At 53.8% G+C, this 115,343-nt stretch carries 95 protein-coding genes, 1 tRNA gene and 1 other RNA gene (2 of these 97 only partly in view); 58 read left to right on the top strand and 39 right to left on the bottom strand.

Annotated elements, in window-relative coordinates; genetic code table 11:
* The 3 genes from ABD851_RS11675 to ABD851_RS11665 all read left to right on the top strand — a co-directional run.
* Nucleotides 1-1,042, top strand: the 3' portion of a protein-coding gene (locus ABD851_RS11675; protein ID WP_344979422.1) for a tetratricopeptide repeat protein. It extends 374 nt beyond the left edge of the window; 1,042 of the gene's 1,416 nt are visible here — the last part of the coding sequence; the start codon falls outside the window, past its left edge; the stop codon is at nt 1,040-1,042.
* A gap of 114 nt (nt 1,043-1,156) precedes the next feature.
* Nucleotides 1,157-1,918 (top strand): phosphosulfolactate synthase, encoded by a 762-nt coding sequence (locus ABD851_RS11670; RefSeq protein WP_344979420.1) that lies wholly within the window; start codon nt 1,157-1,159, stop codon nt 1,916-1,918.
* The gene (locus ABD851_RS11665) at nt 1,908-2,663 is read left to right on the top strand and encodes a shikimate dehydrogenase family protein (RefSeq protein ID WP_344979417.1); all 756 of its coding nucleotides are present in this window, start codon (nt 1,908-1,910) and stop codon (nt 2,661-2,663) included. The genes ABD851_RS11670 and ABD851_RS11665 overlap by 11 nt, the downstream gene beginning before the upstream one ends.
* Nucleotides 2,664-2,714: 51 nt before the next feature.
* On the opposite strand, the gene ABD851_RS11660 is transcribed toward ABD851_RS11665, so the two are convergent.
* Together ABD851_RS11660 and ABD851_RS11655 are read right to left on the bottom strand one after the other, a co-directional pair.
* Nucleotides 2,715-4,100, bottom strand: a complete 1,386-nt coding sequence (locus tag ABD851_RS11660) for a BT_3987 domain-containing protein (protein ID WP_344979415.1) — start codon at nt 4,098-4,100, stop codon at nt 2,715-2,717.
* Between the two features lie 103 nt (nt 4,101-4,203).
* Nucleotides 4,204-5,004, bottom strand: a complete 801-nt coding sequence (locus tag ABD851_RS11655; protein WP_344979413.1) for a class I SAM-dependent methyltransferase — start codon at nt 5,002-5,004, stop codon at nt 4,204-4,206.
* A gap of 69 nt (nt 5,005-5,073) precedes the next feature.
* Here ABD851_RS11655 and truB point away from each other — a divergent pair, with 69 nt between their 5' ends.
* Nucleotides 5,074-5,784, top strand: a complete 711-nt coding sequence (gene truB / locus ABD851_RS11650) for a tRNA pseudouridine(55) synthase TruB (RefSeq protein ID WP_344979411.1) — start codon at nt 5,074-5,076, stop codon at nt 5,782-5,784.
* Here truB and tamL read toward each other — a convergent pair.
* The gene (tamL, locus tag ABD851_RS11645) at nt 5,756-8,200 is read right to left on the bottom strand and encodes a translocation and assembly module lipoprotein TamL (protein WP_344979409.1); all 2,445 of its coding nucleotides are present in this window, start codon (nt 8,198-8,200) and stop codon (nt 5,756-5,758) included. The two genes, truB and tamL, sit on opposite strands and share 29 nt — an antisense overlap.
* Before the next feature lie 121 nt (nt 8,201-8,321).
* Here tamL and ABD851_RS11640 point away from each other — a divergent pair, with 121 nt between their 5' ends.
* Both ABD851_RS11640 and ABD851_RS11635 read left to right on the top strand, forming a co-directional pair.
* Nucleotides 8,322-9,077: a TrmH family RNA methyltransferase gene (locus tag ABD851_RS11640; protein ID WP_344979407.1), complete on the top strand. Its 756-nt coding sequence runs from the start codon at nt 8,322-8,324 to the stop codon at nt 9,075-9,077.
* A gap of 22 nt (nt 9,078-9,099) precedes the next feature.
* Nucleotides 9,100-11,871 carry a glycoside hydrolase family 2 protein gene (locus ABD851_RS11635; RefSeq protein WP_344979405.1) on the top strand — a complete coding sequence of 924 codons (2,772 nt, stop codon included), beginning with the start codon at nt 9,100-9,102 and terminating at the stop codon, nt 11,869-11,871.
* A gap of 10 nt (nt 11,872-11,881) precedes the next feature.
* Here ABD851_RS11635 and ABD851_RS11630 read toward each other — a convergent pair whose 3' ends face one another.
* Both ABD851_RS11630 and ABD851_RS11625 read right to left on the bottom strand, forming a co-directional pair.
* Nucleotides 11,882-13,117 carry an FtsX-like permease family protein gene (locus ABD851_RS11630; protein ID WP_344979404.1) on the bottom strand — a complete coding sequence of 412 codons (1,236 nt, stop codon included), beginning with the start codon at nt 13,115-13,117 and terminating at the stop codon, nt 11,882-11,884.
* Between the two features lie 196 nt (nt 13,118-13,313).
* Entirely contained in the window at nt 13,314-15,674 is a 2,361-nt protein-coding gene (locus tag ABD851_RS11625) for an ABC transporter permease (protein ID WP_344979402.1), read from the bottom strand.
* Nucleotides 15,675-15,874: 200 nt separating this feature from the next.
* On the opposite strand from ABD851_RS11625, the gene ABD851_RS11620 reads away from it, so the two are divergent.
* Nucleotides 15,875-17,149 (top strand): type IX secretion system plug protein, encoded by a 1,275-nt coding sequence (locus tag ABD851_RS11620; RefSeq protein WP_344979400.1) that lies wholly within the window; start codon nt 15,875-15,877, stop codon nt 17,147-17,149.
* Here the strand turns inward: ABD851_RS11620 and ABD851_RS11615 are convergent.
* The 7 genes from ABD851_RS11615 to ABD851_RS11585 form a co-directional block, all read right to left on the bottom strand.
* On the bottom strand, nt 17,127-18,239 hold the full coding sequence (locus ABD851_RS11615; RefSeq protein WP_344979398.1) for a serine hydrolase domain-containing protein: 1,113 nt from the start codon (nt 18,237-18,239) through the stop codon (nt 17,127-17,129). The genes ABD851_RS11620 and ABD851_RS11615 overlap by 23 nt on opposite strands.
* Before the next feature lie 100 nt (nt 18,240-18,339).
* On the bottom strand, nt 18,340-19,611 hold the full coding sequence (locus tag ABD851_RS11610) for an NAD(P)/FAD-dependent oxidoreductase (protein ID WP_344979395.1): 1,272 nt from the start codon (nt 19,609-19,611) through the stop codon (nt 18,340-18,342).
* A 194-nt stretch (nt 19,612-19,805) separates the two neighbouring features.
* Nucleotides 19,806-20,513 carry an MIP/aquaporin family protein gene (locus ABD851_RS11605; protein ID WP_344979393.1) on the bottom strand — a complete coding sequence of 236 codons (708 nt, stop codon included), beginning with the start codon at nt 20,511-20,513 and terminating at the stop codon, nt 19,806-19,808.
* 59 nt (nt 20,514-20,572) lie between these two features.
* The gene (gene glpK, locus ABD851_RS11600; RefSeq protein ID WP_344979391.1) at nt 20,573-22,081 is read right to left on the bottom strand and encodes a glycerol kinase GlpK; all 1,509 of its coding nucleotides are present in this window, start codon (nt 22,079-22,081) and stop codon (nt 20,573-20,575) included.
* A gap of 262 nt (nt 22,082-22,343) precedes the next feature.
* A complete protein-coding gene (fsa, locus tag ABD851_RS11595) occupies nt 22,344-23,000 on the bottom strand; it encodes a fructose-6-phosphate aldolase (RefSeq protein WP_344979389.1) in 657 nt (218 codons plus the stop codon).
* A 99-nt stretch (nt 23,001-23,099) separates the two neighbouring features.
* Nucleotides 23,100-23,199: signal recognition particle sRNA small type (ffs, locus tag ABD851_RS11590), an RNA gene on the bottom strand.
* Nucleotides 23,200-23,247: 48 nt separating this feature from the next.
* Nucleotides 23,248-23,958, bottom strand: coding sequence for a hypothetical protein (locus tag ABD851_RS11585; protein WP_344979387.1), 711 nt, complete (start codon nt 23,956-23,958; stop codon nt 23,248-23,250).
* Between the two features lie 124 nt (nt 23,959-24,082).
* Here ABD851_RS11585 and ABD851_RS11580 point away from each other — a divergent pair, with 124 nt between their 5' ends.
* The 29 genes from ABD851_RS11580 to ABD851_RS11440 all read left to right on the top strand — a co-directional run bounded on the left by ABD851_RS11580 (nt 24,083) and on the right by ABD851_RS11440 (nt 59,167).
* A complete protein-coding gene (locus ABD851_RS11580) occupies nt 24,083-25,531 on the top strand; it encodes a DUF5723 family protein (RefSeq protein ID WP_344979385.1) in 1,449 nt (482 codons plus the stop codon).
* A gap of 218 nt (nt 25,532-25,749) precedes the next feature.
* On the top strand, nt 25,750-26,604 hold the full coding sequence (gene hisG / locus ABD851_RS11575; RefSeq protein WP_344979383.1) for an ATP phosphoribosyltransferase: 855 nt from the start codon (nt 25,750-25,752) through the stop codon (nt 26,602-26,604).
* Between the two features lie 18 nt (nt 26,605-26,622).
* Nucleotides 26,623-27,942 (top strand): histidinol dehydrogenase, encoded by a 1,320-nt coding sequence (gene hisD, locus ABD851_RS11570; RefSeq protein ID WP_344979381.1) that lies wholly within the window; start codon nt 26,623-26,625, stop codon nt 27,940-27,942.
* Nucleotides 27,943-27,957: 15 nt separating this feature from the next.
* Nucleotides 27,958-29,025: a histidinol-phosphate transaminase gene (gene hisC, locus ABD851_RS11565; RefSeq protein ID WP_344979379.1), complete on the top strand. Its 1,068-nt coding sequence runs from the start codon at nt 27,958-27,960 to the stop codon at nt 29,023-29,025.
* Nucleotides 29,026-29,266: 241 nt separating this feature from the next.
* The gene (hisB, locus tag ABD851_RS11560; protein WP_344979377.1) at nt 29,267-30,403 is read left to right on the top strand and encodes a bifunctional histidinol-phosphatase/imidazoleglycerol-phosphate dehydratase HisB; all 1,137 of its coding nucleotides are present in this window, start codon (nt 29,267-29,269) and stop codon (nt 30,401-30,403) included.
* 102 nt (nt 30,404-30,505) lie between these two features.
* On the top strand, nt 30,506-31,078 hold the full coding sequence (locus ABD851_RS11555) for an RNA polymerase sigma factor (RefSeq protein WP_344979375.1): 573 nt from the start codon (nt 30,506-30,508) through the stop codon (nt 31,076-31,078).
* 46 nt (nt 31,079-31,124) lie between these two features.
* Complete coding sequence (locus ABD851_RS11550; RefSeq protein WP_344979373.1) at nt 31,125-32,273, top strand: FecR family protein; 1,149 nt, start codon at nt 31,125-31,127, stop codon at nt 32,271-32,273.
* 229 nt (nt 32,274-32,502) lie between these two features.
* A complete protein-coding gene (locus ABD851_RS11545; protein WP_344979371.1) occupies nt 32,503-35,958 on the top strand; it encodes a TonB-dependent receptor in 3,456 nt (1,151 codons plus the stop codon).
* A 13-nt stretch (nt 35,959-35,971) separates the two neighbouring features.
* Nucleotides 35,972-37,813, top strand: a complete 1,842-nt coding sequence (locus ABD851_RS11540; RefSeq protein WP_344979369.1) for a RagB/SusD family nutrient uptake outer membrane protein — start codon at nt 35,972-35,974, stop codon at nt 37,811-37,813.
* A gap of 19 nt (nt 37,814-37,832) precedes the next feature.
* Nucleotides 37,833-38,522 (top strand): DUF3823 domain-containing protein, encoded by a 690-nt coding sequence (locus tag ABD851_RS11535; RefSeq protein WP_344979367.1) that lies wholly within the window; start codon nt 37,833-37,835, stop codon nt 38,520-38,522.
* Between the two features lie 69 nt (nt 38,523-38,591).
* Nucleotides 38,592-39,590: a hypothetical protein gene (locus tag ABD851_RS11530; protein WP_344979365.1), complete on the top strand. Its 999-nt coding sequence runs from the start codon at nt 38,592-38,594 to the stop codon at nt 39,588-39,590.
* Between the two features lie 156 nt (nt 39,591-39,746).
* Complete coding sequence (locus ABD851_RS11525; protein ID WP_344979363.1) at nt 39,747-41,147, top strand: InlB B-repeat-containing protein; 1,401 nt, start codon at nt 39,747-39,749, stop codon at nt 41,145-41,147.
* A gap of 6 nt (nt 41,148-41,153) precedes the next feature.
* Complete coding sequence (locus ABD851_RS11520; RefSeq protein ID WP_344979361.1) at nt 41,154-42,335, top strand: hypothetical protein; 1,182 nt, start codon at nt 41,154-41,156, stop codon at nt 42,333-42,335.
* 223 nt (nt 42,336-42,558) lie between these two features.
* Nucleotides 42,559-43,983 carry an anthranilate synthase component I family protein gene (locus ABD851_RS11515; protein ID WP_344979359.1) on the top strand — a complete coding sequence of 475 codons (1,425 nt, stop codon included), beginning with the start codon at nt 42,559-42,561 and terminating at the stop codon, nt 43,981-43,983.
* A gap of 33 nt (nt 43,984-44,016) precedes the next feature.
* Nucleotides 44,017-44,586, top strand: coding sequence for an anthranilate synthase component II (locus ABD851_RS11510; protein ID WP_344979357.1), 570 nt, complete (start codon nt 44,017-44,019; stop codon nt 44,584-44,586).
* 65 nt (nt 44,587-44,651) lie between these two features.
* A complete protein-coding gene (gene trpD / locus ABD851_RS11505; RefSeq protein WP_344979355.1) occupies nt 44,652-45,644 on the top strand; it encodes an anthranilate phosphoribosyltransferase in 993 nt (330 codons plus the stop codon).
* A gap of 135 nt (nt 45,645-45,779) precedes the next feature.
* Nucleotides 45,780-46,574, top strand: coding sequence for an indole-3-glycerol phosphate synthase TrpC (gene trpC, locus ABD851_RS11500; protein WP_344979353.1), 795 nt, complete (start codon nt 45,780-45,782; stop codon nt 46,572-46,574).
* A gap of 48 nt (nt 46,575-46,622) precedes the next feature.
* A complete protein-coding gene (locus ABD851_RS11495) occupies nt 46,623-47,252 on the top strand; it encodes a phosphoribosylanthranilate isomerase (protein WP_344979351.1) in 630 nt (209 codons plus the stop codon).
* Nucleotides 47,231-48,493: a tryptophan synthase subunit beta gene (gene trpB / locus ABD851_RS11490; protein ID WP_344979349.1), complete on the top strand. Its 1,263-nt coding sequence runs from the start codon at nt 47,231-47,233 to the stop codon at nt 48,491-48,493. Before ABD851_RS11495 ends, trpB begins: the two co-directional genes overlap by 22 nt.
* A 25-nt stretch (nt 48,494-48,518) precedes the next feature.
* The gene (gene trpA / locus ABD851_RS11485) at nt 48,519-49,304 is read left to right on the top strand and encodes a tryptophan synthase subunit alpha (RefSeq protein ID WP_344979347.1); all 786 of its coding nucleotides are present in this window, start codon (nt 48,519-48,521) and stop codon (nt 49,302-49,304) included.
* Nucleotides 49,305-49,362: 58 nt separating this feature from the next.
* On the top strand, nt 49,363-49,953 hold the full coding sequence (hisH, locus tag ABD851_RS11480; RefSeq protein ID WP_344979345.1) for an imidazole glycerol phosphate synthase subunit HisH: 591 nt from the start codon (nt 49,363-49,365) through the stop codon (nt 49,951-49,953).
* 18 nt (nt 49,954-49,971) lie between these two features.
* The gene (gene hisA / locus ABD851_RS11475) at nt 49,972-50,688 is read left to right on the top strand and encodes a 1-(5-phosphoribosyl)-5-[(5-phosphoribosylamino)methylideneamino]imidazole-4-carboxamide isomerase (protein WP_344979343.1); all 717 of its coding nucleotides are present in this window, start codon (nt 49,972-49,974) and stop codon (nt 50,686-50,688) included.
* Nucleotides 50,682-51,443: an imidazole glycerol phosphate synthase subunit HisF gene (gene hisF, locus ABD851_RS11470; RefSeq protein WP_344979341.1), complete on the top strand. Its 762-nt coding sequence runs from the start codon at nt 50,682-50,684 to the stop codon at nt 51,441-51,443. The genes hisA and hisF overlap by 7 nt, the downstream gene beginning before the upstream one ends.
* A 64-nt stretch (nt 51,444-51,507) precedes the next feature.
* On the top strand, nt 51,508-52,134 hold the full coding sequence (hisIE, locus tag ABD851_RS11465; RefSeq protein WP_344979339.1) for a bifunctional phosphoribosyl-AMP cyclohydrolase/phosphoribosyl-ATP diphosphatase HisIE: 627 nt from the start codon (nt 51,508-51,510) through the stop codon (nt 52,132-52,134).
* A 126-nt stretch (nt 52,135-52,260) separates the two neighbouring features.
* Complete coding sequence (locus tag ABD851_RS11460; RefSeq protein WP_344979336.1) at nt 52,261-53,373, top strand: redoxin domain-containing protein; 1,113 nt, start codon at nt 52,261-52,263, stop codon at nt 53,371-53,373.
* Between the two features lie 92 nt (nt 53,374-53,465).
* Entirely contained in the window at nt 53,466-54,575 is a 1,110-nt protein-coding gene (locus ABD851_RS11455) for a redoxin domain-containing protein (protein ID WP_344979334.1), read from the top strand.
* Between the two features lie 14 nt (nt 54,576-54,589).
* The gene (locus ABD851_RS11450) at nt 54,590-56,869 is read left to right on the top strand and encodes a DUF2961 domain-containing protein (RefSeq protein WP_344979332.1); all 2,280 of its coding nucleotides are present in this window, start codon (nt 54,590-54,592) and stop codon (nt 56,867-56,869) included.
* Between the two features lie 149 nt (nt 56,870-57,018).
* A complete protein-coding gene (locus ABD851_RS11445) occupies nt 57,019-57,384 on the top strand; it encodes a BlaI/MecI/CopY family transcriptional regulator (RefSeq protein ID WP_344979331.1) in 366 nt (121 codons plus the stop codon).
* A 1-nt stretch (nt 57,385) separates the two neighbouring features.
* Nucleotides 57,386-59,167 carry a M56 family metallopeptidase gene (locus ABD851_RS11440; protein WP_344979329.1) on the top strand — a complete coding sequence of 594 codons (1,782 nt, stop codon included), beginning with the start codon at nt 57,386-57,388 and terminating at the stop codon, nt 59,165-59,167.
* Between the two features lie 10 nt (nt 59,168-59,177).
* Here ABD851_RS11440 and ABD851_RS11435 read toward each other — a convergent pair whose 3' ends face one another.
* Nucleotides 59,178-60,026, bottom strand: a complete 849-nt coding sequence (locus ABD851_RS11435) for an endonuclease/exonuclease/phosphatase family protein (RefSeq protein WP_344979327.1) — start codon at nt 60,024-60,026, stop codon at nt 59,178-59,180.
* A gap of 328 nt (nt 60,027-60,354) precedes the next feature.
* Here ABD851_RS11435 and secDF point away from each other — a divergent pair, with 328 nt between their 5' ends.
* From secDF to ABD851_RS11415, 4 genes are all read left to right on the top strand, one after another.
* Nucleotides 60,355-63,498, top strand: a complete 3,144-nt coding sequence (secDF, locus tag ABD851_RS11430) for a protein translocase subunit SecDF (RefSeq protein ID WP_344979325.1) — start codon at nt 60,355-60,357, stop codon at nt 63,496-63,498.
* Nucleotides 63,499-63,651: 153 nt separating this feature from the next.
* The gene (locus ABD851_RS11425; RefSeq protein ID WP_344979323.1) at nt 63,652-65,367 is read left to right on the top strand and encodes an IlvD/Edd family dehydratase; all 1,716 of its coding nucleotides are present in this window, start codon (nt 63,652-63,654) and stop codon (nt 65,365-65,367) included.
* Nucleotides 65,368-65,448: 81 nt separating this feature from the next.
* On the top strand, nt 65,449-66,246 hold the full coding sequence (locus tag ABD851_RS11420; protein ID WP_344979321.1) for an SDR family NAD(P)-dependent oxidoreductase: 798 nt from the start codon (nt 65,449-65,451) through the stop codon (nt 66,244-66,246).
* A 32-nt stretch (nt 66,247-66,278) separates the two neighbouring features.
* Nucleotides 66,279-66,815 carry a DUF7935 family protein gene (locus ABD851_RS11415; RefSeq protein ID WP_344979319.1) on the top strand — a complete coding sequence of 179 codons (537 nt, stop codon included), beginning with the start codon at nt 66,279-66,281 and terminating at the stop codon, nt 66,813-66,815.
* On the opposite strand, the gene ABD851_RS11410 is transcribed toward ABD851_RS11415, so the two are convergent.
* Nucleotides 66,757-67,890 carry a DUF3810 domain-containing protein gene (locus ABD851_RS11410; RefSeq protein WP_344979317.1) on the bottom strand — a complete coding sequence of 378 codons (1,134 nt, stop codon included), beginning with the start codon at nt 67,888-67,890 and terminating at the stop codon, nt 66,757-66,759. The two genes, ABD851_RS11415 and ABD851_RS11410, sit on opposite strands and share 59 nt — an antisense overlap.
* 59 nt (nt 67,891-67,949) lie before the next feature.
* On the opposite strand from ABD851_RS11410, the gene ABD851_RS11405 reads away from it, so the two are divergent.
* Complete coding sequence (locus ABD851_RS11405) at nt 67,950-68,834, top strand: fructosamine kinase family protein (protein WP_344979315.1); 885 nt, start codon at nt 67,950-67,952, stop codon at nt 68,832-68,834.
* A gap of 32 nt (nt 68,835-68,866) precedes the next feature.
* Here ABD851_RS11405 and ABD851_RS11400 read toward each other — a convergent pair whose 3' ends face one another.
* A complete protein-coding gene (locus ABD851_RS11400) occupies nt 68,867-69,997 on the bottom strand; it encodes a cysteine desulfurase family protein (protein ID WP_344979314.1) in 1,131 nt (376 codons plus the stop codon).
* 145 nt (nt 69,998-70,142) lie between these two features.
* On the opposite strand from ABD851_RS11400, the gene ABD851_RS11395 reads away from it, so the two are divergent.
* On the top strand, nt 70,143-70,355 hold the full coding sequence (locus ABD851_RS11395; protein WP_344979312.1) for a hypothetical protein: 213 nt from the start codon (nt 70,143-70,145) through the stop codon (nt 70,353-70,355).
* Between the two features lie 195 nt (nt 70,356-70,550).
* Here the strand turns inward: ABD851_RS11395 and ABD851_RS11390 are convergent, their stop codons facing one another.
* The 10 genes from ABD851_RS11390 to ABD851_RS11345 all read right to left on the bottom strand — a co-directional run bounded on the left by ABD851_RS11390 (nt 70,551) and on the right by ABD851_RS11345 (nt 78,547).
* Nucleotides 70,551-71,801 (bottom strand): sulfate adenylyltransferase subunit 1, encoded by a 1,251-nt coding sequence (locus ABD851_RS11390; RefSeq protein ID WP_344979310.1) that lies wholly within the window; start codon nt 71,799-71,801, stop codon nt 70,551-70,553.
* Nucleotides 71,802-71,837: 36 nt separating this feature from the next.
* Nucleotides 71,838-72,740: a sulfate adenylyltransferase subunit CysD gene (gene cysD, locus ABD851_RS11385; RefSeq protein WP_344979308.1), complete on the bottom strand. Its 903-nt coding sequence runs from the start codon at nt 72,738-72,740 to the stop codon at nt 71,838-71,840.
* A gap of 67 nt (nt 72,741-72,807) precedes the next feature.
* On the bottom strand, nt 72,808-73,497 hold the full coding sequence (locus tag ABD851_RS11380) for a phosphoadenylyl-sulfate reductase (protein ID WP_344979306.1): 690 nt from the start codon (nt 73,495-73,497) through the stop codon (nt 72,808-72,810).
* Nucleotides 73,490-73,765: a DUF2061 domain-containing protein gene (locus ABD851_RS11375; RefSeq protein ID WP_344979304.1), complete on the bottom strand. Its 276-nt coding sequence runs from the start codon at nt 73,763-73,765 to the stop codon at nt 73,490-73,492. The genes ABD851_RS11380 and ABD851_RS11375 overlap by 8 nt, the downstream gene beginning before the upstream one ends.
* A gap of 341 nt (nt 73,766-74,106) precedes the next feature.
* A complete protein-coding gene (locus tag ABD851_RS11370; protein WP_344979302.1) occupies nt 74,107-74,517 on the bottom strand; it encodes an RrF2 family transcriptional regulator in 411 nt (136 codons plus the stop codon).
* A gap of 34 nt (nt 74,518-74,551) precedes the next feature.
* Nucleotides 74,552-75,271, bottom strand: coding sequence for a 4-hydroxy-tetrahydrodipicolinate reductase (gene dapB / locus ABD851_RS11365; protein ID WP_344979300.1), 720 nt, complete (start codon nt 75,269-75,271; stop codon nt 74,552-74,554).
* Nucleotides 75,272-75,334: 63 nt separating this feature from the next.
* Nucleotides 75,335-76,105: a DUF5683 domain-containing protein gene (locus ABD851_RS11360; protein WP_344979298.1), complete on the bottom strand. Its 771-nt coding sequence runs from the start codon at nt 76,103-76,105 to the stop codon at nt 75,335-75,337.
* Nucleotides 76,098-77,018, bottom strand: coding sequence for a ParB/RepB/Spo0J family partition protein (locus ABD851_RS11355; RefSeq protein ID WP_344979296.1), 921 nt, complete (start codon nt 77,016-77,018; stop codon nt 76,098-76,100). Before ABD851_RS11355 ends, ABD851_RS11360 begins: the two co-directional genes overlap by 8 nt.
* Complete coding sequence (locus ABD851_RS11350) at nt 76,999-77,823, bottom strand: ParA family protein (RefSeq protein ID WP_344979294.1); 825 nt, start codon at nt 77,821-77,823, stop codon at nt 76,999-77,001. Before ABD851_RS11350 ends, ABD851_RS11355 begins: the two co-directional genes overlap by 20 nt.
* A gap of 43 nt (nt 77,824-77,866) precedes the next feature.
* Nucleotides 77,867-78,547: a metal-dependent hydrolase gene (locus tag ABD851_RS11345; RefSeq protein WP_344979292.1), complete on the bottom strand. Its 681-nt coding sequence runs from the start codon at nt 78,545-78,547 to the stop codon at nt 77,867-77,869.
* Between the two features lie 162 nt (nt 78,548-78,709).
* Here ABD851_RS11345 and ABD851_RS11340 point away from each other — a divergent pair, with 162 nt between their 5' ends.
* From ABD851_RS11340 to lon, 3 genes are all read left to right on the top strand, one after another.
* Nucleotides 78,710-79,966, top strand: coding sequence for a metallophosphoesterase (locus ABD851_RS11340; protein WP_344979290.1), 1,257 nt, complete (start codon nt 78,710-78,712; stop codon nt 79,964-79,966).
* Between the two features lie 150 nt (nt 79,967-80,116).
* Nucleotides 80,117-80,707, top strand: coding sequence for a porin family protein (locus tag ABD851_RS11335; protein WP_344979288.1), 591 nt, complete (start codon nt 80,117-80,119; stop codon nt 80,705-80,707).
* Between the two features lie 183 nt (nt 80,708-80,890).
* On the top strand, nt 80,891-83,350 hold the full coding sequence (lon, locus tag ABD851_RS11330; protein WP_344979286.1) for an endopeptidase La: 2,460 nt from the start codon (nt 80,891-80,893) through the stop codon (nt 83,348-83,350).
* Here the strand turns inward: lon and miaA are convergent.
* The 5 genes from miaA to ABD851_RS11305 form a co-directional block, all read right to left on the bottom strand.
* Entirely contained in the window at nt 83,314-84,246 is a 933-nt protein-coding gene (gene miaA, locus ABD851_RS11325; protein ID WP_344979284.1) for a tRNA (adenosine(37)-N6)-dimethylallyltransferase MiaA, read from the bottom strand. The two genes, lon and miaA, sit on opposite strands and share 37 nt — an antisense overlap.
* Nucleotides 84,224-84,790 carry an IS1096 element passenger TnpR family protein gene (locus tag ABD851_RS11320; RefSeq protein ID WP_344979282.1) on the bottom strand — a complete coding sequence of 189 codons (567 nt, stop codon included), beginning with the start codon at nt 84,788-84,790 and terminating at the stop codon, nt 84,224-84,226. Before ABD851_RS11320 ends, miaA begins: the two co-directional genes overlap by 23 nt.
* 87 nt (nt 84,791-84,877) lie before the next feature.
* Nucleotides 84,878-86,320, bottom strand: a complete 1,443-nt coding sequence (locus ABD851_RS11315; protein WP_344979279.1) for a CCA tRNA nucleotidyltransferase — start codon at nt 86,318-86,320, stop codon at nt 84,878-84,880.
* 41 nt (nt 86,321-86,361) lie between these two features.
* Nucleotides 86,362-86,946 carry an L-threonylcarbamoyladenylate synthase gene (locus ABD851_RS11310; RefSeq protein ID WP_344979277.1) on the bottom strand — a complete coding sequence of 195 codons (585 nt, stop codon included), beginning with the start codon at nt 86,944-86,946 and terminating at the stop codon, nt 86,362-86,364.
* A complete protein-coding gene (locus ABD851_RS11305) occupies nt 86,943-87,872 on the bottom strand; it encodes a glycosyltransferase family 2 protein (protein ID WP_344979275.1) in 930 nt (309 codons plus the stop codon). Before ABD851_RS11305 ends, ABD851_RS11310 begins: the two co-directional genes overlap by 4 nt.
* 107 nt (nt 87,873-87,979) lie before the next feature.
* On the opposite strand from ABD851_RS11305, the gene ABD851_RS11300 reads away from it, so the two are divergent.
* Nucleotides 87,980-88,822 (top strand): glycosyltransferase family 2 protein, encoded by an 843-nt coding sequence (locus ABD851_RS11300; protein ID WP_344979273.1) that lies wholly within the window; start codon nt 87,980-87,982, stop codon nt 88,820-88,822.
* A 120-nt stretch (nt 88,823-88,942) separates the two neighbouring features.
* The gene (locus ABD851_RS11295) at nt 88,943-89,755 is read left to right on the top strand and encodes a 2,3,4,5-tetrahydropyridine-2,6-dicarboxylate N-succinyltransferase (protein ID WP_344979271.1); all 813 of its coding nucleotides are present in this window, start codon (nt 88,943-88,945) and stop codon (nt 89,753-89,755) included.
* Between the two features lie 88 nt (nt 89,756-89,843).
* Here ABD851_RS11295 and ABD851_RS11290 read toward each other — a convergent pair whose 3' ends face one another.
* Together ABD851_RS11290 and parS are read right to left on the bottom strand one after the other, a co-directional pair.
* Nucleotides 89,844-90,299, bottom strand: coding sequence for an RES family NAD+ phosphorylase (locus ABD851_RS11290; RefSeq protein ID WP_344979269.1), 456 nt, complete (start codon nt 90,297-90,299; stop codon nt 89,844-89,846).
* A 4-nt stretch (nt 90,300-90,303) separates the two neighbouring features.
* On the bottom strand, nt 90,304-90,816 hold the full coding sequence (parS, locus tag ABD851_RS11285; RefSeq protein WP_344979267.1) for a type II RES/Xre toxin-antitoxin system antitoxin: 513 nt from the start codon (nt 90,814-90,816) through the stop codon (nt 90,304-90,306).
* A gap of 161 nt (nt 90,817-90,977) precedes the next feature.
* Here parS and ABD851_RS11280 point away from each other — a divergent pair.
* A tRNA-Leu gene (locus ABD851_RS11280) sits at nt 90,978-91,061 on the top strand.
* A gap of 305 nt (nt 91,062-91,366) precedes the next feature.
* Here the strand turns inward: ABD851_RS11280 and ABD851_RS11275 are convergent.
* The 5 genes from ABD851_RS11275 to ABD851_RS11255 form a co-directional block, all read right to left on the bottom strand.
* Nucleotides 91,367-101,635 carry a Tc toxin subunit A-related protein gene (locus tag ABD851_RS11275; RefSeq protein ID WP_344979265.1) on the bottom strand — a complete coding sequence of 3,423 codons (10,269 nt, stop codon included), beginning with the start codon at nt 101,633-101,635 and terminating at the stop codon, nt 91,367-91,369.
* 242 nt (nt 101,636-101,877) lie between these two features.
* Nucleotides 101,878-102,432 (bottom strand): SpvB/TcaC N-terminal domain-containing protein, encoded by a 555-nt coding sequence (locus ABD851_RS11270; protein WP_344979263.1) that lies wholly within the window; start codon nt 102,430-102,432, stop codon nt 101,878-101,880.
* A gap of 581 nt (nt 102,433-103,013) precedes the next feature.
* Nucleotides 103,014-104,063, bottom strand: coding sequence for a YVTN family beta-propeller repeat protein (locus ABD851_RS11265; RefSeq protein WP_344979261.1), 1,050 nt, complete (start codon nt 104,061-104,063; stop codon nt 103,014-103,016).
* 209 nt (nt 104,064-104,272) lie between these two features.
* A complete protein-coding gene (locus ABD851_RS11260) occupies nt 104,273-104,758 on the bottom strand; it encodes a GNAT family N-acetyltransferase (RefSeq protein ID WP_344979259.1) in 486 nt (161 codons plus the stop codon).
* A gap of 7 nt (nt 104,759-104,765) precedes the next feature.
* Nucleotides 104,766-105,203 (bottom strand): MarR family winged helix-turn-helix transcriptional regulator, encoded by a 438-nt coding sequence (locus ABD851_RS11255; protein WP_344979257.1) that lies wholly within the window; start codon nt 105,201-105,203, stop codon nt 104,766-104,768.
* A gap of 383 nt (nt 105,204-105,586) precedes the next feature.
* Between ABD851_RS11255 and ABD851_RS11250 the strand changes: the two genes are divergently transcribed.
* Entirely contained in the window at nt 105,587-107,473 is a 1,887-nt protein-coding gene (locus tag ABD851_RS11250) for a beta-N-acetylhexosaminidase (RefSeq protein ID WP_344979255.1), read from the top strand.
* A 120-nt stretch (nt 107,474-107,593) separates the two neighbouring features.
* On the top strand, nt 107,594-108,184 hold the full coding sequence (locus ABD851_RS11245) for a 5'-methylthioadenosine/S-adenosylhomocysteine nucleosidase family protein (protein ID WP_344979253.1): 591 nt from the start codon (nt 107,594-107,596) through the stop codon (nt 108,182-108,184).
* A gap of 99 nt (nt 108,185-108,283) precedes the next feature.
* Here the strand turns inward: ABD851_RS11245 and ABD851_RS11240 are convergent, their stop codons facing one another.
* Nucleotides 108,284-108,751, bottom strand: coding sequence for a pyridoxamine 5'-phosphate oxidase family protein (locus tag ABD851_RS11240; protein ID WP_344979251.1), 468 nt, complete (start codon nt 108,749-108,751; stop codon nt 108,284-108,286).
* Between the two features lie 297 nt (nt 108,752-109,048).
* On the opposite strand from ABD851_RS11240, the gene ABD851_RS11235 reads away from it, so the two are divergent.
* From ABD851_RS11235 to ABD851_RS11200, 8 genes are all read left to right on the top strand, one after another.
* The gene (locus ABD851_RS11235) at nt 109,049-110,086 is read left to right on the top strand and encodes a zinc-dependent alcohol dehydrogenase family protein (protein ID WP_344979249.1); all 1,038 of its coding nucleotides are present in this window, start codon (nt 109,049-109,051) and stop codon (nt 110,084-110,086) included.
* A gap of 62 nt (nt 110,087-110,148) precedes the next feature.
* Nucleotides 110,149-110,556 carry a hypothetical protein gene (locus ABD851_RS11230; protein WP_344979247.1) on the top strand — a complete coding sequence of 136 codons (408 nt, stop codon included), beginning with the start codon at nt 110,149-110,151 and terminating at the stop codon, nt 110,554-110,556.
* A gap of 26 nt (nt 110,557-110,582) precedes the next feature.
* Complete coding sequence (locus tag ABD851_RS11225) at nt 110,583-111,176, top strand: YceI family protein (protein ID WP_344979245.1); 594 nt, start codon at nt 110,583-110,585, stop codon at nt 111,174-111,176.
* Between the two features lie 503 nt (nt 111,177-111,679).
* On the top strand, nt 111,680-111,805 hold the full coding sequence (locus ABD851_RS11220; protein ID WP_344979243.1) for a hypothetical protein: 126 nt from the start codon (nt 111,680-111,682) through the stop codon (nt 111,803-111,805).
* A gap of 10 nt (nt 111,806-111,815) precedes the next feature.
* A complete protein-coding gene (locus ABD851_RS11215; RefSeq protein ID WP_344979241.1) occupies nt 111,816-112,274 on the top strand; it encodes a cupredoxin domain-containing protein in 459 nt (152 codons plus the stop codon).
* 11 nt (nt 112,275-112,285) lie between these two features.
* Entirely contained in the window at nt 112,286-113,956 is a 1,671-nt protein-coding gene (locus ABD851_RS11210) for a cbb3-type cytochrome c oxidase subunit I (protein WP_344979239.1), read from the top strand.
* Between the two features lie 15 nt (nt 113,957-113,971).
* The gene (locus ABD851_RS11205; protein ID WP_344979237.1) at nt 113,972-114,619 is read left to right on the top strand and encodes an SCO family protein; all 648 of its coding nucleotides are present in this window, start codon (nt 113,972-113,974) and stop codon (nt 114,617-114,619) included.
* 69 nt (nt 114,620-114,688) lie between these two features.
* Complete coding sequence (locus tag ABD851_RS11200; protein ID WP_344979235.1) at nt 114,689-115,228, top strand: c-type cytochrome; 540 nt, start codon at nt 114,689-114,691, stop codon at nt 115,226-115,228.
* Between the two features lie 2 nt (nt 115,229-115,230).
* Here the strand turns inward: ABD851_RS11200 and ABD851_RS11195 are convergent, their stop codons facing one another.
* A protein-coding gene (locus tag ABD851_RS11195) for an NAD(P)-dependent oxidoreductase (protein WP_344979232.1) crosses the window boundary here: on the bottom strand, nt 115,231-115,343 show its final stretch. Its footprint extends 874 nt past the window's final position; only the last 113 of its 987 coding nucleotides appear in the window; the start codon falls outside the window, past its right edge — the gene reads right to left on this strand; its stop codon occupies nt 115,231-115,233.

Raw genomic sequence — 115,343 nt, 5'->3', positions numbered from 1 at the left:
GGAGACCCAGGCGCTGCGTTTTGAAGGAGAAGACCGTACCGATCTTCTGCTGGAATTGGCGGATGTGTACGACGACTGCGAAGAATTTGACAAAGTATTCGATTGCCTGAAAAGAGTGCTGGAGCATGAGCCCGGAAATGAGGAGGCCCTGCACAAAATATGTTTCTGGACGGAATTTACCGGGCGTGCGGAAGAAAGCATCCGTCTGCATAAGGCGATTATCGATGAGCATCCCTATACCGAGCTGGCCTGGTTCAACCTGGGCACTGCCTATCAGGGGCTGAAGCTGTATGAAAAAGCGATCGATGCCTATCAGTACGCCATCGCCGTCAACGACAAATTCGAATATGCCTACCGCAACATGGCGGACGCCTACATGCGGATCCGGAAATATCCTGAAGCCATAGAGACCCTCCAGCGGCACCTGGAGATCGCCCGGCCCGAAGATGTGATCTACGAGGCGCTGGGCCACTGTTATGAAAAGCAGAAAAAGTACGACCAGGCCCGTTACTATTTCCGGAAAGCCTATCACCTGAATCCGGATGACGAACGGCTGTATTACCGCATCGCCAGCACCTTTATGCAGGAAGAAAACTGGCCGGCCGCGGTAAAGTACCTCCAGACAGCGCATAAGATCAACGTGCTGAGCCTGGAATATGTGCTGGCCCTCTGCGAATGCTTCATCCAGCAGGAACAGTACAAGGATGCGCTTACCCACCTGCTGGAAGGCGTACGGCTGCATCCTGCCAGCGTGCGTGTAAGAAGCTGCCTGGTCCGCTGTCTTTTTTTGGCAGGCTTCTATGAAGAAGGCGAGGTGCAGCTGGACCGCGCCCGCAAAGCTACGGGAGATAAGCCGGTCTACCAGTATTACCACTGTGCCCTGCTGCTGGCATCCGGCCGTACCAAAGAAGGATTGCTGCAGCTGGACCTTGCCCTGAGCGCCGCGCCGCGGCAGGTAAAGAAGCTCATTACGCTTTATCCGGCCGCCCTGCAGCACAAGGGGGTGATCGATCTCATTGCCCGTCATAAACACAACCGGTAAATCCTTTACCCAGCGGATGCCTGCCGCTTTCACTTGGTATAATCATCGCATTGAGTTCCACGCAGAGTTATTAACTTTGCGCGATTGACCATTTTAAATCTGAAAAGCAACGACATGAACTTTAAGTTGACCCAGATTCCGGAAAGAACGGGAAAGCCGCGTACGCATGGATTGACCATGGTGATGGACAAGGGACTCAGCATCCAGGAAACCAGGAACTTCCTGTCCGTGGCCGCCCCCCATGTGGATATCGTGAAGCTGGGTTTTGGTACCGCTTTCGTAACCCCCGACCTGCGGGAGAAGATACAGGTATATCAGGAGCATGATATACCCGTGTATTTCGGCGGCACCCTGTTCGAAGCTTTCCTGGTCCGTAACCAGTTCGATGATTATATTGCTGTGCTGAAAGACTACGGTATCGACTATGTGGAAGTATCGGATGGTTCCATTATCATCCCGCACGCCGAAAAATGCGGTTATATTGAAAAGCTGGCGCAGCATGCCACCGTGCTCAGCGAGGTAGGCTCAAAGGATGCCGCCAACATCATGCCTCCCTATAAATGGATTGAGCTGATGAGCGCCGAGCTTTCCGCAGGAGCCAGCTATGTTATCGCCGAAGCGCGGGAAAGCGGCACCGTCGGCATCTACCGCGATTCCGGAGAGGTGCGCCAGGGATTGGTACAGGAGATACTTACCAAGATACCCGCCGAAAAGATCATCTGGGAAGCGCCCCGCAAAGACCAGCAGTTTTACTTCCTGCAGCTGGCCGGCTGTAACGTGAATCTCGGCAACGTGGCCCCGAACGAAACCATTCCGCTGGAAGCCATGCGCGTAGGGCTGCGCAGCGAAACCTTCCAGCTCTTCCTTGAAAAATAAGCCGGTGAGAGAGTTTGGTTTGATCGGTTACCCCCTGGGGCATTCCTTCTCCAGGCAGTTCTTCGCAGAAAAATTTGCCCGTGAAGGACATACGGACTGCCGTTATGAAAATTATCCCCTCGAAAACATCGGCCTTTTCCCGGCACTGCTTGAGCAGCATCCCGCCCTGGAAGGACTGAACGTTACCATCCCTTATAAGCAACAGGTAATGCCCTTTATGGACGAGCTCTCGGATGCCGCCTCCGAAGTGGGAGCGGTAAACTGCATCCGTTTCCAAAAAGGTATGCGGAAGGGCTATAATACAGACGTCATCGGTTTTGAACGTTCCCTCCGCCCTTTGCTGGAGCCGCATCATGTGCAGGCCCTCATCCTGGGTACCGGCGGGGCGGCCAGGGCCGTAGCCTGGGTGCTCGCCCGTCTGGGCATTGCCGCCGAGCTCGTCAGCCGGCAGGGTAACGCCGCCGCCGGGATCAGGGACTATGCCTCGCTGGACGAACCGGCTATGGAACGGTATACGCTGCTGATTAATACCACCCCGCTGGGGATGTACCCCCAGGTAAATGCCTGCCCCGATATTCCTTATAACCTGCTTTCTCCCCGCCACCTGCTGTACGACCTGGTATATAATCCTGCGGAAACGCTTTTTCTGCGGAGGGGCCGGGAGCAGGGCGCACAGGTAAAGAACGGCGAAGAAATGCTGATCCTTCAGGCAGAAGCTTCCTGGGAGATCTGGAATACTCCTTAGCGCGGTATTGCTGCGCGCGCAGCGGCCGCGCTAAGGAGTGCGGTTCCGGCTTCAGGGTCTTTTCAGCAACCGCCATTCGGAAAGCTGGAAGAGCCCGTCCCCGTTATTCTTCTGGATATTCAGCCGGTAATAGGAGAACGCCACGGTATTGTCGATGATATACCGCTTGGTCTGTTTTCGGTCCGAGAAGGTCTGGCCTTTCTGGTCGTCGATCACCGTCCAGTGCAAGCCGTCGTTTGAGCCGAGCAGCTGCCAGTCTTTCGGATCGCGGCCGGGGGAATCATTGCCTGAGGTCATGGTGTATACTCCCGTGGTTTGCGGTGTGGCAAACTGCAACTGCATCCATGCCGAGGTGAAGTCAAACAGCAGGAACTTGGTATTGATATCGTTGTCTACCAGCTTGGGCGAGCTTTCGTTGGCATTGGTGGTATTCTCGAACTGTACGGTATAGGTGCCCTGATTGGTAATGTCGGTTTCGATAAGATGTATCGGGTCCATCACCACCACAAAGGTAGAGCGGCTGCTGTCCAGCAGATGGCTGGTAGGATTGCCCAGCGTGAGGCCGAGCGCTACCTGCTCGTTCATGTGGTTCTTCAGCGCGTCCAGCTTGACGCTTAGGTTAAAGGTGGCCGTATTTTTATTGGCGTCGAACTTTACAGGATTGGGCAGGGAAAAATCACCCGATCCCAGCAGCACGGTATTGGTCAGCGTATGGTCATCGATAAGCGTCTGCACCGTATCCGGTGCGTCCTTCAGCACCACGGTAAAGGCGCTGCCGGCCGTACCGCCCAGCGAGAGGGTAACCGGTACGATGAGGTTGCTCTGGTCCATGGTATAATTCAGCTGGGTAGGTACTTTCAGCTGATGACCCGCATCGGTGAAATAAACAAAATGGATATCTTCCGGCCGGGAAATGCCGGTGGTATGGAGGACCATGATCGCCGTACTTTTCTGGGCATCCAGGGTATTGCCCTTGGTGGGCGCGGTGAGCCGGAGGGCCAGTATCAGATCCTTACCATAATAATTCTCTATAGCGCCCTGGCTGACCTTCACGTCAAACGATGCCGTATCCGAACCGAAACGCAGATTTACGGTTTGCGGCAGCGAATAGTACTGGCTGGGCAGCACCACGGCATTCTGCAGCACCTTGCTTTCCACCAGCTGGTTGGCGGTGTCCTCGTCAACGGCCACATCTACCGAAAATATTTTCGGGGCGCTGCCGGAGAGCCCGATTTTAACGGGAATGGTGACCTTGTCGGGATCCTTGCTGAAGTTATTTCCCGAAGGCACGTTGATCCTGCCGTTTGTAGTGCTGAAAGCGGCGGCAACGTTGGGAAGCGTTTCGTCGTGGAAGCTGTCCTGTTTTTTACAGGAGACAACGGTGAGTACCGTCAGTGTCGCGAGCTGGAAATGGAGAGCACGTAACCGTCTTGTCATAAAGAGGAATTTTGCCGTGAGCGGATACTGAGTTTGGATGATGCGTTTTGAAATAACGATTTAGCAACCCAATATACAGCATATTTTAATTTTCCAAAAAGAATTATTCGGCAGGGGTAATCAGGTAGTACACGCAGGTGGTCAGGAAATCGCGCAGCCAGGGCAGGGCGGTAATAAAAGCCGCCTGGCGCCTCGGCTTCAGCCCGAACTTATACCGGTAAATGGGGTTGATCAGGAAATGGCAACGGGAACTTACCCGGAATCCCTGCTTCTTTACGATCCGTTCAAACCGCTCTATCGAGATGCCGGTGGACTTCACATCCAGGAGCTCATGGATGGTGTCCGGCTTCTCTCCGAATGTCTTCAGCAGGGCGGGGTACAGCCGGCCGGGAAGCAGATGGATATAGGGCAGCATGCTCAGCAGCCGGTTCTGGCAGATCTGCTGGTGTCCGCCATGCGGCATATACCAGGGGGGGAATCCGAAAAATACCTGCCCCCCGGGTTTGAGCAGCGTTTTCAGATAGCCGATCAGTCTTTCCTGGTCGGGAATATGCTCGATGGCGTCCTTGAGAAGGATCAGGTCAAAGGCATGCTGAAAAGCGCCGTGAAAATCCACGTCGTAAATATTCTGTGCAATCAGCCGGAGCCGGCCTTCTTTTTCATAATCCCCCAGAAAGCTTCTCGCCAGCGCTATGCGCGCCGGCACCAGGTCCACCCCTACACAGTGGCAGCCCTTTTCGAGAAAGGGTTGAAGCACGCCGCCCTCTCCGCAGCCGATCTCCATAACCTGCATCCCGGGCCGGAGTGGAAAGTGGGCTTCGATAAAAGGGATAACATCGTTCCGGGAATTGGTCAGCTGCTGCTCAAACCGCAGCCGGTCATCTTTGTGTTGCGCCAGACTCATAAAGCAAAGAAACATAAATCCCCTGATAACAGGAAACCGCTCCCGCCGGACTTGTCTTATCTTTGAGGCATGCAGCATCCCATGAACCGCTACGAGGAAGGGCAGATGATCCTCATCGATAAGCCGCTGAAATGGACCTCCTTCGATGTGGTCCGCAAGATACGCCGTCTTACCGGGGCCAAGACCGGTCATGCCGGCACCCTGGATCCCCTGGCCACCGGTCTGCTGATCGTCTGTACCGGCCGCATGACCCGCAAGATATCGGAATACCAGGCCAGGGAAAAAACCTATACGGGCACCTTTACCCTCGGCGCCACCACCCTCACCTACGACCTGGAATCCGAACCGGTTTATGCGGGCGACCATAGCCTGCTGACGCCGGAACAGCTGCGGCAGGCCACAGTCCCCTTTCTCGGGAAACAGCTGCAGATGCCCCCTGCGCATGCTGCGATAAAAAAGAACGGTACCCCGGTGTACCGGCTGGCCCGCAAAGGCATTGCCGTGGAGCTGGAGCCCCGCCCGGTGGAGATCACCGTTTTTGAGCTTACCCGCATAGCGCTTCCGGAGGTGGACTTCCGGGTCGTCTGCAGCACCGGCACCTATATCCGTTCACTGGCGCATGACTTCGGACAGGCGCTGGGTTGCGGCGCTCATCTCAGCGCGCTGCGCAGAACGCATATCGGGGACTTCAGCGTAGAAGAGGCGGTTACGCCGGATGAATTTGCGCGGCGGCTGCAGGAGGAGGAAACATTCAGAACGGATAACCTACCGCGAAGTTGACAATAATATTCCGCTTACGCCACTCCTTGTCGAACGGCGCCAGCTGGTCTACGATCCAGCCATAGTTGCGCGGCTCATAAGGAACCTTCAGCGGCGTGGCGAAGTCCAGCCGGATCACGGCATAGGAGAAATCCAGCCGCAGGCCTATTCCGGACCCCACGGCAATGTCCTGGTAAAAGCGGTTCAGCCTTATTTCCGCCCCGGGCTTGTAGGGATTGGGGTTCAGGTTCCAGATATTGCCCATATCGGTAAAGAGCGCTCCTTTCAGCATCATAAAGCCGCCGAAAAGCTTAAAAATATCGAAGCGGTATTCCAGGTTGCCCTCCAGCTTCAGCTCACCCGTCTGGTCGATAAATACATTGGGGTTGTTCAGGTTGGGATCCAGGTAAGAGCCGGGGCCTAAGGTACGCAACCGCCAGGCGCGCATGCTGTTGGGGCCGCCGGCGGTGAACTGTTTGATATAGGGCATGACGTCCGAGCCGCCGTAAGGAATGCCGATACCGCCGTATATGCGGGCCACGAAGGAGCTGTGCTGCCGGTTGAAATAATGTTTATAGTCGGCATCCAGCTTTACATACTGCGAAATACCCACGGAGGTCAGCTTCCTGAAATCGGTACGGTTGCCGCTGATCCCTTTCAGCGTGGCGTCGATGCCTTTGAGCAGCAGCCCCGATTCGTCGAGGTTCACCCGTACATAGTTGAAGCTGCGCTGCGGATGCAGCGGGTCCTGCGTATTGAAGATAAAGGAGGCTCCGACGCCGCCGATAAAGGTGGACTGGAGACTGTTTCGCAGGAAAGGATTCAGGTTCAGCTGATTTTCGAAGGAGTCCGTGACATGGAAAAGGCGGGTATATTCAAAAGAGAAAGGCTTTAGTATCCATTTTTTATAGGCGGTCTCGTCCCAGTCGTAGCCAAAGGAGCCACTGAAGCTGCTCAGCGTAAAAAAGCGCAGCCGGTCCAGATAGTTGAACCCCAGGGCCAGGTTGGTGCGGGCGTTGGAAAAACGGCCGACGTCCCGTATCCGCCAGGGGGTGATAAAGCGCGGAAAGGATATGTTGGCCTGACCGCTGAACTCCCGGGCCTGGATAAAGAGATTCCGGTTCTGACGGGAGTTGAGCTCTATGCCCCCCTTCAGGCTGGCGGAAAGCAGATTGGCCGAGCGGTTGATGTTTTTGTTGCGGTAGGTCAGGTTCAACGCCCCGCCCACGATATAGTCGGTACTGTTGGTAGCTTCCAGCTCCACGCCGGCCTCCTGTTTCTTTCCCGGTATCAGGAAGATGCGGCTGTCCAGCAGGTCCGGATGGCCCGGCACGGTATCCATATCCACGGTAACAAAGCGCCATACCCCCAGCTCGTTGAGCTTGTTGACCGTATAGTTGTATTTGTCCTGGGAGTACAGCTCCCCGTGATGGAAATAAACGGAGCGGTAAAGCACCCGCGGCCTCACAATGGGCTTATGATAGAGAAAGGTAAGGTTGCGCCGGTTGATCTGCTGCAGGGTAGAGTCGGTGGGGGAGCCGCTGAAGGAATAATCCGGATAAATATAGATATGGTTGATGGAAAAGCGGCGGAACGCATCGTTCCCGGTAGAGTCTTCCGGATTTTCGATACGCACGGTCACATTGAGGGTCGGCTTCCGTTCCTGGCTGGCGCTCTTGTACACCTGCTCTATGTTTTCGAAGGGGTTGAGCAGGTTATGAAAGACGTCGCGGTTAAAGGTATCCACGACAAACTTGACATAGTCGCTTCCGAACCGGAAATACCCGGCGTTCCGGATGAGGTCCGTAATGCGGTCCTGTTCCTCCGAAAAGGTTTCCACCTTAAAGGGCATGCCGGTTTTTAGCAGGGACGCTGCTTTACCGGCTCCTACGATGTTGGCGATGGCGGTATCGGCAATGTCGTACCCGATGGTGTCGATGATAAAGCTTTTTCCGGTATTGACATTATAGGTGATGCTGGTTTTCCGACGCTTGACCCGGGGGGTATACTGTACCGAGGCATAGAAATAACCCTGGTTGTTCAGGAAGTTCACCATGTTCTCGGCGGAGCGCTGCGTTTTCAGCGAATCATAGATCACCGGCGCTTCCACGTTCTTCTCCGTCAGCAACCAGTTCCAGAACCAGCTGGATTTTTTTTCCTTGTATTTCTGGTTATAGAGCCAGAGCGGCACCCGCATCTTCAGGAATTTCCGGTTGGGGGTCTGCAGCAGTACGGAAGGTGAGTTGAGGCTGTTCCGGATATCTTCTTTTTCGGTGCTGTTGAGCTCGCCCTGCAGATTCACCTTGTTGGCGACCAGCAAGGACTGCCCCTTGTTCAGATAGCGGGTATTGGAACAGGAAGCGCTTAGCAAAGCCGCCAACGCCACAACAAACAAAATCGAACGACAGGGTACGGTATGCGGCTGGTATTTTGACACAGGTTTAAGCAAAGGCTTGGTGGCTTTTCGCAAACCCGTTTCGCGGATATCCGTTCAGGTATACCCTAACACGGAAACGGGGGATTTGCTCATATTGTTGATTTCGTGTAGGTTTGATCTCATGGTTTCAAAGGCGCAAGTTAAATATATTCATGCATTACAGCATAAAAAATACCGTCAAAAATTCGGCCGGTTTATCGCGGAGGGAGCCAAGGTGGTGGAGGAGCTGCTGGGGGCCTCCGGGGGCGTAAAGATACAGGAGCTGTATGCGGTGGAATCCTGGCTTTCCGGCATCCCGGAGCAGCTGCGTGCTGCCTTGCCGGCCGGCATCATACCGGTGACGCCCGAAGAGCTGGCGCGGCTGACGGCGCTCGAAAGCTCGCGGCAGGTGCTGGCGGTGTGCGACATTCCCCTGCCCGGCGGGACAGACCCCTCCGGGAAGCGTTCCCTCGGTCTGGAGGAAATCCGGGACCCGGGCAACCTCGGCACGATCATCCGGATCGCCGACTGGTTCGGGATAGCGCAGGTATTCTGCTCGCCCGGCTGCGCCGATGTGTACAACCCCAAAACCATCCAGGCCACCATGGGAAGCATAGCCCGGGTAAGGGTTACCGAGACCGATATCAGCGCGCTGCTGGAGCAGTACCCCGCCCTGCCGGTATATGCCGCCACCCTGCAGGGGCAACCCTGGTCCGGCGGCGCCATCCGCGAAGGGATGCTGCTGATCGGTAACGAGTCCCGGGGCTTAAGCGAAAAACTTGTCCGGCGGGCAACCTGCCAGGTGACCATTCCCCGGCTGGGCCAGGCCGAATCGTTGAATGCCGCCGTGGCCGCCGGCATTCTCTGCAGCCGGATGCTGCAGGACAATGATAACTGACGACTGACATAAAATAGGCTCCATGCTTTCTTCCAGAAAATTTTTTCTCCTGTGGATGTTGCTGTCCCTGTATGCGGCTTCAGCCTTCTCCCAGGAGACCATCCTGAAATACCTGTCCGGCACCGACAAGGATCACACGGTAAGCTGGGATTTCTATTGTACCGCGGGGCGGAACAGCGGCAAGTGGACCACCATACCGGTACCTTCCTGCTGGGAGCTGCAAGGCTTCGGCACCTATAACTACGGGCGGGAAAAAGCGGAGCAGCAAGCCGGCGAGCAGGGCATTTACCGGTATCATTTCCGCGCAGACAGATCCTGGGCGGGTAAGCAGGTCAATATCGTCTTTGAAGGATCCATGACGGATACCAGGGTGATGATTAACGGCCGGCAGGCCGGGCCGATACACCAGGGCGCTTTTTACCGGTTCAAATATGATATCACTCCCCTTTTGAAGCTTGGCGCCGACAACCTGCTGGAGGTGACGATAAGCAAGAAGTCCGCCAATGCCAGCATCAACAGGGCCGAGCGGCAGGGCGACTTCTGGATCTTCGGCGGGATCTTCCGGCCCGTTTACCTGGAGGTGCTGCCCCAGGCGCATATCGAGCGGCTGGCCGTCGATGCCACCGCGGCAGGAAAACTGAGCATCCGGGTATTTACCGCCAATACCGGTAAAGGCTATACGCTGGAAGCGAGTCCTGCCGAAGCAGGCGGCGGCCGGCGGCTGGCTCCCGTCTCGACTTCCCTTGCTGCAGACAGCGCTACGCTGCAGCGGCAGTATGCCGGCGTTCATTTGTGGAGTCCTGAATTTCCGAACCTGTACCGGGTGAAGGTCAACCTGAAGGATGCGCAGGGCCGGGTGGTGCATACCGTCGCCACGCAGTTTGGTTTCCGTACCGCCGAGCTGCGTCCGCACGACGGTTTTTATCTCAACGGAAAAAGAGTATGGTTCAAAGGTGTGGATCACCACAGCTTCTGGCCGGAAAGCGGGAGGACCACCAGCAAGGCGATCAGCATCAAAGATGTTGCCCTTATGAAGGAGATGAACATGAACGCCGTCAGGATGTCCCATTACCCGCCCGACGTGCATTTTCTCGACGCCTGCGACTCCATGGGGCTCATGGTGCTCGATGAGCTGACCGGCTGGCAGCACAACTATGACGACAGTACGGGACACCGGCTGGTGCGGGAAATGGTGATCCGCGATGTCAACCATCCCGGCATCGTTATCTGGGACAACGGTAATGAAGGCGGCTTTAACCGCCATCTCGACGGGGATTTTGACCGGTACGATCCCCAGCATCGCCTGGTGATACATCCCTGGGAAAAGTTCAACGGTACCAATACCAAACATTACCCGACTTATGATTACCTGCAGAACCTTGCCCTGTACAGCAACGAAGTCTATTTTCCAACCGAATTCATGCACGGCCTGTATGACGGCGGCGCAGGAGCGGGGCTGGAGGATTACTGGAACCTCATCCGGCGCAGTCCGCGCTCGGCCGGCGGTTTTATCTGGGTATTTGCCGACGAGGGCATCGTGCGGCGGGATAAAAACGACAGCATAGACACCCATGGCAACAATGCGCCCGACGGCATCCTGGGTCCGCACCGCGAAAAGGAAGGCAGCTATTATACCATTAAGGAGATCTGGTCGCCGGTACATATCGACCAGCCTTATATCGGGCCGGGCTTCGACGGCAGGCTGCCCGTAGAGAACCGTTACACCTTTACCAACCTGGACCAGTGCAGCTTCCGCTGGAAGCTGGTGAGCTTTGGCGGTCCTTCCGACCGGGGTGTGACACCACATACGGATGCAGAGGGCGCCGTTACAACCGCTTCGGCAGCGCCCGGGGAAAAGAAGTGGCTGGACCTCGGACTTCCGGCATCCTGGGCCTCAAGCGACGCCCTGTACCTCACGGCCCTGGATCCGCATCACCGGGAGATATTTACCTGGAGCTGGCCGCTGCACAGTCCCGCGGACGTCATGCGGGAAGCGACAAAGCCTTCGGCGCCGTCTCCCGTGCGTATGATACCCAACGCGGATGAGCTGATCGTGGAAGACGGGCAAGTGAGGATATTTTTTAGCAGGAAAAGCGGTTATCTCGAAAAGGTGCTGCGGAACGATTCGCTGCTTTCCCTGTCCGGAGGGCCCGCGCTGGCAGGCCGCGATCTGCCGTTGCAAAAGCTGGACTACCGGACCGAAGGAAAGAACGTGGTGGTGGCTGCCGCTTACCGCGGTAAAGACAGCTGGTTAAAAACGGAATGGACCTTTGCGCCGGGCATGCCGGCGAAATTATCTTACTCCTTCAGCCAGAAAGGAGAGGCGGATTTTATGGGGATCACTTTTGATTACCCGGAAGGGAAGATCGCCGGCATGCGGTGGCTGGGACGGGGACCCTATCATGTATGGAAAAACCGGCTGAAGGGATTGCAATTCGGGGTCTGGGATAAGGCATACAACCCGGCGGTGACCGGCGAGAGCTGGCAATATCCGGAGTTTAAGGGGAATCACAGCGAGCTGTACTGGGTCAATATAAAAACCAGGGAGTGGCCTTTTACGGTATTTACGGAAAACCGCAACCTTTTTCTCCAGATGCTGCACACCCCCGATCCGCAGGGAGCGGGTAACCGTCATACTACGGTGTCTTACCCGGAAGGCAACCTGGGCTTTATGCATGCCATACAGGCCATCGGCACAAAATTTCACGAGGCGGCGGATATGGGGCCGCAGAGCCAGCCGAATACCGAGCTGAATGCTCCCGGTGAAGGCGTGTTATGGTTTGATTTCCGGTAAGGGCGGCGGGCTACTTGAAGGTGATCGCTTTTACCGGCTGCACCTTGCGGATAAGCAGGGAAGGGATCACCAGCACCAGCACGCAGATCAGCAGCGTGCCGGCATCGATCAGGATCACCTGCCAGGGCTTGATGAGGATGGGCGCTACGGGCATGTAATACGTTTCTTCCGGCAGCTTGAAGAAGCCGGTTTGCTTTTCCAGGATGGCCAGCCCCAGTCCTGCGATATTTCCGATCAGCAATCCCACCGACAGGATGTAGGCGGACTGGAAAAGAAATATCTTCTGCAGCGAAGCCGTACGCATGCCCAGGGCTTTGAGCACGCCCACCATATTGGTCCGCTCAAGGATCAGGATCAGGATGGCGGTAATCATATTGATGATGGCGACAATGGTCATGATCACGATAATGATGACCTCGTTCATATCCTGCAATCCCAGCCAGTCAAATATGTTGGGATAAAGCTGTCGTATGGTGAGCGACGTTAGCTTGTCCGGCAATATGTGGTCGTAGATCAGGTTGCTGACGGTATCCATGCGGTGATAGTCGTTCAGCATGATCTCGTAGCCGCCTACCTGATTAGGCTGCCAGTCGTTGAGCCGGCGTATGAGGTCGATGTCGCCGATGATATAGGTTTTGTCATATTCCTCAATGCTGGTTTTATAGATGCCGGTCACCGTCAGGCGTCTTGCCCGGGGCATTTCCCCTGCTTTCTGAATAAAAAATACGAGCGGACGGCCGTTGACCCGGAGCCGGAGCTTACGGGCGAGATATTCGGAAATTACGATCTCCTGCGAGTATCCGCTGTCCGGGAATTGCGGAAGCCTGCCCCGGATGAGGTATTGCTGCAGGTACTTCCAGTGATAGCGGCGGTCTACTCCTTTAAAGATCACTCCTTCGCTGGCATCGGCCGCCTGGAGGATAGCCGGTTTGGTGGCGTAGATGTCCAGGCTCTGTACGCCGGGAAGGGCATGGATGGCGTTTTCGAGCGTGTCGTTGGCCAGGAAGGGCAGCTCCTCGGTCAGCGGTCCGGCATTGGGCTGGAACTCGGTGATATGGATATGCCCCCAGAAGCTGAATATCTTCTGGCTCACCACTTCCCGGAAGCCATTGACCAGCGCGGTAGCCAGAATCATCACCGCCACGCTGAGGGCGGTAGCGGCTACGGCAATGCGGATGATAAACCGCGAGAAGGTACGTTCCCGGTTGAAGGCAATCCGTCTGGCGATAAAGGCAGGTAACGACAAGGGGCTTTTTTTCGGATCAGGTCCAAACCTACATGATTTTGTCCAGATGGGCAAAGGAGGGGATAGTTTGATTTGATGATTTGGAAATTTGATGATTTACTTCGTGCTCACTGGTTTTTTATTTGTCTCAGTGAAGGCTTCGTCTTTGATGATGAAGTAATCAGCACATCATCAAATCAGCACATCATCAAATTATTTATTCCGTTCTCAGGCTTTTGACCGGGTTCTGCAGCGCTGCCTTCAGCGATTGGTAGCTCACGGTAAGCAGGGTAATGAGGAGTATGCCCGCGCCGGCCGAGATAAAGATCCACCAGGGCATACCGGATCTGTAAGTGTACTGCTGCAACCATCGGTCCATGATCCAGTAGGATAAGGGTATGGCAATGACCAGGGACAGGGAGACCAGGCGGATGAATTCTTTGGACAGCAGCATCCAGATACTGTGTATACCCGCGCCCAGGACCTTGCGTACACCGATCTCCTTGGTGCGCTGTTCGGCCACGAAGGAAGCCAGCCCGAACAGTCCCAGGCAGGATATGAAGATGGCCAGTCCCGTGAATAAGGAAGCGAGATCGCCGATACGTTGTTCCGCTTCGAACTTGCGGGCGTATTCGTCGTCCGTGAACCGGTAGAGGAAAGGGCTGCCCGGATCGTATTTCTTAAAGACAGCAGCAATGGCATCCAGGGCGGTATGTACAGGGCTACCCGGCCTGATGCGCAGGAGTATCTCCGACACATAGCCGTCGCCCAGGAAGATGGCCGGTTCGATGCTGTCGTACGGGGAGTTGGTGACCATATCGTTAACAACGCCGATCACGGTGTAATTCCTTCTTCCGAACCGCATGGTTTCCCCTATAGGGTCTTTGATCCCGATTACCCTGGCAGCCGCCTCGTTGAGGATCATGGCGGAAGAGTCCGTAGCGTATTCGCGGCTGAAATCACGGCCGTGAATTACTTTCCAGCCTACTGTGGTCCCGAAATCCCTTGTGACGTTGACATTACGGAAAAAAACAGATTCCTGGTCGGGACGCTTTCTCCTCCAGTACAGTTCGTTATTGCTCATGAAGCTGGTCAGCTTCATGGAAGACGCCGCCACATCCTGTACCATACCGCTTTGTAAAAGATCCCGGCGCAGGGCGTCATAATGATCGTAGAGTTGGGGTGTGTTGATGTTCACGCTCAGCAATCCTTCGCGGTTATAACCCACCGGCCGGTCTTTGGTGTAGCCGATTTGCCGGTATACGATGAGGGTGCCGATGATAAGGACCAGGGAGATGCTGAACTGGAGGACCACCAGCACCTGTCTGAAGCGCGAAGCGGAACGGCCCGCACGTATCGGCCCTTTGAGGACGCTGACCGGCTTAAACCCGGAGAGATAGAAGGCGGGATAGCTGCCCGAAAGCAGTCCTGTCAACAGGATAAAGCCTGTAGCCGTGACCCAGAACAAGGCCTTGTCCCAGGGAATGGTTATCTGCTTGGCAGCGAGGGTATTGAAAAAAGGAAGGGAGGTCACCGTAAGGAGGAGGGCCAGCCCGGAAGCCAGCCCGGACAGCAGCACGGATTCTCCGAGAAACTGCCCGATCAGCCCGGACCGTGCGGACCCGATGGTTTTCCGGATGCCCACTTCTTTGGCCCTTTTCTCGCTGCGTGCCGTAGCGAGGTTCATGAAGTTGATGCAGGCCAGCAGCAGCACAAAGCTGCCGATGATCCCGAAAAGCCATACGAAAAGGATACGGCCGCCGGCCGGCCTGCCGTTGCTGAATTGATCGTAAAGATGGGTCTTGTCCAGCGGATAGACCATGGCCTCCTCCCGCCAGCCCTTGATATGGGGCGTCGGAAGTTTTCTGATACGGGCGTTGGCCTGGGCGGCGCTGACATTATCCGCCAGCTCCGCATACAGCAGTCCGTTATGGTCATTCCAGTCGGTATTGCCGTTAAGATAGCGATTCTCCCCGTTGTCCCAGGGCAGGATCATCCGGACGTCAGCAAAAGTGGTGTTGGAGGGCAGGTCTTCGTAGACGCCGCCGATCTTCAGGTCGTTCTTGTTGTTGAGCCGGAATGTTTTGTTGATGGGATCGGCCTGCCCGAAGAGAGCTTCTGCCAGCGATGCCGAGATCAGTGCGGTGGAAGGATCTGCCATGGAGGAGATCGTACCCTTCTCCATTTTGAAGGTAAACATTTCGGGAAGCTCCTGCTGGGCCCAGAGGGCGGTGGCCGGCAGCTTTTTTTCGCCGGCGGCGATCACGCAGTTGTCCCGTCCGGAGGATAGTGCAACCCTTTTAAAGAGATCGCCGTACCGGTCGCGGAACGCCTGCCCCATGGGCATAGCGACAAAATCATTTACATTGGCTCCTTCACTAACGGCCTGTACGACCATGCCCTGTACGATCCGTTCATGACGGGCAAAGTAGTGGTCAAAACTGATCTCGTCTGCGATCCATAGCCCGATCAGCAGGGCAATGGCCATACCCGTTGCCAGACCTGTGATATTGATCAGTGTGTAAGCTTTTCCCTTGAGCAGGTGTCGCCAGGCGGTCTTGAAGTAATTGCTGAGCACGGATATTTATGTTTTCCTCTTGCTTATGCTTCACAAACGATGCCTGTTTATTAAAAGGATATTTTTCAGATAATTAAATAATATCCTTTTGTAAAAACTGTTCGCTTATGATACAGTTACTGTACGGTTATGATACGGTTATGTATACCGTTAAACCGGGAAATTGTTAGTAACTTCATCCGGTCGTATCTTCGTCGCCTATGCTTCGTTTATTTGCTTTGTTCGGTTGTGGCTTGTTTCCCCTGATGTTATGCGCGCAGGTCACCGCCATCACGCCGGATCATGTTTACCGGGAAAACATCCGGACGGTCAAGCTCACACCGCAGGGTACGCCGCTTGCCTATCCGCTGATCGCCCTGGACCAGGGCAGCAAGGTAGAACTATCCTTTGACGATCTGGATGCGGATGTAAAAAATTATTACTATACCCTGGTGCTGTGCAATGCGGACTGGACGCCGGCCAATCTCACACCCTTCGACTACCTGAGGGGATTTACCGAAAACCGCATTGTCGATTACCATTACTCTTCTGTGGCCTTACAGCGCTATACCCATTACAGAGCGGAGCTGCCCAACGGTGATTTTACGATTACCCGCCCCGGCAATTATCTGCTGAAGGTTTACCTGGATAACGACACTTCGCAGCTGGCCTTTACCCGCCGGCTGCTTGTGGTGAACAACAAGGCCGTCATACAGGGCCGGATCGAGCAACCGATCAACCCCAAGCTGTTCCGTTCGCATCAGAAAGTAAACTTTTCGGTAAGCCTGAAGGGCGTTCAGGTGTCCAACGCGCTTTCGCAGGTAAAGGTCTGCATCTTGCAGAATTACCGCTGGGACAATGCCATCACCGGTATCCGGCCCACCTTTTTGAAAGGCGATGTGCTGGAATACAATGCGGAAAACGACTGTGTATTCCCGGGTACGAAAGAATGGCGCTGGATAGACCTGCAAAGCTTCCGCCTGCAGACCGAGCGGGTGGACCATATCGATTACGGGAAAAGATCCACCGACGTATATGCGTTGCCGGACCCGCAGCGGGTGACTATCCGGTATCTTTACCTGAAGGATATCAACGGACATTATTATCCTTCGATGCTCGAAACCGGCTATAATCCTGATTATGAAGGGGACTATGCTACGGTGCATTTTACCTTTCCCGCAGAAACCCCCTATGCGGGGAGCGATCTCTATATCTTCGGGGAGCTGACGAACTACGAATGCAATGAAAGCAATAAGCTGACGTATAATGCCGCCCGTCATGCCTATGAAGGTACGCTGCTGCTGAAGCAGGGGTATTATAATTATGTATACGGTACCGTAGATCAGGCTTCCGGCAAGCTCAATACCACCAATACGGAAGGCAATTGGTGGGAAACCGAGAACGACTATACGATCCTGGTCTATTTCCGCCCCCTCGGCGGCCGCGCGGATGAGCTGATCGGAGCGCAGACCCTCAATTCGTTGCAGAACCGCTGAGCCGCTCTTTCAGATAAATATCTTCGATGGCGTCCACAACAGGTCCCAGGGTTACCCCTTCGTCCTGGTTGGCAAATACAATAACGGAAAACCGTATATCGGGATACCGCACATAATAAGAAGAAAAGCCGGTGGTGCCGCCGCTATGCGAGACCCTTTTTTCCCCGAACTTCTCATCAATATACCAGCCGTATCCATAAGCGGATGTAGGAGTTTCTTTCGAGCTTTCTGTAAAAATCTCCTTTAACGTTGCAGGTTTGACCAATTTTGGGGTATAAAGCGCCTGGTCCCACTTATAAAAATCATCTACGGAGGAGTAGATGCCGCCATCGCCCAGCAGATAACTATATAAGCTCTGGTCTTCCTTTTTTAACCCGCCATCCCGTAAATTATATCCGTAAGCCCGGTCAGGGATACTGCCGGTCATGCTGTTCACCGTGGTTTGCGTCATCTTCAGCGGAGTGAAGATCCGTTGTCTGAGGAAGTCTTTGAACGGCATGCCGGAAACCTTTTCCACCACCAGTCCCAACAGTACGTATGCGGTATTGCTGTATGAAAACCTTGATCCGGGCTTAAAAGCCGGGGTATCTGTTTTCCTGATTAACCCCAGCACATCGGTATCGGTCAGCGGTTGCGTCGTGCCTTTGGCAACGAGATCCCCATAGCCCGGCAGTCCCGCCGTATGGTTCAGCATATTCCGGATCGTTATCTCATCCGTATAGGCCGGCAGGTAGGGGAAGAATTTTCTCAGGTGGTCGTTCAACGAGAGCTTTTTGTCCTCTTTCAGCATCATAATGGCCATAGCGGTGAACTGCTTGGTCACGGAGGCTATCCGGTAATTGGTTTGAGAAGTGGCCGGAACCTTGTTTTCAATATCCGCCAGACCGAATGAACGGTTGTAAATGATCCTCCCGTCTTTTATAACCATGACGCTTATCCCGGATGTATTATCGGTATTGTAATTCCTGAATAAGCTGTCTACCGAGCGTGTCTTTAGATCATCAAGATGGCTGCGCGGGTCGGAAGATTGCGCCACTGCGACAAAAGACAGCATAAAAATCGCTGTAAGGGTTGTAGTCAATTTTCTCATGTGGGTGGGTAGTTGAAACAGTAGGATATTATCTGATCTTCTGAATTTATCCCTTGAATCTTTGGCCGTAGAATTTCAATCCGAAACCGGAAACCCTTGCCTATATATGCCGCTTCAATAGAATGCGGGTCCCCTTGTCGTAGGTGAAGTAGCTGTACATCCAGTTGATGAATACCACCAGCTTGTTCCGGAAGCCCATCAGGAACATGAGGTGCACTACTCCCCACATGACCCAGGCGATGAAGCCGTGCAGGTGCAGCTTTCCGATGTCGGTCACCGCCTTGTTCCGGCCGATGGTGGCCATGGTGCCTTTATCGCGGTAGGAGAAGGGGCGCAGCGGCTCTTTGTTCTGCCGCCGTACCAGGTTGGCGCCCAGGTTTTTCCCCTGCTGTATAGCCACCTGGGCCAGCATGGGATAGCCTTTGGGGTGATCGTTGTCGGTCATCAGCGCCACGTCGCCGATGGCGTATACATTGGAGCATCCTTTTACCAGGTTGAACGTATCCACCTCGATGCGGCCGCCTTTGATCTGTTCTTCCCGCAGACCCGGCAGGGCATTCCCCTTTACCCCGGCGCTCCAGATAAAAGACTGGGTGGGGATCTGTTCCCCGTTGCCGAGGTATACCACCTCCCCGTCGTAATCCTTTACCAGGGTTTGCAGGTATATCTTAACGCCCATCTCCGCGAGGAACTTGTGGGTTTGCGCAGAGGCCTGCTCGCTCATGTTGGCCAGGAGACGCGGGGCGCCTTCGATGAGATAAATGTGCATGAGGTCGGCGGACAGCTCGGGATAGTCCTGCGGAAAGATGGTCTTCCGGAACTCGGCCAGGGCGCCGGCAAGCTCCACGCCGGTAGGACCGCCGCCCGCGATGACGATGGTAAGGGCTTTTTCCTGCGCCGCCCGGTCTTTCAGCAGCAGCGCCTGCTCGATGTTTTTCAGTCCGTAATTCCGTATGCCTACGGCCTCGTACAGACTTTTCATGCCGGAGCCGTAGGTTTCGAAATTCTTATTGCCAAAAAAGTTGCTTACGCTGCCGGTGGCGATTACGAGGTAGTCGTAACGGATAGGGCCGATGGATGTATTCAGGGTATGGGTATCCGGACTGACGTCCTCTACCTCCGCCAGGCGGTAGATAAACTTGTTTTTGCGCCGGAAAATACCCCGTATGGGGAAGGCGATGCTGCTCGGCTCGAGCCCCGCCGTGGCTACCTGGTAGAGCAGGGGCTGGAAGGTATGGAAGTTATTCCGGTCCAGCAGCACCACCTGGAAAGGCTTGTTATGCAGCGTTTTTACAAGGTTGATACCGGCGAAGCCTGCGCCGACAATGACAACGCGCGGATAAGGGGAATCGGGAATATTGGATTGTAGCATAATGATAGTTGACGATGTTCATCACTAACAACAACAATCACTGTACCAAAGGGTTTAATACGCCCTGCAGGCTTCCCGCGCGCCCTGCGCTTCCGCATGGCCGGCTGCCGTATCCGTCTAAATATACAATATACATTTCGGGGCTTCCCGTACCCCGGGAACCTGCGTTGTTCCCGTTGCCTTTTTCCTCCTGCTCAGGCGATACAGCGGTAAAGCAAAGCGGCTACGACGGCGCCGGCGAGCGGCCCGAGTACGGGTACCCAGGCATAGCTCCAGTCGCTGTCCCGTTTGCCCGGAATGGGAAGCAGGGCATGCATGATGCGTGGCCCCAGGTCGCGGGCAGGGTTGATGGCGTAGCCGGTGGGGCCGCCCAGCGACAGCCCGATACCCAGCACCAGCAGGCCCACGGGAAGCGCGTCGAGGGCGCCCAGCCCTACGTCTGCCTTGGCAAGGTACAGCACGCCGAATACCAGTACAAAGGTGCCGATGACCTCGGTAATGACGTTGTTGCCATAGCTGCGGATGGCGGGCCCGGTGCAGAAGGTAGCCAGCTTGGCTTCGGCGTCGGTTGTTTCATCGAAATGGCGGCGATAGGCCAGCCACACCAGCAACGCCCCTATGGCCGCCCCGGTGAGTTCCGATAGCATATAAAGCGGTACCTGTTCCCAGGGAAACTTACCGGCCATGGCCAGGCCCAGCGTAACCGCCGGGTTAAGATGGGCGCCGCTGAAACGGCCGACCATAAAGACGCCGGTAAAAACGGCGATGCCCCAGCCGAAGGTGATGACGATCCAGCCGCTGTTGTTTCCTTTTGTTTTGTTCAAAACGACGTTGGCTACCACGCCATCGCCCAGCAAAAGCAGCATGGCGGTGCCAATGATCTCAGCAAGATAAGGTGACATACGGTTAAGGTTAATGAGGAGGTGAAAAATGAACCGAAATTATGGTTTTGACGTCGTTTTTAGTCTTCCGTAACGGGGTTGTCTGCCCAGTAGCGTGCGGCGTTCACAGCCCTTTTCCATTGGCGCAGGGTTACCTTCACTTCTTCCCCGGGCATTTGGGCAGGAAAGCGTTTGTCTTCCTGCCATTGCTCGCGGAGCGCTTCCTCGTTTTCCCAGTATCCGACGGCCAGACCGGCCAGGTAAGCCGCCCCGAGGGCAGTGGTCTCGGTGATCTTCGGCCTTACTACGTCGGTCTGCAGCAGGTCTGCCTGGAACTGCATAAGCAGGTCGTTGGCGGTAGCGCCCCCGTCTACCCGCAGCTCATGAATATGGATGGAGGAGTCCGCTTCCATGGCCTTCAGCACTTCCCAGGTCTGGAAGGCAATGCTGTCCAGCGCTGCCCGGGCAATGTGGGCGGCGCCGGTGCCGCGGGTCACCCCCACAAGGGTGCCCCTGGCGTACTGGTTCCAGTAGGGAGCGCCGAGCCCGGCGAAGGCGGGCACCAGGTATACCCCGTCGCTGTCTTTTACTTCACGGGCCAGCTTTTCCACATCGGAGGAAGACCGGATGATGCCCAGCCCGTCGCGCAGCCACTGCACGACAGCGCCGGCGATAAAGATGCTGCCCTCCAGGGCATACTGCGTTTTTCCGCCGATCTGCCAGGCTACGGTGGTCAGCAGGTTGTTCCGGGAGGGAATGGGCTTTTCGCCGGTATTCATCATCATGAAACAGCCGGTGCCATAGGTATTTTTTACCATACCGGGCTGCGTACAAAGCTGGCCGAAGAGCGCGGCCTGCTGGTCGCCGGCTATGCCCGCCAGCGGCACGGGATGGGCCAGCAGCTGACCGGAGGTCTTTCCATATACTTCGCTGCAGGAGCGTACTTCCGGCAGCATGTTTTTGGGGATGTCCAGTATCCGGAGCAGATCGTCGTCCCAGCTCAGGGTGTGGATATTAAAAAGCATGGTCCGGGAGGCATTGGTAACATCGGTGATGTGCAGCTGTCCCCGGGTGAAATTCCAGATCAGCCAGGAGTCGATCGTGCCGAAAGCGAGCTTTCCGGCTTCGGCCTTCTGTCGCGCTCCCTCCACGTTTTCGAGGATCCAGCGCACCTTGGTGCCTGAAAAATAAGCATCCACCACCAGGCCGGTCTTTTCCTGAATGGTAGCATCCGTTTTGTCTTTTTTCAGCTGGTCGCAGAAGGCGGCGGTCCGGCGGTCCTGCCATACGATGGCATTATAGACCGGCTTGCCCGTTTCCCGGTCCCAGACCACCGTGGTTTCCCGCTGGTTGGTAATGCCGATGGCGGCGATCTGCTCCCCGCTGATGCCGGTCTGGGTAATGGCTTCCGCTGCTACGCCGGCCTGGGTAGACCATATCTCCTGCGGGTCGTGCTCCACCCAGCCCGCTTCGGGGAAGATCTGGCGGAACTCCTTTTGCGCTACCGAAACGATAGCCCCCTTGTGGTCAAAGACGATGGCGCGCGAGCTGGTGGTTCCCTGGTCCAGCGCTAAGATAAATTGCTTCATAACGGATATGGATTGTGTGGACAGAACGGTACAAGACCATTCTCATATTTTTTGTAATAATATGAAACTATTTTCCGGGGTAAGGTACAGCCAAACCAATAAAAAGTCAAATGTTTTAACGGCAATCTTCTTTTTCAGAAAGAAAAGAAAATAAAAAAAGACCCCCCGAAACTTCGGAGGGTCCAGTACGGGCAGGATCACCTGCTGCGGATAAGTTATTGCGGCCATGCCGGGTTTCCTGTACCGGCGGAGGGCCTCGGTGTTACTGGAATTTCTTGGCGTCTTCCAGGAACTTGGCCAGTCCGATATCCGTGAGGGGGTGCTTCAGCAGGCCCAGGATCGGCTCCAGCGGGGAGGTGACCACGTCGGCGCCCGCTTCGGCGCATTTCACGATATGGAGGCTGCTGCGGATAGAAGCGGCGAGTATTTCCGTTTCATATCCCTGCACGGAATAGATATGGGCGATCTGTTCGATAAGCTGTACCCCGTCCCAGTTGCCGTCGTCGATACGACCGATAAAGGGGGATACGTAGTTGGCGCCGGCCTTGGCCGCCAGGATGGCTTGCCCGGCGGAGAACACCAGCGTACAGTTGGTACGGATGCCGTTGTCGGAAAACCATTTCATGGCCTTTACCCCGTCTTTGATCATGGGCACCTTCACGACGATGTTGGGATGTATGGCGGCCAGCTTTTTCCCTTCCTCAACGATGCCGTCGAAGTCCGTGGAAATCACCTCTGCGCTGACATCGCCGCCGTCTACCAGCTCGCAGATGGTTTTATAATGCTTGGTAACGGCTTCCTGCCCTTTGATACCTTCTTTGGCCATCAGGGAGGGGTTGGTGGTTACGCCGTTTAAAATACCGAGCTCATGGGCCTCTTTGATCTGATCCAGATTGGCCGTGTCAATAAAAAACTTCATGGTTTTTGGAAATTAAGATGGTACAGGCCCGTCGGGACCGCCATCCAGTCGGTGGAAGGAAACAGTCTGAGCGTCTGCCTGCTGTGTCAATTGATAAAAAAATGGCAAGTTACTTACATCGCACCGCTACAACCGCCTACCCTTGCTGTCTTCCGACCCTGGGGGAGTTCAGCAGGAGCTGGTCGTGTAAGACTTGCCGTTGCAAAGATACGAAAAGAATAAATAAAAGGAACATCTTTTGCCGTCCCTATCTTCTCCTTTTCCGGGCCGGCGGGGGCTCGGCCGGCATCTTCCGGTAAGGATCCCATATCGTTTTCACCGGCAGCACGGTATGCAGCCGGAGCGCGGTATCCCCTTTATAAACGGCATCCAGGACGACGGTCTCCGTTTGATGATCGTCAGCGGGTACCAGCAGGGTATTGCCCTGCAGCAGCCGGGCGTTGTCTGTGCGGAAGCGGATATCGGAGGTGTCGAGCGGAAAGGTCCTGCCCGAGCTGTATATCCCCTCCACGTTCAGGTAAAAGGGGATGGCCCGCTTGATGCTGTCCTCAAAGAAGTTAAAGCGGATCTTGCTGAGAAAAGGTATTTCCAGCCGGAAATGCTGACTGTCCGAAGGTTGCGCCCGCGGGATCACCGTCAGGTCGATATGGTCGCCGTTCCGCCGTACGGCCTGCCGGTCGAAGCGGACGGTGCCCGCCTCGAAGGTGCCCGGAAATACCCGGATGTCGAATGCTTTCCAGCGCAGCGATCCGCCCAGCCATCCCGCGGTCTGTGCTTTCCTTCCCCGTGTATTTTCTACCGTGATGCCGACGGGCAAGGCGTCATAAAGTTCCGTAATCGCGCTGGTATCGTAAAGCAGCTGCAGCGTGGATTTCCCCTGTCCATGCCCCGCGCCGGGAAGAAGGAGCGCCGCGGCGCAGCAGCCTGTAGCAAACAGCCGTTTTATGATCGGGAGCATCATTATATATAAAAGAGAAAAAACCATTCCATAATTTCGTTCCATGAATTGTGTTCCCGCAGGTAAAATAAGAAAAGCAAATATACGTTTCTATAAGGCCGGCTTTAACCTCCGTATTTCACGTTTGCCTGTTGCCATGATTTTTTACCGTTATTTTTTCCGTATTGCCGTTATCGCATGTGGCGTTTTTCTGTCCCGGACCGCCCGGGCCCAGCAGTTTTCCGGTTTTGAAGGCAGTGTATATGGCGGTGTGCTGAATACCGCCAGCCAGCCGGCTGCATCGGCGGATATGCCCTTCCGTTGGGATGTGGAGCTCATCGGCGTAAGCAGCATGTGGAACAACAATATTGTAAAATTCAATCCTTACAATCATCCTCTTTCCACCGACAGCAGCATATTGGGCTCGGAGCTCATTCATGGCGACAAGAAGCGGTACGGCGCGCTGATGAGCAATGTGCATGTGCTGAATGTACTGTATGCCGTGGATCACCGGCTTACCGTAGGAGCCGGATGGAACGCACGTTCATACAGCAACGGGGACAGGATGGATTTTGCCCTGAACGACAGCACAAAAGGGCCTTATTCCTTTATCCGCGAGAACGCGGTGAACAAAATGCAGCAGGGAAGGCTGGTCAGCAACAGCTGGAGCGAATTCTATATCACCGCCTCCCGCGTGATGCAGCAGACCACCTATGATACCTGGAAGGCGGGTGCTACGCTAAAGGTATTAAAAGGAGCAGCAGGGGCCTTTGTCGACGCGGATGCCGTAGAGGTATCGCCCTATCCTTCCGGAGGCGACTATTACTTCTCCCGGGCGCAGGGCAGCTACGGTTATTCGGGGAACCTGGACAGTCTGAACGATACCAACCCTTTCAAGCGGAACAAGCGGTTCGCCCTCAACGGTTCCAAGCTGTCTCTCGGGCTGGACCTCGGCGTTTCCTATACCCGGCGTCTGCCGGGTGTTATCCCCAATTATATCGATAACACACCGGGCAATTACGACTGGAAGATCGAAGCGGCCCTTACCGATATCGGCCGGCTGAAGTACAAGTATGGATCCGCCAGCCGGCAGATCCGCGGACCCCTGGGGACCGCCGCCGACCTGAGCACTTTTCAGAATATAGTCGATACGGTGACCTCGCTGCAGGGGTTTAACAATGCCATCGCCGGAATGGTGGAGGCGGACAGCCTGCAGGGAAAGTTCACCGTCGGACTTCCGGCCGCCCTCCATATCAACTTCGACAAATCCCTCGGACGTAACTTTTACCTCAACGCCAACCTTATCCTTGACGCGTCCTTCCTGAACGGCTATGCGGACTACCGGGTACATGTCACCAACAGCCTGATCCTCACTCCACGCTGGGAAATTGCGCATTTCGGCGGTTCGCTCCCCATCTATTTCAATACCCATGGTGAGGTGCTGGTCGGGGCGGCCATCCGGGTGGGCCCCCTCGTGGCGGGTGTACATGATTTCCGCTGGCTTACCCATAGCTCTTTCCGCAGCGGCGGCGGATACGTGGCGCTGGTGATCCGCCGGCTCTGGCCCGAAAAAGACGATTGTCCCCGGTTCTGAGGGATGAAAATTTTCAAAAAAACGACATTTTGTTTTGATTTTCCTCCCGAATAATTACTTTTGCACCGTAATTATGCGATACGGACTGCACATACATCATCACCATCATTCTTATCCACAGGGGTAGGCGGTGACGATTTTATGTTCGTACTGACATAAAAAGCATTCAGAGGCCTGCCGGAACGGTAGGCTTTTTTATTATCAATAAGCATAAAGCGATGAACCTAAAAATGGCCATTCAAAAATCCGGACGTCTGCACGACGATTCGATGCGGCTGCTCCGGGAATGCGGCATCAAAATCAGCAATGGCATCAACCAGCTCAAAACTACGGCCAGCAATTTTCCCCTGGAGGTGTTCTTTTTCCGGGACGACGATATTCCCCAATATGTGGAGGACGGCGTAGCCGACATCGGCATTGTCGGGGAGAACGTGATTTTGGAAAAAGGAAAGAAGGTAAAGACCATAGCTCCGCTGGGTTTTGGAAAATGCCGTTTGTCCGTCGCCGTTAGCAAGGAAAAGGAATATCGCTCCGTGCAGGACCTGCAGGGGAAGCGTATCGCCACGAGCTACCCGGTGATCGTAAAGCGCTTCCTTGAGGAGCGCCGGGTGCAGGCTGATATCCACGAGATCAGCGGATCGGTGGAGATTGCGCCCGGCATCGGCCTGGCCGACGCCATCTGCGACCTGGTCAGCAGCGGATCCACCCTGTTCATGAACGGGCTGAAGGAAGTGGAGGTGATCCTGAAATCCGAAGCGCTGCTGGTGGGCAGCAATGGCCTCACTCCTCCGCAGGAGCAGCTGCTGCAGCAGCTTTGTTTCAGGATCAACGCGGTAAAGCGGGCCCAGAGCGCCCGTTATATCCTGCTGAATGCCCCCAATGACCGTATCGGGGAGATCTGCAGCCTGCTGCCCGGCATGAAAAGCCCTACGGTGCTTCCCCTGGCCGAAGCGGGCTGGAGCAGTGTCCATGCCGTAGTCAATGAAGACGATTTCTGGGAGATCATCGAAAACCTGAAGGCCAACGGCGCGCAGGGCATCCTGGTAGTCCCGATCGAGAAAATGATCCTCTGACCGTAAGGTTGACATATTATGATGCAAGTAATCAGATATCCGCAAGCCGCAGAACGGCTGCTGCTGTTGCAACGCCCGGTAACCGATCATGCCGGCCTTGAAAGACAGGTGAATACGGTATTGCAGGAAGTAAAGGAAGATGGCGATGCCGCCATCCGCAAATACAGCCTGCAGTTTGACAAGGTGGCCCTTGAGGAGCTGGAAATCAGTCCGGCATCCCGTAAGGCCGCCGCCGCCCAGGTTCCGGAGGCGTTAAAGCGAGCCATAGCGCAGGCCAGGGAGAATATCGAGCGCTTTCACGCTGCGCAGCGTGAAGTGTTTCCGCCGGTGGAGACCATGCCTGGCGTATCCTGCTGGCGTAAATCGGTCGGTATCGAAAAGGTAGGTCTTTATATCCCCGGGGGAACGGCCCCCCTGTTCTCCACGGTGCTTATGCTCGGCATTCCCGCCGTGCTGGCCGGCTGCCGGGAGATCATACTCTGCACCCCACCCGGTACCGACGGCAACGTACATCCGGCACTGTTATATGCAGCGGAGCAGACAGGTATTGCCCGCATATTCCGGATCGGGGGCGTACAGGCCATAGGGGCCATGGCCTACGGGACGGCTTCGGTGCCCCGGGTATTTAAGATATTCGGTCCCGGCAACCAGTATGTTACCTGCGCCAAACAGCTGGTAGCGCGGGAAGGTGTGGCCATAGACATGCCGGCAGGGCCTTCCGAAGTGGCGGTGTTCGGCGATGACAGCAGCATCCCCGCCTTTGTGGCCGCCGACCTGCTGTCCCAGGCCGAGCATGGCATAGACAGCCAGGTGATGCTGGTCACGGATCACGAGCCCCTGATCGCCGCCGTACAGGAGGAAACGGCGCGGCAGCTCGAAAAGCTGCCCCGGCGGAATATTGCGGCGCAAGCCCTCTCGCACAGCCGGATCGTCTTGATGGAAGACCGCAGCGCAGCTGTGGCGCTCCTCAATGAATACAGCCCGGAACATCTCATCCTTTCCTGTCGCAATGCGGCGGAGATGGCAGCGCAGATCGTGAATGCGGGCTCTGTTTTCCTGGGGCACTATACCCCCGAAAGCGCGGGAGACTATGCTTCGGGCACCAATCATACCCTTCCTACAAACGGATATGCAAAGGTATACGGAGGCGTATCGCTGGACAGCTTTGTGAAGAAGATCACCTTTCAGCAGATAACGGAAGCAGGCATACGTAATATCGGTCCCGTCGTGGAAACGATGGCCGCCGCCGAAGGTCTGGATGCGCACAAGAATGCGGTGAGCGTACGGCTGAACCTGCTCGCGGAAACCGATGCCGCGGCCGGCCGGAGTAAGGAATAAGATAATCCAAACATCATGTTTGACCTGAATAAACTGTTGCGGGACAATATCAAAAAGCTGGTCCCTTACTCTTCTGCCCGGGATGAATTCCAGGGAGAGGCTTCCGTATACCTGGACGCCAATGAAAACAGCTTTGGCTCCCCTTTGTCGCAGGCCTACAATCGTTATCCCGATCCGCTGCAGATAAAGCTGAAGGAAAAAGTTGCGGGCATCAAGGGAATAACTCCCCCGCACATCTTTCTGGGTAACGGCAGCGACGAGTGCATAGATATTTTGTACCGCGCCTTTTGTCACCCCGGGCGGGATAATGTTGTGATCTGTCCCCCTACCTACGGGATGTACGAGGTAAGCGCGCATATCAACGATGTGGAAGTGCGGAACGTGCCGCTGACTTTGGATTATCAGCTGGACCTCCCCGGCATTGAAGCGGCGGTTGACGGGCATACGCGGCTGATCTTTCTCTGTTCGCCGAACAACCCGACGGGCAATGCGCTTCGCCGGGAGGATGTGGAGCTGGTGCTGAATAATTTCCCCGGAGTGGTGGTCATTGACGAGGCTTATATCAATTTTTCGAAATACCGTTCTTTTATACAGGAGCTTCCTGAGTATCCGAATCTGGTGGTGCTGCAGACCCTGTCCAAAGCCTGGGGGCTTGCAGCCCTTCGCATCGGGATGGCCTTTGCCAGCCCGGAGCTGGTGGCCGTATTTAACCGTATCAAACCACCCTACAATATCAACCAGGCCTCGCAGGAGCTGGCGCTGGCGGCCCTGGGGCAGGTGGAGCAGGTCAACCGCTGGATACGGGAAACGGTGCATGCACGGCAGCAGCTGAAAACGCAGCTGGAAAAGCTATCCATCGTCGAGAAGGTTTATCCCAGCGAAGCCAATTTTTTGCTGGTAAAGACGACGGACCCTGCCGGCATTTACGGGTTCCTGGTCCGGGATGGAATCATCGTGCGGGACCGTTCCCGCGTGGAGCTTTGCGAGGGCTGTCTGCGCATTACGATAGGCACGCCCGCGGAAAACGAAAAGCTGCTGGCGGCGCTGAACGATTATCAAAGGTTAAAGATGAAGGGTGAATAATGAGGTAAAAGGTAAAGGGTGAAAGGTAAAGGGCATTTTGACGTTAAGATCTAAGGTTTCATTCCAGGCAGATTAACTTTAGACGTTAAACCTTAGACCCGGAACTGGAAATCAGAAATCAGAAAGGCGCAGCATTGGCAACGGGATTGATTATTTTTAAATAGTGTTGCCGAACTTCGTTTCATCGAGACCTTTAAAAATCATAGTGCGCGAGATAAATCAGAAATTTCAAATCCGAATTATGGCAAGAAAACTGCTTTTTATAGACCGGGACGGCACCCTTATCCGGGAGCCGGCCGATCACCAGGTGGATGCCTTTGACAAAATCCGCTTCCTCCCCGGCGTATTTGCGTGGCTGAGCCGTATCGCTGCGGAGCTCGATTATGAGCTGGTGCTGGTATCCAACCAGGACGGGCTGGGCACTGCCGCCTTTCCGCAGGAAAAGTTCCGCCCGGTTCATGACCTGGTTATAAAGCTGCTGGCCGATCAGGGTATTGTTTTCCGCGCGGAGCATATCGACCACACCTTTGCCAGGGATAATGCCCCCACCCGGAAACCCAATACCGGCATGCTTACGGAATATTCCGGCGCAGACTATGATCTGCCGGCTTCCTTCGTCATCGGCGATCGCATTACCGATGTGATGCTGGCCAAGAACCTGGGCACAAAGGCCATCTGGCTGAACGACGGTTCCGGCCTCGGCGCCTCCGAGCTCGATCTGACGCCGGAAGCGCTGCAGCCGGTCATTGCGCTGGAAACGGATAGCTGGGAAAAGATATATGCTTTCCTGAAGCTGGGGAATAGAACGGTGTCGCATACACGCAAAACAAAAGAAACCGATATCTCGGTCATCGTCGGCCTCGACGGGAAGGGCACCGCCCGGATCGATACCGGGCTGGGATTTTTTGATCATATGCTGGAGCAGATTGCCCGTCATGGCAGCATAGACCTGGATATCCGCGTAAAAGGCGACCTGCATATCGACGAGCATCATACCATCGAGGACGTAGGCATCAGCCTCGGCGAAGCCATGGCCGAAGCGCTGGGCGACAAACGGGGAATAGAACGCTATGGCTTCTGTCTGCCCATGGATGATTGCCTGGCTCAGGTAGCGGTTGACTTCGGTGGCCGCAGCTGGATCGTATGGGAGGCTGCCTTTAAACGGGAAAAGATAGGAGAGATGCCCACCGAAATGTTCTTTCATTTTTTCAAATCCTTTTCCGACGGGGCGCGGTGCAACCTCAATATAAAGGCCGAAGGGCAGAATGAACATCATAAGATCGAGGCCATCTTCAAGGCCTTTGCCAGGGCTATCCGGATGGCGGTCCGCCGCGACCCGCTGAACGATGCATTGCCTTCTACCAAGGGCACGCTGTAAGACGGTTTCCCTCAATTACCGGGGAATGCCGGATATTCATCTAAAAAACTGTTTTTGCATTTAATTTTTTAACTTTCTTATTTTTACTGCCACCATCCTCCTATGAGCTTGTACAGCACATTAAATGATCTCCAATTAGTGGGTTTGCTTCGTTACGGGGACAGTGCGGCCTTTACGGAAATATATAACCGTTTTTGGGATAAGCTTTTTTCGGTGGCTGTAAATAAGCTGGACGGCGATCTGGAGTTGGCCGAAGAGCTGGTGCAGGATATTTTTCTCGATGTATGGCAGCGGAGGAAAACGCTTGCGATAACCGGGAAGCTGTCTGCCTATCTGGCGACGGCCATGAAATACAAGGTAATTGATTCCCGGATAAAACGAAAGCGGGCGAAGGACTTTCTGCAAAATGCCGCGCTTTATCCACCTATCGCCGATACTTCCACGGAAGAACAGCTGAGCTTTGACGAGCTGAGGGACAGATTAGCTGCATTGGTAAAGGAGCTCCCCCGAAAATGCCGCCTGGTCTATACCTTAAGTAAAGAAGCCGGCTTTTCCCAGAAAGAGATTGCCCGCCGGCTTAATATCTCCGAAAAGACAGTTGAGTCCCATCTTTCCCGGGCCATGAAGCTCCTCCGGGCCGGTCTTCAGCATATTTTCATCTTTTTTTTGTTTTAATGCAGGGATTGGCCCCTTTCAGCCGACTATATAAGAAAGGGATTCCATGCAGTCGAATCAGGATAAAGACAGGTTAGCGGAACTGGAAGCCAGGTGGCTTGACGGAACGATCACTCCGGAGGAAGCCGCCGAATATGCGGAATGGTATAATGAGGGGCAGGATGCGCCTGTTTATATCCCATCTTCTTTTGCCGCTTCCCGGGAAGATCACAGGAAACGGATCTTGGCCCGGATCCAGAACAGATCAAAGGGAACAGGGGTGCGGAGTATCCGTATGCTTCGGGTAACGGCCGCCGCTGCGGCGGTCCTGTTGATCTTTGCGGGAATCGCGTTTTGGCAGTTTAAACATACCGCCGGGCCGTCTCTTTCTGCAAACATACATCCTTCCCGGAACGACGTTCCCCCGGGCAAAATGAAAGGGATGCTCAGATTGAGCAATGGCAAAACAATTCATATCGGGTCTTCTTCCAGTGGCTTGTCTGTTCATCAGGGAGTCATACATTTTGGTACGGAAGATTCTGTATTGACTGATAACGGAACAGGCGACGAGGCGGCATCCGGATTCAATACGTTCTATACCAATAGAGGAGAAGAATATCAATTGACCTTGTCAGACGGTACCAAAGTATGGCTGAACTCTGCATCGTCTCTCAACTTCCCCTCGTCTTTTACCGGCAATTCCAGGGAGGTAACCTTAACGGGAGAGGCATATTTTGAAGTGGTTGCAAATGCGAAGATGCCTTTCAGGGTACAGGTCAACGGGCTGCAGGTTGAAGATCTGGGTACGCGTTTTAACATTAATGCCTATGAGGATGAGCCTGACGTGAAGACCACATTGCTGGAAGGGGCTGTACGCGTGTCCGGGAAGCGGGGGAATGTAGTGTTGGTGCCCGGTGAACAGGCTGTTGTTGACATCGCCCGATCCGGGAAGATAAAAGTGCAGACAGTATATGCGGAGGAGACGGTAGCCTGGAAAAACAGAAAATTTTCCTTTCACCATACCGGTATAGACGAGGTTATGCGGCAGATTTCCAGGTGGTATGATGTGGAGGTAGATTACCGCGACTTCCTGGATATCAAATTAAGCGGCAGCGTCAGCAAGGATGTAAATCTCTCTCAGGTGCTTACCATGCTGGAACGGGTGGGTGACGTGAAATTCAGGATCGAGGGGAAGAAGATCGTTGTGATGAAATAGTATCTGCTTGTATTATTTTTTTGAAAAAAAACATGAATCGCATGAAGACATAGCTACTATCCGCAAAAAAGCCAGGAGCAGTGGAATACTCCCGGCACGTTAAGTTTCTCCTTACAATTCGGCTGAATTATATAGTTCAAAACCTAAACTCAGTGAAGGTATGCAATTTCGTTCATATTCTTATGGGCAGTATTTAAAATATTTATACTCATCCAGAATCTTCCTCGTTATGCGGCTGACAACCTTCATTCTCTTCGTTGTTTTTATGCAGGTGAGCGCAAAAGGGATATCGCAGCAAAAAGTAACCTTTTCGGATAAAAATGCGCCGCTGGAAAAAGTACTCAGAGAGATCCGCAAACAAAGCGGGTATGATATCCTGTATAGCGACCGGACGATGTCTTTTGCCCACCCCGTCAGTGTGAACATGAGAAACGCTTCCCTCGAGGAGGCATTACACATCTGTTTGAAAGATCAGCCACTCACCTATACGATCGTTAATAAAACCGTTCTGATAGAATATAAGCGACCTGTGACCCGACCGGCGCAGGTCATTCCACCGGTAACCGTCAGCGGATTGGTTACCGACACTTTAGGCAGGCCCCTGATAGGGGTAAGCGTGCATGTAAAAGGATCTCAGATCGGTACGATAACAGATGAAAACGGGAAATTTACTTTGTCTGTCAACGATGAGCAGGCTTTGCTGGAATTCACCTATTCCGGTTATATTCCCGAAGAAAGGCCGGTCGGTAGCAACAAGGTATTTAATATAGTATTGAAGTATGCCAATACCGGGCTGAATGAGGTAGTAGTGGTAGGGTATGGCACGCAAAAGAAGGTGAACCTTACCGGAGCTATCAGCTCGCTTAAAGGGAGCGAGATCACCACCACAAAGAATGAAAATGTGGTCAATATGCTGGCCGGCAAGATACCGGGTGTCCGTGTGATCCAGACCTCGGGTGAGCCGGGAGATTTTGCTTCCAGCATTCAGATCCGCGGGATGGGTGCGCCCCTGGTAATTATTGACGGGGTTCCCCGCGACAATATATCCCGGCTAAATCCCAACGAGATAGAAAGCGTCTCTGTATTGAAGGACGCCTCCGCTGCAATATACGGCGTGCGGGCGGCCAACGGGGTCATTCTCATTACCACAAAGAAGGGAGAACGCGGAAAAATGCAGCTGGAATATTCCGGGTACTATGGAGTACAAACGCCCATCAACACCCCCAAAGGCCTGAATGCTGCGGAGTACATGGAAATCACCAATGAGAACAATATCATGCGGGGGTCCGTACCTTTTGGTACGCTCATCTTTCCCCTGTCGGTTATTGAGGAATACAAAAGCGGGAAGCGGCAGGGAACAGAATGGTGGCGTATTAACTCGAATTATTACGCCCCGCAATATCAGCAGAATATCTCCGCTACCGGGGGAAACGAGATCATTAATTACTTTGTCAACTTCGGGAATCTGAAGCAGCAGGGAATTTATAAATCCGGCGATCTGAACTATGAACGTTCGGATATCCGGTCTAATATCAGCGCCAAGATCAATAAGAGCCTCCGGGTGGAATTATTGCTCAACGGTATGATCGATACCAAAAATTCTCCCTATGGAGCTGACAACAGGGAGCAATACTGGAGGACCGTATGGGTGCTGAAGCCTACGGATCCTGCCTATGCCAATTACAACCGGGATTATATGCAGGAAATCCTGCAGGGGCTGAACCCGCTGGCTACAACGCGTTCTGACATCTATGGGTATGAAAAGGCAAATCAGAAATTCATCCAGTCTACCGCCAATATTATCTGGGATGTGCCCTGGGTGAAGGGCTTGCAGGCCAAGGGGGCATATGCCTACGACTATACTTTCTGGGAAAATAAGTCCCTGCAAAAGCCTTATCAGCTGTACCAGTATGATCTGAGCAACGACGAGTACCGGCCTTCCACGCACGGCAATACCACCATGCCGGGCAGCTCGGCCATTACCCGGAGCACCCGCTTCAGCGCGAATACCCTGCTGCAAGGTTCCTTGAACTATGAGAACACCTTTGGAAACAAGCACCATGTAGGAGGGCTGGTCCTGTATGAAGAGGGGACCACCAATATGGACAATTTCGCCGCCAGACGTTATATCCTGATGACCTCCATTGAGGAATTACTGGGTGGGGTAAGCGAGAACCAGGAGGGCTGGATGGACGGATCAGGATATAATTCGGGAGCGAGCGTCTCCGGTCAGAGCGGCTTCTGGAAGATCGCCAATAAAGCGCTGGTGGGAAGAGCCAGCTATGACTTCGCTTCAAAGTATTTTGCCGAATTTTCTTTCCGGTACGACGGGTCGTCGAAATTTGCCAAGGGGCACCAATGGGGATTCTTTCCTTCGGTATCGGCAGGATGGAGGTTGTCAGAAGAGTCGTTTGTCAAAGACAATAGCGCGCTGTCCTTCATTGATAACCTGAAGCTGAGGGCTTCCTATGGTGTTTTGGGCGATGACGGAACGGCGACATTCCAGTTTGTTCCGGGGTATACCTATCCTGTGGATAATTTCGGATGGCCGGTTCGCGTATTTGACAGCAGGGCAGCCGGGATTGCCTTAAAGGGAGAGCCCAACCCCAACCTTACCTGGATGACCTCAAAGCTATATGATATAGGTCTGGACGCCGATCTGTGGAACGGGTTGCTGGGATTTGAGTTTGATCTTTTTAAGCGCGACCGCAGCGGGCTTGTGGGTTCCCGCGTGACCACCATCCCCGACTGGCTCGGCCAGGGGCTGGCCGGAGAGAATTTGAACCGGGATGCTACCTATGGTTTTGATCTGTCGCTGCGGCACCGGAATGTGCTCGCCACCGGCATCGGAGATCTGCAATATGGCATTGCCGCCAATATAGGGGCAAGCCGGTCGAAAACCGTATACCAGGAGCGGAAAGAAGATGTGGATCAATATGCCAACTGGCGCAATAATCCTACAAACAGACCCAAGGATATCTGGTGGGGCGTTGAATCCCTCGGGCAATTTCAAAACTATGACGAAATCTTTTCGGCGCCGATAATCGATGGTCAGGGAAATGCGAATCTGAAGCCGGGTGATTACAGATATCAGGACTGGAACGGCGACGGTGTGATCGATGGCTGGGATGATCATCCGATCACCTCTGGCGCCAATGCCCAGAATACGCCGATCGTATATTATGGTTTTACCCTGGATGCCGGATTTAAAGGGTTTGACCTGACGGCGGTTTTTCAGGGAGGAATGCTGAGCAATGTAATGTACAGCGAATTTTTGGCGCGCCCCTTTTCCTATGACGGTAACGGACCCGATTTCTTCTATGACCGCTGGCATATGAAGAACCCTACGGATGATCCGAGGGACCCGCGTACGGTATGGGTTCCGGGAACCTACCCCACCACAAGCCAGGCAAGTCCTGCCATGTTCGCGAATGCGAAAAGCTCTACGGCTTCCATATTCCCTGCGGGTTATCTGCGTTGTAAATCACTTGAGCTGGGCTATACGGTGCCTAAGAACATCATTGACAAGATCAAAATACAAGGACTCCGTGTTTACGTCACCGCCTATAACCTGCTTACATTTACCAAACTGAAATATACAGATCCGGAACATCCCTCAAATGATCATGACCTTCTTTATCCACTGATCAGGACCATCAATTTCGGCGGAACCATAAGATTTTAAATACATCGTGATTATGAAAAATGTATTAGTGCGTCTATCACTGATCCTTTCCATAGCGGTTTTGATAGGGGCCTGTAATGACCTGGACATACAGCCCGTTGATACCCTTACGGGAGATCAGATATTTTCAAGTGAAGTGGGGATCAATGCTGCTCTCCAGTCGATGTACATGCAGCTGCACATCGATAATTTTGCTGTCAGCGACTATACCCATCTCAATATCGGTAGCAGCTCCACGGTAATCGGAGAAGCGCAACTTGTTCCCCTGCGTATCGGCAATGCCAAACGCGAGTTGCTGGGTGGCGATTATTCCTGGTGGAACTACACTGCTATCCGTTATTGTAATCTTGGGATTCAGGGCCTGATACAAAATTATGACAAGTTTGAATCAGAAAGAGATAAGTATAATCACTGGCTGGGGGAGGCTTATTTTTGCCGGGCCTACATGTATTATACGATGGTCCGTTCCTTCGGCGGGGTCCCTATCGTGAAAACCCCTGAGTCCTATCTGGATTATCCGAATGCAAAAGATATGGAGATCCCGAGAAATACTGAAAAAGAGGTGGTCGATTTCATTGCATCAGATCTCGATTCGGCGATGATGCTGATGGGGCCGGATGAGCTGGAACGGGGACGTGCCAACAAATATATCGCCGCCAACCTCAAGGCCAGGGTAATGCTCTTTGCCGCCTGTGAAGCCAAGAACGGACAAGTACAGCTGAACGGGCTGGTGGGGATTCCGGCTTCCGAGTCAAAGGAATACTATAAAAAAGCCTATGCCGCCGCCCGGTTTGCAACAGAAAACGGGGGTAAGTACAAGCTGTACAGAAAGTACGACGACGGTACCTATATGGGTAAGGTCAAAAACTATGAGCAGATATTCCTGGATGAGACCGCAGACAATACGGAGCGTATGTTCGTGCTGCCTTTTGATGAAGGGGTAAATGCTCATTGCTGGGATGCCAACCAGCGACCGAAAGGATATACCGAGCAGAATGATCCGTCCGGAGAGCTTTCCGCTACCCTCGAATGGGTGGAGCTTTTTGACGATGTAGACGGGAACCCGGGAAAGCTGAAGATCGGCGATCCGGCCAACCCGGTACGGTATTCCAACACGGAGGATTTGTTTGCCAGGTCACAGCCCCGCTTACGCGCCACAGTATTGCTTCCGGGCGTTCAATTCCCCGGCAGCAGCAACCCTGCCGACCGTTATGAGATCAGGAAGGGAATTTATGAGTCCTATCCCGGCGGTCCGTTGCATACCGCGTCGAACAACACCGATAAATGGAACGGGATGACGATATCCGGAAAATGCGGTATCGGAGATATCTATACCACCGATAACGGGTTTATTGTATGGAAATATCAAAACCCGGCCGGTACGGGAGCCTACTGGACGAGCTTTCAGGACTGGATCGAAATGCGCTATGCCGAAGTATTGCTGAATAAGGCCGAGGCAGCCATTAATATCATAGGTGAAACGGTTGACGGTACCGTGGTCACGATGCAGGATGCCCTGGGACCTATTAATGAAATCAGGGAGCGGGCCGGCACTTCTGCTTTAACTGCGGTAGATGAAGCCAAGATCATCAATGAACGCCGGTGTGAGCTGGCTTTTGAGAACCAGCTGGTATGGGATATGAAACGTTGGAGGATGCTTGAAGAAGTGGTGCAGAACAAAACCTTCAGCTCCCTGTATCCTTATTTTGTGGCCGACGAAAATAAATACATCTTCCTCAGACATTCAAGAAATGAGATAAGATATCGTTTTGATTCAAGAAGTTATTACGCGCCCATTCCGGCTTCGGCCATCCAGCGGAATCCGAATTTGTTGCCGAATAACCCCGGATATTAAACAGCAAAAGAGACCTGAGATGAAACAAATAGCACATTGTTTTTTTTACATGATACTCGCCCTGCTTGCAAGCTCGTGCAACGTATTTGAGATCGATCCCTATGACGCCCCCGGCGCCACCTTGCAGGGGAAGCTGACCAATGAGGCGGGAGATCCTTTTATTACCGAACAACCCAATGGGTTCAAGATCAGGATCATTGAGAACGGGTCGCCGACGCCCAGGGATTTCTGGGGAAGACCGGACGGCACCTTTTTCAATTCGAAGATTTTTCGGGGCAAATACAAGATCGTCGCTACGGATGGTGCTTTCTTTCCGGTGGATACCGTGGAAGCAGATGTCAGCGGTACAACTACCATTGACTTCAAGATCATCCCCTACCTGATCATTGAAGCCGATATCACCGCCCATGGAGGGGACCTGGTAGCTACCTATAAAATTCACAAAGCGGCCGGGGCAGGGAAGATCAAAAACGCCAGGTTGCTCGTTACCAAATGGAATCCGAACGTCGGGATGAACTATAACGATAAAAGCGTGATGCGGGATCTATCCGGGATAACGGACGGCGCCATTGAGGGCGCGGAATTTACAGATAATATCCCCGGTTATCTTGAGAAAGGCGTGACTTATTACGCCAGAGTGGCCGTGCTGGCCGATAATACGCTGGGCCGGTATAATTTCTCCGACGTGTTTGAGATCGCCGTCCCCTGAGGCCGGATTTTCCCCGCCCGGATGAATGACGGCCTTATATAACTTTTTACTGCGCATTATTCCGATATTATGAAAAGCATTAACGCATTCGCGCTTCTTCTTGCAGCGAGCCTGGTACTTACATCCTGCCAGGAGGATTATGATCCTATAGGTAACAATAAGCCCGCTCCGGTGCTGAAGATTGATCCGCAGTACCTGCGGTTTGACGGAGCAGGAGGATCCTCCGAGGCCAGCGTGAAAACCAATGTGGCGTCGCTGGACATCTCCACGCCTCCGTCATGGATACAGGCCGTCCTGAGCGAGGACCGTACCCAAATAACAGCCAGCGCCCAGGCAAACGACGATCCGGTCAATATTCGTATGGGTACGCTTCAGATCACGACCGAGACCGGTGAAAACGAGGCAACGCAATATCTGCACTTTGTACAGGCCGCCAAGGACGGCATGCTGACCTTTGACGCCTTCGATGGTAAGACCCTGGATCCCAACTGGCAGAAAAGCGGCACGGGAAAGGTAACGATCGGGGGAGGACAGCTGACCATGGAAGAGAATTCGATACTGACTTACCGGGCTCCCCGCGCTTTGGTGAGCCAGCCCAATAACGTGATCATCGCCTCAGTAGATGTCAAAGGCGGTGAAGGCGGACTGCAGGTATACCTCAATGATGACCCGAACAACGCCTTTAGCTTTTTCTTCAGCATCAACAGCGAGACGGGGACCGGCGGGTTTTTTGCCTTTCACGGAAGCACCCCTATGGCGTTAGGGGATCAGATTCCCGGCGACCCGCTCAACGGCACCGACATGCCCGCTATTCCGGCCGCGGGTGAAAGAGACGATTATTTCCGTATCGAGTTCACCAATGCCCCGCGATGGCCCAACTGGTGGCAGAGCGAAGTGAACATCTACTCGCTGAAGACAAGCGGGGGACAGACAAAGGTGCTGGCCAAACATTATACCCGGAAATTCGAGATCGACGGTCCCAAGCCCCAGCCGGGATATTTTGCCATATGGACAAAAGGAGGAAGCTGTTCTTTCAAAAACTTCATCTTGTCGGCGCAGCAGCATTGATCCGGTCTGATATCTCTTTTAACCTGATTTATCATTTACGAAGAACTTATGAAGCGGTTATTCTTCTTTTGTTTTTCCGGGAAACCCCCGCAAAGCGGACGGTGTAGCAGTTTACCCCACTTGTTTTTCTACTGTCTGCCTGTATTGTCCCTGGCTTTGATATCCTGGTCCTGCAGCAAGGATAAAAAGGATCCCGATGTCCGCGAGCTGACCGTCGTCTTTGACGCCAGGGGAGGAGGCGCTGCTCCGTCACCTCAGCATGTCCTGCCGGGAGGGTCTGTTACCGAGCCGTCCGTCGTGCCGGTAAAGGGCGACAGCATATTCCTGGGTTGGTTCACAGATCCGGATACCCGGTTTGATTTTCAGCAGGGTAAGGTGGATAAAGATCTCACCCTGTACGCCAAATGGTGGGGAGGCCCGGAACAATATGTATTTCTGAATGATTATGACTGGGCCTATAATTACGACAACATCAAGGCGCTTTTTGGCAGCTCCAAAGGTAAGCGGCTGGCTGTAGGAGCGGGCTTCATTATGTATATCTTCCAGCGTACGCCTGCAGTACTGGAAGAGGAGCTCAATAAACACCTGGCGCTTGCAGAAGCCGATGAAATACCGGTGTTGGTACAGCTGGATCCCGTTACCTTCATGGAAGGTCGTCCTGACCTGTGGAACTGGTGGGATCCGGACCAGCCGGGGTACGATCCGGATAACCGGAATAATGTGGAATGGACAGGCTGGTCGGCCGATAGCGCCGTAAAAATAGGATGGCTCAACTGGGGCAGTCAGATCCGGCTTAATCCTATGCCGAACCTGATGAGCCCGGCTTACCGGGCGGCGGTCCGGGATGAAATGACCCGTCTCATTACCCTCGTTGCCGGATGGTATCAAAAGCTGCCCCCGGAGAAGAAATACCTGTTCGGCGGTATCAAGGTCACCGGAGAGATGGCTATCGGGGTGAATAACTGGTATTATCCCAACGGGAACGGCTATGTAGATCAGGCTCCTGAGCACGACCCACAGACAGGCATCAATATCTACAACATGCCTTCCCGGGGTGTGCAGACCATCGGCTATGCCGCCCTAAAATCGGGTGGGATGAAGACCTCGGGCACCATTACCGGAGACGATATAGCCGAGCTGGCCCGCAGGCACAGCGAATTTGTCAGCAAACTATGCTTTGATACGGGCATTCCCCGGGATCATATTTTCTCTCATGCCGGAGGTGTGAACCAGGACCTGGGCGCTTGTATCAATCGCTATGCCTGTCCGTCGTGGAGCTTCTATAACCAGGATGCCGTCAACCCTTCCGGCTACAAGCAGGCGCTGGACCTGTTAAAGGTTTCCGATGCGCCCTGCTTCGGTATCGCGGAATGGTCTATCGGAGATACGGATGATCCCGGTAAATGGATGGACGCTATAGGCAACGGCCTTTCTATCCCCCGTTGCCGTTTTCTCAGCGTGTATGCCAATGTAGTGGGGAACGACTATTTCAAGACTTCTCCCAACATGGGTGCGGTCAGCGGGATAAAGATGTTACAGCAGTCTCTGGAAAAATAGGACTATATGAAAGCCGTATTGATAACCGTTTTGTTTCTCGCAGGGGTTTTTAATGCCTGTGCCCAGCATGCCCGATATATTATTATCTCCATGAACGACGGCACCAATGCCGATGAAATAAAACGGGTGGCTTCTCTTTTTCCTCCCTCCGGAGCAGGAAAGCCGGCTGTGGGAATAGGTACTATTATTTCCTACCTGGCTACGCCCCCCGAAGAAACCATTCGCCGGTTAACCCGTTTCCTGGATTTGGCAGCGCAATATAATTTGCCGGTAGTGGTCGAGCTGGATGGTATAAACTATTGGCAGGCACGTCCGGATCTGTGGAATTGGTGGGATAAGACCAGGCCCGGATACGATCCTGATAATAAGAAAAATGTAGAGTGGACCGGCTGGACACCCGACTCCGCGGTAAAGCTGGGCTGGCGGAACTGGGGAAGCCAGCACCGGGTTGGTCCTATGCCGAACCTGATGAGCCCGGACTATCTCAATGCCTGCTATACCGAAATAAAAAGAATTATACCGGTAATTTTGAGATGGCGGCATGCCCTGCCTGCCGGGAAAAGAAATCTGCTGGTATCCGTACAGATCGGGGTGGAGTGCTCAATAGGAGTGAACAACTGGTATTACCCCGACGGGAATACATTGTTGGATAAACCTGAAAAAGAGGATCCGGTTTATGGGCTTGATCCTGATATCCTGCCGGGAAGGGGCGTTCAACCGATAGGCTATGCTGCGGTAAGTACTTTGGGTATTGCGAAAAGCGGAACGCTGAAAGAAGAACAGGTCACAAAGGCGGTATATAAATATGTGCTCGGACTGAGCAGATTGGTATCCGGGCTGGGTATCCCCCGGGATCGTTTATTCGTCCACGCCGGGGGCTGGAAGAAGGGGGAATCCGTTTATTTTACAGCGCTGAACCAGTACGCATGTCCCGCCTGGAGCTTCTATACCTTTGCCAAAGATCCTGCAACGGATACTACGGCCATGGAAGCCGTTGCACGGAGTGACGCACCTTACTGGGCAGCGGCCGAATGGCTGCTGATGGGGGCAAAGAAACAAACGGAATGGCAGGAAGGTCTTCGTAATTCTTTAGATATTAATCGCTTGCGTTATGTGCAGGTCCGAAATTGGAGGGCCATTAAAAACAATCAGCAGGCTATAGCGGCAATTCAAGATATCATCCGTTAGTCCGATTCAAAAAATTCTTTTGTAATTTGAAATTTCTTTTCAATCTTTGCACCTGTAATGAAAAAGACGTTTACATATAAGCATTGGTGGTGGCACGGTTCTACGATCGGATAACTGTGTTACAGTGCCCCTGCTTATAGGTCCCATAAACTAAATGGAAAGGCTCGCTGAACACAGCGGGCCTTTTTGATTTTTAATACTTGAATACTACGTTTTAAAAAAGATGATGTCAGACGATAAAGCCCCGGTAAAGCTCAGCTCCCGGTACCGGAAAATGTTGGCGGATATCTATACCCCGGTCGGGATTTATCTCCGGCTGCGCGACAGATATCCCGGCGCCGTGCTGCTGGAAAGCAGCGATTCCCATGCCGGTAAAAACAGCTATTCCTTCATCGCTATCCTGCCGGTTGCCGGTATGGAGATCAACACCACCGTCCTGGAATACAAGTATCCGGGCGTGGAGCCGGTACGGCAAGAGCTGGATGAAAATGCCGGCGTGCCCGCCTGCCTGCAGTCTTTCCTGAAAAGCTTTAAAGTGGAAGGCGAATGGCCGGCGGCGGTGCCCTGCGGCCTGTTCGGATACACCGCTTATGATGCCATTCCGTTTTTTGAAACGCTGGAATTCCGGGACACGCCGTCGACGGCCAGGATACCCCTGCTGCGTTACCGCCTGTATCAATATGTGATTGCCATTGATCATTTTAAGAATGAGCTTTACCTGTGCGAGCTCCTGGCCGAAAACCAGGAAAGCGAGCTGGACCTTATCGAAACGTTGATCCGGAACAAGGACTGCCCGGCTTATCCCTTTGATACCCGGGGAACGGAAGGCGCCAATATGAGCGATGCCGATTACATGGACCTGGTGGAAAAAGGGAAAAAGCACTGTTACCGCGGGGATGTATTCCAGATCGTACCCTCCCGGTCTTTCCGGCAGCAGTTTGCCGGGGACGAGTTTAACGTATACCGGGCCTTGCGCTCTATTAACCCGTCGCCCTACCTTTTTTATTTTGATTACGGCGATTACCGCCTCATGGGCTCTTCCCCGGAATCGCAGCTGATCATCAAGAACGGCAAGGTGATCATGCATCCTATAGCCGGTACCGTGCGTCGCACCGGCAACGACGATACCGACCGCGAGCTGGCCGATCAGCTGTTGAAAGATCCCAAGGAAAATGCCGAGCACGTCATGCTGGTCGACCTGGCCCGCAACGACCTGAGCCGTCATGCCAGGGAGGTGAAGGTGGACTATTACCGTGAAGTGCATTACTACTCGCATGTCATCCACCTGGTCAGCGAGGTCAGCGGAAAGCTGCCGGAGGGGGCCAATCCTTTTGAAGTGCTGGCCGGTACCTTCCCGGCCGGTACGCTCTCGGGCGCTCCGAAATACAGGGCTATGGAACTCATTGACCAGTATGAACCCACCTCCCGCGGCTTTTATGCGGGATGTATCGGCCATGTGGGTTTCAACGGCGACTTCAACCATGCCATCATGATCCGGTCTTTCCTGAGCAAGGATAATGTGCTGCATTACCAGGCCGGCGCCGGCATCGTGGCGGCATCCGTAGCGACTTCGGAACTGCAGGAAGTAAAAAACAAACTGAACGCCCTGCGCCAGGCCCTTGAGCTGGCCAAAACGCTGGGTATCTGAAAAAAATCACCGAGCTAAATCATATCCGCTCCCATGCGCCTACTTATTTTTGATAACTACGATTCTTTTACCTACAACCTGGTTCACCTGGTGGAAAAGATCACCGGAACCGATGTTACCGTCTACCGGAACGATGAGGTGCCGCTGGAAAAGCTGCGGGACTTTGACAAGATCATCCTGTCGCCGGGTCCGGGATTGCCGGAAGAATCGGGACTGTTGCTCCCCCTGATAGAGACCTATGCCGCGGAAAAACCTATCCTCGGCGTATGCCTGGGGCAGCAAGCCATCGCCCAGGCTTTCGGCGGAAGTCTCCACAACCTGGCGCAGGTTTACCATGGTGTGGCTACGCCCGTTCGCATCGTTTCCCGGGCCGGCCGCCTCTTTGAGGGATTGCCGGATACTTTCCCCGTCGGCCGCTACCACTCCTGGGTAGTGGATGAAAAAACATTGCCGGAGAGCCTGGAGATCACCGCGCGGGATGAGCAGGATTATATTATGGCGCTGCAGCACCGCCGCTTCGATGTATGCAGCGTGCAGTTTCACCCGGAAAGCGTGCTGACGCCCGACGGGGAGCGGATGATGCGGAACTGGCTGAAACAGTAAATGCATGCCGGGGCAATGACAGTCAGCTGGGGTAACCCCCCCGTTTAAAAACAAATCATCAACGGATGAAGAAAATACTGAATTACCTCTTTGAGCATAAGACCCTTCCGCGGGAGACCGCCCGGGAGATCCTGGTGAATATCTCGAAGGGGATGTACAACGAGAGCGAGCTCGCCGCTTTTATGACCGTTTTTCTGATGCGCAGCATCACCGTCGCCGAGCTGAGCGGCTTCCGCGACGCCCTGCTGGAGCTGTGCATACCGGTGAACCTGGAGGGTTATGATATCCTCGATATCGTAGGTACGGGCGGGGATGGAAAAAACACGTTTAATATCTCCACGCTGGCCTGCTTCGTGGTGGCCGGTGCGGGCGGCAAGGTCGCCAAACACGGCAACTACGGCGTGTCCTCGGTGAGCGGCGCTTCAAATGTGATGGAGAGCATGGGATATCAGCTGAAGCAGGATCCCGGCAAGCTGAAGACCGAGCTGGAAGAGGCGGGCATTTGTTTTATGCATGCCCCCCTGTTTCATCCCGCCCTGAAAACGGTAGGGCCTATACGACGTCAGCTGGCGATACGCACCTTCTTCAATGTGCTGGGCCCCCTGGTCAACCCGGCTTTTCCCCGGCACCAGGTGGTGGGGGTTTACAGTCTTGAGCTGGCCCGGACCTATAAATACATCTACCAGCAAACCGACAAGCGCTATGTGATCGTCCACAGTCTCGACGGCTATGACGAGATTTCGCTGACGGCGGATACCCGGCTGATCAGCAACGAGCTGGAGAAGAATATTCCCCCCGAAGAGCTGGGCAGGCGGATGGTGCACCCCGAGGATATTTACGGAGGCACCAGCGTGGAATCGGCCACAAAGCTTTTTCTGAAGATACTGAAAGGAGAAGGCAGCTGGGCCCAGCATGCTGTAGTGCTGGCCAACGCTTCCGTAGGACTGTATTGTCTCGGCATGTACAAAAGCCTGGATGAATGCTACCAGGCGGCCGTGGAAAGCCTGGAAAGCGGGAAGGCCTACGGGGTATTGCAAAGATTGCAGACGTTACAATAGAGGCGAAACCCCTAACCCCCTGAAGGGGGGGATCAGGTGAAAGGTGAAAGGTGAAAGGTGAAAGGCATTAATGGTAATTTGATAATGAAATAATCAGCACATCATCAAATCATCAAATTTCCAAATCAATATTCAGTGAACATACTCGATAAAATAGTAGCCCGTAAGCGGCAGGAAGTGGCCGAGAGGAAGGAGGTCACAACGGTAGCGGCGCTGGAACGATCGCCCCGCTTCGGCCGGCAGCCGCTGTCGCTGAAGGCCGCTCTGAAAGACGCTGACAAAACGGGGATCATCGCCGAGTTCAAAAGAAAATCCCCCTCCAAAGGTATGATCAATGCGGAGGCAACGGTGCGGCGGGTGACTGCCGACTACTGCCGTTACGGTGCAGCGGGCTTATCGGTGCTGACCGATGAGCATTTTTTTTCCGGTGCGCTGGCCGACCTGGAAGCCGCGCGGGATAATGAGCTTCCCATTCTGCGGAAGGATTTTGTGATCGACGATTACCAGGTCGTCGAGGCGAAGGCCTTCGGGGCAGACGTCATCCTGCTGATCGCGGAATGCCTGTCCGCCGCCGAAGTGAACCGGCTGGCCCAGCTGGCCCGTTCACTGGACATGGAAGTATTGCTGGAGATGCACAGCGAAGCTCAGCTGGATAAGATATCCCCGGCCGTAAGCCTGGTGGGGATCAACAACCGGGACCTGACCACCTTTACCGTGGACCTTGCGCGCTCGGTAGCCCTGGCCGGAAAGCTCCCGGCCGATATGCCCAGGATCGCAGAAAGCGGTATTGACGATGTCGCCGTTGTGCGTCATCTCAGGCAGGCCGGCTTCAACGGATTTCTGATGGGCGAATATTTTATGAAGCAGCCCGACCCGGGAGCGGCTTTCCGTGATTTTGCCGCCCGGCTGAAGGAAGAACCGGGCATATAACCCTCCGGCGGTCCGGATTGTTATGAGAAAAGAGAAAAGTAAAAGGACTTGAAAGACACCCACATAAAAGTCTGCGGGCTTACCCGCCCGGAAGACATGGAAGCGCTGAGCGGGCTGGGCGTACACTATGGCGGCATGATCTTTCATGCCCCGTCGCCCCGCTTTATCGAGGGCAGGACAGACCCCGCCGGTATAAAGCGCATCGCGGGCATCCGGAAGGTGGGCGTATTTGTAAACGCAGCGCCGGACTATATTTACCGTCAGGCGGAGGTCTACGGACTGGATATGGTACAGCTCCATGGGGAGGAGACCCCGGAATACTGTGCCATTATCCGCCGCCATCTGCCGGTTATAAAGGCCCTGCGCCTGAAGTCGGAGCAGGACCTGGAGGCTACGGCCCGGTATGAAGGGGCCTGCGATTACCTGCTGTTTGATACCCCGGGGCCCCTTTACGGAGGAAATGGCACCCTTTTTAACTGGGCGCTGCTGGAGCACTACCAGGGCAGCACGCCTTTCTTCCTCAGCGGCGGCATAGGTCCCGAAGCGGCCGAAAAGCTGAGCAGCTGGAAGCATCCTGCCTGTCATGCCATAGACCTGAACAGCCGTTTTGAACAAAGCCCCGGTGTGAAAAATATAGACTTACTTAAGCAATTTATATGGGACTTGAATATCAGCTGAACCCCGCGGCGCAGCGGAAGCAGACCGTCGACTTCCTGAAGGCGGGAAAATACCGCGTGACCCCCCGGGGATATTACGGCCCTTTCGGAGGCGCTTATATCCCGGAGATGCTTTACCCCAATGTAAAGGAACTGCAGGACCATTATGAAGCTATCCTTGAGGATGCAGATTTCGGAGCGGAATTCCACTCCCTGCTCCGCGATTATGTCGGCCGGCCTTCGCCCCTGTACCACGCCCGCCGCCTGTCGGAAAAATACGGTACGCAGATCTATCTGAAAAGGGAAGACCTGAATCATACCGGCGCACATAAGATCAACAATACCATCGGGCAGATCCTGCTGGCCAGGAGGCTGGGCAAGACCCGTATCATTGCGGAAACGGGTGCGGGCCAGCATGGCGTTGCCACCGCTACCGTATGCGCCCTCATGGGGATGCCCTGCGTGGTATACATGGGCGAGATCGACATGCAGCGGCAGGCGCCCAACGTGGCCCGTATGCGTATGCTGGGGGCCGAGGTGCGACCGGCGCTCAGCGGCAGCCGTACGCTGAAAGACGCTACCAATGAAGCTATCCGCGACTGGATCAACAACCCCGTCGATACTCATTATATCATCGGTTCCGTGGTAGGGCCGCATCCCTATCCCGATATGGTGACCCGTTTTCAGGCCATCATCAGCGAGGAGATGCGCCTTCAGTTAAAAGAAAAAACGGGCAACGAGCTGCCCACCCATGTGCTGGCCTGCGTGGGCGGAGGCAGCAATGCCGCCGGCGCTTTTTACCACTTCCTGGATGAGGAAGCCGTAAAGCTGATTGCCGTGGAAGCCGCCGGCGAAGGCATCGCTTCCGGACATACGGCCGCCACCACGGCCACCGGCAAACCCGGCATTCTCCATGGCAGCCGCACACTGCTGATGCAGACCCCCGACGGGCAGATCATGGAGGCAGACTCCATATCCGCGGGGCTGGATTATCCGGGCATCGGACCCATACACGCGCAGCTCTTTACGAGCGGCCGGGCCCAATACCTGAATGCCACCGACGATGAGGCCCTGCAGGCCGCTTTTGAGCTGACCCGGCTGGAAGGGATCATTCCCGCGCTGGAATCGGCGCATGCGCTGGCCAAGCTGAAGGATATCAGCTTTAAGCCAACCGATGTAGTGGTGGTGTGCCTTTCCGGCCGCGGCGATAAGGATATGGAGACCTATATCCGGCAGCTGAACACTGACATCGACCCGGCCTGAGCCTTTTTATCTCCAATACAGTCCTATGAATCGCATTGACCAACTTTTTGAGCAAAAAAAAGAGCCTGTCCTGAGCATCTACTGCACGGCAGGATTTCCCCGGCGCGACGATACGCTTTCCGTGATCTCGAGCCTGCAGCATCATGGCGCCGATATGGTGGAGCTGGGTATTCCCTTCTCCGATCCCCTGGCCGACGGGCCTGTGATCCAGCAGAGCGGCAAGCAGGCGCTGGACAACGGCATGACCCTGGAGCTGCTTTTTGAGCAGCTGCAGGACCTCAGAAAAGAAATCCACATACCGGTGCTGCTGATGGGGTATCTGAACCCGGTGATGCAGATGGGCATGAAGCCTTTCCTGCAGCAGTGCAGCCGGGTCGGCATAGACGGGGTGATCCTGCCGGACCTTCCCCTGTACGAATATGAGGAAGAATACCGCTCGCTTTTTGAGGAGCTGGATATTCATGCGGTCTTCCTGGTGACGCCGGAAACCGATGATGAAAGGCTGCGCAAGATAGATGCCCTGAGCAAAGGCTTTCTGTACGCCGTATCTTCTTCTTCCACCACCGGCAAGGATAAAGACCTGCAGCAGCAGGAGCATTATTTCAGGCGGCTGAAGGAAATGCAGCTCAAAAATCCGGTGCTGGTGGGATTCAGCATAAAGGACAATGACACCTTTAAAGCCGCTACAGCCCATACCCGGGGCGGTATCATCGGCACGGCCTATATACGGGCCTTGCAGGAGGGGCCGGATACGGATACGGCTACACGATCTTTTATCCGGAAGGTGAAGCCGGATAGCATAGACGCTTAATGCATCTGCCCGAGGCGAACGGTCATTGAAAAACAGATTATCAACAGATGAAAGGAATATGAATACCGTTATCATAAAATATAATGCCGGCAACACGCAATCGGTATTGTATGCTTTGGAGCGTATAGGCGTAAGCGCTGTCGTTACCGACGAGCCGGAGCAGATCCGCGGGGCCGACAAGGTGATCTTTCCCGGGGTAGGGGAGGCCAGCACCGCCATGCAGTACCTGCGGGAGCGGGGGCTGGACCGGCTGATCCCTTCCCTGCGGCAGCCCGTGCTGGGCGTTTGCCTCGGCATGCAGCTGCTTTGCCGCCATTCCGAAGAGAATGATACCCATTGCTTGGGCATATTCGATCTCGGTGTAAGGCGTTTTCCGGCCAGCAGCGGAAAGGTGCCTCAGATCGGCTGGAACATGATTTATGACCTGTCTTCCCCGCTATTCGAAGGAATAGCGGAGCGGTCCTACGTATACGGCGTTCACAGCTATTACGTGGAAAAAAGCCCTTTTTCCATTGCGACGACCGACTACGGACTGTCCTACAGTGCGGCCATCAGCCGCGATAACTTTTATGCGGTGCAGTTTCACCCCGAAAAGTCGGCGGATGTCGGGCAGCGTATCCTTGAAAATTTTATCCTGAAAATCAACTGAGCTCCTGGAGCGTTTGTCATGAAGATCATTCCTGCTATAGACCTTATCGACGGTAAATGTGTCCGTCTTACCCAGGGCGATTATGCCCGGCAGAAAACATATAACGAAGATCCGCTGGAGGTGGCTCAGCAGTTTGAAGATGCAGGCCTGGACCGGCTGCACCTTGTGGACCTGGACGGCGCCAGGGCGGGAAAGGTGGTGAACTGGAAAGTGCTGGAAAAGCTGGCGGTAAAAACACAGCTGACCATCGATTTCGGCGGCGGTATCAAGCAGGACGACGATATCCGGGCGGTCTTTGAATCCGGCGCTGCGATGGCTACCGTAGGCAGCATGGCGGTAAAGCAGCCGGCGGTCTTTCATGGCTGGCTGGGCCGGTATGGCAGCGAACGGCTGCTGCTCGGCGCCGATGTAAAGGAGGAGAAGATCGCCGTCAGCGGGTGGACCGAGGATACGGACATCCTGGTATATGACTTTATCAGGGACCAGATGGCAGCGGGGGTGACCCGGCTTTTCTGTACCGATATCAGCAGGGACGGCTTGCTGGAGGGGCCGGCGCTGGAATTATACCGGCAGATCATCGGGCAGTTCCCCGGGCTGCACTTTATCGCCAGCGGTGGGGTGAGCACGGTGGATGATCTGGTGCAGCTGAAGGAGATCGGCTGCCGCGGCGCCATTGTCGGCAAGGCGATTTATGAAGGGAAGATAAAAATTTCTGATTTGAGATCCATATGTTAACAAAACGCATCATCCCCTGCCTCGATATCCGGGACGGGAGAACGGTAAAGGGAATAAATTTTGAAAATATCCGCGATGCCGGCGACCCGGTGGAGCAGGGGCGGCTGTATGCGGAGCAGGGCGCCGATGAGCTGGTTTTTCTGGATATAACGGCGACGAATGAACGCCGTAAGACCATGGCGGACTTGGTTACCCGTATCGCGCGGCAGGTCAATATTCCCTTTACGGTGGGGGGCGGCATCTCCTCGGCGGCCGATGTATCGGTGCTGCTGGCGGCCGGAGCCGATAAGATATCCGTAAATACGGCGGCATTCCGGGATCCGCAGCTGCTCAATACGCTATCCCGCGAGTTTGGCAGCCAGTGCGTTGTGCTGGCCATCGATACAAAATATGAAGCGGGCGCCTGGTATGTATACCTGAACGGAGGCCGGGTGAAGACCGACCGTCCGGCCTTCGACTGGGCCCGGGAAGCCGTGGATCGGGGCGCCGGTGAGATACTCCTCACTGCCATGAACAACGACGGTACCGAGGCCGGCTTTGCGCTGGACGTTACCCGCCAGCTCTCCGAAGGATTGCCCGTACCGGTGATTGCTTCGGGAGGGGCGGGCACCCTGGATCATTTTACGGAAGTATTTGAAGACGCGCATGCGGATGCGGCCCTGGCTGCCAGCATCTTCCATTTCGGGAAAATCAGCATCCCTGCGCTGAAAGCTCATCTGGCCGCTGGCGGCATTCCCGTGCGGCATACGGTATAACCCGGAGCCCGCGGTCTTTTATGATCCCGGGAATTGTGTATCTTTGAACCACAAAAGCAGTATCGTGAAGGAGGCGCTCATAAAGACATCCTTAGCCGGAAAAGTTGATTTTTCCAAATCCGCCAACGGGTTGGTGCCCGCTATCGTCCAGGATGCGCAGACCCGTAAGGTGCTGATGCTGGGCTATATGGACCGGGACGCCCTGGAGCGCACCGAGGAGGAGGGGAGGGTTACCTTTTTCAGCCGTTCCAAAGACCGCCTCTGGACCAAGGGAGAGGAAAGCGGTCATTTTCTGCTGGTGGAAAACATGTCGCTGGACTGCGACCGGGACACGCTGCTGATCATGGCCCGTCCGATGGGGCCGGTATGTCATACGGGTGCCGACACCTGTTTTGACGAAGAAAACATTACGGACAATTTCCTCATCGAGCTGGAAAATACCATTATCGACCGCAAGGTCAATCCCCGGCCGGGCTCTTATACCGCACGCCTTTTTGAAAAAGGCATCAACAAGATTGCGCAGAAGGTCGGTGAAGAAGCGGTGGAACTTGTCATCGAATCCAAGGACGACTGCGAAGAGCTGTTTCTCAACGAGGCTGCCGATCTGCTGTATCATTATCTCGTACTCCTGGTGGCCAAGGGCTTTGTGCTGGAAGATGTGATGGACGTGTTAAAAAAACGCCATAAATGAGGAATGGCCGCTCTTTTCTTTTAACGGCAAGGCAGAATTGCCGGTAATACTTACCTTTGCCTGTTTCCATAAAGTTTTAAACGAGCATTTATTACTGATTTGTTAAACAAAGTATATCCACACGTTATGAAAAAATTGTTGCTCTGCGGTGTAGCGGGCATGTTGACCCTGGCAGCCTGCAAAAATGGGTCGGACGGCTCCTATACCATCTCCGGCACCATAAAGGGCCTGACGGATGATACCCTGTTGCTGGCGCAGCAGGCCGAAGGCGGCATGCCGAAGATAGATACCGTTCAGGTGAAAGGCGGTAAGTTCACTTTCAAAGGAACGACTGCCCAGCCAACCATGGCGCAGATGATCACCAAGGATCAGACCGGCGGGTTCCCCCTTTTCCTGGAGGCAGGCAGCATTAAGGTATCTGCCAACAAGGATTCTCTTCCTTTTGGAAAGGCGGATGTCACCGGTACGCCCAATAACGACGACCTGCATGCCTTTATGCAGATGCAGGATCCTTTTATGCACGAAATGATGGCCATACAGGGCGAGTATATGCAGGCCAGCCAGTCCGGGGATACTTCCCGGCTCGGCGCCAGCCAGCAGCGCATGGACAGCCTGGAGAAATCGATGACCGCTTCCGTAAAACAGTTTGTAAAAGCCCATCCCAAGTCGCTCGTGAGCGGCATGGCCCTGCAGGGTATGATGAACACCATGGATGCCGGGGAATTGTCCGAGCTCTTTAAGACCCTGGATACGAGCATACAGAACAGCGAGTACGGAAAGGCAGTAGGAGAGCGGGTGGCCGCAGCGCAGAAAACGGCTGTCGGTCAGCAGGCTCCCGATTTCACCATGAACGATGTGAACGGAAAACCCGTCAGCCTTTCTTCCTTCAAAGGGAAATATGTGCTGATCGATTTCTGGGCCAGCTGGTGCGGCCCCTGCCGTCAGGAAAATCCGAACGTGGTAAAGGTGTATAACAAGTACAAGGATAAGAACTTTACCATTCTTGGCGTATCGCTGGACCGCGAAAACGGCCGGGATGACTGGCTGAAGGCCATTAAGGATGATCATCTGGACTGGACCCAGGTTTCCGACCTGAAGTACTGGCAGAGCGACGCCGCACAGCTTTACGGCGTACAGGCTATCCCCGCCAACTTCCTGATCGACCCGCAGGGCAAGGTAGTCGCTAAGGATCTGCGCGGCGACGCCCTCGAAAGCAAGCTGGCCGAAGTATTGCAATAGTCGCGGTAACCTCATTCTGAAAGTGCTGCCCGGTTGATTCCGGCAGCACTTTTTTATTTATTTTTGATCTTTTAGCCATAAAAAACGGTGATATGAACGGAATGCGGTCCTGCCTGCGGGGTATGGGAATACTGGTATTGGCCCTGCTGATGGGGCAGCAGGCTCCGGCCCAGCATGGCTTTTTCATAAAAGGTCATATTACCGGTGCAGCGGGGCAGCCGGTATACCTGGTCAATGCCGAAGGAAGCGAGATCCAGGACTCTGCCGTGATCGAAAAAGATCTGTTTTCCTTTCAGGGAAAAGCCACGGGCCCTACCGTATATGCCCTGTTTATCGGGCAGGGCAACAATCCCCTGCTGACCATACTTGAAAACGGCGATACCCTCCGTATAGAAGCCCGGCGCGGGGATTTTCCTATGGCTACCGTTACCGGCAACCGACAGGCTGCCGAAATGCAGCAATATCAACGCGATTTCCAGCCGCTGGTGGCCCGCGCGGCCGGTCTTAATGCCCGTGCGGCAGGGATCGATCCGGCAGATACCGCTGCCGTGGAAACCTTTCGCCGCCAGACGGCAGATTTTAACCAGGAAGTGATAAAAACCGGCATCGCTTATATCCGCTATCATCCTCAGGCCATCGCCAGCATCTTTGTGCTGATGAATGAGCTGCGCAATCTGCTGCCGCCCGCGCAGCTGGAGCAGCTGTTGCAGGAGCTGGACCCTGCAGTGCTGGAGACCAAATACGGCAAAGGGGCGCAAAGCTGGATCAGGATGGCCAGTGTCACCGCCATCGGCTCGGAAGCCCCCGACTTTACGCTGCAGGATCCGGAAGGCCAGCCGGTGGGCTTGTCCGCTTTCCGGGGGAAATACGTGCTGATCGATTTCTGGGCCAGCTGGTGCGGCCCCTGTCGCCGGGAAAACCCTAATGTGGTCAGGGCCTATTCCCGTTACAAGGACAAAAATTTTACCATTCTCGGTGTGTCGCTGGACCAGGAGAAGACTGCCTGGAAGGAAGCCATCCGGCAGGATGGCCTGAACTGGACCCAGGTCAGCGACCTGCAGGGCTGGGGCAATCAGGCCGCGCAGCTCTACCAGGTGCACAGCATACCGGCCAACTTCCTGCTGGATCCCCAGGGAAAGATCATCGGGAAAGACCTCCGGGGCGCCGCCCTCGAAAGCAAGCTGGCCGAAATATTTAACTGACTCCAACTCCCGATATGACAGACAACCGTATACAGGTAATCGTTTTTTTGGGCTGGCTGACCGGCTTGCTTTTTTCTGATCTGCAGGCAGGCGCCCAGTCTGCCCGGGATGTCCGGCCGGCTGCTGACCATCCGCCGGTAATACCGGTGGGGACGGATGCTTACCAGATGTGGGACCGCTGGCCGGTACAGCGGATTGGAGACAGGGCCTATATGCGAAGCACCTACGACCGTTCCGGTGGCAATGAAGCCGCCGATGCCAGCCATTTCCTGTTTATGGATGAAGGAGACCGGAGCGTAACGCTGGATGTAAAGGGAAAAGGCATCCTTTATTTTTTCCGGGCCAACCACTGGCACGGCAGCCCCTGGCATTTCACCATCGACGGACAGGATCATGTGGTACAGGAAACCGCCACCCGGGATCCCATGGATGCGCAAAAGAAATATAGCCATACCCGTTTTATTCCTTCCGCGCCCTTTCCGGAACCCTTATCCTGGACCTGGAGCACCACCCGGGGCGCCGACCTTATCTGGACGCCCATGCCGTTTGAGCGGTCTTTGCAGATCGCCTACTCCCGTACCCATTACGGCACCGGCTATTATATCTATCATCACTATGCAGACGATGCCGCGCTTTCGCGCCCCATCCGCTCCTGGACCGGACGGGATGCACCCGGCAAGGCGCTGCTGAGTCTGATCGACAGCTCGGGCCTGGACATCGCTCCCCGGCATATACAACGGAAAAAAGGCAGTATCCGGCTGAACAAAACAATGCAGCTGCTGGCTGATCTCCGTAAAGGACCTGCCGTCGTCCGGGCATTGAAGATCACCCTGCCACTGGACAAGGCTGTGGAGCTGGAGCGGCTGCGGCTGCGGATTACCTGGGACGGGGCGGATTCCCCTTCCGTGGACGCGCCCCTTTGTCTTTTCTTCGGCGCCGGCACATTTTATAACCGGGACAAACGGGAATACCTGGTAAGGGGTTTTCCCATCAATATACATTACGACTACCCGGGTAAAAAAGTAACGCTCGCCTGTTATTACCCCATGCCGTTTTTCAGGTCGGCCCGGTTTGAGATAAGCGGCAGTCCCGCAGCGGCCGTTCTGGATTATGAGATACGCTATGCCCCTTACCGGGGACCGGCCAACCACCTCAGCTATTTTCATGCTACCTATCGTGATTTTCCGGAGCCCGTACCGGGTCGGGACCTGCTTTTGCTGGACACAAAGGGGGCGGAAGGACAGCAGCGCTGGTCGGGCAACTTTGCGGGAACCTCACTGATCTTCTCGCACAACGGGTTCCTGGGTACGCTGGAAGGAGATCCGCGCTTCTTTTTTGACGGCAGCCTTACGCCGCAGGCTTATGGAACGGGTACCGAAGAGTGGGGCGGGGGAGGCGACTACTGGGGCGGGCAGAACATGACCCTGCCGTTCGCCGGTCATCCCTGCGGAACGACCAAAAAAGAAAACGCGGCGGATCCGAAAGACCTCATTGAATCCGCCTACCGCTTTCTGCTGGCCGATCTGATGCCTTTCGGCAACCGGGCCGTGATCCGGCTCGAGCACGGAGCGGAGAACCTGTCACGCGAGCATTACGAAACGCTGGTTTACTGGTATGGCCTGCCTGCGCCCTCTCTGATAAAAACCGATGAAGTGGATATCGGGAAAACGGAAGACGAACAGGCGCATCGTTATACTTCCCCCGGCGCTTCAGCGGTGGAAAGTATCCGTTCCCGTTATGAATGGGGTATCGATTCGCTGCCCCTGCGTCCCTGGGGTATGGACCCCGCCCAGGCCGCTTATTACCGCCCCGGGGCGGAAGTGTATCCCGCCCATACCGAAGACGGCCGGCATACGCGGAGCGTTTCCGCCTTCACCGTTAGCCTGGAGCCGGACAATTACGGAGCGCTGCTGCGCCGCACGCTGGATTACCGGTATCCGAACCAGGAGGCGAAGGTCTACATAGCGGAGAACGGCGCTGCCGGGGACACTACCTGGAGCTTTGCGGGCACCTGGTATCTCGCCGGCTCCAATACCTGCGTATATTCCAATCCGCGGGGAGAAACGGATAAGCGCGTATATCAGGTACAGACATCAGACCGCCGTTTCCGGGATGACGAATTCCTGCTTCCGGCCCGTCTGACGCGGGGCCGGAAAAGTATCCGGGTAAAGCTGGTCTGCCAGCCTTCCGATACGGAGCTGTATCCCGCTCATCCCTTTCCGGAAAAAAGCGCGTGGAGCGAGCTGCGTTATGCCGTATACAGCTACGTTATGCCGGACTTTTCCCTGAAATAACCGTTGCGCTGCGGTAGGTCGGCGCTCATCCCGGCGATAGTTTCCCTTCCTTCCGCCATCCCTGGAAATTTTTTTTGGCTTGTTACGAAAACATCGTAGATTTACGAAAACATCGTTTATTCTTTTATTGTCATTGCAAAAAACCGATCATGGAGAAACTGACCCGGCAGGAAGAGGCGGCTATGCTCGCCATATGGAAAACAGGCCCCGGCTTTGTCAAAGATTTCCTGGAGGCGCACGAGGAGCCCAGGCCGCATTATAACACCTTATCATCGACCATCCGCAATCTGGAGAAAAAAGGATATCTCCGGGGAAAGAAATACGGGACAGTCATCGAATATACCCCGCTGATCCCTGAATCCGTTTATGCGCGCAAATACATGAGCGGTTTTGTAAAGCACTATTTTGAAAATTCCTATAAATCGCTGGTCAGCTTTTTCGCGCATGAAAAAAAGATCAGCGCAGAAGAGCTGAAAGAGATAATCGATATGATCGAACAAAGGAAAAGCAAATGATATGCCCCCGTTCTTCATTTACCTGCTGAAGGCCAATATTGCGCTGACCCTCTTTTTTCTCGGGTACAGGCTGGTGTTGCGCCGGCTTACCTTTTATACGCTGAACCGGGTGTTCCTCCTGTTTGGTATTTTCTTTTCGGCGCTTTTCCCCTTTGTGGATGTGGATGCTTTTGTGCAGCGGCACCAGCGGCTGGCCGGTCCTGCGGCCTATGCGCTGGACTGGCAGGCACTGCAGCATATGCGCGGGGCGGTCGCCACCTGGACGGTATGGGACCTGTTACAGCTGGTATTCTGGCTGGGCGCGGCAGTAATGACCATCCGGCTGGGGGTGCAGCTGTATGCGCTCTGGCGGCTGCACTGTACCTCGCAGGAAAGCCGGGTGCAGGGAGTACCGGTCCGGCAGCTGAGCAGCCATGTAGCCCCCTTCTCTTTTTTTAAAAGGATCTATCTGAACCCCGCCCTGCATGACCCGGGTGAGCTCGAAGCCATCCTACGGCACGAAGGCATACATGTAAGACAATGGCACAGCCTGGATGTGCTGACCGGGGAGCTGAATCATGTCTTTTACTGGTTTAACCCCGGCGCACGGCTGATGAAGCAGGCCATTCGCGAAAACCTGGAATTTATCACGGACCGCAGCATACTGCGGCAGGGACAGGACGCGCAGGCTTACCAGTACAGCCTGCTGCAGGTCAGCCGTCTGCATCAGCCGCTCAGTCCCCTGGCCAATCACTTTCATTTTTCCGAGCTGAAAAAACGGATCAGCATGATGAACATGCAACGGTCGCCCCGCGCCAGCCTCTTCAAATACCTGCTGCTGCTGCCGCTGGTGATGTTCGTAACGCTGGCGTTCAATGTCAGCCGCTCCGGGACATCAGGGTCTGTAAAAGCAGTGAGAAGGGGGGACATGCTTCACGCCGGTATGGCGGCACATCCCGGGCCTCCTCCGGAGATGAGACGCACCCTAAGGCGGGAAAAGCAGCATCTCCGTACTCTTTTTGTCACGCTGGATATTACCCATGACCGGCAAGCCGGCGCCCTGCGGGAGGCAAAAGCGGAACTGAGAAAGGGCCTGATGCTGGTAAGACGGGCATTTTCGGGGAGAAGAACCGAGCTTCCTGCTCCCGGACGTCCTCCCTCCGGTGACCGAAGAAAAGTATTTTTTGTCAGACTGGATACCCTGCCTCCGGGCCCGCCGCCTCCTCCGGGCTCGCCGCCGCCACCTCCGGCCATGCCGCCCTTTTATATCGTGGACGGAAAAGCTCAGAAATCAGGAAAGCTGCCCGCGGATCTGAACCCGGATGATATTGCCTCCATATCCGTCTTTAAGGACTCATCGCGGCAGATCGATTCCTTGCGCCGTCTGTACGGATCCTCCGTCGGAGGCGGAGCTATCCTGATCTTTACCAAACCGGCGGGAACCCGCACGCTACCCTCCGGACGGCAGCAGCCTTCCCGGGCAAAGCAGCCAACCGGTAAAGACCTGCTTTTCATGATGAAACCTGCCTCACCGGCAAAGCAGCTGACCGGTGTCTCGCCCCAGGAGAAAGATACTGCCCGGCCTTCGTTTATCCGTATCCGTGGTACGACTGAAGATCATCCGCCCCTGCTGCTGGTGGACGGGGTCGTGCAAAAGGACAGTTCCGTGCTGCAAAGGATGGACCCGGCGGAGATCAAATCTATCAACGTATTAAAAGGCAGCACGGCCGTTTCCATGTACGGCTCAAGGGGGAAAAACGGGGCGATACTGGTCTTTACCAAGGCGGGGGATAAAAAACAGTAATTCCGATCCCCTACAGTTTTAGCTGCACCATTACCGGGAAATGATCCGAAGGATACCGGCCATGATAGGTGTCGGTAAGGATACCGTATTTATCCACGGTAAAATCCGGCGTGATAAAAATATGGTCGATGATGGTCATATGGTCCAGCGCTCTCCCGAATGCGTTAAAAGATCCGTTGTTGATGTAGGGGTCTTTGGCGAGGGTATACACATCTTTCAGCACACCGGAGGCAGCGATCGCTTTATACCATTCGGTATCATGTCCCCCGTTGAAATCACCCGTCAGGATCACGGGATGGTTCCCCGCGATCTCCCGTATCTTTTTCAGCACCAGCTTGCTGCTTTCGATGCGGGCCTGTACGCCCTGATGGTCATAATGCAGGTTAAAGCAGTAGAACTGCTTGTGCGACTGCCGGTCCTCCAGCCGGGCCCAGGAGCAGATGCGAAAGCAGCATTTGGCATCCCATCCGAGCGAGGGCTTTTCCGGGGTCTGGGAAAGCCAGAAATCCCCTTTGTCCAGCAGCTTAAAACGGCTGGTTTTGTAAAAGATCGCCGAATGCTCGCCCGCCTGTCTCCCGTCGTCGCGTCCCACACCCGTCCAGGCATAGCCCGGCAGCTTCCCGGACAGGTCCTGCAGCTGATGGTAAAGGCATTCCTGGGTGCCGAAGATATCGAAATCATGGAAGCGGATCAGCGCGGCAATGACCGGGCAGCGCTGCTTCCAGCCATCGCCGTGCTGCGCATCTTCCTTGTTATTGTCGTTGCGCATGTTGTAAGTGGCCACGGTCAGTTCCTGTCCGCGGACATATACGCACAGGCATAGCAGCAGCGCTGCCATGAAAGCGATCTTTCTGATCATACCTTGGATTTTGAGATCATAGATTATCCGTTCCCGGCTTCGTCCCGCCCGGCTTTTTATTCATCAGCCGCTCCGTTTCAGGGATGGGATAAAGATACATTTTATCCTCCCAATCCCGCGGGAGATTGTCCGGCCGGACGAGCTGTGTGCAGGTACCGTGGAGGATTCCGGAAGGGAAGTAAGCGGAGCGTCCTTTCCCGGGATGAAGCCGATGCGCAAAAGAAGGCCCGGAAGCCGTTCCGCGCTTTCCAGATTATCCTTATTTATTATCCAATTATATTTTATCTTTGCCACTCTTTTCAAAATATTACGACAAAGCAATATACGTATGCAGCTTAAAGGTCTGGTTAAGTTTTTTACCGTTGTACTGATCCTGATTTCGCTTTACCAGCTCTCTTTCACCCTGGTGGTACACCGGCATGAGAAGAAGGTAAAGGAGGAAGCAAAAGCCTGGGTCGCACAGCATTACAAAAGCCCGGAAGCGCTTTATCCGAACGACAAAGAGCAGCAGGCTTTTTACCAGAACCATCTCGACTCGCTGCTACGGGTGCGGACCGAAGCCATCGAGGACAGCACTTCCGATGAGATCGTCTTCAATACCCTGATCAAAAAATATACGTATCAGCAGGCCAAGGAGCAGGAGCTCAGTCTCGGCTTGGATCTTCAGGGCGGGATGAACGTGGTGCTGGAAGTATCGCTCGAAGACCTTATCCGCACCATGGCCAACAATGCCAAATCGCCCGCCTTTAACAAAGCGCTGGCGCTGGCTACGGAGCGTAAGGCCAATAGCGCGGCCGATTACATCACGCTTTTCGGACAGGCCTGGAGCGAAGTAAAGCCGGCGAATGAGCACCTGGCCCCGCTTTTCTCCAATGCTTTTGAGAAAAAGATCAACTACAACTCTTCGGACGCTACCGTGCTGAATGTGATACGGGAGGAGGCAAGAGGCGCCATTACGCGTACCTATAACGTGTTGCAGCAGCGTATCGACAAGTTCGGGGTAGCCCAGCCCAATATCAACCTGGATGTCAATAAAGGGATCATCAGCGTGGAGCTGGCCGGGGTAAGCAATCCCGAGCGTGTGCGCAAGTACCTTCAGGCCACCGCCAAGCTGGAATTCTGGGAAACCTACCAGGCCGACCAGGATTTTGTATCCGGCGTGCTGAATCCGATGGATGCCGCTGCTGCCCAATATCTGAAAGCCGGCGGAAAGCCTGCCGCTCAGCAAGATACCGCTGCTGCAGCGCCCGCACCTGCCGATACGGCTGCGGCCAAAGCAACCGACACGGGATCGGTGGGCAGCCTCAGCCAGTTTGTCGACCAGAACAAGAACCAGCCGGCATCCGCCGATACCGGCGGCAACGCCTTGCTGCAGGGCGAGCAGGACCATCCTATCCTGAGCCTGCTGAAAGCCCCGCAGATGGGGGGAGCTATCGCCTCCGTGCTGATCCGGGATACCGCCAAGCTGAATCATTACCTTTCCCAGGCGGCTGTGGCCAATGTCATGCCCAAAACGCTGCGCTGGCTCTATGGCGCCGAAAACCGCTCGGCCCAGCAGCAGACGAATTCCGTGGACCTCTATGCCATCAAAACGGTACCCGGCTCTATCGAGCCGCGTCTCGGCGGGGAACACGTGGTGGATGCCCGTCAGGATATCGACCCCAACGGACGTCCCGAGATCAGCATGACCATGGACAATACCGGGGCCAAGGTATGGGCCCGGATGACCGGCGAAAACGTGCATAAGCCCATCGCCATCGTGCTGGATAATGTGGTGTATTCCGCACCCGCTCCCTCCGAGGAGATCTCCGGAGGCCGCTCATCGATCACCGGCAGCTTCACCATCGAAGAAGCGCAGGACCTGGCCAATATCCTAAAGACGGGTAAACTGCCGGCGCCTGCCCATATCGTTCAGGAGCAGATCATCGGGCCTACGCTCGGGCAGGAATCCATCATCGCCGGCGCGAAATCCTTTATCATTTCCTTTGTGATCATCTTTGTGCTGATGTTGATCTACTACAACACCAGCGGATGGGTGGCCAATATTGCCCTGATCTTCAACCTGCTGTTCACCGTGGGCATCCTGGCCGCCCTGGGCGCCACGCTTACCATGCCCGGCATTGCGGGGTTGGTGCTCACCATCGGTATGGCGGTGGATACCAACGTAATTATCTTTGAACGCATCAAGGAGGAGCTGGTAAAAGGAAAAAGCTACCAGCTTGCCATCTCCGACGGCTATAAGCATTCCTATGCCCCCGTGCTGGATGCACATATCACCACCTTGCTGACAGCCGGTATCCTGTATTATTTCGGGCTGGGCCCGGTAAAGGGCTTTGCCACCACCCAGATACTCGGTATCCTGCTGTCGCTTTTCTGCGGTATCCTCATCTCCCGTATCGTGGAAGACTGGGGCACCAGTAAAGAGAAGCATTTCAAATACTTTACCCCGCTCTCCAAGAAGATCTTCCAGCATGCCAGCTTCAAGTTCATCGAGAAGCGGAAATATGCTTATATGATCTCGGCGCTGGTATTGATCTTCGGTGTGGGATCCTTTATCCACGGCTTCGACGAAGGAGTGGAATTTTCAGGCGGCCGCAGCTATACCGTTCGTTTTGATGAGCCCGTGAAGACGGAGGATATCGGCAAGGACCTCCAGCCGGTATTCGACGAATATCCTATGGTGAAAACGGTCGACGTGGCCAACCAGGTCAACATTACCACCTCTTATCTCATCCATAAAACGGATCACAATACCGATTCGCTGGTAGAACGCAGGCTTTACGACGGTCTGAAAAAATACCTTCCTGCCGGTACGGATTACCAGACCTTTGACACAAAGTATAAGATGAGCTCGCAGACGGTGCTGCCCACCATTTCCGACGATCTGAAGAAGGGTGCGGTAAAAGCGACCATTTTTGCCCTGCTGGCGATCTTTGCCTATATCCTGATCCGGTTCCGGAAGTGGCAGTATTCGGTGGGCACGATCATCGCCCTGCTGCACGACGTATTGGTGACGCTGGCCGTATTCTCCTACTTCAAGGATATCGTGCCCTTCTCCCTGGAGATCAACCAGCACTTTATCGCGGCCATCCTGACGGTGATCGGCTACTCCATGAACGATACGGTGATCGTATTTGACCGTATCCGGGAATACTTCCGTCATCGTAAGCCCGGGGAAGACCGCAACACGCTGATCAACCGCGCCATCAACGATACGCTGAGCCGTACCATTATGACGTCGCTGACGGTTTTCCTGACCATCCTGATCCTGTTCCTCGTGGGAGGAGAGTCTACCCGCGGCTTTGCCTTCGCCATGCTGATCGGGGTGATCACCGGTACGTATTCCTCGATATTCATTGCCTCTCCCGTGCTGGTGGATATGGATAAGAAAGACAGGCTGGCCTCCACGCTGGTTAAAAAAGGAACCGCCGGAGCAGTACCTGCCGCGGCAAAGCCCGAAGCCGGTAAGTAAACGATAAGACTGCTTTCTCAACATAATACATGCGCTGTCGCACCCGCGGCAGCGCATTTTATCTTTTATTATTACCGGCCGGAAGAAACCTCCCTGGTTTCCTTTATGAACATCCGGGTAATCCGAGTATCTTTATTCCCCAAAATCACGGATATGTCGGAGACAAAACAACTGCGGAGCGCACAATGGTTCGCACGGACAGGGAAAGACGGGCTTATCTACCGTGCCTGGATGAAAAACCAGGGTCTGCCGGCGCACGAATTTGAAGGGAAGCCGGTCATCGGCATTTGCAATACCTGGTCTGAGCTCACCCCCTGCAATGCCCATTTCAGGGAGCTGGCGGAAAGTGTAAAACGCGGTATCCTGGAAGCCGGGGGCTTCCCCGTGGAATTTCCTGTAATGTCCCTCGGGGAAACGCTGATGAAGCCCACCGCCATGCTGTACCGCAACCTGGTGAGCATGGACGTGGAGGAATCCATACGGGCCAATCCGCTGGATGGGGTGGTGCTGCTGTGCGGCTGCGACAAAACCACGCCCGCCCTGGTGATGGGCGCCTGCAGCGTGGACCTGCCGACCATCGTGGTTTCGGGCGGTCCTATGCTTACGGGTCGCTTTCGTGGAAGGAGCATCGGCACCAGCGACGTCTGGCGCTTTGGAGAGGCGAACCGCATCGGCGCCATGAGCCAGCAGGAGCTGTACCAGGCGGAAGCGGCCATGTGCCGCAGCCGCGGACATTGCGCCGTAATGGGCACGGCCTCTACCATGGCCTGCATGGTGGAGGCGCTGGGACTCACGCTGCCCGAGAATGCCGCCATCCCCGCCGCCGACTCGCGCCGCAAGGTGCTGGCACAGCTTTCCGGCACGCAGATCGTGGAAATGGTGCGTGCAGATCGCCGCCTGTCGCAGGTGCTTACCCGTCCGGCCTTTGAAAATGCCATCCGGGTGAACGCCGCCATCGGCGGTTCCACCAATTTTGTGATCCACCTGATGGCCATTGCCCGTCGCATCGGCGTGTCGCTGTCCCTCGAGGATATGGACCACCTCTCCGCCGACATCCCGCTGCTGGTGAACCTGCAGCCGGCAGGAGCCTTTTTTATGGAAGACTTTTATTATGCCGGCGGCCTGCCTGCCCTGATGAAAGCCCTGGAGGACAAGCTTCACGGCGATATACCTACCGTAAGCGGGAAACCCATGCGCGAGAATTGGTCGGATGCCGTCTGCTATGATCCCAATGTGATTGCTACCCTGGAAAAACCGTTCAAGGAGGGTCCTTCCCTGGCCGTGCTGAAGGGCAACCTCTGCGAGCAGGGCGCCGTAATCAAACCGGCCGCCGCCAGCCTGCCGCTGCTGCAACACCGGGGACAGGCCGTAGTGTTTGAAGATATAGAGGATTACAAGGCCCGCATCGACGACCCGGCGCTGCCGGCGGATGAAAACAGCATACTGGTGCTGAAAAACGTAGGCCCCAAAGGATATCCGGGTATGCCGGAGGTGGGCAATATGGGATTGCCCAAAAGGCTCCTGGAGCAGGGCGTCACAGACATGGTCCGCATCTCCGACGGACGGATGAGCGGTACGGGCTTCGGCACGGTGGTGTTGCATGTCTCCCCCGAAGCCGCTGCAGGCGGTACCCTGGCCCTGGTGCAGACCGGTGATTATATCCGCCTGGATGTGCCGGCGCGCCGGCTGGAGCTGGAAGTGAGCGAGGAGGAGCTGGCCGCGCGAAGGGCGCGGTGGCAGGCGCCGCCGATGGTAACGCGCGGCTATGTGCAGCTCTACCAGCAGCATGTCAGCCAGGCCGACCAGGGCGCGGATATGGATTTTTTACAGGGCGGCTCGGGCGACCGGGTGACCCGCGACTCGCATTAACCGGTCCGCCGGACGTCCGGCGGCTGCCGGATATTCCGGTTCCGGATGATCCCGGGAGGAACGCCTACAGCAGCAATGATTATGGAAGCAATACAAAAAGCAGGAGAGGGTGCGGACGGGACCTTCGCCGGACAAGCCGCCATCGTCACGGGAGCAGGCAAAGGCATCGGCTATGAGATCTGCCGCCAGCTGGCCCGCCGGGGCTGCGCAGTAACGCTCAACGATATCGACGCCTCCCTGGCAGAGCAGGCGGCGGAAAACATCCGCCGCGAAGGCGGCAACTGCATCGCCGTTGCCGGAGATACGGCCGACGCCGCATTCCTGCAGGAGATGGTGCAGCGTACGGTGACAGCCTTCGGACAGGTATCCGTGCTGGTGGCCAATGCCGGCATCACCCTGTTCGGGGATTTCTTTGCGTACCGCCCGGAGGATTTTCAGCGGGTGATGGATGTAAACCTGAAAGGCAGCTTTTTCCTGACTCAGGCGGTAGCGGCCGAAATGCGGCGGCAGGGCAGCGGGGGGCGCATCCTGCTGATGTCGTCCGTTACCGGGCACCAGGCCCACAAATACCTGGCGGCATACGGCATGAGCAAGGCTGCGCTGGAGATGCTCGCCAAAAGTCTGGTAGTAGACCTTTCCCCGTATAAGATCACGATCAACACCGTTGCCCCCGGCGCGACGCTGACGGAGCGGACAGCGGAAGACCCGGCTTATGAAGAGATATGGTCCCGCATTACGCCTATGGGCCGGCCCGCCGTTCCCGCAGACATTGCAGCGGCCGTACTTTTCCTCGTATCTCCGGTCGCTGCCCACATCACCGGGCAGAGCCTGGTGGTAGACGGGGGCTGGACAGCCATAAGTCCTCCTCCCGAACCCTGAAAAAACCGTCTCGTCTTTTTTAAAAACGGTGTATGTCACAGCAAACCCTGATCTATATTTTACTGGCGCTGATCCTGCTTTCCTTCGTCTACGGATATGTGCGGGACTGGCTGGCGCAACGTAAGGGCAAGGCAGGGCAGCCGCCCGTCTCTGCTGCTGCCCAGGACCCGCTTCGCATTACGCTGCCCCTGCAGCTGCAAGCCTATGAGCGCCTGGTGGTATGGGTGGAGCGGGTGAGCCCGGAACAGCTAATCGGACGGCTGAACCAGCCGGGACTGGATACGGCAACGATGCAGCAGCTGCTCATCCAAACGATCAGGGCCGAATTTGAACACAACATCTCCCAGCAGATCTATGTATCCGCCGCCGCCTGGGAAGCGGTATGCACGGTAAAAGAGCAGCTGATCAGCCTCATCAACCGGGTCGCCGCACAGCTGCCGCCGGCGGAGCCTGCCCTTACGCTGAACAAAAAGCTGCTCGAGCTGGTGTTGCAAAGCCAGGCCCCTTTTCCTACGAGGACGGCGCTCGGGGTGCTGAATGCGGAAGCCAAAAAGCTGATGAAGGGGTAGGCTGGCGGTATCCCCGCCGGTGGAAGTAGTCGATCAGCAGTCCCACCACCTCGCTGTAGCTTTTGATGCCCTGTTCCTGCTGATTGGCTTTCAGGTACTGATCATAAAAGACGTTCAGCATCTGGTTGGCTGTGCCCCGGAACTGCAGGTAAAAATCCTCTACCGTCTGATAATCTTTCCGCACGCCGGGTAGCAGCATCTTGTACCATATGCTGTCGGACAAGGCGCTGTTGCGCAAAGCCAGCTCACGCAGGGCGTAGGGCAGTATCTCAAAATTGGCCGAATAGCGGAAGTAAGGATCAGCTGCCGAGGCGGCCACCAGATAACCTACGAAGTTGGCGTCGTCTTCCGCCGCAAAGCCCAGCTGATGGGCCATTTCGTGACATACGGTAAAGGGAAGGCTCACGGGCGGAGGAGTGGTGTTGAGCTGCGCCTCTGCGGTAAAGGGGTTGAAATAACCGGTGATGCCCGCATAATTCATCAGCTGCCCGTACATGGAAGGCTTGATGCTGCTGTGCGGGCAACGCAGGGCGGGATAGATATCCGAAAGCGCATTGTAATAACCCGGCGCCTGTCGGAATACCGATCGTACGGCCGGGAAATCGGGAATGCTGTCCTGATCGCGCTGCTGCAGCTGCCGGTGGCTGGCATTGATATTGTCGGCCAGCAGGCAGCAGAGCTGCATCAGGTCGGCAGTACGATAGTAACGCTGCTGTATGCCAAAGGCATCGCGTATACGATTGTACCGGTAGTTAAAACCCCAGCCCCAGAGAAAGACGCCGTACAGCAGTCCCGTGATACAAATAAGACGCAGCAGGAGCGGGGCGATGTATTGCTTTTCGCGTCTGAAACGGATGAGGTGACGAAGCAGGCGCCAGGCGCCGAGTATGATCCACCCCGCCAGCGCCAGGTACAGGATATCGCCGATGCTGAACGGGAACCAGCCGGTGAGCAGTATCCGAAGACGGATGCCGGCAAGATAAAAGCCATGGCTGTAAAAATGACGGAAATCAACGGAGTAGCGAAACAGCAGCAGGGACAGCCCGACGCCGCACCAAACGATCAGGTTGATCACGATCCACTTGCGTATTTTTGGGGATATTTGCCGGACCATACGTTGTAAAACTACGAAAGATGGATGTACCGGCGAACCTGAAAAGCAGCCTAACGGAGAAATTGGCCGCCCTCTGCGGCAAAACGGTTTCCATTACCCAGTGCACGCCGCTGCAGGGCAGAGATATCAATGACAGCTTCCGGCTCGATACCACCGAAGGAAATTATTTTCTGAAGATCAACGATGCCGCAAAATATCCCGGGCTCTTTGCCGCGGAGGCAAAAGGCCTTGAAATGCTCGGCGCGGCAGGAGCCGTGCCCGTTCCGCAGCCCCTGGCTTTTGGCGGCAACGGGGAACAGCAGTACCTGCTTACTACTTTCCTGAAAAGGGAGCTGCCGGCCGCCCGTGATTTCTGGGTTGATTTCGGAAGAGGTCTGGCTGCGCTGCACCGCCATTCCGCCGCCCGCTTCGGGCTGGATAGCGATAACTATATCGGCACGCTGGTCCAGCAGAACACACCGGCGGATACCTGGTCCGGCTTTTACCGCCGGCACCGGCTGGAGCCGCTGATCCGGGCTTTGTATGACCGGGGCGTACTTGAAAAAAGCTGGCTGTCCCGTGCGGACTACCTGTATGAGCGGCTGTCCGCCGTTTTTCCCGAAGCGCCGCCTTCGCTGCTTCATGGCGATCTCTGGAGCGGTAATTTTATGGTAGGGCCCGGTGGGAAGGCATGTCTTTATGATCCTGCCGTTTATTACGGTCACCGGGAGATGGACCTGGCCATGACCCGTCTTTTCGGAGGTTTCGACCGCCGTTTTTACAGCGCCTATGAAGAGGCCTGGCCGCTGGAAGAAGGCTGGCAGGAACGGGTATGCCTCTGTCAGCTTTATCCCCTGCTGGTCCATGCCCTGCTCTTCGGCGGCAGCTATATCAGCGAGATAAAGGATATCCTGAAAATGTATTAGCCGGCAGGGGCGGGTGTATCGGCAGGCGGCGCTCAGTCCACCAGCGTGCCGAGGGTCCGGACCACCGCATCCACCTCTTCACGGGTATTGTGCCGGGAAAAGGAAAACCGTACCGGGACCTGCGCCGTATCGGGATACAGCGCGCTGATCACATGCGAGCCGGTGCTGGCCCCGGAGCTGCAGGCGCTGCCGCCCGAAGCGCAGATCCCTGCGATGTCGAGGTTGAAAAGCAGCATCTCCGTTTTTTCCGTTTTGGGAAAACCCACGTTCAGGACGGTATACAGGCTGCGCCCGTTCCAGTCGCCGTTAAACCGGATGCCGGGGATATGTTTTTGCAGCGCTGCGGCCATGTACATCTTCAGGTCGAGAATATACCGGCTGTCTGCTTCGTGCCGGGCTTCGGCCCGCTCCAGCGCCGTGGCAAAGCCGACGATCCCGTATATATTTTCGGTGCCGGCCCGCATATTGCGTTCCTGTCCGCCCCCATGCACCAGCGGTTTTATCTTTATGTTTTCGTTTACGTACAGCAGACCCACGCCTTTGGGGCCCTGGAATTTATGGGCCGCGGCATTGATAAAATGCACGTAGAGGTTTTTGAGGTCGATGGGATAATGTCCTACCGTCTGTACCGTGTCGCAATGAAAGACCGCATTGTAACGCCGGCAGATTTCCCCGGTCTTTTGGATGTCCAGCAGATTACCGATCTCGTTATTGGCGTGCATGAGGGTGACCAGCGTTCTTACACGGCTGTTTTTGAGCAATTCTTCCAGATGATCCAGGTCGATATGCCCGTCCGGAAGCAGCTTTACAAAAGAACGCGCTACGGCGGCCTCCTGCTGCAGGAATTCGCCGGTATGCAGGGTAGCGTGGTGCTCCAGGGGGGAGGTGACGATATGGCGGCAGCCCAGGTCGCGTACGGCGGCCGTCAGCGCAGTATTGGTGCTCTCGGTGCCCCCGGAGGTAAAAAAGAGCTCTCCCGGATGGGCATGCAGGATGCGTGCGACCGTTTTCCGGGCGTTTTCCACGGCAAGCCGGGCTTCGCGACCGTAAGAGTATATGGAAGAAGGATTGCCGAACTTTTCCGTCAGATAAGGCATCATGGCTTCCAGTACTGCCGGGTCCAATGCCGTAGTCGCCGCATTGTCAAAATAAATACGTTGCAAGGCAAGCTGTTTTGGTATGATGAACGGGTGCAAATCTCCGAAAAAAAATCAACAAAGCGGGCAGCGCATCTATCTGCCCAGGAGGTAAAAAAGAGCAGGTATTTTCAGATGAATAGCTTACATTTGTGGCGCAAAAGAAGCCTACATGGAACATCCGATCAACACCGCAGAAGACAACGCCCTGAATGATGTAGCCACCAGCTGGGTATCCACTTCCCGCTTTATCTTTTACCTGGTCGTAGCCGCGCTCGTGGCTTACAGTGTGGCCATGTGCTTTGGCTTATATGCCCACCGCTATAAGGGAAAACCGGATGTGACCGTGCCCTCCAACACCCTGTACAATCCCAAGTATAAGTAAGCTTTTCTTTTCCGGCAGGCTATTGCTGCTTTCCGGCGCCTTTTCCGCTGCACAAGCACAGCCTGCGCAGGCATAGGCTGTTTTCTATGCTGACGGCTTTTCGCTGAGCCCGGTGGTTGTATGGATTACTGACGATAGATCCCATGCTCAAGCGACAGGATTGTCCTGAGCCTGGCGGAACCCGCCCGGGATGGATTATTGCTGGATAAACCCGACCCCGGCGGTATTGTGCGTATGGGCGTCGATCAGGATAAAGGCTCCGTTGGCAGGATTGTCCGTATAGGCGTCGGCAAATATGGGTCTTGCGGTTTTGAGGGTCACGGTGCCGATGTCGTTCAGCTGGATCCGCGTATGGTCCGGAGACGACTGCAGGGTACGTACATCCGTTACCCCTGAAATAGCCTGTACCCGGGCCTTTTCGAGATGGGTGCCATGTTGCAGCAGCAGGGTGGCGCCGGCGGTGAGCGGCTGATGATCCATCCAGCAGACTATGGCGTTGAATTCCTTGCGGGCTTCCGGCAGCGCATCGGGCTTGGCCAGCATGTTGCCCCGGCTGATGTCGAGATCGTCCTCCAGGGTAAGGGTAATGCTTTCGCGGGCATGCGCCTCCGGCAGCTGGGTTGTAAATTTCTGGATCGAGCGGATGCGGCTCTGCTGCCGGGTAGGCAGCACCACTACCTCATCGCCCACGGCAAACTGACCGCTGGACACCTTGCCGGCATAGCCGCGGAAGTCGCGATGAACATCCGTCTTGGGCCGGATGGCGTATTGCACCTGGAACCGGGCCGGCAACGGCAGGATATTGTCGTCCACCGCAATGTTTTCCAGGCTATCCAGCAGGGTGGGACCGTTGTACCAGGGTATCTTTGAGGAAGGGCGTACCACATTTTCCCCGTACAGGGAAGACAGGGGGATAAACTGAATATCCTGGTCGCGGAAATGCGTTTGACCGATCACCTGCTGGAAATCTTCCACGATCTGGTTGTAGCGCGCCTCGCTGTACTGCACCAGGTCCATTTTGTTGACGCAAACCACCAGGTGAGGGATGCGGAGCAACGAGGCAATATAAAAATGCCGGTAGGTCTGGTCCACCACCCCGTTCCGGGCATCGATGAGGATCACCGACACCTGGGCATTGGAAGCGCCGGTGACCATGTTGCGGGTATATTCAAAATGTCCCGGCGTATCGGCAATGATATATTTACGGGAAGGCGTTGAAAAGTAAATATGCGCCACGTCGATGGTGATGCCCTGCTCGCGCTCGGCGATCAGGCCGTCGGTCAGCAGCGAAAGATCGGTGAAGTCCAGTCCCTTCCGTTTGCTGCTTTGCTCAATCGCGGCAAGCTTATCCTGGGGTACGGACTGGGTATCATATAAAAGGCGGCCGATCAGTGTACTTTTTCCGTCATCCACGCTGCCGGCGGTGGCGATATGCAATACTTCCATGCGTTGGGGTTGAAATAAATATAACGTTCGTGCTGTTTAGAAATAACCCATCTGTTTGCGCTTTTCCATAGCGGCTTCGGAGCGCTTGTCGTCGATGCGCGCTCCGCGTTCGGACAGCTGGGCGGAAAGGATTTCCTCGATGATCTCCTCTACGGTGGCCGCTTCTGAAGCTACTGCGGCGGTACAGGTCATGTCCCCCACCGTGCGGAAACGCACGATCCGGGCATACGGCGCTTCGTCCGCGGAGCGGTTGATGTATTCGGAATCCGGCCAGATGAGCCCGTCGCGTTCGAAGACGTTACGCTCATGCGCATAATAAAGGGAAGGGATGGCCAGCTGCTCTTCCTGGATATAGCTCCAGACATCCAGCTCCGTCCAGTTGGAAATGGGAAACACGCGGACGTTCTCCCCGTGGTTGATGCGGCCGTTCAGCATATCGAAGAGCTCGGGGCGCTGCATCTTGGCATCCCATTGCCCGAATTCATCCCGTACGGAAAAGATGCGTTCCTTGGCCCTGGCTTTTTCTTCGTCCCGCCGGGCGCCGCCGATGCAGGCATCAAAACGGAGCTCCTCGATGGCGTCGAGCAGGGTAACCGTCTGCAGCATATTCCGGCTGGCATATTTCCCGGTTTCTTCCCTGACCTTTCCCTGGTCGATGCTGTCCTGCACATAGCGGACGATCAGCTGCACGCCGGTCTGCTTGACCAGCTCGTCGCGGAACTCCAGGGTTTCGGGAAAGTTATGACCCGTGTCCACATGCAGAAGGGGAAAAGGTATATTGGCCGGATAAAAAGCCTTGCGGGCAAGATGTACCAATGTGATCGAATCTTTCCCGCCGGAAAACAACAGGGCGGGCCGCTCAAACTGTGCGGCTACCTCCCGGATGATATAAATAGCCTCGTCCTCCAGCTCCCGGGGAAAAGTATGCCTGCTCTGCATGTATCGAAATTTTAATAAATACGGTAATATGATTTGTAAAACAAGTGAATATGCTGAAGGGCCGGGTTCAGGAATGCGTATGCAATCCGCATTCTTTCTGGGACTGTTCCCACCACCAGCGGCCGGCTCTGGGATGTTCGCCGGTGAGCACGGCCCGGGTACAGGGCGCGCAGCCGATGCTGACAAAACCTTTATCATGGAGCCGGTTATACGGCACCTGGTAATCTTTGAGATAGCTGAGCACATCGGCATATTCCCAGCCGATGAGCGGATTGTATTTGTACAGCTGATACTGCTCGTCCCATTCGAGCAGGGGGGTATCCTTCCGGTTGTCCGACTGCTCAGCCCGGAGCCCGGTAATCCAGATGCGGGCCCCCTGCAGCGCGCGGCGCAGCGGCAGCACCTTCCGGATATGGCAGCAGGCCTTTCGGTTCTCTACCGAATCATAGAAGCCGTTGAACCCATGCTCCTCCACATACTGCTCCACATCTTCCGGCCGGGGAAAATATACCTCGAACGGCTTTTTGTAACGGGCGCGGGTCAGGTCCATCAACTCGTAGGTTTCTTCAAAAAGACGCCCTGTATCCAGCGTAAACACCCTTACCGGAATGTCATGACGCCAGATGGCATCGGCAATGACCTGGTCCTCCTGTCCGAAGGAGGTGGAAAAAACCACCTGCCCCGGGTAGGCGGCCGCCACTCTCCGTAGGCCTTCTTCCAGCGTGGTGCCTTCCAGTATATCCTTTAGTTCAGACATCGTCTTTGTTTACAGATTTTTTACGACGGATCAGCTCCCAGGCCCGGTCATGGAAATAAAACAGGGCGATCTTGGTAAAAACTTCAATGGACCCTATGCTCAGCGCCAGCGTAATACGACCGGTCACAATATAGGAGATCATGATGGTATCGAGGGTTCCGACTATCCTCCAGGAGATGCCTTTCAACAAGCTCATCAAATGATCCCGACCGTCGATCGGCTTTCTGGCGACGGTCTTTTTCCGGGTTACAATAGCGTCCAGGAGCATAGTGTTTCCGTTTTGTCCGGCACAAAAATACATATTTCCTATAAAAACGGTAGATTAAATAGGGGAACTTTTGAAAAAATATCGGAGCCGGCCGGAAAGGAAGCGGGGCAATATCAATGGAAAGGCGTATCGGCAGGGCAGTTTCCCCGGGAAGGGGCATTAAGAGAATGGTTGCCGGGAAGACGCCAAGAAGGCAGCCCCGAAAAGACACCAAAAAAATAGCCGCCGGAATACTCGTTTAAATTGTCTCTGAGATATCTGTCGGGAAGACATCCCCGGAACAGCCGTTGGGGTATCCGTATAAAGCGTTCCCGGATGTCTGCGGGAAATGTGGAGTACGGTTACCGGTGGACGATATCTTTCAGTGATTTGTTTTCCAGGATCTTCAGCGTAGCGTCCCGCACCTTGGCCATGACCTCATGCAGTCCGCAGATAGTTTCATCGCAGTTACTGCATTTTTCATAATAGTTGAGGCTGACGCAGGGCAGCAGGGCGATGGGGCCGTCCAGCAGGCGGATGATGCGGGCCAGCATGACCTCCTTGGGGGGCTTTAGCAGGTAATATCCTCCTCCTTTCCCCTTCTTGCTGCCGAGCACGCCGGCATTCTTCAGTTCCAGCAGGATATTTTCCAGAAATTTGATCGAGATATTCTTCTTTTCAGCGATCTCGGAGATCAGCACCGGCCCTTTGTCGACATGTTCCGCTAAATAAATCAGTGCATGAAAAGCATATTGCGTCTTCTTAGAGAGCATACGGGTGTATGTTGAAATACCGAAGGTAAAGAATTTACGACAATCCCAGCACGTCCTTCATGGTGAAGATACCCCGTTTTCCCTGTATCCATTCCGCGGCAGTCACGGCGCCGGAGGCAAATCCTTCCCGGGAATGGGCGGTATGGGTAATGGTGATATCGTCCACCGGGCTTCCCCAGGTCACGGTATGGGTACCGGGAGCGGGGTCTTCCCGGCGCGACCGTATTTCCAGCTCTTCTGCCGCGGCGCTTTCCCCGTTTACCCAGCGCTTTTTGCGGGATACCCGTTCCAGCACCTGTTCGGCCAGGCTGATAGCGGTTCCGCTGGGCGCGTCTTTTTTCTGGGTATGATGGATCTCTTCCATCTTTACATCATACTGCTGCTGCGCATTCATCAGCGCCGCCAGCTGTTTATTGACTTCAAAAAAAATGTTAACTCCGATGCTGAAGTTGCTGGCATACAGGAAAGTTTTGTTTTCCTGACGGCAGCGCTGATGGATCTCTTCCAGCTTATCCAGCCATCCGGTGGTGCCGGATACCACCGGAATATCCGCATCAAAGCAGCGGTGGATATTCTCCAGTGCCGTATCCGGGGTGGTGAACTCAATGGCCAGATCAGCCTGTTGTAAAAAGCCTTTTTCAAGAAATTCCTTGTTGTGCAGGTCGACCCGGTAGAGTATTTCGTGTCCGCGTTCCAGCGCAATGGCTTCAATGGCTTTGCCCATTTTGCCATAACCGATCAGGGCAATTTTCATAACGCAAAAAGTTTTCTTGTTCTAATCTTATCGTGATCAATATGATATAGTCCCTTATTTACATTAAAAGGTGAGCGTAACGCCTACGCCGGTGTAGCCGGGGCAGACCACCGGCCCCATCCGCCAGCTCAGGTCGTTGGATACGTCAAACCGGTACAGGTGCGCAAACACGATAGCATCGATGATGTTGTACAGGTAAGCCGCGGCAAAGCCCAGCACCGAATAATCCACATACTGCCGGTAGGCATCCCGGACGTATTTGACGGTCTCCGGGCTGTAGGAGCCGGGGTTGTTGTCGATCCGCGGGATCCCCGTAGGTTTTCCGTTGAGCATAAGCCGGTAGGCGTCACGGTATTGTATGTAGTATTTGTAATTAAAAATAAATATACCCGTGGCCGTGCCGATGCCGGCGTACATGAGGGGTATCTTGATATACTGGTGATTGTAGGCCTGCCCGAGACCCGGCAATACGGCGGAATAGAGGATTGCTTTCCGGGGATTATGGACTTTGCGCAGGCTGTCGAGCACCGTATGGGTAAATATGGCGGTCACCGGCTTCAGCGTATCGGCAGGAGCGCGGCTGCTGTCTGCCGGGGACGGCGCATTGACCCGTGCTATGGTATCCGCCGCCGTCTTTCCGCTGCTATCCGTCGCCGGGGGCAGTGCAGCCCTTGCCGCGCTGTCGGCTATCGCGGCCTTTCCGGTGGTATCGGTCGCAGGCAGCAGCAGCGTGTCCTGGGCCCGGAGCTGCCGGGCGCCCAGCAGCAGCAGCATGGCCACGACTCCCCGCAATACCCGCCTTGCACATCGTATACAGATCCGGCTGTCAGTCACCGTACAGGTTTATTAATTCAAGGATCCGGTTCAGCTCCTGATCCGAGTAGAAATCGATCTGGATATTGCCCTTGCCGCTCCTGTTGCGGTTCATCTTTACCTTGGTGGAAAAATGAGCGGCCAGCTTGTCCTCCCATTGCCGGTAAGCGGGCGGCAGGGTGGCGGCATTGGGCTTTTTAGCCGTTTTACCGCTGCCGGCCTGTATTTTCCGCACCAGCGCTTCGGTTTGTCTGACGGAAAGCTGCCGGGTGATGATCTCCCGGAAGAGGAAAAGTTGCTTTTCCACTTCTTCCACGCCGATCAGCGCACGGGCATGTCCCATGCTGAGCTGTCCCTGGCGGACGGCCACCTGTATATCGGGTGGCAGCTTCAGCAGGCGGAGGTAGTTGGCTACGGTGCTTCTTTCCTTGCCCATACGCTCGGCCAGCTGCTCCTGCGTAAGCGAACATTCATCCATCAGCCGCTTGAGGCTGAGGGATACTTCTATGGCGTTGAGGTTTTCCCGCTGCAGGTTTTCGAGCAGCGCCAGCTCCAGCAGCTCCTGGTCGTCTGCCTGGCGGATATAGGCAGGAATGTCTTTTAACCCTGCCAGCTTGCTGGCGCGCAGGCGGCGCTCTCCGGCGATAAGCAGGTATTTTTTGGCGCCCGTTCTGGCTACGGTCACCGGCTGTATGACGTCATGCAGCTTGATGGAGCGGCTCAGCTCCTGCAGGGCCTGCTCGTCAAAATCGCGCCGGGGCTGCTTGGGATTTACCGAAATAGCATCCAGGGGTATCCGTTCGATGCCGGTGGCGGCATGAACCACCTGCTCGCCGAGCGCTGCCGAGGTGCTTTTCAGGTCGGCGTCGATATTCTGCAGCAGCGAACGGATTCCTTTACCCAGGGCCGCTTTTTTATTGGGTTGGTTCGTCATGGTCAAGGGCTAAGATTTTATCCCGGAGTTTGATTTTGGTCGCGTCGTTTTTTTGCAGGATCTCCTTGGCCAGGTTGAGGTAGTTGACCGCTCCCGTGCTGTCTGCATCATACATAATGGCCGCCTTGCCGAAGCTGGGCGCTTCCCCGAGGCGGGTATTCCGGTGGATGAGGGTGTTGAACACCATATCGTCGAAATGCCTTTTTACTTCATCCACCACCTGGTTGCTGAGCCGCAGGCGCCCGTCGTACATGGTCATGAGGATGCCTTCTATTTCCAGCGCGGGGTTCAGATGGCTCTGCACGATCTTGATCGTGTTCAGCAGCTTGCCGAGCCCTTCCAGGGCAAAAAATTCGCATTGCACGGGTACGATCACCGAGTCGGCCGCCGTGAGCGCGTTTACGGTGATCAGCCCCAGCGAAGGGGAGCAGTCGATGACGATAAAGTCGTACTGCTCTTTTACCGGCTCTATGATAGACCGCAGTACCCGTTCCCGGTTGGGGTGGTTGATCAGCTCCAGCTCGGCCCCCACCAGGTCGATATGAGAGGGGACCACATGCAGGTAGGGCATTTCAGACTCCAGCACGATGTCTTTGGAGCCGGCGTCGTTCACCATGGAGTCATAGAGGCTCTGCTGCACATTCCGCAGATCGAATCCCAGGCCCGTGGTGCTGTTGGCCTGCGGATCGGCATCTACCAGCAGGGTTTTGTATTCCAGCACGGCAAAGCTGGCCGCCAGGTTAATGGCTGTGGTGGTTTTACCTACCCCGCCTTTCTGATTGGCTATTGCGATCGTTTTACCCATTGACAATGGTTGGTTATCGGTTTAAGAAAGATATCCGCCGGACTTACAGCGTTATGGTTTCGCCGATGCCCGGCAGCAGCAGCTCGTATCCGGCCTTTTCAAAATGAGCCCGGGCGGCATCTTTGTCGATCTTGATATACCCGAACGTATCATAATGAACGCCGATGATCCGTTTGCATTGTATCATCTCCGCGGCATACAGCGCTTCTTCATATCCCATGGTGAAGTTATCCCCGATCGGCAGTACGGCAAAATCCAGCTTGAAAAAACGGGGTATCAGCTGCATGTCCATGGTGAGCGCCGTATCTCCGCTGAAATAAAAGGTATCTTCGTCGTTACTCACGACAAAGCCGCCCGGATTGCCCGCATAGGATCCGTCGGGGAAGGAGCTCGAATGAATGGCATTCACATATTTTACCTTGCCGAAATCAAACTGCCACTGTCCCCCGTGGTTGAGCGGATGCACAGATTTGACGCCCTGTTTCTCCAGCCAGCCGCAGATCTCGAAATTGGAGATACAAAGCGCGCCCGTGCGCTTTGCAATAGGCACCACGTCCATCACATGATCCGTATGCCCGTGCGATACCAGGATGCAGTCTGCCGGCACTTTTTCGGTATCGATATCCCTGGCCAGCTCGTTACCGCTGATAAAAGGGTCGAACAAAAGCCGCTTCTCCTTTGTTACTACGCCAAAACAGGCCTGACCATAATAGGTAAATTGCATGGGTAAAGGTTTTGTATCTGGCAAGATCAACAAAAATACAATGATTCGTGGAAAGTTCGGAATAAGTTATGTTTTACCGGTGTTTTCGCATCACTCGCCGAATTTTGCTTGAAGGAGGAAAGCACGGCCTGCATTTTTACAATTAAATTTTTATACTTCCGCATGCGTATCCGTTCTTTGACCTGGATCCTGGCCGGCATTATGCTGATCCTGGACTGGTATGTGTTCCAGGCCGTCAAAACCGTTCTCCACCAGGCTTCTCCCCGGGTAAAGACTGGGATCTATATCTTTTACTGGCTCCTGAGCGCCTATGCGCTGGTGCTGTTGTTTTTTTCGCCCTGGCTGGGCCTGCACAAATGGCCCCCCCTGCTGCGGCAGTGGCTGGTAACGCTGGTCGTCGGTCTCTACCTGGCCAAGCTGCTCACGGTGGTCTTCCTGCTGGTGGACGACCTGCGCCGCGGCCTGCAATGGATCGTCCGGCTGTTCGGTAAAAATCCGCCCGGCTCGGATACCGCTCTCCCTCCGGAGATCAGGGGCATCACCCGCTCCCAGTTTATGACCCGGGCGGGATTGCTGGTGGGCGGCGGTCTTTTTGCCACCCTGGCCTACGGATTTTCCAACAAATACAATTACCGGGTAAAACGGCATCAGCTTCACTTCCCCAACCTGCCCCCCGCTTTCCGGGGGCTGAAGATCGTGCAGATATCCGATATCCACTCGGGCAGCTTCGATCATAAATCGCGCGTGGCCCGCGGCGTGGATATGGTGCTTGGCGAGCAGGCTGACGTCATCTTTTTTACCGGCGACCTGGTGAACAACCGCGCCGATGAGATGAAGCATTACCAGGATCTCTTCAGTCGCATAAAGGCGCCGATGGGGGTTTATTCCACCCTGGGCAACCACGATTACGGAGACTACAGCCAATGGGACAGTCCCGAGGCCAAGCGGCGTAACCTGGAGCACCTGAAATCCATTCATGCCGCCATGGGATGGCGTTTGCTGATGAACGAGCACGTGGTCCTCGAACGGGAAGGGCAGCAGATCGCCGTGATCGGCATCGAGAACTGGAGCGCGAAGGCGCGTTTCCCCCGTTACGGCGACCTCAAAAAGGCCTATGCCGGTGCGGAGCCTTTCCCCTTTAAGATATTGCTTTCTCATGACCCTTCCCACTGGGACGCCCAGGTGCGTCCGGAGTACCCGGACATCGACCTTATGCTCGCCGGCCACACACATGGCATGCAGTTTGGGGTGGAGATACCCGGCATCAAATGGAGCCCCATACAATATATGTACAAGGAATGGGCAGGGCTGTACAATGAAGGCCGCCAGTACCTGTATGTAAACCGGGGCTACGGGTTTCTGGGGTACCCGGGCCGGGTGGGCATTCTACCGGAAATTACGGTAATAGAGCTGGTGTGAGCCGGGAGCGCGGAAATATTTTGCCATTTTGTATTTTTCAGCTTTTTTTGTAAAAATTTTTATTAGATAAGGAGATAATAATCTGCAGCTTCGGAAGTTTTATATAAAGATGAATTTAATCCTGTTTATGCTTTTAAAAATGGATCTTTTATGAAAAAAGTTATTTTATCGGTGCTTTGCTGTGCATGTATGACAGCCGGCGCCTATGCGCAAGGTTCCGTCCGCTTTGGGGTAAAAGCCGGGGCCAATCTCAACAAGCTGGACGGGAAGGGCTACAAGGACGGGTTTAATTTCAACTATCACCTCGGACCTTATGTGCAGCTCAACTTTTCCGACCGCTTCGGTATCCAGCCGGAACTGATCTTTTCGCAGTCCACGGCAAAATCCGGAGAGCAGTTCAGCGACATCTATCCCGACGGGAAGGACCTGAAAAACATCAAGCTGAATTACCTGAGCATCCCTATCCTGGCCAATATCGGTCTCGGCGGGGAGCATTTCAAATTACAGGTGGGGCCGCAGTACGGCATTGCCGTGTCCAAAGACAAGACCCTGTTTGAAAACGGGAAAGACGCCTTTAAGAGCGGCGACTTTTCGGCGGTGGCGGGTCTCTGGCTGGACCTGCCCTTCGGTCTCAATGTCAGCGGACGCTATATCATCGGCCTGTCCAACATCAGCGATCTCCCCGAAGAGGAAAAATGGCATAACCAGGCCATCCAGCTGGGCGTGGGATATACCTTCTGATCACAGCTGTAATCCGCAATTGCTTATCTTTGCATTTCAAGGCTCTCCCCGGAGGGCCTTTTTATTGGCCCCGCCAGCTGCCCTTCCCGGCCGGGTGACAAAAATGCATTGGCACCAAAGTTGACTTACAGGCAGACGCTTATGGAAACACGGGAGCAGTGACACTTTGACCTTAACACATCTATGGACTATCAACGTTTTTATTTAAGCTCCGCCGAAGAAGAGACCGAATTTATGCCGATCTTTCCCCTGAATGAGGAAGAGCCCGACGAAGGGACGGAGAGCAGTTTTCCGGAAGAATTACCCTTGCTGCCCCTGCGGAATACCGTTTTATTCCCCGGAGTAATCCTGCCGATCACGGTCGGCCGGGACAAATCCATAAAAGCCGTACAGGAGGCATACCGGGTAGACAAGCTGATCGGTGTGGTGGCGCAGCAGGACAGCACGGTGGAAGAACCGCATGCCGCCGATTTGACAGCCGTAGGCACCATTGCGCGGATCATAAAGCTCATCAAGATGCCGGACGGGGGCACTACGGTGATCATCCAGGGCCGCCGGCGGTTCAGCCTGGAGGAGGTGATCCAGGAAGAACCCTTTTTCAAGGCCCGTATCCGCACGCTGAGTGATGAGCTGCCGGAGTCCGACCCGGAATTTGATGCCTATATTTCCTCGATCAAGGATCTGGCGGGACAGATCATACAGCTTTCCCCCCATATCCCTTCCGAGGCTACCATTATCCTGCGGAATATAGAGAACGCTCCTTTCCTGATCCACTTTGTAGCGTCCAATCTCAGTTCCGACCTGAAAGACAAGCAGCAGCTGCTGGAGACGCAGCAGCTGAAGCCGCGGGCCGAATTCCTGCTGAAGCTCCTGCAGACGGAGCTGCAGCTGGTGGAGCTGAAAGACAAGATCACGAATAAGACCAAGGCCGACCTGGACCGGCAGCAGCGCGAATATTTCCTGCAGCAGCAGCTGAAATCCATAAAAGAAGAGCTGGGCGGCGGCGACTCCAACGAACGGGAGGTGAAGGAGCTGCGCCGTAAGGCGGAGGAAAAGAAATGGCCGGCGGCGGCCAAGGAGCTTTTCCAGAAAAATATCGAGAAGCTGGAGCGTATGCATCCCTCCACGCCGGATTACTCTGTGGTCTATAACCACCTGGACCTGCTGCTGGACCTGCCTTGGGAAACCTATACCCAGGACCGCTACGACCTGAAGAAGGCCAAGAAGATACTGGACCACGACCATTACGGCATGGAGAAGATCAAAGAGCGGATACTGGAATACCTGGCGGTACTGAAGCTGAAGGGGGATATGAAATCGCCCATCCTTTGCTTTGTAGGCCCTCCCGGTATCGGCAAGACCTCTTTGGGCAAATCCATTGCCCATGCAGTGGGCCGCAAATACATGCGTCTCAGCCTCGGCGGGGTGCACGACGAAAGCGAGATCCGCGGACACCGGAAAACCTATATCGGCGCTATGCCCGGCCGCATCATACAGTCTATCCGGAAGGCAAAGTCATCCAACCCCGTGATGATCCTCGATGAGATCGATAAGATCGGCAACGACTTCCGCGGGGATCCCAGCTCGGCCTTGCTGGAAGTGCTGGATCCCGAGCAGAACAGTACTTTTTACGATAATTACCTGGAGCTGGAATACGATCTTTCCAAGGTGTTGTTTATTGCCACCGCCAATGCGATGAACAATATCCATCCGGCGCTGCGCGACCGGCTGGAGATCATCGAGCTCAGCGGATACTCGGTGGAGGAAAAGGTAGAGATCGCCCGCCGCCACCTTTTACCCAAGCAAAAGGAAGCGCACGGCCTGAAGGATGCGAAGATCAGGTTCAACAATGCCATGCTGCAGCAGCTGATACAGGATTACACCCGCGAAAGCGGTGTGCGGGAGCTGGACCGGCAGCTGGCTGCGGTGATGCGGGCGCTGGCGAAGGAAGTGGCCCTGGAGGAGCAGCTGCCGGAGACCTTTACCCCGGAAAAGATGACAAAGATCCTGGGCCGGCAGAAGTATTCCAACGAGATGTATAAGGCGGCCAATCTTTCCGGTGTAGCCGTAGGCCTTGCCTGGACTTATGTAGGCGGGGATATCCTGTTTATCGAAACCAGCCTCAGCGAAGGAAAGGGAGAGCTGCGGCTGACGGGCAACCTGGGAAATGTCATGAAGGAATCCGCCAGCACGGCCCTCAGCTATGTGCAGGCGCATGCCCGGAACCTGGGGATCGACCCTGCCGTATTCACCAAAAAGAATATCCATATCCATGTGCCGGAAGGGGCGGTGCCCAAGGACGGCCCCAGCGCGGGCATCACCATGCTGTCTTCCCTCACCTCGGCGTTTACCGGCCGCCGGATAAAGCCCTACCTCGCCATGACGGGCGAAATCACCCTCCGGGGACAGGTGTTGCCGGTGGGCGGTATCAAGGAAAAGATACTGGCGGCCAAAAGAGCCGGTCTCAAAGAAGTGGTGCTATGCTGGCAGAACGAAAAAGACATACAGGAGATCAACCCGCAGTACATCAAGGGGCTGAAGTTCCATTATGTAAGAGAGATGGACGAGGTAGTGGAGAAGGTATTGCAGAAAGGAAAAAACCGGGATCAGGTCCGCGTATCAGGCAGCGCCGATGCCAGGTAACCGGTTATGGCGGCCTGCTCCCGCGCATCGAACCACCGGATGGACGGATCTTTTCTGAACCAGGTCATCTGTCTTTTGGCATAACGACAGGTATTGGTTTTGATGGCGGCCACGGCTTCGGAAAGACTGCATTTGTGCTCCAGCCAGTCAAAAAGCTCGCGGTATCCCACCGTTTGCAGCGCGCTCAGCTGGCGGTGAGGATAAAGACCTTTTACCTCTTCCGCCAAACCTTCTTCCATCATCCTGTCCACACGTTGATATATCCGTTCCCGTAGTGCGTCACGCGGCATTTCCATTCCCACCCGGATGATGCGGAAGGGCCGTTGTTGCTGTTTGCCGCTGCGGAAGCGGGTGATGGATGTGCCGGTGGCTTCATAGACCTCGAGGGCCCGCATCAGGCGATGGGGATTCTGCTGTTCGGTGGTGGTCTTAAAAAAATCGGGGTCCTTGTGCCGGACTTCTTCGCGGAGCCAGTCCAGCCCCTGCTGCCGGAAGCTTTCGCGGATATGGGTCCTGACGGAGGCGGGAACGGGAGGCAGGGCGTCGAGGCCTTCGCAGAGTGCTTTGATATATAGCCCGGTGCCGCCGCACAGTACCGTCACGTCGTGCTGCCGGAAGCTCTCGCCGGCATAGCCCAGCGCCAGCTGCTCGAACTGTCCTGCGCTTACCGTTTCGGTAACGGAATGGGTGTCGATAAAATAATGCTTTACGGATTCCAGCGCGGCCCGCGGCGGCTTGGCGGTGCCGATATTCATTTCGCGGTAACACTGCCGGGAATCGGCGGAAATAATATCTGCATGATAATACCGGGCCACCCTGAGCGCGAGGTCGGTTTTGCCGACGGCGGTAGGACCGGCAATGACGATGAGGGTCTTATTCGTTGCCGCCGTATTCATCCTGGTCGTCCTCCATACCGGATTCGGAAGGTTCTCCTTCCTCGCCGAACCCTTCCTGGTTTACATCCTCGCCGCCCAGGTCATATTTTTCTTCCATTTCTACCAGCTTGTCGTTTACCAGTCCCTTGGTGCCGTACTGGCTGGGGGCCAGCCCTTCTTTCCGTATGCAGGCGGGATATTCAAGCTTGTGGCTTTCCTCTTTGGTCACCCCGATCAGCTCCAGCTGAAAGGTCCAGTTTTTGACAAAGTCATAGAGGTAAATAAATTTCTGGCTGGGGTCGCGGACGGCGGCGGCGATCTTGGTATCGTTCATCATCAGCGGCTTTGCCTGCCGGGGACGGTCGTCGTTTTCCAGCAGGATCTCCCGGCCGCGCTGCCAACGGTCGTTGCTTCTGAAAAAAACGGCCTTATGTTTGGAATCGAACTCGTAGGACTTCAGTATGGCTTCGTGAAACTGCAGAAAAGTCTGGTCCGGTTTGATGACAATATCCCGGTACACGCTGTCATCTTCCTCCCAATATACTCTGAATTTTAAAACGGGCATGGATCTATAGCTGATTTGAGTTTGCTGATGGTTTACCGCCCGCATACTTCCGCATGCATGCGGTAAAAACAAGAATTAAAGGTACAATTATTTTATGGGAACCAGGTCCAGTTCCCGGGCTTTGGCAAGCATGAAAGCATGCGCTTCTTCATAGTTATTACCGATAAGGCCGTCGAGGATAGCTTCACGGATAGCGTTTTTGAGATCCCCGACTTTTTTACAGGGCGGCAGGCCGAATTCTTCCATGATCATTTCGCCGGTAATGGGGGGCTGCCAGTTGCGGATCCGGTCTTTTTCCTCCACCGCCCTGAGCCGCTGCCGTACCAGCTCGAAGTTTTCGAGATAGCGTCTTACCTTGATTTTGTTTTTGGAGGTGATATCCGCCTCGCAGAGCATCATCAGCGCGTCGATATCATCACCCGCGTCAAACAGGAGGCGGCGCATGGCGGAGTCGGTGATGTTTTCCCGGCTCAGGCTGATGGGGCGCAGGTGCAGCTCTACGAGCTTTTTCACCAGCCTCATTTTCTCATTTTGCGGCAGCTTCAGCTGTTTGAAGATGCGGGGCACCATTCGTCCGCCTACTACCTCGTGCCCGTGAAAGGTCCAGCCGTGGCCTTTTTCAAAATGCTTGGTCACGGGTTTCGCAATGTCGTGCAGGAGCGCGGCCCAGCGCAGCCAGAGGTCCGGCGTTTCCCGGCTGATGTTATCGATCACCTGGAGGGTATGATAGAAATTGTCTTTGTGTCCCTTTCCGTCGATCGTTTCCACACCGGCCAGGGCGGTCATCTGCGGGAAGATGATATCCAGCAGTCCCGATTTGAACAGCAGGTCCAGGCCTATGGAGGGCTGGGGACTGAGCATGATCTTGTTCAGCTCGTCGGTGATCCGCTCCTGCGAAACGATCCGGATCCTTTCAGCCTCCCGCCGTATACCTTCGAAGGTGCGTTCTTCGATGCGGAAATGCAGCTGGGCTGAAAAGCGGATGGCCCGCATCATGCGCAGGGGGTCGTCGCTGAAGGTTTGCGCCGGGTCCAGCGGAGTGCGGATGAGCTGCTGTTCGAGGTCGTCGAGGCCGTTGAAAGGGTCTGAAAGCTTGCCGAAGCCGGCCGCATTCAGGCTCACCGCCAGGGCGTTGATGGTAAAATCGCGCCGGTTCTGGTCTTCTTCGAGCGTACCGGGACTTACCGCCGGCTTGCGTGAATCGTTGCGGTAGCTTTCCTTACGGGCGCCCACAAATTCGATGTCCATGCCGGCGACGCTGATCTGCGCAGTGCCGAAATTCCGGAAGAAATTTACTTTCGGAGAAGGCGTGAATTTACGGGCCACCTGTTCCGCCAGCGCAATACCGTCGCCGTTGCAGACAATATCCGCATCTTTAGTAGGACGGCCAAGCAGCTTGTCGCGTACAAAACCGCCGATCAGGTAGCAAAGCATTCCCTTTTCCCCGGCAGCTTTACCGATAAGCCGGAAAAGCTGCTCCTCTTCGGCAGAAAAAGAAACGGTTTCGCCCTTGTTGAACTGTTTTTGCATTACAGCCGCAAAAATAAGCGGTTTGATAAAATCCTTTTCCTTTATTCCCGGATAATCTTCAGCGCGCCGTCGGTCGTTATCTTTACGATCCGGGAAGGCGCCGTTTTTGTGCGGTCGTCCTGCCGGTAGGGGACCACAAAATCCACGCCGCGGCGTATCTCTTCCGCTATTTCCCCGAAATGGCCGGGCGAGGGTTGCCCGCTGATGTTGGCGGAAGTGGAGACGAGGGGCTTGCGGAGACGTTTGATCAGTGTTTTGCAGAAAGGCTCCTGCACCAGCCGGATGGCGATGCTGCCGTCTGCCGGCACCAGATTATCCGGAAGACCTACCGCACCTTCGTAGATCACAGTGGTGGGCCGGCCGGTTTCCTGTAAAAGGCGGTGCAGGTCCGGAGGAGGGCTGGTCACATATTGCATCAGGCTGCGCTCGTCGGCCAGCAACAGGATGAGACTTTTGCGGTCGTCCCGCCGTTTGAGCGCATAGATACGGCGTATGGCTTCCGCATGGGTAGCATCACAGCCGATGCCCCAGATGGTATCGGTGGGGTAGAGGATGAGCCCGCCTGCGCGCAACGTGGCGAGGGCGCCTTCTACGGAAGGTCCAAAGGCGGGATCGTTTGTGCTCATGACGATTGTTTTACAGGACGGAAAGGTTGTTTCATTTCTTCTCTTACCCTGCGCAGCTCCTCCCTGTTTTCCTGCATCCACTGCAGCTGTTCCGTTGCGGCCTCCATTACGGCGGCATCCCCCAGCTGCTCCCCTTTGCGGTAAAGACGGCGCAGCTTCCGGTGGGCCAGCAGGCGGGCCAGCAGAAAGGGCTTCCGCAGGTCCAGCAGGATGTAGCGGGGAATGGTGCGCACCTGGCGAAGCAGCAGGGCGGGCGCGTCCGGCGAAGGCGTATGGCGGTCGTGGCGTACCAGCGCCGTGGGGCATACCCCTGTTTTAAAACCATGATACTGCGCGCGGGAGGCATAGTTGTTATCTTCCCCGTAATGGGCAAACAGGGGATGAAAAAGCCCTACCCGTTCCAGGCAGCTCCGCGGGATCAGCCAGGCGGCGGCATTGACAAAGCGGACGGGAAGCAGGGCCGGCACCTCCTTTTGGAGGGGGAATATTTTTTTTACAAAAGCTTCCGGATAATTACGCCGCAGGTAGATGCGGAAGCGATCGTCTATCTTTTCCCCGCTGCCGTTCAGCTGAACGGGGCTGATGATGCCGTAACCGGCATGCTGCTGCTGTACGCGGATAAGCTGCTCTAACGTGTCCGGACATACGTAAGCGTCCTGGTTAAGCAGGAATACATAATCTGCTTTCTCCCGCAGGGCGTACTCCAGCCCCTGGTTATTGGCCTGTCCGAAGCCGGTATTGGCGGTATTGGCTATCAGCACCGTTTCCGGAAAATGATGGCGGACGGTTTCCGGAGTGCCGTCTGTGGAAGCGTTGTCGATCACCAGCACCTCGGCAGGGCAGCTGCTTTTCTGCAGATCCTGCAGGCAGGTGCGTATCCATCTTTCCCCATTATAGGTAACTATAATGACGATGATCTTCGGCATAGGGAGCTGTTGTCTGATGAACGGTAGCGTTCCGCAGCGGGCAACAAAGCCATGCGGTAATCCGGCAAACGGGTTATTTTTGTGAGCCGTAAAGCTAAACATTTTGTATGAAGTTGTCCGTGATCATCACCACTTATAATGCTCCTGCCTGGCTGGAAAAGGTACTTTGGGGATACCGGTATCAGCGTTTCCGGGATTTCGAGCTGCTGGTGGCGGACGACGGGTCCACCGCCGACACCGCCGCCCTGATCGAAAAAATGCGGCCGGAGCTGGGTGTGCCCCTGCAGCATGTATGGCAGGAGGATGAAGGTTTCCGGAAATGTACCATCCTGAACAAAGCCATTATGGCTTCCACGACGGATTATCTCGTCTTTTCCGATGGCGACTGTATACCCCGGGCAGATTTTCTGGAAGTGCACAATCGGGAAAAACAGGAGGGTCGCTTTTTGTCCGGTGGCTATTTCAAGCTGCCGATGCCGATATCCCAGGCGATCACCCTGCAGGATATTGCCGCCCAGACCTGCTTCGATATCCGGTGGCTGCGGAAGCAGGGGCTGGAAGCATCTTTTAAGGACAACAAGCTGACTGCTTCGGGCCTGAAGGCCGCCTGGCTGAACCGGCTTACCCCCACGAATGCTTCCTGGAACGGGCACAATGCTTCCGGTTGGAAGCGGGATATCCTGGCGGTAAACGGCTATGATGAGCGTATGCGCTATGGCGCGCTGGACCGCGAGTTGGGAGAGCGGCTGATGAACAAAGGTATCCGCGGACGCCAGATCCGTTACAGCGCTGTCTGTCTCCATCTGGATCACAGCCGGGGATATGTCAACGATAAGGATTTGCAGAACAATGCAGCGATAAGGGAAGCCACCCGGCGCGGAAAGCGGACCTGGACGGAAAGCGGCATTGTAAAGGGACCCGGCCCGGAAAAAGAGGCCCGTCCCCGTTAACTCCCGCTCCTGCTGGCTCCCCACCTTGATAACCTCCGACTCCGTTAGAGAAGGAGCAGGCGTGACGATCTGCAAGGTATCTTTCCGTTAAAATGGTATGTTTGCAAAAAAAATCAAAGCATGGAATTACAACAACAGATACAGGCAGCCTGGGACAACCGGTCTCTTTTACAGGAATCGTCCTATGCAGATGCTGTCCGGACCGTGATCGAGGAAGTGGACAAAGGCAGGCTGCGCGTGGCGGCGCCCGGCGCCGGCGGATGGGAGGTGCAGGAATGGGTAAAGCAGGCCATACTGCTGTATTTCGGGATACAGCAGATGGAGACGTATTCATTGCCGCCGTTTGAGTTTTATGATAAAATGAAGCTGAAAAGCGATTATGAAACGCTGGGTGTGCGTGCGGTGCCGCATGCCGTGGCCCGCTATGGCGCCTACCTCGCCAAAAATGTGGTGCTGATGCCCAGCTATGTAAATATAGGCGCTTACGTAGATGAGGGTACGATGGTCGATACCTGGGCTACGGTAGGGTCCTGCGCCCAGATCGGCAAAGGTGTGCACCTGAGCGGCGGCGTAGGGATCGGCGGGGTATTGGAGCCCCTGCAGGCTTCGCCCGTGATCATCGAAGACGGCTGTTTTGTGGGTTCCCGCTGCATTGTGGTGGAAGGCGTGATCGTGGAAAAAGAAGCCGTACTGGGTGCGAATGTAGTGCTGACGAAGTCCACAAAGATCATCGACGTAAGCGGGCCGGAAGCAGTGGAGCTGAAAGGCCGTGTGCCGTCCCGCAGTGTGGTGATCCCGGGCAGCTATACCAAAAAATTTCCGGCCGGCGAATACCAGGTGCCCTGCGCGCTCATCATCGGGCAGCGGAAGCCCTCTACCGACCTGAAGACCAGCCTCAACGATGCCCTGCGGGACTTTAATGTAGCCGTATAATACAAGGGTCCTTTTAGCGCCATTCCTTCGCTTTTCCGCTGAAGCGTTCCCGGGCCGTAGGGGGACTGCAGGACATTCCCGGGATCAGCTATTGCTTGATGCGCCGGTCGAACTGAAGGGGAGTAATGCTGATTATTTTCACCTCGTTGAACCGGAGGTGAAAGGGGTTAAGCAGATAGTTGAATTCGTCGGGCACGATGACGCTGGGCAGCCGGAGCGCCAGGTGCTTTCTTTCGGCCAGCAGTCGCGTACCGAACGCGGCTGTTTCCCGCGGGGCCGGCCGCTGTTGCCAGCCGGGCGGTAAATCGTTCAGGGAAAAAGCCTTCCAGCCGTTATCCGGGATTTCACAAGTGGTAATGCTGAGACTATCCGGCAGTTCATTCAGGCGCAGGTGTACGGCATATTCGAGCGTACAGAGTGCCCTTGATCCCGCCGTATAGATACAGGGAAATCCCGGCAGGTTCCATCTTCCGCCATACAGTTCCGCTCCCTTTCCGGACAGGTCGCCGGCATGCGCCGCTCTTCCCAGGTGGAATACCAGCATAGCGTTAAGAAAATATACCGTAATCGATACGGCCGATAAGCTTTCTGACTTCTTCGATGCCGGTGAGGGTATCCGCAAACTCGAGGGGGGAAGCGTTGCCGAGGGCCAGGTTAGGGGATTTCATCCAGTCGTTAAAAGCGTCGGTATCGCCAAACACGTCATAGCCGTAGGCATACAGCGTAGCCAGAGCGAGTATTTTTTCACTGACGTTTGGATTAAACCGCTCGGTATTCTTTTTGTTGATGAGGGTGGCCCTTCCCACGGAAAGCAGTTGGGCCAGCGTGTCATAGTCGAGGCGGGCTTTTTCTTTGATGGAGGAAAGCTCTTTTTTGGAGATGCCCGATTTTATCTTGCGTATTTTCTGAAAAGGGGAGAGGCCGTAAGCAGCTTCCGGCTCATTGAGCAGGAGCGGTGCATCCTGGACATAAGCGGCAGCCTTGCTCCTTTTTTTGGAGGAGGGAGCAGGGGCGGCCTTGGGGGAGCCGGCGCCATTCGAAGGCTTTTTACGGACGGTCATTGAGTATATATTTACTCCAAATATAGTACATTTTCATACTCTTTTCAAATTTTTCTTAAATCTTTTGGAATTAGTGGAAAAGGCGCTACATTTGCCCTCCCGTTGAGACGCGGGAGGGTGCGGCCGCAAGGCTGCTCCCGCTGCAGAAAGACGGAAGACCTGCCCAGGTGGCGAAATTGGTAGACGCACTGTGTTCAGGTCGCAGCGCCGGCAACGGTGTGCTGGTTCGAATCCAGTCCTGGGCACAAAGGCCCCCGATGTAAGTCGGGGGCTTTTGCATTCAGGAGCGCGGTGAGCGGGCTCGCCGAAGCGGATGAATGCAAAAGCCCGGCGCCGCAGGCGCGGGCCTTTGGGTAAGCCCTCCGTTGTGGATCACCGGAGGTAATCCAGTCCTGGGTACTTTAGAATCCTCTTAAACAATTAATAATCAATAATTTGTATGGATTATATTTTATGCCCTATCGTATTTGTTTGCTTTTTCCCGTTTTCTGCAGCAGTTCTTGACAAGCAGAAACCGAGAGCTTTCTGGCAGGGTTTTACCGAAAATAAATTACCAGCTCAGTGTTCCACTGAACGGAATTATCAAAATAATATCAAGCAGTTTAGTTTGATCGATTTTTCCTTCGATAAGCAAATCGTCAGGAACGTCCTTCGCTTTAACTATCCAGGGATCCCCTTTGCCTGGAACCGGTTGTGCTTCGCTACTTTCTGAGATAGGTAGCATACCGGTTTTTTCATTCCGGGCAGTATCAGAATCATTCATGAAAAAGGACGGCAGCCCCCCGCCATAACCTTGCTGGATGACTGGTATCAGCGCAATTTCGCCTGTATCGCTGCCGAGCCTGATCGAGTCGTCATCCAGGTTGGCCGGATACATCTGGGCAACCAATTCAAATGCAAGAGAATAAACTTTGTCAACAGGATTTTTACAAAAATCAAACCATGCGGTGCTGTATAACTGTCGCATGCTGAGATACTGCCAGCCTTTGTAATTCTTGAGCGGCGCAAGGCTCGTAACCTGGGAGGCGTATGTGCTTCCGCCATCTTCGGCGGTATATTCAATGGTGATGATGATATCGCTGATGGAACGAAGCGGGAAAGGATTGCTCGCCTGCGGAATACTCAGGCTCCAGGATGACACGGCTCCTGTTCCTTCAAACGGCAGGTATTTTTCATCGTTAAAATTAATCTGGAACACACCCGCATCATTGGTTCCCGTGGAAATAACGATTTCCTGGTTCGGATTCCAGTTTATACGCAATGAACCGTCAGCAGGTGTCGTATTTGATAATCCCAGTAAATATTCAACCGTTGCCTTGTTTGGCTTTACCGTGACTGCATTGCCCGTTTGAATAAGGGTTGCGTGAATATTCTGATAGGGGCCCACCACTGCCGGTATTGTGATCGACAATGATTTTATCTTCCGGTTATAATGACCGGGAAAATCAAGATCGTAACTCAGTTCATTTAGGTCGAAACGGCAGTTACCGGTAGATACAAGCTTGAGCAAAGCCTGGGGGTTGTTCTGGCGCATTGACCAGGTTTTTCTTATTTCCAGCTTACGGTTGTTGCCACTGATATACGCGTTTTCCATTTGCTGCAGACTCAGCGAAAGCGCATCGCCGGAAAGGAGGCCCTGATAACCGGCATTCCAGGCAGCCGGGTTGAGATAGGACTGGTTCAGATTCAGCTCATACTGCAGGGCGGTTTGGGCTTGCTGCGCCAGCGACCAGGCCAGCTGGAACATCTGGAAGTATAAGCCGGAAAGTTGCCCGGACATCCAGTCGAAGAGCTCCTCATTGGTGAACTTACTTTTGAGGAACTGATAGACTTCCTGGGATTGCTCCAGTTCCGTCTGGCTCAGTTTGGCCTCGGTAAGCGCAGCCTCCATTGCAAAACCATTGGCTGTCATCTGCGCCTGAATTTCTTTCATCTGGTTCCCCGCGATTCCTTTTTGCAGATTCCATTCAAGCTCCCGGCGGACATAGTGTCCCATTTGTGCCAGCGATCGTGACATGGCACCAAAACCGTCAGCTTTTTCCTGTATAAGGTTACTGGATGTATCCACGGAACTACCGACATTCATGCCGCCATCGGCCAGACCGAAAATATTGGGGACAAGGTAGCCGCCTACAGCCAGAGCCCGTGCGGCGGTGGCGATCAGGCGCACCAGAAACGCGTTATCTGCCATAAATAAGGACAGTGCTTCCAGTGGCCCGACCGGGTCGCACATCCAGGCCTTATAGGTATTATGCACATATTCTGCATTTCTATAACTGACCCTAAGTCCCTCACCTATATACTGAAGCTGATTGATTTGACTGGATTTGATTTGTCCGGTTAGCGTATGTAATACCGTCTGGTAACTGGCCTGCATCTGTGACAGCTGTTCTGCATCTTTTTTCTCCAGTGCCGACAGCAGTTCACTGCCCAGCCGTACGACTTCGGCCGTAACTGATTTGGCCTGGGCAATCATGTAACTAAACCTGAACCAGGGTACGGCTGGAATAGTAGTGGGGGTGGAAACACTGGAAAGGTTTCCACCTGCAGTCGCTGCTACCAGTGCGCTCGGATCAATTGGCGCCGCATACAGCGAAATGACATTCGGTGCACCGGTAATTGTAAGCCCATGACGAAGTTTGTATAGACGATCAGTCACCTGCTCCCAGTATTTTAACAGCTGCTTATTGGTCGGAATACAAAAATAGGCGTCCAGAATACTCTGTACCTGCTCTGGCAATGTGGCATCTGAGCCCAGTCCGGACAGCTGGTTTTCCATTTCGATAAGAAAAGGCGGCACACCGGCTGTTCCGTATTCGAGCTCAATGCTGTTGTAATTCACTGGAGGCTGCGGCGCTTCCGTCACTTCTTTTACCGGCATACGCCCGAGTAGTGTATTGGCAAGTACGTAACGCATTGTTGCATCGGACAAAGTTTCCCAGGTGTCCTCGGTGAACAGCGAATCCCCCCAGCTGATAAGGTTATCGATGTAATGCATGAAGGTTGCCTTCTGCCAGGAATTTACCCGCAAACGCGCGATGGTATCCGGATCAAAGGGGTCATATTCGTAGACAGCCATTTGCAGGGAGGCAGTGTAATACTGTGCGGGCTGGAAAAAACTGGCTTCCCAGCTGCTGCCACTTAGAATATGATACAAAGATTCGGCATTGATGCGGCGGAAGGGACGGAAGTTCCAGAAATTACTGTTGAGCGATAACTGCGGATAATTTTTATAGACCTGTACCAGCTCTCCACTTGACAGGACGTGATCGAACAGCATGACTTCTGCGATCGATCCGTCAAAATACTTTGTTTGCGCGGTGTTAGAATCACCGCTGCCGATAGAAAATTCCTTTTCGGTATTGCATACATAATTTTCACAGATCACGGGTGCTGTCGTCACTAAGTCGCCATTAATAAATACATTCGGATGTTTACCATCATAAGTTGCCGCTACATAGCGCCAGGTATTTATATCACTATAATTGGGCGAACCTACATGCACCCAGGTTGAATCTGAAGTGCCTATATATAATGCGAGACACCACTCATTATCCTTAGCCCAAATAGCAAAATGAAAGCCTGTAAAGCTTTTTTGTGAACAGACGATGGAATAAAATGCGCCGTTAGATGGTACGCTCTTCAGGTAAACCCAGGCAGCGACGGTGAATTTCGGCGAATTGAGCACTTTCGAATACGGAACAGACAGGTAAGATGAATCTGACGGATTAAAGTTCCAGATCTCGCGCGGTTTGTTCGAGAATGGGGGCGTTTGTTCGGAGGAGGCTGTGAGATTATACGGCGTGGCGGCTTCCCGGCCGGACAGATCTGGAAAATTATTATTGAGTTTCCGGTTCAGCGGCCAGTAGCCGACCGGATTTGCCTGGTTCGTGGGGTCAAAAATATACTGGAACCATTTTTCCGCTTCATCGAATTTTTGGCTGGTACGCAGTTTTTCGGCGATGAGATAAGGCGCATAGAAGAAAATTTCCCAGAAATAAACGCCAAATGCGCCATTGAAGTTAATATGATCGTCATCGGGTAAAATGGTCAGATCCGACGGATGGAAGGCCTCAAGGGTTTCCTCGGGCAGGTATTGTACGGATGGTTTGTAAAGCTCGTTGATTCCTGCCTTTGCAAGAATGGCCATCATTGCCTGGACTGAATCCGTATTGACGCGCACAAAACGCATGGAAGGCAGTTCGGAGGAAGTCAGCGGCGACTGGCTGTACGAAAGATGAAGTGCCGTTGAGGTGGCCTCAGTTATAACCAGACAATCGCTGACGGCTTTATTTAACGTATCTGGCAGGGTTAAATAAGATTGTGACCCTGTATTGAATAGGAAGGCGCCAGCCGAATTGCTAATTTGCCGGACGTTGGTGTTCGAATGAGGAAACCCTGACAGGTAACATTTACCTTTCTCACTTTGATATAGCAGTGCAGCCTGGAGGGCTGTGAGCCCTACTTTGTGAAACTGAAATCCGAATGCATAACCCGTAAAATTCCCAAAGTGCAAATAATCATCAGTAGAACAGATATTTTTCCCAGCGTTACTAGCCCACCGGCTACTTATGCCATTTAAGTAAATTACAACTTCGTAGGGTTTGGTTGTAACCGTGATGAAAGACCAGGCCTCCTTTTGAATTTGAGCAGAAACAAAATATATTCCTCCATCGGATCCTTTGACATATTCCACGACCAAACCGTACTTAGAAGTGTATTTTATTCCGATGACAGCATTTCTTGTTGAAGCATAAGCGTACGGGCTTTTAAAAATAATAGTATCATCAGTAATCCCTGATGATAAATATAGCCAGAAACTAAAACTGTATGCTGCCCTTGACGAATTTGCTGACCAGTCGAACTTGAAGCTGCCATTGGTAAAGTTGGGAATGGACGCATCTTTTATGGGAGGATATGCACCGGCCTGCCAGGAAATTGTTCCGTTTAATTGGGCGTTTTTGCCTGAAAGGATATCTATCACCGTCGTGCCCTGGACGAGCTGATTGCTATCGGTGCCGGGCCACCAGGAACTTGGCGGCACCAGAGGTGATTCAAGCAGGGAGGAAGTTATGTCAAACAGCAGACCATAGCCTTCGGCTACGCGGATTAATGCACTGGAAAGGAAAGACGCTCCGGTGGTATCAACTGCAATAGAAAAATCACGAATGTTTAGCGATGCGTCGAGGAAAACAGGCGGTATAACTGTTGAGTACTTGCCTATATTTGAGGACGTGAATTGCGCCGCAACATATAATTGCGCCTGAAAACGCTTCTCCTCTTCATTCATGCCGCTGTAATCTGGTTTTGCAATAGGAGGAATGATAAGCGGGTCACAAGTAACATATGGCCCGAGTACGATCATAATGGACTGGGGATGGTGCACCGATGCTGGAACAACCTGTATTTTTACTTTGTTCCAATCCGGCAGCTTATAAAAATCATGTGCTTTTGTTCCACTTGAATCTGCCATTTGTGCGCCCATCAGGCAGCCTGTGTAATATTTAATCGTAGAGATGCCGGGTCCCAGGACCTGCACCAGTATGTCTTTTTTGAGCACGGCAGGCTGGATCCAGTTGTTGTTGAAGTCGCGATAGGAATAGTAAATGGTCGCATACACTGTCGTGTACTTAGACTGATCCGCATCGGTATTGACTATATTTGTCTGCTCTACCCAGAAGATGAATTGACGGCCGAGTGCAGCTACAGTGGTTGCATAGGTGGAATTAATGCTCAGTCCGATCTCTTGCCAGGGTCCGTATTCCATCTGGGTCGCGTCATCTACCGCTGTGCCCTGGTTTACCGCATCTTCGCTCGTTGTGATTAAAATGGTTCTGGTAAAGAAGTTCGCCGGTTCCGTGCGGGACTTAGCCACCAGAAAAAGCGCATTTTTTCGGTTACCGGTAGCAGTGCCCGGCAGATTCGCGTCAATCGGGTCCAGGTAAGCGTCCACCAGCTCGAGGCTGGAAACCTTGGATACCGATGTCAGATAATTTGCGAGCGCCTTTTTAACATTGTCGTCAGTGATCTGTCCTTTCGAAATATCGTTGATAAACTGTTGGAACTGCGGACTCTGGAATCTCCGCAGGGTAGGGTCGACATAGTTTTCCGGATACAGATATACTTCCCGATTGGCCTGCCAGACGCGGTAGGTGCTCATCCACTTCCACCAGATCCCGGGAATATGATTGACTGCGCCAGGCTCCAGGTTGTTGATGATGCGGTTTACATACAATTGCAGACTGTTCATGGCGGCCACCATCCAGGAAGTCTTTACATCGGAGGCCATGTTGACGTCGATGAGCAGGTATTCGTATAACTCTTGCCGGCTTTTTACCCCGCTGATCCCGGTTTGCAGTTCCCACATTAGCCAGGCGCAAAGCACTTCCCGCAGCTCACCTGCCATGGAAGCGTTCAGCGACGTAACCCCCGCATCTCCCAGTTTTCCCCTGAGGATCGCAACCGCCGCGCTGGTGGCGTCGGTATAGGTCTGCCAGTAATGCTCATCTCCGGACTCAAATAAATTGAGCATGGAAAGGCTACGTAATAGATTCAGTGTCGCAATGCCTGTCCCGGTTTTCTGCCCCACGGCCATTACATCGGCAAGCTTGCGAAGACCGGCAACTGTATTGAAATTGATATTGCTGAAATAGGGCTGGCTGACGATCAGATTCAGCTCAGCGAGGTTCCATCCGCTCAGCTGCGAAAGCAAGGTAAGCTGATCGCGGGTGGGTGTATTTTTGCCCGAATGAGTCGCCTGCCGGAAATAATCCAGCAGCCCGTTCTTTTCGTTGCACAGGCTTTGTAAGGACTTGTAATTACTCAGCGTCATCAATTGCTCCACATTCAGGAACTGTGTATTGTATGAAACGGATGCGTCACCGATGAGTTGCGAATAGTTGATAATTCCGGCCGCTTCCTGCCCGGTAAGTTTGAACCAGCGCGTCATGGCTGTATTACGCTGTAAAACAGATAGATAGCTACTGCGATCTTCCGCCGGCCGGCTGTCGGGGTTCAACAGCATGTTTGCAGCGTAGGGATACGGGGTGTAGGGCGGGTTGGTAAAAATGGCTGAATTGTCTACTTCTCTGGAAGTTAAAAAACAGATGCCGGACATGGTATCCGCGCTTATGCCGGCAATCGGTGCAAGGGCTTTCACGACCAGCAGGTTTTGTGCGGCAAAGCCGTCGCTGAGTAGCTGGCTGATCGAAGCCGACGTGGTCAGATTGGCTACTGCCTCTGTCACCCCCCAGGTATAGGAGCCGGAAAGCGTTCCGTTGACTGCCTCGCTATTGTCCGAGCGATTATTCAGCAATGTCCCTGTTCCTTCATTCATCGGCCACCAGGCCAGTAATCCGTACTCAAGGCTATAATCGGATTTTATCATATCCGATCTGATTTCTGCCGTTGTACGGGCCGTGGTCCAGATCGAAACATTGGACAATGCCCCGTCAAATCCATTGGCCAGTATATATAACTGGGTAGATGCCTTATGGGAATACACACCGGGGACGGTATCCATAGGATTTTTAAAGGATACCGGTACACCATTGCGGTATACGGTCCAGTTGCCGTGATCATTTACCCAGCTCGTAAAAACCCACTGTTCTGGCTCCTGGAAAAAACCACTCACCTTGGCCTGATAAAAGTCGTCCTCAAGAGACATGCAGACCTCCAGGTCGCCGTTTCCGGTTCCGGACTGCCGCAGGGTGGGAGATTTTAGGTCATCCGGATTGCCGCCTTCATCACGGCCGATAATTTTCCGGTCGGTGGGTGGATTAATGTCGCTGGGTTTTACCCAGGCGCTGATCGTAAAACAGTTGGTATCCTGTATGGTCTGATTGGCAAAAGGGTCAAAACCGAAGGACGCTTTACCTGAGCCCGTAGCATCGAAATTAACATAATTGCGTGCCATGCCGGACCCAAAGATCTGATCCGCTGTTTCCGGGTTGGAACTGAGGATCTGATAAATCCATTCGGACGTCAGAACAGATTCGTTCATGAGTATCACGCCATTGCTGTCAATAACCTGTGAGGTCAGCAATTGGTCGTAAATAGCCTGCGCTGTGGAGGCATCGATGTAGTCATCAATAAAACTCGCCGGGGTGATCAATACCTGCGCAGCGGATTGCCTCATATCCGAAAGCGCTTTGTCAACAGTTTGTGAATCGGCTAAACGAAGTTCCTTTCCCGGTGATGCACTGGAGCTGAGATAAGCAAGCTGCATGGCGGTAAGGCCGGCCTTTTTCATCCATTCGGCTTTTTCGCATAAGCTGATGACTTCCGCAATGGTCCAGTTTAATTTAGTATCCGAGAGCGAGATGCCGGCAATTGAAGTCAACTGAATAAAATCTGGCACACGCATTTGCAGCATTTTCGCAAAACGGGCCATGCGGTACAGTTGCGACAGTTGAGGAACGCTGAGTGCGAGCTCAGTGGCACCGTCGGGTATGACAGACTGGACAATGGCGTATAAGTCTTCTGCAGAAATGCCCAGCGCGACTGCCAGCTGGTTACTCAATCGCTGATCTTCTGAATCAGTTGAATCCCTATAAGTCCAGGACAACACCGGAGAGCAAAAAAGCGGATTAGATGCATATGCGGGCCGGTAATAATCAGTGTGGGCCGCACTTTTGCTATCCGCCATCAGGGGCGGTGCATTAAAAACACGGTCCCATAGATCTTCTGGCAGCACATCATTGCCCCGCCCGTAGGTTTTCATATCATACCAAAAGCTGCTCAGTTCATCGAGGGGGATCTCGTATTTATTGCCCAGCGTGGCTACATGCCCAAGTGACTCGATCAGGGTATCATTGACGGTCAATTGTGTGGGGATATCCAGGATACTCACGACGGACTTCAGCACCCAGTCGAGCTCCTCATAGGTCCAGCCGGTTTGTGCCTGTAGTCGGATAAAGACGGCAAGCTGCGACAACGCGGTATCTGATAGCGCCGACATTGTCGAGCCATTACTGAGACTGAGTTGCCGGCCGCTTTTTGTTGCAAGATCCGGCCCGGTCAGTGTGATGAATTGATCTTCGGGAAGAAGGCCGTTTAGAAAAAGCTGATGTAAGAGAACCGGGTTCGTCTCGGGATTACCGCCCAGTGGAACTGACTCATAAAAAGTAAAAATTGCATTCGGACCAGAAGCGTTGTAATGATGAGGGCCAAGGTCACGGGCGGTTTCGCCTCCCGGTTCATCCAGGGGCCAATAGGCATATAGCCCCGCTTCTGTATAATTCTTCAGGCGGGCATACATCATCGATTTAATTTGTGAATCGGTACGGACAGCAGACCAGAGGCGCAATTCAGTTATCGCGCCTTGATATGAATTGCTGGCTACATAGCCGATTCCAATACTGGAATCTGTCTCCAATGCAGGTCCCACCGGTTTTGAACGGCTGGAATCAAGCGTGCCGTTAATGTAGATCAAATTTAACCCGGTATCTACATCGCGGGTCCAGGCAATATGGGTCCAGGCATTCAGGCTGATCTCTGCCGTGGAATTAAATTCCTCCAATTCCGTATTCGCGTCCTGATATACGCAATTTATCCGGTTATCACTACCTAAGTATATGAAAAACTCATCACCTGTACCTTTACCTACAAGCGACATTTCCTTGAAAGTTGCTGTCGGATAAACCCAGCATTCGATGGTGATCGATCCACCCAATGCCGCATCTGAAAATTTGTCCGTGAATATATTCTGGGAGCCTTTATCCTGCAGGACGTAACTACCGGTGCCTCTTTTCAGTTGCTGATAAACAAGTGATTCCAGCTGCTCTGGTCGAAGGCCGGTTTGCCGCAGAAACAGTTTTTCATTTGACAGCGAAGCGCAGAGGTCCGTATCCGACATGCCCGTATCGTGAAATCCATAAAGCTCAGCCAAAGAGACTGCATGCGCACCCGTAACCAGTGACAATTGCTCCGGTGAAAGATGCAGCATTTCAGCGGCAGGGGAGGGAGGGGGCGTCTCCAGTAGCTTGTACAATCCGGCCAGCGGGACCTCCACTGCTTCCATGGCCGCGCGGATCTTGAGTAATGACTGGTTATAAGGAGCGGCAAACGGATATACCACGGAGGACAGTGTCTGCAGCGGGTCTATACCTGCCGTGTAATTGGTCTGCAGATTTTGCAGGAGGATACCGTTTACAATATCCAGATAGCTGACTTCGGTTTCGGCGGTGCGGCAGTCCAGCGGGATCGTCCAAAGATCCGGACGGCGATAGGCTAAGGTAAAAAGCTTTTCCAGCGGCGGCGTTACGTATTGGGTGACCACCCGCATCAGGTCGGTAAAATAGGCCGCCGGACCAAAAATACTCTGGCATTCCTCACAGTCGCAGGTGAGCATCGGCCCGAACAGGCGCTGATAATCAGGAATGCCTTTCTGAAAATCGGGGTTGGTGCCTTCCCCGGAGGGATCCGTTACCGCCAGTTCTCCGGTTCGCGGCCTTGCCAGCGCCAGCTCAAAGCTGGCCCGGCGAATGCGCTCAGCATTGGCGTAAATTTTTGCGCACAAAGTCTTCGGGGCCTGAATTTCATCAAGCATGGCCAGCTCCGGCAGGACCTTTTGTGCAAAGTCTTTTTCGCCTGTAACCGCGATATGATGTGCGCTGTGAAAACCAAGTGATTCCAGCTTCTCTGCGACTTTGTCATCCGGATATATTTTCAGCAGACGCTGGTGAATACGCAAACTTTGCAGTAACACTTTCCGATCGGTATCATCCGGCCAGTTGTACTGTGCAAGCGCATCGTCGTCGAAGAGGTCGGCGGTTTGGAGGTTGAGGCCAGGGTTGGCGGTAAGGAAGGAGTGCATCATTTTATCATCTTTTGTTTCTTGGTTAAAATGGCATAAAGCTTAGCATGATCAAATGGCTGAGCCTAACAAGAGGACTAACTGACGAATCATCCTTTATTTCTTGCAAGGCGTTTACCCACTCTAAAGCAAATTCAATAGAAAGAGGTACACCTTGATTATCGGTCGCTATTTTTTTCAGTTCGTCAAGTGTAGCAAAACCTTTGCTGGATAAAAATTTCTCTTGAACTGCGGATTTTACACTTTCAGCGCAGTTCGTCGTTTACTTTATCCCAGAATGAACGCTTTATCTCGTCCGGATCACGGGCCGCTGTCTCTTCGTGATGCAGCAAAGCGAGTGCATTTATTCCACCGTATGATAGTACAGTGTTTCCATCGTTGTTCCAATAAGCATTGTGGCGCCGGCTCAGCAAGTGGCTCCAGGCTTGCTCAGGAGGGGCTTTTACCCAGCCTTCCTTTGAATCAGTGTATCTCAGAAGCAGCTTGCCGGCACTATTGAGAATAAACACTTCGGTATCATTGTAGCGGAAAATTCCGTCGCTGGTTTTCCGTGCTACGGAATCCAATGCCACAGAGAAGCCCAGGCCGGAGAGGCCATAGCCAGAGCCCGAATTGTAAGACAAGTTAATTGTGGGCGGGGAATCTCTTGCACCCGGCAAAGGAAAAGGAATAGAAAATCCTCCCGAGCCGGTGAATGATCGTTCTTTGAAAGATTCATTAATTCCACGTAAAGCCCTCCTGCCGGAAGGCGTGATCACTTTTAGAGAAGTGACCCGGCGTGAGTCATTCTCTTTATCCATAAGATAGAATTGAGGTGTGTAAAACCACATCCATCAAAAAGGGTATAAAAGGGTAATAAGAAAAGACTGGTGCTAAATACCGCAGAAAAGCTTTGCGGTAAAGATGCAAATCAACCAGCCCAACGACGATAAAAGTAGTGACTTTTATATATAATCATGCAATAAATCAGAGGTTTTTTATGAGCAGCTGGAAAATCATGAATGTAGCCGCTATTGGCAGCTTCTCTGCCGGCATCAAAACGCCTTTGGGCGCGCCCACCGTTGTGGATCAGCAGAGGTAGTGCAGTCCTGGGCACTTTAGAATCCCTGCAAAGAGGTAAAAATAACTGGGCTGCAATGATAGTTATTATATTAATTTATAATATTTGTTTATTTTTCACTTTCTGCCACAGCTATCGCTCAATTGCCAATATCTAATAAACTACCCTATAGTTTGGAAGATTAACATAAAAAGGGACCGTCATAAAATAGCAGCGCAAGCTGATTTTTAGTTGCCGTGTCGGGCTAATCCTGATAAGGATGCTCTATCCTTCCGGGTACCACAGAATATCGGGAAGAGCAGGTTAGCGCAGGTACCATTGCTACTGTCTGACCGCCCAGGCAAGCCCATCCGGACTTTTGCCAACATCAATATGGTCGACTACCTTCAACGTTTTAAGATCAATAACCGCCACATAGTTATCGGGTGTACATCCCACAAATGCCCTCGATCCATCGGGCGCTATCAGAATCCCGGCTCCTCCGTGGCCGATCTTTATCTGCGTCAGTTCTTTACGCGATGCCACCTCAAAAACATACAAGTCGCCTGTTTTCAGACTTGAAGCCAGCACGCGTCTCCCGTCTGGTGTAAACTTCAGCCTGTTGGCACCCGATATTTTGGCATCAATGGTAGCCACTGTTTTCTGAGCTGCCAGGTCAATGACGGCAATGCTTCCATCATCAGCAGATACCGTCCATAATTGCCGGCCGTCGGGTGATACATCAAATCCTTCAGACCCTTTGGATACTGAAATTACTGTCTGACTCCATTCCTGGCGTGGGCCGGCTGTCAATAGGCTTACTGTTCCTGAATTTACATTGGTAGTATACACGTGTTTTTGATCAGGGGTAACGTAGATCATGTGGGTGCGGTCCTGGCCGGTACCCATGGACCAATCCAATTTTTTTGTTGCAGGATCATAACGCCCCACGCTCTTGGAACCTTCTGCACTGAACCATACTTTTCCACCGGCGAAAGCCAGTCCATGTGGTCCAAACAAGGGCCTTGTATCGATATTGAATAAAGGTTTTTGCGCGATAAGATCAATGACATTCAGTGTGTGCAAGTCGCCACCTCCATAGATCGAAACATAAGCCGTTTTCCCATCGGAAGAGGCTATGACTTCATGTGGGTCTGAACCAACCGGCACTTTGGCCATGACTTTTAACGAAGCCGGATCAACAATGGCCAGGGTATGGTCGCCTTTGGAAAGGACCAGCAATGTCCGTTGCTGTGCAACACATCCCGTGCTGAGAAAAAACGTGAAATACAAAAAGAGGCCGATAAGAGGTAGAGGACCGTCAGTCAATTTGCATTTTATACGGCGGCCAACTACTGTATGAGACAAATGACCGGAAGTGGTTTTCTTCATAATGATCTATTTAAAGCAGTGAATAATGTAACAACGGCAATGTATTTTTCAAATGTCCTATATGACAGATCATGTTCTTGGATAGACTTGTCAGAAAGTTACGGAATATTTCGCTTTCTGCCCTTTTTGTTGACACACAAACGGCAAGCGAAGCGACATATATTTTCTGGGTACTTTAGTGCCTCTGAAGAGATGTAAGTAGTTGATTTTTATAAGATGAGGTCATATCGTTGCTCAACAAGCGGTTTACCAAATTCATGAGAGGTTTTTTCCTCGGTCAATGTAAAACCGAATTTTTTATACAAGTGGTGGGCTGCTACTAATTCGTTAGTAGTCCATAAATAAGCCGATCTATATCCACATTCTTTAGCAAAATCAAGAAATAATTGCATCAGCTTGTTCCCCAAGCCCATACCTCGACATTCAGGCTCAAAATAAAAATAGCGAAGCTGCGCGGCGTTATTTTCACGATGCATCAATAACAAGAATCCTACAATTTTATTATCAAGTTCACAAATCCAAACGCTATCTAACCTTGGATTAAAGTTCTTATAAAATTCGTATAATCCTGCACCAACATACGTTTCGAACGACACTCCATAATTATACTCCTCGCTGTATAATACGCCGTGCCGGTACACTACAAAGCCCAAGTCGCCCGGATTTATATGGGTTCTTATTTGTATGTCTTTCAAGTTAATTTTATTTAATTTTCTTTTGAGTCAATAATATCTTAATTCTTTCAAAGTGTTCGGTCAATTCTTTTTGCTCTTTTTTATTAAGATGACTAAAAACAACAGAAATACTTTTGGAAGACTTTTCATTAAGTTTTAAAAATATTTTCTCTCCCTTTTTAGTGAGTGTTAAAAAGGTAATTCTCTTATCGATAGATGATCTTTTTTTCTGAATAATGGCTTGCCTCTCCTGTTTGGCAATCAGCCGGCTTAAATAACCCTCGTCGACCTGTAAAATATCTCTGATTTGTCTTGCCGTAATATTTGAATTATGATAGATTTCAAACATAACCCTTACTTCTGAAAGAGAATACGGGCTATCTAAAATATGATCATCTATTACACCTATAATGCCCGTATAAAACCGATTGAATGCTCTGATTTTATCTATCGTCTCTTTTTGCATATTGCAAATTTATGAAAAATACTTGCTTTAGGCAAGTAGTTATAAATATATGGATTCAATTTATTTAAAGAACTTAGTTCCAGTAATAAGAGCAGAATGAATTCGCATGGATTTATCAGATATCACCCATCTTATTTGATGAATAGCTGGGTTATCAAAAGCTGGATAAGGACGGGTGGTGACCGGCTGTTAAATGACGGGGGACATGAAATAGCTGTTTCCTGGAACGGTATGGGAAAAGTGAAGTGGGCAATTGGTATTAGATAATCTATGATATTATTTTAATAATTATATAAACGATAAAAATCGGGGTTGATATTTCCTGATTTTCTTATTTTTAAAAATATACGGTTTTTGAAATAGTATTCATTTAAACAAAAAGTATGCTGCGAAAATTAACGTTCTGCCTATGTCTGGTACTTGTCTTTCAATCCGCATTCAGCCAGCAGGCAGCCGTATCTTCTTCCTTTCACGTAGTGCCGGAGCCAGTCTCCATTGCGGAGTGGCCAGGTGGATTTCAAATCGCCCGGGCCACCGCGATTATCGTGGCGGATACTGGTGCCAGGCGCGTGGCCACCATGTCGGCAGGGCTGTTGGGCAAGCTTACGGGTTATCCGCTTCAGATAAAGACCGGGACAAGTGCTTCCCGGGGAATCGTTTTCCAATTGAACAAATCGCCAGAGAAGGTGCTGGGTACCGAAGGGTACCGGCTGGATGTTTCTGCTGATAAGATTTTGATTACGGCGAACCAGCCGGTCGGACTTTTTTATGGGTTGCAAACGCTGTTGCAGCTGCTGCCGGCTTCGCAGGATGCGGTCGCTGCCGGTACCGCCCAAACAGCTCCCTGGACTGTTCCGGGCGTATCCATCATGGATTATCCGCGTTTCGGATGGAGAGGGCTGATGCTGGACGTGAGCCGGCATTTCTTTTCCAAGGAATTCGTAAAGAAATACATTGATGAGATGGCCCGGTACAAATACAACGTATTTCATTGGCACCTGACCGATGATAACGGATGGCGTATAGAAATTCCTGGCTTGCCCCGCCTTACCCAAGTTGGGGCATGGCGGGTGCCGCGTACCGGTCGTTGGGGATCGTTCACCTGGGCGGCGCCCGGCGAGAAAGCCAGCGATGGCGGATATTACACTACCCAGGATATCAAAGATATTGTAGAATATGCCCGCAGCCGGTTTGTGACCATCGTACCTGAGATTGATGTGCCGGCTCATAGCCTGGCCCTGATCGCGGCTTATCCGAACCTTTCCTGTACCGGATTACCCTACCAGGTGCCGCCCCAGTATGCAGAGCCCGGGGTAGACAACGTGCTTTGTGTAGCCAATGACTCTACCTGGCTGATGCTCGATAAGATATTTACCCAGGTAGCCGCGCTATTTCCCGGTAAATATATTCACGTAGGCGGCGATGAGGCCAACCGGAGCTTTTGGATGAAGGATCCCCGGGATCAGGCTTTGATGAAGAAGGAGGGTATTACTGCAGCCGCAGGTTTGCAGAGCTTTTTTGAGTCGCGCCTGGAAAAGCTGATCCATGCGAAAGGAAAATCGATGCTGGGCTGGGATGAGATTCTGGAAGGCGGATTGCCACCAGATGCCACGGTGATGAGCTGGAGAGGAATAGCCGGAGGAATCGAAGCTGCCAAGCAGGGGCACCATGTGGTGATGACGCCAACGGGATTCTGTTACCTCGATTATCTGCAGGGCGACCCGGCTGGAGAGCCCGCCGGCGGAGGGCAGTTGTTGTTGAGTACCTGTTATCAGTTCAATCCGGTGCCGGAAGGTGTGGATTCGAGTTATATATTAGGAGGGCAGGGGAACCTTTGGGCAGAGAATGTGCCCAATCCGCGTCATGCCGAATACATGACCTGGCCCCGGGCCCTTGCTTTGTCGGAAGTATTCTGGTCGCCTGCCCGGAAACGGAACTGGGTTGACTTTACCCAGCGGATGACGGCACAGTTTGCTTACCTGGATCGCGATCAGGTTAAATATGCTACCAGTGCCTTTAATCCACGTATCTATAGCGTCAGCGGATCCACTGATTCCGTGCAGGTGGCGTTGTCCACAGAGGTTCCCGGGCTGAAACTGTATTACAGCTTTGACGGCACGAACCCTGATCCCTTCTATCCGGAGTACACCGGCAATCCGATCCACATACCCCAAGGGGCTTCCGAAATCCGGGTGGTTTCTTATGCGCACGGAAAGCAGGTGGGGCGTCAGGTGAACTTACCGCTGGCGGATTTGAAACCTAAACCCTGATAGGCGTACTGCAAAGAATACATACAGACAACGGAAGTGAGCTTATCACCAAGGACGGTTGCCTGAGCTCTATTTGCTGCAAAAGAGACATCTTTGCATGTAAGAATTCTAAAAAGACATATGATAAGAATAAATCAAAAATATTCATTCCCTGTAGAAAGCGTATTGTTCTCTTTTGCATTGGCATCTGAAGCTGCCGAAGTTTTTAAAGAATATAATAGTTTAATAACCGGGATTGGTAAGGTGAATGCGGCTTACACGCTATCGAAGGCGATACACAATAAGAGGCCTTCGTTGATTGTGAATCTGGGATCGGCAGGGAGCAGTTACTTCCGGAAGGGTGATGTGGTTTGCTGCACAAAATTTGTACAAAGGGATATGGACGTCAGCGGCCTGGGTTACGGGCAGTACGAGACGCCTTTATCCGGGTTGCCTCCCATTCTTGAATACGGCTTAGCCATGGAGGGTGTGCAGGAATGCATTTGCGGGACGGGAGATAATTTTGAAACGGATCATTCCACAATGGTCTATCATGTTGTGGACATGGAAGCGTATGCTTTGGCGATGATTGCCCTGAAGGAAGGCATCCCGTTTCTTTGCCTCAAATATATTTCGGATGGCGCCGATGGTAATGCAGCGGAAGACTGGACTGTACAGGTGCATAAAGCTGCTATGGCATATGGCAAGACATTGGGTCTGGACGGGAAATGATCCGGCTCGGCTCACCGGTATCTTTCGCTCCCTTACAATCTCCTCGCTTAATTGCCTTTTGGTGGCAGGGTCCAGCCTTTCCTTCGTTCAGCATTCTTATCATAATGGCTGATCCCTTCGTTCAAATCTTCCTGATATCTTATCCACCCTTATTCTATACACCACAGATTTAGGATCGTCCGCCAGCTGAATATTGTTTTTTCCGGAAAGGAACCCTTCAGGCGCAGCCGTCTCGCTTATCTTCTCCTTGTTTATCTTTCTGATCAACCTGTCAAGCGCATAGTATCTTTCCCTTTTGTCCGTGATCTCTTCATACTTGCCCCATACGATGACGCTTTTCCAGTTGGAAAGATTTTCCACCTCATCCACCTCAAAGCAGACATTGGGATGCTCCCGCATAACCCGGATCTTCAATCCTTCTTTGGAGTGAATAATGATATACTTCCCGTCGTAAAGATAGGTGACCGGAATAATTTGCATGATCAGCCCATCGGAGCAACCGATGCGTCCCACCGCATTCTTTTCAAGCAGATGGGTGATCTCGTCTTTGTTTAAGATGCCAAGCATAATTGAATGATTTGGTGTGGTTTCTTTATATGAAGCAAAATTCCTGAATCATCTGTACTACATGCTGACGGCCGTCAATCGGCATCCTGAGGCTCGTCATGCAATGCCCTCCGGTCAGCGTCTTGCCCCAAACCCTGAAGCACCGCAGACCGGATCTCATCTTTCCTGACCCGTATCAGTCGCTCTGCAGACCAGGATCACCTGTCGTCATAATATTCCTCATTATTTTCTTTCTCTGCCGGACGGAGATTTGTGGCTGAAAGCATTTATCATATCTGTTCACAAAAAGCATATCTCATGAAAGCATTGGTTTATCACGGCCCCGGAAAGAAATCCTGGGAAGAAAGGCCCAGACCTGTCATCAAGGATCCTGCAGATGTAATCGTCAGGATCAGCAAGACGACCATCTGCGGCACCGACCTGCACATCCTCAAAGGCGACGTCCCGACCGTAACCGAGGGCAGGATACTGGGGCACGAAGGCGTCGGCGTAATCGAAGAAACCGGCAGCGGGGTGTCCGGATTCAAAAAAGGAGACCAGGTCCTGATATCCTGCATCACCTCCTGCGGTAAATGTACGTATTGCAAAAAAGGCATGTATTCACATTGCGAAAATGGCGGATGGATACTGGGTAACCTGATCGACGGAACCCAGGCCGAATATGTCAGGATACCGTATGCGGATACCAGCCTCTATCCGGTGCCTCCCGGATCCGACGAGGAAGCGCTGGTGATGCTGAGCGACATCCTGCCGACGGGATTCGAATGCGGTGTATTAAACGGCCAGGTAAAACCGGGTGATGCAGTAGCCATAGTAGGAGCAGGGCCGGTGGGTCTGGCGGCCTTGCTGACGGTGCAGTTCTATACGCCAGCCGTTATTATTATGATAGATATGGATGACAACCGCCTGTCTACTGCAAAAGTATTCGGGGCCAGCAATATCATCAACAGCAAACAGGAGGATCCGGTAAAACGCGTTCTTGAGCTGACAGGGCAGAAGGGCGTGGACGTGGCTATCGAAGCGGTAGGGACTCCCGCCACTTTTGGCCTGTGCGAATCCATTATAGCTCCTGGCGGACGTATTGCCAACATAGGCGTGCACGGGAAGCCCGTGGAACTGCATATGGAAACGCTGTGGGACCGGAACATTACCATCACCACACGTCTTGTGGATACCGTCACCACCCCTATGCTTTTCAAAACGGTATTATCACACAAGCTCAATCCGAAACAGCTGATCACACACCGGTTCAAGCTTGGCGACATATTAAAGGCTTATGACACATTCGGGAATGCAGCCAAAGAGCATGCCCTGAAAGTGATACTGGAGCAGTGAGTCAGCCTCCTCAGCCTGTGTTTCCAGGAAACAATCCGTAAGATCATTCAAACATGATTTCCATGAAAAGGATTATTATTTCCGGTCTTGTCGCCGGCATTGCATTGCTGGCATTGAGCATATCGGGATTGTACCTGTCGGTCTGGCTGTTCCCCGATCTCTCCATGCAATATTTTGGCCCGGCATTTAACGACAGGTCCGGGAGGTATATGGTCTACTATACACATCCCTTTGTGACAGGTATAGTCCTATCCTGGTTCTGGAACCGGTTCAAATCCATACTTACCGGCTCGTTTATTACACGAGGAATAGAGTTCGGAGTGGTCTATGCGTTGATTGCTTCCCTTCCTTCATTATGGATGGTATATAGTGCGATGAGCGTATCGCTACCTCTTCTCTCCACCTGGTTCATATTCGGCCTCCTGCAAGGGGGTATTTCAGGGATGATATTTGAAAAGACAAATCCATAAGGTTGTCACTATTAAAAAATAAAATGATGAACATCGTTACCAATATGATAGGGGCGGTCTTTCTGTTGAGCGGGTATTGCGCCTGCGGACAATATAATTATTCGCTTTTTGAAGACCATGTCATCAAGATCCATGGAAGCTCAAATATACGTGATTGGACAGAATCAGTACAGAAAGCCTCCGGAGGAGCGAGTATAAGTTGGAATAATGACGGAAGCTTCGATCTGAATGCCTCCAGCCTGGTCATGGTTGTACAATCAATCAAAAGTAAGAAAGGGTCGGTTATGGACGAAAAGACCCATAAGGCGCTAAAATCAGAAAAATATCCCGTTATCGAGTTCGCGCTTACCACGCCCCTGAGATCGGTTCTGGCTTATGCCAACGGTTATGCGGTTACTGCATCTGGAAATCTCAGTATAGCCGGGGTGACCAGACCGGTCCAAATCCGGGTCAAGCTGTTCACAACCGGCCGCCGCAGGATAGTTGCCGAAGGTTCATGCCAGATCAACATGCTCGACTACGGGATCGATCCACCCGCTGCATTGTTCGGGATGCTGAAAGTAACAGAAGATATCACCATCCAATTCAGGGGTCTTTTCATAGCGAACGATTATTATTAAACTCAGTTCATAAGCACCGTCCCTTTAACGGGCTAAAGGTATGTGTAGTACATCCATTTTTCTTCCGCAGACATCTCGTCCGATGGCAGGCTCCACGGCGTTATGACGGAAGCCTCGGTAGGGTTTTGGATATGCCCGAAAAGCTCCCCCGGAACAGAACGGCTTTCTGATGACCATAATCATATTCCTGTCTGACCGGAATCAACAGCACAGGAGGGTACGGATTATATTTTTGAACCGTCAAATAATCAGCAATGCCCGCCAAACATCAGGAAGGAGCGTCCCCCGCGGGAAGACATCATATTATTCCGGGAAAAGATATCCGGCCCGCAGACAACCCCGCTCCGCCTGAGGCGGATGAGGAAAAAACGGAGGAGGCCCGCGGCAGCCGGGACAAGGAGCGCCTCCCTGAGTCTTGCAGGATCCCCTGCGGCAGGTGCGTAAATTGCAGGACGGGAAAAAAAGATTGATCCGTCATATCTGAACTATTAAACTGCTTGACCATGTCCGGAAAGGATCGGGAAGAAAAATTCGTTCCCAAAGGTAGTATGGCGTTTTTCGTCCTGTTGCTGCTGCTGGGTATCGCTATATGGTTCTTCATCTATATTATTATGCTGAACAGGATATAAAACGGCCGCTATGATCGACAAATTCGAAACAAAGGTGCTTGTGCTTACCGGGATCGCGATCATGGTATTCATATTCTGCATTCTCTATGCCATGGGGCACCGGAAGAGCGACGTGCCGGAATGCGTGCCTTTTGATAAAAGCTATACGCGTCCCCGGATAAACAAGATTGACGACAGCACCTATCAGGTCTTTTCGGTGGCCCGGATGTGGGCCTTTGAGCCCGCGGAGATCTACATACCGGCGGGGAGCCGGGTAGACTTTTATGTCACCTCCCTGGATGTGGTCCATGGGTTCTACATCGCGGAAAAGGATGTGAACATGATGGCCGAATACGGCAGCATCACCAAGACTACCGTCCGGTTTGAACAACCGGGCGTTTACAAGATCACCTGTCATGAATACTGTGGCACGGGGCACCAGGCCATGCAGGCAGAAGTCATTGTCAATTTCTTACATCCCCAGCCATAAAATTTTTTGAAATGCAGATAAGCCGTTCCCTGAAAAGCATTATTCTCATCGAGCTTCTCGTTCCCGTAACGCTGCTTGTCATCGGCATATACCACGGTCTGATGCAGACACTTTACCGCGCGGGCATGATCCATCGGGCATCCACCGCCAGGCTGGACTATTACCAGGGGCTGACCCTGCACGGGGTCATCAACGCCATTGTGCTGACCACCTTCTTTGCCGTGGCTTTCGGGCATGCCACCATGGCTTTCTTTCTCAAAAAGGAGCCGGGCCGCAGGGCCGGATGGACATCCCTGGCGATGATGACCGGCGGCACGCTGATGGCTGCCTGGGCTATGCTGTCCGGGAAAGCTTCCGTCCTGTACACCTTTTATCCGCCGCTGAAGGCACATCCGCTCTTTTATCTGGGCACGGCGCTGCTGATCGCAGGCTCCTGGATCCCCTTATTCGACTGGCTCTACCTGTACAAAAAATGGAAGCGGGAAAATCCCGGACGGAAGATCCCGCTCGCCGTGCTGGGCACGCTTGTCAACTTCATCATCTGGTTTGTCTGCACGCTGGCAGTTGCTTACGAAGTGCTGGTATTGCTGCTCCCCTGGGCGCTGGGATGGGCGCCCACGGTAAACGTGACCCTGTCCAGGACCCTGTTCTGGTTCTTCGGCCATGCCCTGGTATATTTCTGGCTGCTGCCGGCTTATGTCATGTTCTATACCATGCTTCCCGCACTGGCAGGGGGGAAGCTGTACTCTGATATGGTGGGGCGGATCGCGTTTTTCATCTTCCTGCTGTTCTCCGTGCCGGTGGGGGTACACCACCAGTTCAGCGACCCGGGCATAGGGGGAAGCTCCAAGCTTACCCAGTCGCTGCTTACCTTCGGCGTAGCGGTGCCCAGCTTCCTGACCGCCTTCACGCTGTCGGCCTCGCTCGAATATGCCGGCCGAAAAAGAGGCGGTAGCGGGTTATTCGGATGGATAGGGAAGCTGCCCTTCTTTGACAAAGACCGTTATCTTTTCGGGTACATGATCTGCGGGCTCATCCTCTTTATCCCCGGGGGACTGACCGGCATCGTGAATGCCTCTTATTCGCTGAACGGCGTCGTGCACAATACCGCCTGGCTGCCGGGCCACTTTCATATGACGGTAGCCGGTCCCGTATTTCTGGCTATTCTCAGCATGAGCCTTCATCTGATATCGGTGCTGAAAGGGAAAAAGGTATTCCTGCCCGCAATAAATACCATCGTGCCTTACCTGTGGATGATCGGCGTGCTCATTTTTTCCACCGGGCTGATGTGGGGCGGCCTTATGGGCGAGCCCCGGCGTACCAACATGGGACTTACCTACCTGAATCCGAAAAGCAGCCTGTTCCACCCGCAATGGGTGCCGAGCACCACGCTCGCAGCTGCCGGCGGCATCCTGATGTTCGTGGCATCTGTACTGTACTTCATCGTATTCTTCGGAACCTTTTTCAACAGGCGGAGGACCGTTGCGGGGCTTACCTTCCCGGAATCCCGGGCTTATCACGACGAGCCGCTGGTTCCCCTGCTGAATTCATTCCGGCCCTGGTTAGTGGTCATGCTGTTTATTATCGCCGTGGCCTATATACCGGCTTTGATGGATGTTATCCGCTACACCGGCCCCGGGGCCCCGCCGCATTTACCGGGCAACCCGCTTCCCGGCCGCTGAAAAACGATAAACGCAATGAGAACCGGATTAAGAAAACGTACCGTTATACTGTGGCTGCTGATCGTGCTGGTTACTCCAGTGGCGGCATATTATCTTGTGCACCGCCGGGAGCCGCTCAGCACATTCAGCCGGCCGGAAGGATGGGACAACGGCGGCGACACGTCACTGGTGAGCAATTACCGGTTTACCGACCAGCTGGGCCGCAGCGTATCCCTCAGATCCTTTCCCGGGAAAATACTGGTCGTGAATTTCTTCTTCAGCCGTTGCATAAGCATCTGTCCCAGGATGATGGCGGGACTGGGTAAGGCGGCTGAGGCTTACAGGCAGGACCCTGAAGTTCATTTCCTCTCATTCACCGTAGATCCGGAATATGATGACCAAGCCAGGCTGGCAGGCTATGCGAAGCATCTGGGAGCCCGTACCCCGCAATGGGAGCTGATCACGGGAGAAAAAAGAAAGATATACCGGTTGGCAAGAACCGGATTCCGGGTAGATGCCGCGGAAGGAGACGGAGGAGCCTATGATTTCATACACAGCGATAAGGTGGTACTGATGGATGCACACGGGAATATCCGCGGCTACTACAGCGGCATAGTGCCTGGAGAAATGGATCAGCTGATCTCAGACATACAAAAGTTAGAGGCCGAGAACGGGCACAACTGATGCATTCCCCACAGCAGGGGAAACGAAAATACCGGAGCCTATCACAATATATTTAAAACGCAGTTACAGATGATAAACAAGAAAATCTCGGTGGCGGCAATAGCCCTCTTACTGACCTTTACGGCAGGACTTACGCGGGCCGGCGATCCTTCGGCTGATGAAGGGAAAGCCCTGTTCCAGGCCCGATGTGCCTCCTGTCACAGCGTCAACAGGCAGCTTATTGGTCCGGCCCTTGCCGGTGTGGAACAAAGGCATTCCGAAGCCTGGATCATACAGTTCGTGAAATCGTCGCAGGGAATGGTAAAAAGCGGAAACAAGGAAGCAGTTACCTTATTCAACCAGTTCCAGCTGGTGATGCCGGACCATCCGGACCTGAGCGACGACCAGGTCAGGGGCATTCTGAGCTATATCAGATCTGCTGCAGCAGATAAGGGAGCAGACCAGGCTCCCTTTGCCAGGCCTGCAGTGGCGCGGCCCGGCTATCTTCCTTTGTCTTTTACTGATCCTGCCTTTCTGGTCTATCTTTTTATGATACCGGTACTGATCATGGTACTGCTGATGGCCGTGAAAGCAAGCGATCTTCAGAAAAAGGGATCAGGTAGGGAATAGTCTTATATAATGAGCCTGCCCGTTCCGCGGTGAACTCCCTCATAAAATGTAAGCTCATTGATGATGGTATGGGAGAGCTGATTCATGGACTCCCTCGTGAGAAATGCCTGGTGGG

The sequence above is a fragment of the Compostibacter hankyongensis genome, from assembly GCF_039541075.1.
Taxonomy (GTDB): domain Bacteria; phylum Bacteroidota; class Bacteroidia; order Chitinophagales; family Chitinophagaceae; genus Compostibacter; species Compostibacter hankyongensis.
This window is presented reverse-complemented; position numbering and strand designations above follow the sequence as displayed.

Bases quoted from the DNA above. Each gene is read 5' to 3' on its own strand.
- ABD851_RS11670 (WP_344979420.1), top strand. From the start codon at position 1,157: ATGAACTTTAAGTTGACCCAGATTCCGGAAAGAACGGGAAAGCCGCGT.
- ABD851_RS11660 (WP_344979415.1), bottom strand. From the start codon at position 4,100: ATGACAAGACGGTTACGTGCTCTCCATTTCCAGCTCGCGACACTGACG.
- ABD851_RS11655 (WP_344979413.1), bottom strand. From the start codon at position 5,004: ATGAGTCTGGCGCAACACAAAGATGACCGGCTGCGGTTTGAGCAGCAG.
- truB (WP_344979411.1), top strand. From the start codon at position 5,074: ATGCAGCATCCCATGAACCGCTACGAGGAAGGGCAGATGATCCTCATC.
- ABD851_RS11640 (WP_344979407.1), top strand. From the start codon at position 8,322: ATGGTTTCAAAGGCGCAAGTTAAATATATTCATGCATTACAGCATAAA.
- ABD851_RS11635 (WP_344979405.1), top strand. From the start codon at position 9,100: ATGCTTTCTTCCAGAAAATTTTTTCTCCTGTGGATGTTGCTGTCCCTG.
- ABD851_RS11620 (WP_344979400.1), top strand. From the start codon at position 15,875: ATGCTTCGTTTATTTGCTTTGTTCGGTTGTGGCTTGTTTCCCCTGATG.
- ABD851_RS11615 (WP_344979398.1), bottom strand. From the start codon at position 18,239: ATGAGAAAATTGACTACAACCCTTACAGCGATTTTTATGCTGTCTTTT.
- ABD851_RS11610 (WP_344979395.1), bottom strand. From the start codon at position 19,611: ATGCTACAATCCAATATTCCCGATTCCCCTTATCCGCGCGTTGTCATT.
- ABD851_RS11605 (WP_344979393.1), bottom strand. From the start codon at position 20,513: ATGTCACCTTATCTTGCTGAGATCATTGGCACCGCCATGCTGCTTTTG.
- glpK (WP_344979391.1), bottom strand. From the start codon at position 22,081: ATGAAGCAATTTATCTTAGCGCTGGACCAGGGAACCACCAGCTCGCGC.
- fsa (WP_344979389.1), bottom strand. From the start codon at position 23,000: ATGAAGTTTTTTATTGACACGGCCAATCTGGATCAGATCAAAGAGGCC.
- ABD851_RS11585 (WP_344979387.1), bottom strand. From the start codon at position 23,958: ATGCTCCCGATCATAAAACGGCTGTTTGCTACAGGCTGCTGCGCCGCG.
- hisG (WP_344979383.1), top strand. From the start codon at position 25,750: ATGAACCTAAAAATGGCCATTCAAAAATCCGGACGTCTGCACGACGAT.
- hisD (WP_344979381.1), top strand. From the start codon at position 26,623: ATGATGCAAGTAATCAGATATCCGCAAGCCGCAGAACGGCTGCTGCTG.
- hisC (WP_344979379.1), top strand. From the start codon at position 27,958: ATGTTTGACCTGAATAAACTGTTGCGGGACAATATCAAAAAGCTGGTC.
- hisB (WP_344979377.1), top strand. From the start codon at position 29,267: ATGGCAAGAAAACTGCTTTTTATAGACCGGGACGGCACCCTTATCCGG.
- ABD851_RS11555 (WP_344979375.1), top strand. From the start codon at position 30,506: ATGAGCTTGTACAGCACATTAAATGATCTCCAATTAGTGGGTTTGCTT.
- ABD851_RS11550 (WP_344979373.1), top strand. From the start codon at position 31,125: ATGCAGTCGAATCAGGATAAAGACAGGTTAGCGGAACTGGAAGCCAGG.
- ABD851_RS11545 (WP_344979371.1), top strand. From the start codon at position 32,503: ATGCGGCTGACAACCTTCATTCTCTTCGTTGTTTTTATGCAGGTGAGC.
- ABD851_RS11540 (WP_344979369.1), top strand. From the start codon at position 35,972: ATGAAAAATGTATTAGTGCGTCTATCACTGATCCTTTCCATAGCGGTT.
- ABD851_RS11535 (WP_344979367.1), top strand. From the start codon at position 37,833: ATGAAACAAATAGCACATTGTTTTTTTTACATGATACTCGCCCTGCTT.
- ABD851_RS11530 (WP_344979365.1), top strand. From the start codon at position 38,592: ATGAAAAGCATTAACGCATTCGCGCTTCTTCTTGCAGCGAGCCTGGTA.
- ABD851_RS11520 (WP_344979361.1), top strand. From the start codon at position 41,154: ATGAAAGCCGTATTGATAACCGTTTTGTTTCTCGCAGGGGTTTTTAAT.
- ABD851_RS11515 (WP_344979359.1), top strand. From the start codon at position 42,559: ATGATGTCAGACGATAAAGCCCCGGTAAAGCTCAGCTCCCGGTACCGG.
- ABD851_RS11510 (WP_344979357.1), top strand. From the start codon at position 44,017: ATGCGCCTACTTATTTTTGATAACTACGATTCTTTTACCTACAACCTG.
- trpD (WP_344979355.1), top strand. From the start codon at position 44,652: ATGAAGAAAATACTGAATTACCTCTTTGAGCATAAGACCCTTCCGCGG.
- trpB (WP_344979349.1), top strand. From the start codon at position 47,231: ATGGGACTTGAATATCAGCTGAACCCCGCGGCGCAGCGGAAGCAGACC.
- trpA (WP_344979347.1), top strand. From the start codon at position 48,519: ATGAATCGCATTGACCAACTTTTTGAGCAAAAAAAAGAGCCTGTCCTG.
- hisH (WP_344979345.1), top strand. From the start codon at position 49,363: ATGAATACCGTTATCATAAAATATAATGCCGGCAACACGCAATCGGTA.
- hisA (WP_344979343.1), top strand. From the start codon at position 49,972: ATGAAGATCATTCCTGCTATAGACCTTATCGACGGTAAATGTGTCCGT.
- hisF (WP_344979341.1), top strand. From the start codon at position 50,682: ATGTTAACAAAACGCATCATCCCCTGCCTCGATATCCGGGACGGGAGA.
- ABD851_RS11460 (WP_344979336.1), top strand. From the start codon at position 52,261: ATGAAAAAATTGTTGCTCTGCGGTGTAGCGGGCATGTTGACCCTGGCA.
- ABD851_RS11455 (WP_344979334.1), top strand. From the start codon at position 53,466: ATGAACGGAATGCGGTCCTGCCTGCGGGGTATGGGAATACTGGTATTG.
- ABD851_RS11450 (WP_344979332.1), top strand. From the start codon at position 54,590: ATGACAGACAACCGTATACAGGTAATCGTTTTTTTGGGCTGGCTGACC.
- ABD851_RS11445 (WP_344979331.1), top strand. From the start codon at position 57,019: ATGGAGAAACTGACCCGGCAGGAAGAGGCGGCTATGCTCGCCATATGG.
- ABD851_RS11440 (WP_344979329.1), top strand. From the start codon at position 57,386: ATGCCCCCGTTCTTCATTTACCTGCTGAAGGCCAATATTGCGCTGACC.
- ABD851_RS11435 (WP_344979327.1), bottom strand. From the start codon at position 60,026: ATGATCAGAAAGATCGCTTTCATGGCAGCGCTGCTGCTATGCCTGTGC.
- secDF (WP_344979325.1), top strand. From the start codon at position 60,355: ATGCAGCTTAAAGGTCTGGTTAAGTTTTTTACCGTTGTACTGATCCTG.
- ABD851_RS11425 (WP_344979323.1), top strand. From the start codon at position 63,652: ATGTCGGAGACAAAACAACTGCGGAGCGCACAATGGTTCGCACGGACA.
- ABD851_RS11420 (WP_344979321.1), top strand. From the start codon at position 65,449: ATGGAAGCAATACAAAAAGCAGGAGAGGGTGCGGACGGGACCTTCGCC.
- ABD851_RS11415 (WP_344979319.1), top strand. From the start codon at position 66,279: ATGTCACAGCAAACCCTGATCTATATTTTACTGGCGCTGATCCTGCTT.
- ABD851_RS11405 (WP_344979315.1), top strand. From the start codon at position 67,950: ATGGATGTACCGGCGAACCTGAAAAGCAGCCTAACGGAGAAATTGGCC.
- ABD851_RS11395 (WP_344979312.1), top strand. From the start codon at position 70,143: ATGGAACATCCGATCAACACCGCAGAAGACAACGCCCTGAATGATGTA.
- ABD851_RS11390 (WP_344979310.1), bottom strand. From the start codon at position 71,801: ATGGAAGTATTGCATATCGCCACCGCCGGCAGCGTGGATGACGGAAAA.
- cysD (WP_344979308.1), bottom strand. From the start codon at position 72,740: ATGCAGAGCAGGCATACTTTTCCCCGGGAGCTGGAGGACGAGGCTATT.
- ABD851_RS11380 (WP_344979306.1), bottom strand. From the start codon at position 73,497: ATGTCTGAACTAAAGGATATACTGGAAGGCACCACGCTGGAAGAAGGC.
- ABD851_RS11375 (WP_344979304.1), bottom strand. From the start codon at position 73,765: ATGCTCCTGGACGCTATTGTAACCCGGAAAAAGACCGTCGCCAGAAAG.
- ABD851_RS11370 (WP_344979302.1), bottom strand. From the start codon at position 74,517: ATGCTCTCTAAGAAGACGCAATATGCTTTTCATGCACTGATTTATTTA.
- dapB (WP_344979300.1), bottom strand. From the start codon at position 75,271: ATGAAAATTGCCCTGATCGGTTATGGCAAAATGGGCAAAGCCATTGAA.
- ABD851_RS11355 (WP_344979296.1), bottom strand. From the start codon at position 77,018: ATGACGAACCAACCCAATAAAAAAGCGGCCCTGGGTAAAGGAATCCGT.
- ABD851_RS11350 (WP_344979294.1), bottom strand. From the start codon at position 77,823: ATGGGTAAAACGATCGCAATAGCCAATCAGAAAGGCGGGGTAGGTAAA.
- ABD851_RS11345 (WP_344979292.1), bottom strand. From the start codon at position 78,547: ATGCAATTTACCTATTATGGTCAGGCCTGTTTTGGCGTAGTAACAAAG.
- ABD851_RS11340 (WP_344979290.1), top strand. From the start codon at position 78,710: ATGCGTATCCGTTCTTTGACCTGGATCCTGGCCGGCATTATGCTGATC.
- ABD851_RS11335 (WP_344979288.1), top strand. From the start codon at position 80,117: ATGAAAAAAGTTATTTTATCGGTGCTTTGCTGTGCATGTATGACAGCC.
- lon (WP_344979286.1), top strand. From the start codon at position 80,891: ATGGACTATCAACGTTTTTATTTAAGCTCCGCCGAAGAAGAGACCGAA.
- miaA (WP_344979284.1), bottom strand. From the start codon at position 84,246: ATGAATACGGCGGCAACGAATAAGACCCTCATCGTCATTGCCGGTCCT.
- ABD851_RS11320 (WP_344979282.1), bottom strand. From the start codon at position 84,790: ATGCCCGTTTTAAAATTCAGAGTATATTGGGAGGAAGATGACAGCGTG.
- ABD851_RS11315 (WP_344979279.1), bottom strand. From the start codon at position 86,320: ATGCAAAAACAGTTCAACAAGGGCGAAACCGTTTCTTTTTCTGCCGAA.
- ABD851_RS11310 (WP_344979277.1), bottom strand. From the start codon at position 86,946: ATGAGCACAAACGATCCCGCCTTTGGACCTTCCGTAGAAGGCGCCCTC.
- ABD851_RS11305 (WP_344979275.1), bottom strand. From the start codon at position 87,872: ATGCCGAAGATCATCGTCATTATAGTTACCTATAATGGGGAAAGATGG.
- ABD851_RS11300 (WP_344979273.1), top strand. From the start codon at position 87,980: ATGAAGTTGTCCGTGATCATCACCACTTATAATGCTCCTGCCTGGCTG.
- ABD851_RS11295 (WP_344979271.1), top strand. From the start codon at position 88,943: ATGGAATTACAACAACAGATACAGGCAGCCTGGGACAACCGGTCTCTT.
- ABD851_RS11290 (WP_344979269.1), bottom strand. From the start codon at position 90,299: ATGCTGGTATTCCACCTGGGAAGAGCGGCGCATGCCGGCGACCTGTCC.
- parS (WP_344979267.1), bottom strand. From the start codon at position 90,816: ATGACCGTCCGTAAAAAGCCTTCGAATGGCGCCGGCTCCCCCAAGGCC.
- ABD851_RS11275 (WP_344979265.1), bottom strand. From the start codon at position 101,635: ATGATGCACTCCTTCCTTACCGCCAACCCTGGCCTCAACCTCCAAACC.
- ABD851_RS11270 (WP_344979263.1), bottom strand. From the start codon at position 102,432: ATGGATAAAGAGAATGACTCACGCCGGGTCACTTCTCTAAAAGTGATC.
- ABD851_RS11265 (WP_344979261.1), bottom strand. From the start codon at position 104,063: ATGAAGAAAACCACTTCCGGTCATTTGTCTCATACAGTAGTTGGCCGC.
- ABD851_RS11255 (WP_344979257.1), bottom strand. From the start codon at position 105,203: ATGCAAAAAGAGACGATAGATAAAATCAGAGCATTCAATCGGTTTTAT.
- ABD851_RS11250 (WP_344979255.1), top strand. From the start codon at position 105,587: ATGCTGCGAAAATTAACGTTCTGCCTATGTCTGGTACTTGTCTTTCAA.
- ABD851_RS11245 (WP_344979253.1), top strand. From the start codon at position 107,594: ATGATAAGAATAAATCAAAAATATTCATTCCCTGTAGAAAGCGTATTG.
- ABD851_RS11240 (WP_344979251.1), bottom strand. From the start codon at position 108,751: ATGCTTGGCATCTTAAACAAAGACGAGATCACCCATCTGCTTGAAAAG.
- ABD851_RS11235 (WP_344979249.1), top strand. From the start codon at position 109,049: ATGAAAGCATTGGTTTATCACGGCCCCGGAAAGAAATCCTGGGAAGAA.
- ABD851_RS11230 (WP_344979247.1), top strand. From the start codon at position 110,149: ATGAAAAGGATTATTATTTCCGGTCTTGTCGCCGGCATTGCATTGCTG.
- ABD851_RS11225 (WP_344979245.1), top strand. From the start codon at position 110,583: ATGAACATCGTTACCAATATGATAGGGGCGGTCTTTCTGTTGAGCGGG.
- ABD851_RS11220 (WP_344979243.1), top strand. From the start codon at position 111,680: ATGTCCGGAAAGGATCGGGAAGAAAAATTCGTTCCCAAAGGTAGTATG.
- ABD851_RS11215 (WP_344979241.1), top strand. From the start codon at position 111,816: ATGATCGACAAATTCGAAACAAAGGTGCTTGTGCTTACCGGGATCGCG.
- ABD851_RS11210 (WP_344979239.1), top strand. From the start codon at position 112,286: ATGCAGATAAGCCGTTCCCTGAAAAGCATTATTCTCATCGAGCTTCTC.
- ABD851_RS11205 (WP_344979237.1), top strand. From the start codon at position 113,972: ATGAGAACCGGATTAAGAAAACGTACCGTTATACTGTGGCTGCTGATC.
- ABD851_RS11200 (WP_344979235.1), top strand. From the start codon at position 114,689: ATGATAAACAAGAAAATCTCGGTGGCGGCAATAGCCCTCTTACTGACC.